General features: G+C 52.4%; 92 protein-coding genes and 1 riboswitch (2 of these 93 cut by a window edge). Of the genes, 66 read left to right on the top strand and 26 right to left on the bottom strand.

Translation table 11 applies throughout. The features are described 5' to 3' along the window. The 3 genes in view from AC50Y3_RS24975 to AC50Y3_RS24965 are tightly spaced (at most 22 nt apart) and all read right to left on the bottom strand, a layout consistent with a single transcriptional unit that may run on beyond the window. Positions 1-244, bottom strand: partial view of a hypothetical protein gene (locus AC50Y3_RS24975; RefSeq protein ID WP_494821437.1) — the 5' end (the start) only. 290 nt of this gene lie to the left of the window's left edge; 244 of the gene's 534 nt are visible here — the first part of the coding sequence; its start codon is at positions 242-244; the stop codon falls past the left edge of the window. Between the two features lie 22 nt (positions 245-266). After that, the gene (locus tag AC50Y3_RS24970) at positions 267-971 is read right to left on the bottom strand and encodes a response regulator transcription factor (protein WP_494821436.1); all 705 of its coding nucleotides are present in this window, start codon (positions 969-971) and stop codon (positions 267-269) included. After that, positions 968-2497 (bottom strand): sensor histidine kinase, encoded by a 1530-nt coding sequence (locus AC50Y3_RS24965; protein WP_494821435.1) that lies wholly within the window; start codon positions 2495-2497, stop codon positions 968-970. Before AC50Y3_RS24965 ends, AC50Y3_RS24970 begins: the two co-directional genes overlap by 4 nt. 184 nt (positions 2498-2681) lie before the next feature. On the opposite strand from AC50Y3_RS24965, the gene AC50Y3_RS24960 reads away from it, so the two are divergent. From AC50Y3_RS24960 to AC50Y3_RS24940, 5 genes are all read left to right on the top strand, one after another. After that, positions 2682-3665 carry an ornithine cyclodeaminase family protein gene (locus tag AC50Y3_RS24960; protein WP_494821434.1) on the top strand — a complete coding sequence of 328 codons (984 nt, stop codon included), beginning with the start codon at positions 2682-2684 and terminating at the stop codon, positions 3663-3665. 11 nt (positions 3666-3676) lie between these two features. After that, positions 3677-4840 (top strand): dipeptidase, encoded by a 1164-nt coding sequence (locus AC50Y3_RS24955; protein WP_494821433.1) that lies wholly within the window; start codon positions 3677-3679, stop codon positions 4838-4840. Between the two features lie 16 nt (positions 4841-4856). Further along, positions 4857-6980: a CocE/NonD family hydrolase gene (locus AC50Y3_RS24950; protein ID WP_494821432.1), complete on the top strand. Its 2124-nt coding sequence runs from the start codon at positions 4857-4859 to the stop codon at positions 6978-6980. 270 nt (positions 6981-7250) lie between these two features. Further along, positions 7251-10025: an EAL domain-containing protein gene (locus AC50Y3_RS24945; protein ID WP_494821431.1), complete on the top strand. Its 2775-nt coding sequence runs from the start codon at positions 7251-7253 to the stop codon at positions 10023-10025. Between the two features lie 22 nt (positions 10026-10047). After that, positions 10048-11691: a thiamine pyrophosphate-binding protein gene (locus AC50Y3_RS24940; protein ID WP_494821430.1), complete on the top strand. Its 1644-nt coding sequence runs from the start codon at positions 10048-10050 to the stop codon at positions 11689-11691. A gap of 12 nt (positions 11692-11703) precedes the next feature. Here AC50Y3_RS24940 and AC50Y3_RS24935 read toward each other — a convergent pair whose 3' ends face one another. Next, positions 11704-12267: a hypothetical protein gene (locus AC50Y3_RS24935; RefSeq protein WP_494821429.1), complete on the bottom strand. Its 564-nt coding sequence runs from the start codon at positions 12265-12267 to the stop codon at positions 11704-11706. Positions 12268-12491: 224 nt separating this feature from the next. Between AC50Y3_RS24935 and AC50Y3_RS24930 the strand changes: the two genes are divergently transcribed. Both AC50Y3_RS24930 and htpG read left to right on the top strand, forming a co-directional pair. After that, positions 12492-12923 carry an organic hydroperoxide resistance protein gene (locus AC50Y3_RS24930; RefSeq protein ID WP_494821428.1) on the top strand — a complete coding sequence of 144 codons (432 nt, stop codon included), beginning with the start codon at positions 12492-12494 and terminating at the stop codon, positions 12921-12923. 119 nt (positions 12924-13042) lie between these two features. Further along, positions 13043-14935, top strand: coding sequence for a molecular chaperone HtpG (htpG, locus tag AC50Y3_RS24925; protein WP_494821427.1), 1893 nt, complete (start codon positions 13043-13045; stop codon positions 14933-14935). 48 nt (positions 14936-14983) lie between these two features. Here htpG and AC50Y3_RS24920 read toward each other — a convergent pair whose 3' ends face one another. From AC50Y3_RS24920 to AC50Y3_RS24910, 3 genes are all read right to left on the bottom strand, one after another. Then, positions 14984-16462 carry a stalk domain-containing protein gene (locus AC50Y3_RS24920; protein WP_494821426.1) on the bottom strand — a complete coding sequence of 493 codons (1479 nt, stop codon included), beginning with the start codon at positions 16460-16462 and terminating at the stop codon, positions 14984-14986. Positions 16463-16614: 152 nt separating this feature from the next. Then, the gene (locus tag AC50Y3_RS24915) at positions 16615-16971 is read right to left on the bottom strand and encodes a spore coat protein (RefSeq protein ID WP_494821425.1); all 357 of its coding nucleotides are present in this window, start codon (positions 16969-16971) and stop codon (positions 16615-16617) included. A gap of 17 nt (positions 16972-16988) precedes the next feature. Next, the gene (locus AC50Y3_RS24910; RefSeq protein WP_494821498.1) at positions 16989-17225 is read right to left on the bottom strand and encodes a hypothetical protein; all 237 of its coding nucleotides are present in this window, start codon (positions 17223-17225) and stop codon (positions 16989-16991) included. A 283-nt stretch (positions 17226-17508) separates the two neighbouring features. Here AC50Y3_RS24910 and AC50Y3_RS24905 point away from each other — a divergent pair, with 283 nt between their 5' ends. The 6 genes from AC50Y3_RS24905 to AC50Y3_RS24880 all read left to right on the top strand — a co-directional run bounded on the left by AC50Y3_RS24905 (position 17509) and on the right by AC50Y3_RS24880 (position 25179). After that, a complete protein-coding gene (locus tag AC50Y3_RS24905) occupies positions 17509-18633 on the top strand; it encodes a phosphodiester glycosidase family protein (protein ID WP_494821424.1) in 1125 nt (374 codons plus the stop codon). Positions 18634-18777: 144 nt separating this feature from the next. Further along, positions 18778-19506 (top strand): polysaccharide deacetylase family protein, encoded by a 729-nt coding sequence (locus AC50Y3_RS24900; RefSeq protein WP_494821423.1) that lies wholly within the window; start codon positions 18778-18780, stop codon positions 19504-19506. Between the two features lie 102 nt (positions 19507-19608). Then, positions 19609-20121: an acyl-CoA thioesterase gene (locus AC50Y3_RS24895; RefSeq protein WP_494821422.1), complete on the top strand. Its 513-nt coding sequence runs from the start codon at positions 19609-19611 to the stop codon at positions 20119-20121. A gap of 1412 nt (positions 20122-21533) precedes the next feature. Beyond that, a complete protein-coding gene (locus AC50Y3_RS24890) occupies positions 21534-23279 on the top strand; it encodes a type 2 periplasmic-binding domain-containing protein (RefSeq protein ID WP_494821421.1) in 1746 nt (581 codons plus the stop codon). Between the two features lie 97 nt (positions 23280-23376). Beyond that, positions 23377-24276 carry an ABC transporter permease gene (locus tag AC50Y3_RS24885; protein WP_494821420.1) on the top strand — a complete coding sequence of 300 codons (900 nt, stop codon included), beginning with the start codon at positions 23377-23379 and terminating at the stop codon, positions 24274-24276. A gap of 21 nt (positions 24277-24297) precedes the next feature. Next, entirely contained in the window at positions 24298-25179 is an 882-nt protein-coding gene (locus AC50Y3_RS24880; protein ID WP_494821419.1) for a carbohydrate ABC transporter permease, read from the top strand. 68 nt (positions 25180-25247) lie between these two features. Here AC50Y3_RS24880 and AC50Y3_RS24875 read toward each other — a convergent pair whose 3' ends face one another. Together AC50Y3_RS24875 and AC50Y3_RS24870 are read right to left on the bottom strand one after the other, a co-directional pair. Further along, positions 25248-26036 carry a response regulator transcription factor gene (locus AC50Y3_RS24875; protein ID WP_494821418.1) on the bottom strand — a complete coding sequence of 263 codons (789 nt, stop codon included), beginning with the start codon at positions 26034-26036 and terminating at the stop codon, positions 25248-25250. Beyond that, positions 26017-27819: a sensor histidine kinase gene (locus tag AC50Y3_RS24870; protein ID WP_494821417.1), complete on the bottom strand. Its 1803-nt coding sequence runs from the start codon at positions 27817-27819 to the stop codon at positions 26017-26019. The genes AC50Y3_RS24875 and AC50Y3_RS24870 overlap by 20 nt, the downstream gene beginning before the upstream one ends. A gap of 144 nt (positions 27820-27963) precedes the next feature. Here AC50Y3_RS24870 and AC50Y3_RS24865 point away from each other — a divergent pair, with 144 nt between their 5' ends. From AC50Y3_RS24865 to AC50Y3_RS24830, 8 genes are all read left to right on the top strand, one after another. Then, positions 27964-29589, top strand: a complete 1626-nt coding sequence (locus AC50Y3_RS24865) for a type 2 periplasmic-binding domain-containing protein (RefSeq protein ID WP_494821416.1) — start codon at positions 27964-27966, stop codon at positions 29587-29589. Positions 29590-29751: 162 nt separating this feature from the next. Continuing rightward, on the top strand, positions 29752-30843 hold the full coding sequence (locus AC50Y3_RS24860; protein WP_494821415.1) for a Gfo/Idh/MocA family protein: 1092 nt from the start codon (positions 29752-29754) through the stop codon (positions 30841-30843). Between the two features lie 234 nt (positions 30844-31077). Beyond that, a complete protein-coding gene (locus AC50Y3_RS24855) occupies positions 31078-32721 on the top strand; it encodes an ABC transporter substrate-binding protein (RefSeq protein ID WP_494821414.1) in 1644 nt (547 codons plus the stop codon). Between the two features lie 69 nt (positions 32722-32790). Then, positions 32791-33741 carry an ABC transporter permease gene (locus AC50Y3_RS24850; protein WP_494821413.1) on the top strand — a complete coding sequence of 317 codons (951 nt, stop codon included), beginning with the start codon at positions 32791-32793 and terminating at the stop codon, positions 33739-33741. Positions 33742-33745: 4 nt separating this feature from the next. Then, on the top strand, positions 33746-34591 hold the full coding sequence (locus tag AC50Y3_RS24845; RefSeq protein ID WP_494821412.1) for an ABC transporter permease: 846 nt from the start codon (positions 33746-33748) through the stop codon (positions 34589-34591). Positions 34592-34626: 35 nt separating this feature from the next. Next, positions 34627-35616 (top strand): ABC transporter ATP-binding protein, encoded by a 990-nt coding sequence (locus AC50Y3_RS24840; protein WP_494821411.1) that lies wholly within the window; start codon positions 34627-34629, stop codon positions 35614-35616. Beyond that, positions 35609-36511, top strand: coding sequence for an ABC transporter ATP-binding protein (locus tag AC50Y3_RS24835; RefSeq protein ID WP_494821410.1), 903 nt, complete (start codon positions 35609-35611; stop codon positions 36509-36511). Before AC50Y3_RS24840 ends, AC50Y3_RS24835 begins: the two co-directional genes overlap by 8 nt. 32 nt (positions 36512-36543) lie before the next feature. Beyond that, positions 36544-37008 (top strand): hypothetical protein, encoded by a 465-nt coding sequence (locus AC50Y3_RS24830; RefSeq protein WP_494821497.1) that lies wholly within the window; start codon positions 36544-36546, stop codon positions 37006-37008. Positions 37009-37626: 618 nt separating this feature from the next. On the opposite strand, the gene AC50Y3_RS24825 is transcribed toward AC50Y3_RS24830, so the two are convergent. After that, a complete protein-coding gene (locus AC50Y3_RS24825; protein ID WP_494821409.1) occupies positions 37627-38487 on the bottom strand; it encodes a helix-turn-helix transcriptional regulator in 861 nt (286 codons plus the stop codon). 139 nt (positions 38488-38626) lie between these two features. On the opposite strand from AC50Y3_RS24825, the gene AC50Y3_RS24820 reads away from it, so the two are divergent. From AC50Y3_RS24820 to AC50Y3_RS24805, 4 genes are all read left to right on the top strand, one after another. Beyond that, the gene (locus tag AC50Y3_RS24820; RefSeq protein WP_494821408.1) at positions 38627-39532 is read left to right on the top strand and encodes an aldo/keto reductase; all 906 of its coding nucleotides are present in this window, start codon (positions 38627-38629) and stop codon (positions 39530-39532) included. 61 nt (positions 39533-39593) lie between these two features. Continuing rightward, on the top strand, positions 39594-40343 hold the full coding sequence (locus tag AC50Y3_RS24815; RefSeq protein WP_494821407.1) for an RraA family protein: 750 nt from the start codon (positions 39594-39596) through the stop codon (positions 40341-40343). Beyond that, entirely contained in the window at positions 40336-42318 is a 1983-nt protein-coding gene (locus AC50Y3_RS24810) for a DUF8034 domain-containing protein (protein ID WP_494821406.1), read from the top strand. The genes AC50Y3_RS24815 and AC50Y3_RS24810 overlap by 8 nt, the downstream gene beginning before the upstream one ends. Further along, positions 42311-43024 carry a hypothetical protein gene (locus tag AC50Y3_RS24805; protein WP_494821405.1) on the top strand — a complete coding sequence of 238 codons (714 nt, stop codon included), beginning with the start codon at positions 42311-42313 and terminating at the stop codon, positions 43022-43024. Before AC50Y3_RS24810 ends, AC50Y3_RS24805 begins: the two co-directional genes overlap by 8 nt. 80 nt (positions 43025-43104) lie before the next feature. Here the strand turns inward: AC50Y3_RS24805 and AC50Y3_RS24800 are convergent, their stop codons facing one another. After that, complete coding sequence (locus AC50Y3_RS24800) at positions 43105-44370, bottom strand: MDR family MFS transporter (protein ID WP_494821404.1); 1266 nt, start codon at positions 44368-44370, stop codon at positions 43105-43107. 117 nt (positions 44371-44487) lie between these two features. Here AC50Y3_RS24800 and AC50Y3_RS24795 point away from each other — a divergent pair, with 117 nt between their 5' ends. After that, positions 44488-45480 (top strand): helix-turn-helix transcriptional regulator, encoded by a 993-nt coding sequence (locus AC50Y3_RS24795; protein WP_494821403.1) that lies wholly within the window; start codon positions 44488-44490, stop codon positions 45478-45480. A 113-nt stretch (positions 45481-45593) separates the two neighbouring features. Here the strand turns inward: AC50Y3_RS24795 and modB are convergent, their stop codons facing one another. Both modB and modA read right to left on the bottom strand, forming a co-directional pair. Beyond that, positions 45594-46262, bottom strand: coding sequence for a molybdate ABC transporter permease subunit (gene modB / locus AC50Y3_RS24790; protein WP_494821402.1), 669 nt, complete (start codon positions 46260-46262; stop codon positions 45594-45596). Between the two features lie 16 nt (positions 46263-46278). Then, positions 46279-47058 carry a molybdate ABC transporter substrate-binding protein gene (gene modA / locus AC50Y3_RS24785; protein ID WP_494821401.1) on the bottom strand — a complete coding sequence of 260 codons (780 nt, stop codon included), beginning with the start codon at positions 47056-47058 and terminating at the stop codon, positions 46279-46281. Between the two features lie 164 nt (positions 47059-47222). On the opposite strand from modA, the gene AC50Y3_RS24780 reads away from it, so the two are divergent. After that, on the top strand, positions 47223-48029 hold the full coding sequence (locus AC50Y3_RS24780) for a polysaccharide deacetylase family protein (RefSeq protein ID WP_494821400.1): 807 nt from the start codon (positions 47223-47225) through the stop codon (positions 48027-48029). Between the two features lie 59 nt (positions 48030-48088). Here AC50Y3_RS24780 and AC50Y3_RS24775 read toward each other — a convergent pair whose 3' ends face one another. Next, positions 48089-48649 (bottom strand): GbsR/MarR family transcriptional regulator, encoded by a 561-nt coding sequence (locus AC50Y3_RS24775; protein ID WP_494821399.1) that lies wholly within the window; start codon positions 48647-48649, stop codon positions 48089-48091. 223 nt (positions 48650-48872) lie between these two features. On the opposite strand from AC50Y3_RS24775, the gene AC50Y3_RS24770 reads away from it, so the two are divergent. The 5 genes from AC50Y3_RS24770 (at position 48873) to AC50Y3_RS24750 (ending at position 52245) form a co-directional block, all read left to right on the top strand. Then, positions 48873-49655, top strand: coding sequence for an HAD family hydrolase (locus AC50Y3_RS24770; protein ID WP_494821398.1), 783 nt, complete (start codon positions 48873-48875; stop codon positions 49653-49655). Next, complete coding sequence (locus AC50Y3_RS24765) at positions 49655-49996, top strand: DMT family transporter (RefSeq protein ID WP_494821496.1); 342 nt, start codon at positions 49655-49657, stop codon at positions 49994-49996. The genes AC50Y3_RS24770 and AC50Y3_RS24765 overlap by 1 nt, the downstream gene beginning before the upstream one ends. 31 nt (positions 49997-50027) lie before the next feature. After that, a complete protein-coding gene (locus AC50Y3_RS24760; protein ID WP_494821397.1) occupies positions 50028-50894 on the top strand; it encodes a metallophosphoesterase family protein in 867 nt (288 codons plus the stop codon). A gap of 100 nt (positions 50895-50994) precedes the next feature. After that, positions 50995-51666, top strand: a complete 672-nt coding sequence (locus tag AC50Y3_RS24755) for a carboxylesterase family protein (RefSeq protein ID WP_494821396.1) — start codon at positions 50995-50997, stop codon at positions 51664-51666. A gap of 90 nt (positions 51667-51756) precedes the next feature. Further along, a complete protein-coding gene (locus tag AC50Y3_RS24750; RefSeq protein ID WP_494821395.1) occupies positions 51757-52245 on the top strand; it encodes a hypothetical protein in 489 nt (162 codons plus the stop codon). A gap of 432 nt (positions 52246-52677) precedes the next feature. On the opposite strand, the gene AC50Y3_RS24745 is transcribed toward AC50Y3_RS24750, so the two are convergent. Both AC50Y3_RS24745 and AC50Y3_RS24740 read right to left on the bottom strand, forming a co-directional pair. Next, positions 52678-55701 (bottom strand): DEAD/DEAH box helicase, encoded by a 3024-nt coding sequence (locus AC50Y3_RS24745; RefSeq protein ID WP_494821394.1) that lies wholly within the window; start codon positions 55699-55701, stop codon positions 52678-52680. Further along, positions 55698-57335, bottom strand: a complete 1638-nt coding sequence (locus AC50Y3_RS24740) for an SWIM zinc finger family protein (protein WP_494821393.1) — start codon at positions 57333-57335, stop codon at positions 55698-55700. The genes AC50Y3_RS24745 and AC50Y3_RS24740 overlap by 4 nt, the downstream gene beginning before the upstream one ends. 227 nt (positions 57336-57562) lie before the next feature. Further along, positions 57563-57662: riboswitch (purine riboswitch) on the top strand. 87 nt (positions 57663-57749) lie between these two features. On the opposite strand from AC50Y3_RS24740, the gene AC50Y3_RS24735 reads away from it, so the two are divergent. The 11 genes from AC50Y3_RS24735 to AC50Y3_RS24685 all read left to right on the top strand — a co-directional run bounded on the left by AC50Y3_RS24735 (position 57750) and on the right by AC50Y3_RS24685 (position 70313). Next, positions 57750-59048, top strand: coding sequence for an NCS2 family permease (locus AC50Y3_RS24735; RefSeq protein ID WP_494821392.1), 1299 nt, complete (start codon positions 57750-57752; stop codon positions 59046-59048). Between the two features lie 133 nt (positions 59049-59181). Then, positions 59182-59649, top strand: coding sequence for a chemotaxis protein CheD (locus AC50Y3_RS24730; protein ID WP_494821391.1), 468 nt, complete (start codon positions 59182-59184; stop codon positions 59647-59649). 92 nt (positions 59650-59741) lie between these two features. Continuing rightward, a complete protein-coding gene (locus AC50Y3_RS24725) occupies positions 59742-61145 on the top strand; it encodes a GGDEF domain-containing protein (RefSeq protein ID WP_494821390.1) in 1404 nt (467 codons plus the stop codon). Further along, complete coding sequence (rnhA, locus tag AC50Y3_RS24720; protein ID WP_494821389.1) at positions 61146-61805, top strand: ribonuclease H; 660 nt, start codon at positions 61146-61148, stop codon at positions 61803-61805. It begins immediately after the preceding gene. 50 nt (positions 61806-61855) lie between these two features. After that, positions 61856-62164, top strand: a complete 309-nt coding sequence (locus tag AC50Y3_RS24715; RefSeq protein ID WP_494821388.1) for a thioredoxin family protein — start codon at positions 61856-61858, stop codon at positions 62162-62164. 198 nt (positions 62165-62362) lie between these two features. Continuing rightward, the gene (locus AC50Y3_RS24710; protein ID WP_494821387.1) at positions 62363-64648 is read left to right on the top strand and encodes a putative bifunctional diguanylate cyclase/phosphodiesterase; all 2286 of its coding nucleotides are present in this window, start codon (positions 62363-62365) and stop codon (positions 64646-64648) included. 2 nt (positions 64649-64650) lie between these two features. Then, entirely contained in the window at positions 64651-66003 is a 1353-nt protein-coding gene (locus tag AC50Y3_RS24705) for an ABC transporter substrate-binding protein (protein ID WP_494821386.1), read from the top strand. Positions 66004-66139: 136 nt separating this feature from the next. Further along, on the top strand, positions 66140-67225 hold the full coding sequence (locus tag AC50Y3_RS24700) for a glycoside hydrolase family 172 protein (RefSeq protein WP_494821385.1): 1086 nt from the start codon (positions 66140-66142) through the stop codon (positions 67223-67225). 97 nt (positions 67226-67322) lie between these two features. Then, complete coding sequence (locus tag AC50Y3_RS24695; protein WP_494821384.1) at positions 67323-68612, top strand: M48 family metallopeptidase; 1290 nt, start codon at positions 67323-67325, stop codon at positions 68610-68612. Then, positions 68605-69342, top strand: coding sequence for an alpha/beta hydrolase family protein (locus AC50Y3_RS24690; RefSeq protein WP_494821383.1), 738 nt, complete (start codon positions 68605-68607; stop codon positions 69340-69342). Before AC50Y3_RS24695 ends, AC50Y3_RS24690 begins: the two co-directional genes overlap by 8 nt. A gap of 92 nt (positions 69343-69434) precedes the next feature. Then, a complete protein-coding gene (locus tag AC50Y3_RS24685) occupies positions 69435-70313 on the top strand; it encodes an ROK family protein (RefSeq protein WP_494821382.1) in 879 nt (292 codons plus the stop codon). Positions 70314-70392: 79 nt separating this feature from the next. Here the strand turns inward: AC50Y3_RS24685 and AC50Y3_RS24680 are convergent, their stop codons facing one another. Genes AC50Y3_RS24680 through AC50Y3_RS24670 form a run of 3 tightly spaced genes read right to left on the bottom strand, consistent with a single transcriptional unit; the run spans position 70393 to position 74185 of the window. Next, positions 70393-70707 carry a hypothetical protein gene (locus AC50Y3_RS24680; RefSeq protein WP_494821381.1) on the bottom strand — a complete coding sequence of 105 codons (315 nt, stop codon included), beginning with the start codon at positions 70705-70707 and terminating at the stop codon, positions 70393-70395. 11 nt (positions 70708-70718) lie between these two features. Further along, complete coding sequence (locus AC50Y3_RS24675; protein ID WP_494821380.1) at positions 70719-73106, bottom strand: alpha-L-rhamnosidase-related protein; 2388 nt, start codon at positions 73104-73106, stop codon at positions 70719-70721. 8 nt (positions 73107-73114) lie between these two features. Next, complete coding sequence (locus tag AC50Y3_RS24670) at positions 73115-74185, bottom strand: LacI family DNA-binding transcriptional regulator (protein WP_494821379.1); 1071 nt, start codon at positions 74183-74185, stop codon at positions 73115-73117. 459 nt (positions 74186-74644) lie between these two features. Here AC50Y3_RS24670 and AC50Y3_RS24665 point away from each other — a divergent pair, with 459 nt between their 5' ends. Beyond that, positions 74645-75208, top strand: a complete 564-nt coding sequence (locus tag AC50Y3_RS24665; RefSeq protein WP_494821378.1) for a hypothetical protein — start codon at positions 74645-74647, stop codon at positions 75206-75208. A gap of 121 nt (positions 75209-75329) precedes the next feature. Here the strand turns inward: AC50Y3_RS24665 and AC50Y3_RS24660 are convergent, their stop codons facing one another. Next, positions 75330-75581, bottom strand: a complete 252-nt coding sequence (locus tag AC50Y3_RS24660; protein WP_494821377.1) for a hypothetical protein — start codon at positions 75579-75581, stop codon at positions 75330-75332. Positions 75582-75771: 190 nt separating this feature from the next. On the opposite strand from AC50Y3_RS24660, the gene AC50Y3_RS24655 reads away from it, so the two are divergent. Continuing rightward, positions 75772-76956, top strand: coding sequence for a WD40/YVTN/BNR-like repeat-containing protein (locus AC50Y3_RS24655; protein WP_494821376.1), 1185 nt, complete (start codon positions 75772-75774; stop codon positions 76954-76956). A 42-nt stretch (positions 76957-76998) separates the two neighbouring features. Further along, the gene (locus AC50Y3_RS24650; RefSeq protein ID WP_494821375.1) at positions 76999-77388 is read left to right on the top strand and encodes a VOC family protein; all 390 of its coding nucleotides are present in this window, start codon (positions 76999-77001) and stop codon (positions 77386-77388) included. 81 nt (positions 77389-77469) lie between these two features. On the opposite strand, the gene AC50Y3_RS24645 is transcribed toward AC50Y3_RS24650, so the two are convergent. After that, positions 77470-80787 (bottom strand): DEAD/DEAH box helicase, encoded by a 3318-nt coding sequence (locus AC50Y3_RS24645; protein WP_494821374.1) that lies wholly within the window; start codon positions 80785-80787, stop codon positions 77470-77472. 159 nt (positions 80788-80946) lie between these two features. Next, positions 80947-81468 carry a PadR family transcriptional regulator gene (locus tag AC50Y3_RS24640; RefSeq protein ID WP_494821373.1) on the bottom strand — a complete coding sequence of 174 codons (522 nt, stop codon included), beginning with the start codon at positions 81466-81468 and terminating at the stop codon, positions 80947-80949. A 158-nt stretch (positions 81469-81626) separates the two neighbouring features. On the opposite strand from AC50Y3_RS24640, the gene AC50Y3_RS24635 reads away from it, so the two are divergent. From AC50Y3_RS24635 to AC50Y3_RS24625, 3 genes are all read left to right on the top strand, one after another. Next, complete coding sequence (locus AC50Y3_RS24635; RefSeq protein ID WP_494821372.1) at positions 81627-83090, top strand: DHA2 family efflux MFS transporter permease subunit; 1464 nt, start codon at positions 81627-81629, stop codon at positions 83088-83090. Between the two features lie 570 nt (positions 83091-83660). Next, positions 83661-84149, top strand: a complete 489-nt coding sequence (locus AC50Y3_RS24630; RefSeq protein WP_494821371.1) for a GNAT family N-acetyltransferase — start codon at positions 83661-83663, stop codon at positions 84147-84149. Positions 84150-84209: 60 nt separating this feature from the next. Beyond that, a complete protein-coding gene (locus AC50Y3_RS24625; protein WP_494821370.1) occupies positions 84210-84638 on the top strand; it encodes an SRPBCC family protein in 429 nt (142 codons plus the stop codon). 70 nt (positions 84639-84708) lie between these two features. On the opposite strand, the gene AC50Y3_RS24620 is transcribed toward AC50Y3_RS24625, so the two are convergent. Continuing rightward, positions 84709-85566, bottom strand: a complete 858-nt coding sequence (locus tag AC50Y3_RS24620) for a helix-turn-helix transcriptional regulator (RefSeq protein ID WP_494821369.1) — start codon at positions 85564-85566, stop codon at positions 84709-84711. 195 nt (positions 85567-85761) lie between these two features. Here AC50Y3_RS24620 and AC50Y3_RS24615 point away from each other — a divergent pair, with 195 nt between their 5' ends. Beyond that, positions 85762-87675 carry a beta-L-arabinofuranosidase domain-containing protein gene (locus AC50Y3_RS24615; protein WP_494821368.1) on the top strand — a complete coding sequence of 638 codons (1914 nt, stop codon included), beginning with the start codon at positions 85762-85764 and terminating at the stop codon, positions 87673-87675. Between the two features lie 61 nt (positions 87676-87736). On the opposite strand, the gene AC50Y3_RS24610 is transcribed toward AC50Y3_RS24615, so the two are convergent. Beyond that, positions 87737-88189, bottom strand: a complete 453-nt coding sequence (locus tag AC50Y3_RS24610) for a hypothetical protein (RefSeq protein ID WP_494821367.1) — start codon at positions 88187-88189, stop codon at positions 87737-87739. Positions 88190-88397: 208 nt separating this feature from the next. Here AC50Y3_RS24610 and AC50Y3_RS24605 point away from each other — a divergent pair, with 208 nt between their 5' ends. The 11 genes from AC50Y3_RS24605 to AC50Y3_RS24555 all read left to right on the top strand — a co-directional run bounded on the left by AC50Y3_RS24605 (position 88398) and on the right by AC50Y3_RS24555 (position 106657). Beyond that, positions 88398-89057 carry a glycosyltransferase gene (locus tag AC50Y3_RS24605; RefSeq protein ID WP_494821366.1) on the top strand — a complete coding sequence of 220 codons (660 nt, stop codon included), beginning with the start codon at positions 88398-88400 and terminating at the stop codon, positions 89055-89057. Between the two features lie 146 nt (positions 89058-89203). Then, positions 89204-90112 carry an AraC family transcriptional regulator gene (locus AC50Y3_RS24600; protein ID WP_494821365.1) on the top strand — a complete coding sequence of 303 codons (909 nt, stop codon included), beginning with the start codon at positions 89204-89206 and terminating at the stop codon, positions 90110-90112. Positions 90113-90376: 264 nt separating this feature from the next. Then, entirely contained in the window at positions 90377-92158 is a 1782-nt protein-coding gene (locus AC50Y3_RS24595) for a glycoside hydrolase family 35 protein (RefSeq protein ID WP_494821364.1), read from the top strand. 58 nt (positions 92159-92216) lie between these two features. Then, positions 92217-93512 (top strand): glycoside hydrolase family 125 protein, encoded by a 1296-nt coding sequence (locus AC50Y3_RS24590; protein ID WP_494821495.1) that lies wholly within the window; start codon positions 92217-92219, stop codon positions 93510-93512. Positions 93513-93547: 35 nt separating this feature from the next. Further along, a complete protein-coding gene (locus tag AC50Y3_RS24585; protein WP_494821363.1) occupies positions 93548-94930 on the top strand; it encodes an alpha-L-fucosidase in 1383 nt (460 codons plus the stop codon). A 113-nt stretch (positions 94931-95043) separates the two neighbouring features. After that, the gene (locus AC50Y3_RS24580; protein ID WP_494821362.1) at positions 95044-97254 is read left to right on the top strand and encodes a helix-turn-helix domain-containing protein; all 2211 of its coding nucleotides are present in this window, start codon (positions 95044-95046) and stop codon (positions 97252-97254) included. Positions 97255-97525: 271 nt separating this feature from the next. Beyond that, the gene (locus AC50Y3_RS24575; RefSeq protein ID WP_494821361.1) at positions 97526-98431 is read left to right on the top strand and encodes an ABC transporter permease; all 906 of its coding nucleotides are present in this window, start codon (positions 97526-97528) and stop codon (positions 98429-98431) included. A 14-nt stretch (positions 98432-98445) separates the two neighbouring features. Continuing rightward, entirely contained in the window at positions 98446-99345 is a 900-nt protein-coding gene (locus AC50Y3_RS24570) for a carbohydrate ABC transporter permease (RefSeq protein ID WP_494821360.1), read from the top strand. A 138-nt stretch (positions 99346-99483) separates the two neighbouring features. Then, entirely contained in the window at positions 99484-101139 is a 1656-nt protein-coding gene (locus tag AC50Y3_RS24565; protein ID WP_494821359.1) for a type 2 periplasmic-binding domain-containing protein, read from the top strand. 76 nt (positions 101140-101215) lie between these two features. Then, entirely contained in the window at positions 101216-103525 is a 2310-nt protein-coding gene (locus AC50Y3_RS24560; RefSeq protein ID WP_494821358.1) for a glycoside hydrolase family 3 N-terminal domain-containing protein, read from the top strand. A 3-nt stretch (positions 103526-103528) separates the two neighbouring features. Then, positions 103529-106657 (top strand): alpha-mannosidase, encoded by a 3129-nt coding sequence (locus AC50Y3_RS24555; protein WP_494821357.1) that lies wholly within the window; start codon positions 103529-103531, stop codon positions 106655-106657. A 357-nt stretch (positions 106658-107014) separates the two neighbouring features. On the opposite strand, the gene AC50Y3_RS24550 is transcribed toward AC50Y3_RS24555, so the two are convergent. Then, the gene (locus tag AC50Y3_RS24550) at positions 107015-107230 is read right to left on the bottom strand and encodes a hypothetical protein (protein ID WP_494821356.1); all 216 of its coding nucleotides are present in this window, start codon (positions 107228-107230) and stop codon (positions 107015-107017) included. Positions 107231-107246: 16 nt separating this feature from the next. Then, positions 107247-107855, bottom strand: coding sequence for a DUF3238 domain-containing protein (locus AC50Y3_RS24545; RefSeq protein WP_494821355.1), 609 nt, complete (start codon positions 107853-107855; stop codon positions 107247-107249). Between the two features lie 180 nt (positions 107856-108035). Here AC50Y3_RS24545 and pdaA point away from each other — a divergent pair, with 180 nt between their 5' ends. From pdaA to AC50Y3_RS24520, 5 genes are all read left to right on the top strand, one after another. Continuing rightward, positions 108036-108851 (top strand): delta-lactam-biosynthetic de-N-acetylase, encoded by an 816-nt coding sequence (gene pdaA, locus AC50Y3_RS24540; protein WP_494821354.1) that lies wholly within the window; start codon positions 108036-108038, stop codon positions 108849-108851. Positions 108852-108993: 142 nt separating this feature from the next. Next, a complete protein-coding gene (locus tag AC50Y3_RS24535; RefSeq protein ID WP_494821353.1) occupies positions 108994-111849 on the top strand; it encodes a response regulator in 2856 nt (951 codons plus the stop codon). A gap of 100 nt (positions 111850-111949) precedes the next feature. Beyond that, positions 111950-113008: a class I SAM-dependent methyltransferase gene (locus tag AC50Y3_RS24530; RefSeq protein ID WP_494821352.1), complete on the top strand. Its 1059-nt coding sequence runs from the start codon at positions 111950-111952 to the stop codon at positions 113006-113008. Between the two features lie 86 nt (positions 113009-113094). Further along, positions 113095-114468 carry an aldehyde dehydrogenase gene (locus AC50Y3_RS24525; protein ID WP_494821351.1) on the top strand — a complete coding sequence of 458 codons (1374 nt, stop codon included), beginning with the start codon at positions 113095-113097 and terminating at the stop codon, positions 114466-114468. Positions 114469-114494: 26 nt separating this feature from the next. Continuing rightward, positions 114495-115343: the 5' portion of an amino acid deaminase/aldolase gene (locus AC50Y3_RS24520; RefSeq protein WP_494821350.1), read on the top strand. Its footprint extends 345 nt past the window's final position; the window shows 849 of its 1194 coding nt (coding positions 1-849); the start codon lies at positions 114495-114497; its stop codon lies off the right edge, out of view.

Here is a 115343-nt window from a genome sequence, read left to right as displayed (position 1 = left end):
TCCATGAAGTCAGCACGGACAGCATAATGCCGGTAATGGTCACCCCAATGGTCGAGGCCCGAACGCTGCTCGAAGCGAGCAAATTCATGATGGAGTAGCAGGCGTGAAGCACCGTACTATCGGTTGTCACAGAAGCGGTTAGCCCCAGAATGATAAACACCGCCTGCACACCCAGCATGATCGCGGCAAAAATAATATGCAGCAGCAGAAGTATTCTGCGTCCCTGCAAGGATAGTTTCTTCAACGTAACGCAGCTCCTCTAAAGGTTATAGGTTGAATCTGTAGCCGACACCCCAAACGGTCTCGACATAGCGCGGCTTGGACGGATCGCGTTCGAGCTTCTCCCGCAGCTTGCTGATATGGACGGTCACCGTTGCGTGATCGCCAAGCGCGTCGAGACCCCATATTCGCTCGAACAGCTCCTCTTTACGGAAGACCCGATTCGGATTCATGACGAGGAAGAGCAGCAGATCGTACTCTTTGGCTGTGAAAAGCACTTCTTCATCGTTGACATACACGCGGCGGGATTGGCGGTCAATGCGGATGTTATGCAGCTGCAGCTCATCCCTTCGCCATTCGCCGCTGCCGACAAGCCGGTCATACCGTGCCAAATGCGCTTTGACCCGTGCAACAAGTTCACCTAGCCCGAATGGCTTGAGAATGTAATCGTCGGCCCCGAGCCCGAATCCGCGGATCTTGTCCACTTCCTCTTTCTTCGCGGAGACGATAAGGATCGGGATGTTGCTCGCTTCCCGGACGCGCCGGCACACGTCATAGCCATCCATGCGCGGCAGCATCAAGTCGAGCAGGATGAGGTCATAGCCATCTCCTTTGAGCGCCATTTCAAGACCAAGGTCGCCGCGATCCGCGATGTCTGCGGAGAAGCCGCTTGCTTCCAAATAATCCTTCTGCACCTCGGCAATGACAGGGTCATCCTCGATAATCAAGATTCGTTTCCGAGTTCGATTCATAGCGGCTCCTCGCTTTCTTCAGATGACAATTTTACTCGCTGCACGGTGGGGATGTGTAATGCGATCGCCGTACCTTCCCCCTCACGGCTTCGGGCTTCCACCGAGCCGCCATGCTCCTCCATAATCTGCTTCACAATTGCGAGCCCGAGGCCACTGCTGCCCGCATCCGGACGACGCGACGACTCTGCCCGGTAGAACTGGTCGAACACATGGGGCAGTGCTTCGGGCGGAATGCCTGTTCCATTGTCCGAGATGGTGATAGCCGCGGTAGCGGAATGGCTAGCTTCGCTAGTGAGCGCAATCGTGAGGATTCGCGGCGTTTTGTCCATATGTTTAATGCTGTTATTGACGACGTTAAACATGGCCCGATGCAGCTTCTCGCGGTCTGCTCGAACGAGCAGCGGTTGGCCTGCATCTGTTGCTGCGGTGTTGATGAACTGGATCTCGGCTCCGCTGAGTCGGGGATCAAGCTTCAGCTCATCGACGGTAAGGCTCAAATATTCCGCGATGTTCAGCGTCTCAAATTGGAACGGCAGCTTCCCGATATCCAGCGTGGAGTACAGCAGCAGCTCTTCGATCATCCGGTTCATGTCGGCCGTTTTGCCGCCGATCATGTCCACGTATTTGCTCCGTTTCTCCTCCGTATCGGCAACTCCACCGCGCAGGCAGTCGACGCAGCCTTGAATGGCGGTGATTGGCGTCTTCAGATCGTGGGAGATATTCGCGAGCAGCTCCTTGCGGCTCTGTTCCAGCTGCAGCTGGGCATCGATCGATCCTTTCAGCCGAATGCGCATTTCCTCAAAGGCGGATCCAAGCTGCCCGATCTCATCTTGGCGCTGCAGATGAATGGCATGGTCCAGCTGGCCTTCGCGGATTTGCCCCGCGGCATCTCGCAGCGCATGGAGCGGCTTAATAATGCTGCGGGAGACGAAGAACGTGAGAACGCCGTTCGTCAGCACGAGTGCGAGAAGCAGGGCCAGCAGCACGGTTGGGATGAACCTCTTAAAGAAGTTCGCGACCGGTTCCATATCGGACACGATGATGACCGAGCCGGGCTTGCCGCCAGGATTGGTATAGGCAATTTGGTCAAGGCTGTTTCCGTTTGGCGGTCCGGGGTGAGCGAAGCGGCGATGGCTATCATCGTTGCTTCCGTGCGACTCGGATATAATTTCATCGGCTGAGAGTCCCGGAGAGCTATAGACGGCAGTCTCGTCTGCAAGGATGATCATACCTGCGTCTACCTTGGCCAGCTCCGCCTCCGTTGACGCCAGGAAAGCAGGGTCGCTGAGCAGCTTCGGATCATGCTGGGCAACGAACCGAAGGCCGGAAGCGATCTCGCTGCGCCCGCTGAACAAGTCGCGGATTTCGGCAAACGGCACGTGACTTTGCCTGTTTTCTTGTCCGGTCTGGGAAGTCATATCTTGTTTGAAGACACTTGCCGCCAAGGTGACGGTAATGCCAAGCAGCAGAACCGGAATGACAATCATCGCAATATAGGAGAAAAGCAGTTTCGTTCGGATGGACATGGCATGGCAGCCTCCTTCCATTTCATTGTAGTATCTACCCGTAAATATTCCATAAACCAGTTCTAAAAAAAGTATAAACAATGCAGAGTACCGAACCGAGGAAGTTCATGGTGCCGGAGTCCGAGTAAAGGTAACACAGATTCTGATATACTGGAACGAGCAAATATAGAAACAGGTGAATCGCATGTTGGTCATTGCACAGAATGAAGTCAAAGAACTGCTGACGATGCAGGGGTGTATCGGCATGATGGAAGAAGTACTGGCAGACCTGACAACCGGACAAGCGGTGCAATCCTTACGGAGCGTTGTTCCCGTGCGCGGGGGCAATTTGATGGGGCTGATGCCTGCCTATTTGAAGCGGGAAGAGAAGGTTGGCGCCAAAATCATTACCGTCTTCCCGGACAATCACGCGAAGCATTTGCCTTCGCATCAAGGGTTTGTATCCCTGTTCGACGCGGTTACGGGAAAGCTCGAGGCCATCGTGGACGGAAGGCAGATTACGGCCATCCGCACAGCGGCGGTCAGCGCAGCAGCGACGAAGCTGCTCGCTCGCGAAGATGCGGCAACGCTTGCCGTCATCGGGACAGGGGAGCAGGCGCGCAGTCATATTGAGGCGATGCTGCTCGTGCGGCCGATCCGGCGCATCGCGATCTGGGGGCCGAATCCGGCGCATGCGGCGCAGCTTAAGCTGGAGACCGAGCAGCGCTACGGAGCTCGCATCATCGTAGAAGCGATGCCAACTGCAGAGCAGGCCGTGGCGGAGGCCGATATTATTTGCACCGTTACAGCGTCAACGACCCCGGTTGTGCAAGGCGAATGGATCAGAGCAGGTGCGCATGTCAATGCAGTCGGAGCATGCCGGGCAAAGGACAGAGAGCTGGACTCCGAGCTGGTGCGACGCGCGGAGCTCTATGTCGACCGTAGGGAGTCCGCTGTTCATGAAGCGGGCGATTACCTTATTCCGCTTGCCGAGGGCGTAATTACGGAGGCTCATATTCGGGGCGAGCTTGGTGAGCTGCTGACAGGCAGCATCCCTCAGGGGAGAAGCTCGGATCAAGCCATTACGCTGTTCAAAGCGCTTGGACTGGCGAGCGAGGATTTGGCGGCAGCCGGATTTATTTTGAAAGAAGCCATTCGTTTACATAAAGGCACGCAAATTGACTTTTAGGGGACAGCAGCATGAATCAGCAAACAGAAGGATTATACCCTTTCCCGTTATCGGCGGAGGACGAAGAGCGAGCCAGGCAGCTGCATGAGCAGATGATCATTATTGACCTGCTTTTCCAGGGACCGCTGTCACCAAAGGCGATACCCGCGCATATAGCCGAACAGCTTCGTGAGCAATGCGAGCCTTATCGCGATCAGCCGATGGAATACAGCATGATGCCGGCCAAGCTCATTAAAGGCAAGATTGCCCGCGGCGAGCTGGCTGAGTTCAAAGCGGAATGGTACCGCTCCGGCATTACAGCGGGTAATCGGGAGCTCGATCTGTCGAGTCCGGAGAGCGTCGTCACAAGCATGGGGGACGTGCAGCGCCAGTTCGATGCCGTGGAATGGCTGGAAAAGGCACGGACTGCCGGAGATATTCGGGAAGCGAAGCGATGTGGCCGGAAGGCCGGCATTGTGACGGCACAGGAGAACGACGGCCTGGGCAAAAACCTGGATTTGCTGGATACGCTCCATCACTTCGGCCTTCGCATTCTGCAGCTGACCTACAATAATCAGAACTATGTCGCTTCCGGCTGCATGGAGGAGACGGACGGAGGCGTGAGCAAATTTGGCACGCGTTTCATCGGCCGTATGAACGAGCTTGGCATTATCGTCGATACAAGCCACTGCGGCAAACAAACGACGCTTGAAGCGTGCAGATTATCGGCTCAGCCGGTGATCGCTTCGCATACCGGAGCCGAAGCGATCTACGGCCATGCGCGCTGCAAAAGCGATGAGGAAATAAAGGCAATTGCCGCAACGGGCGGCGTTATCGGCGTGTTCGCCATGCCTTGGTTCGTACACGGCGATCCGAAGGATACGACGATGGAGCATGTGCTGAATCATATCGACTACATCGTGCGGCTCGTTGGCGTCGATCATGTCGGCATCGGCACCGATTGGCCGATGAGCGATGTGGAATGGGCGCTTGTCCATTTCAAGGAGCATGTGGCGCCGATGCTTGGTTTTGCCAAGGGGGACGGGCCTTCCACCGAGACGGTGAAGGGGCTGGAGAAGTACAGTTATTTTATCAACTTCACGCGAGGTTTGGTTGCAAGAGGGTATCGGGACGAAGAAATCGCGAAGATTATGGGCGGCAATTGGCTGCGCGTGTTTGAGCAGGTATGGGGATAGGAGCGACGAGACGAGTATGAGCAAAATGCTGCAAGAGACAACGTTTAAACTATATTGCGCAGGTGTATATGAGGGTCGGATTCGCTTTACGGCGGACAAGGTGATGCACGCCAAGGTAGATGCCAGGCGGCGGACGCAAATGCAGGAAAATGTACTGTCGGAGCAGGCGCCTTACATGCTGCCTTTGCATCGTATCAAGCAGTTCCTGGACCAATACGAGGGAGCGGCATGGAGCGGGGAAGAGGTTAAGCTGGCGAATGGAGATGTTTATCGCAAGCATATTCGCTATACCGCTAGCTTGGTTGGCCAAGAAATAAGTTCGCAAGTATGGGCACGGCGGATGGAGACGGCTCTCGATGTGGTAACGGTGGATGGACGCGTCATCGGCTTCGTAGCACCGAACCGATATGGAATGGAAATTCTCGTCACCGAAGGTTATGAGGCGCTGACTCCGCTAGTTGTCTACGATACGCCTACGCTGTCGCAGGCGCTATATGGCATTGAGGAGCTGGGGACAGACTTAATCCCGATGCGAGACGGCGTCCGACTGGCTACGGATGTGTATTTGCCGGAGGGCATCGAGCCTGGGACGAAGCTGCCGACGATTCTGATTCGTACCTGCTATGACCGCCATATGAAGAAGGACCAGCTGAAACGCTGGGCGAACAAAGGTTATGCTGTCGTCAATCAGGATGTCCGAGGACGGGCGGATTCCGAAGGGGAGCTCGTGCCGTTCTATTATGAACGGGATGACAGCTCCGATACGATCGATTGGATTATTGCGCAGGATTGGTCGGACGGTAACGTGGGGATGTGGGGGGCTTCTTATCTCGGATACGTCGTCACGGCTGCTGCAACCAGCGGTCACCCGAACTTAAAGGCGGTCGTTAACGAGGTTAACGTAGGCTCGCCGTTCGTGGATACGGTGCGCAAGGGCGGCACTGTCTGCTCATGGCCGCTGCTGTGCTGGACGCTCGCGCAGTCGGTGGGTACACGGACCGACTTTAATATCTTCGCGGGTATCACGGTGAACCCGGAGAAGGCGGTAGATGCGAGGCCGATTCGCGACATTCCGCAGCAAATGATCGGACGAGCATCCGGTCCATGGGATTTGTGGAGCAAGCATCCGGAATACGATGATTTCTGGCGGAACTGCACGTTCTCGGAGCGGGGCGATCAGGTGAAAGCACCGATGTTCGTCATCTCCGGCTGGTACGATGGCGATAGCGCTGGCGTCTCGGAAACGTGGCGCATGCTGACCGAGCACGATGTGCCAAACCGTAAGCTGTGGCTTGGGCCGTGGGAGCATGGCCCGAACCGGGCGCGAGATCTGATGGGCGTAAGCTTCAGCAACGACGCCGTCGTTTATGATTATGATGTGAACGTGCTGCGCTGGTTCGATCGGTTCCTTAAGGGCATGAACAATGGCATCGACCAGGAGCCGAGAGCGGCTTATTATGTGGTTGGAACGAACGAGTGGCGGACATCGGAAGATTGGACGCCTGTTGAAGCGGAAGCGCGCAGCTTCTACTTAGGCAGCGGCGGCCGAGCGAATTCGAGTCTCGGCGATGGCGTACTGGGTGCCGCACCTTCGGCTCAGTCGGAGTCCGATTCGTACTTGTACAATCCGGAAGAGCCTGTGACGGACAGCGGGGAGCGGGAGCCTGAGAATATGCGCAAGCATGAGCTGCGCAGCGATATTCTGGTCTACACCGGCGAAGCGTTGACGGAGGCGCTGACCGTTGCCGGCGAGCTCTCCTGTGAGTTGTATGCCGCGAGCACCGGCGTTGATACGGACTGGGTCGTGACGCTTAGCGACGTAGACGAGAAGGGGAACTCCATCCGACTGTCCAACTATATCGTGAGAGCCAAGTATCGGAATGGCTTCGACGCACCGGAGCTGTTAACGCCGGGCAAGGTAGAGAAGTATTCGATCTTCCTGCAAAATATCGCGCACACGTTCCAAGCCGGCCATCGCATTCGATTCACAATCACGTCATCGAGCAAGCTCGTTGCGTTTCCGAACACGAATACCGGCCTAAATCCCTATGACGATCCGCAACCGGTGACCGTGAAGCAAACGATCTATCATTCGGCGGAATATCCGAGCCGCGTGCTGCTGCCTGTAATAGATTTGTAAAATATCCCAAAAAAGACCGAATTTCCCTCCCGGGAATTCGGTCTTTTTTCATGCTGCAATCGCCGGCCGCGACGAACTGCTTCCCCTTTCATGTGCATAATGACGGTTTAGGCCGTTTTTCCTACTTATTTTAAAATAAATATCGCATTTTGAAGGCGTTTTCACATTTTTATGTAGAAATTTGTAAGGCTTCCATAGTATTTTTATACTAATAGATTAATTATGCATACCATCGGATGTTCTAGAAACTAGGGGAATGGGGATCGATGTATGTTAAAAGAACAAATGAGATATTCTCGGCTTGCGAATTTAACGAAATTAATTAATACGAAGCTCGAGCTGCGTGAAGTGCTGGAGCATGTGACGACTGCGATATCCGAGGAAATTGTACGCTGTAATTCGGTGGGCATCTATCTGCCTCAGGAGGACGGTACGTTCCGGGGATATGTCGGCAAACCGAGCGTCATTAACGGCTGGACCATCGATATGCATGTCATCGATACCGAGATGGACCTGCTCGCCAAAGAAGTCATTGAAACGAAAAAAACCATTTATATCCCCGACACCTCCAAAGATACACGCCCTGACCCGCGAGCGGTGCAAGGTTTTCAAATTAAGTCCCTTCTGGTACTCCCCATTTCCTTCGAGCAAGAGCTGTTTGGGCTTGTATTTTTATTCGACTATGGCATTCCGATGAACCTGACGAACTCCGAAATTCAAACGGTTGAGGCTTACGTGAATATGGCGGCAGTTGCCATTCAGAACGCCAAAAACCTAACGCATAAAGAAAACCTCATTTCCGAGAAGCAGCTGCTCCTTGATGTGACCCGTGATTTGGCGATGTGCTCGACGATGCAGGAGAGCTTGGACAGCTGCTTCTTCTACTTGGGCAAAGTGCTCGATAATTACAATATCGGCGTTCATCTCTTAGACCCGATTACGGAGAGCCATATTCGTCCGGCGAAGCTGAGCAAGAACAGCGATTGGACAGAAGAAGACTGGATCGAAGCCCATAGCAAAATCCGCATTGACGAGAGTAATGACCCCGTGATCCAAGAGGTCATCCGGACGAAGAAGGCCGTGTTAATTCCAGACGTTTTCGCGGATGATCGGCCTAACCATGATGTATGCCGCAACTTCGGCATGAAGGGGATGCTGGTGCTGCCGATCGTCTCGATGGGCGAGGTGCTCGGCGTTATTCCGGTCGTTAATTTGGAGGAAGGCAGCTTTATCTTCTCGGAAGCGACCATACAGCTGGGGCAATCGATAGTAGATGCGACGGCTTCGACGTTGTCGAACCTGCTCTACATGGAGAAGCAAGAAATCATTATCAAAGAGAGAACCTCTGAAGTTACGGTGAAGAACAAAGAGCTTGAACGCGTCGTGACGGAGCTGCGGCAGCTCAGCCGAGAGAAGGAGCTGATCCTCAACTCGGCCGGCGAGGGCATCTTCGGCTTGGATCTTGAGCGCAAGATTACATTCTGTAATCCTGCGGGCATTGCCATGCTGGGCTATGATTCAAGCCAGGAGCTAATCGGACAGGACTCCTGCACCATTGTGACAGGCCAGGATCCGCCGACCGGAGTCGATGGCAATTGGAACCGGCATTATCAGGATGAGAAATTTTGCAGAAAAGATAACTCCGTCTTTCCGGTCGAATATGTGATCTCCTCTATTAGAGAGGGAGACGAAATTGTAGGGGAAGTTGTGACCTTCAAGGATATTACGCAGCGGAAGCAAATGGAGGAAGAAATCAAGTATCGCGCGTACTTTGACAGCTTAACGGATTTGCCCAATCGTCTTCTGCTGAAGGACAGGCTGAATCAAGGGCTGACGCAAGCGCAGATCAACAATGAGAAGCTGGCTGTTCTGTATCTGGATTTGGATCGCTTCAAGTTTATTAACGATTCGATGGGACACAGCTACGGCGACCTGCTGCTGCGCGATGTGGCCAAGCGGCTCAGCGACTGCGTGCCGAAGGGAGCGACGGTCTCGCGGCAGGGCGGCGATGAGTTCACCATTTTCTTACCGAATATCAAGAGCGAGAATGAAGTGCTGAAGGTTGTACAGTTGGTCGTCGATTCGTTCACGGACCCGTTCCAGCTATTGGACAATGAGATTTATATGAAGGCAAGCATCGGCATTAGCCTGTATCCGGATAATGGCGATACGAGCGAAACCTTGATCAAGAACGCAGATACGGCCATGTACAAATCAAAGGAAATTTCGGGCAACAGCTACCACTTCTTCAGCGAGGGCATGGACACAAGAACGTTTGAACGCGTGAAGCTGGAGAACGATTTGTATAAAGCGCTTGATCAGAATGAGCTCGAGATTTATTACCAGCCGCAAATCAACTATAAAACGAAACGAATCGTCGGCGTTGAGGCGCTCCTGAGATGGAACCATCCGAAGAGAGGCTTGATAGCGCCGGATCAGTTCATCCCGATCGCGGAAGAGACGGCGTTAATCGTACCGATCGGCGAATGGGTGCTTAGAGAAGCATGCAGGCAGTTAAAGGAATGGCAGGACCGTGGATACCCGCTGTATCGGATGTCGGTCAATTTATCGGTTCGTCAGTTTGAACAGAATAATTTGTTCCCGATGGTCAATAGCGTGCTCAGGGAAGTGGGCTTGTCTCCGGAACATCTGGAGCTCGAGCTTACGGAGAACTTGATTATCAAGAATCGCGAATTGACGCTGAAAACCATGAAAGAGCTGAAGGGGCTTGGCATTAAGATTGCCATCGATGACTTCGGAACGGGCTACTCGTCGCTTGGTTATTTGAAGAGCTTGCCGATCGATACGCTGAAAATCGACAAGTCGTTCATGCAGGACATCACCAATGACGATGATAATGCGGCCATTACGAATATTATCATCACGCTGGCACAGAACTTGAACTTAAGCGTTATCGCTGAAGGGGTTGAAACCGAGCAGCATGTTCAATTTCTGTTTGCCCGTGACTGTTACTTAATGCAAGGCTACTACTTCAGTCGCCCGATGAAGGCGGAGGATATTGCGGAACAATTTCTTCATATCTAATGCGATTTGGGAGGCTGGATGCATGAGAGCAGCGGGGGCGGTATTGGAATTTTTACGGGAAAATGGGGTCAAGCATCTATTTGGCATTCCGGCAGGCTCCGTTAACGCGTTTTTCGATGAATTATACGACATGCCGGAAATCGAGCCTGTTGTGGCGAAGCATGAAGGCGCAGCTTCGTACATGGCAGCGGCATACGCCAAATACACCGGCCAATTGAGCGTAGCCATCGGCTGCAGCGGACCCGGCGCAACGAATCTGGTGACAGGTGCCGCTAATGCGATGCGCGAGCATCTGCCCGTGTTGTTTATAACCGGGGCTGTTCCTGTAGGTACGATGGGACTGAATGCCTCGCAGGAGCTCGATGTTGCTCCGGTATTTCGTCCCGTTACCAAATACAGTGTTTTGGTCACGGAAGCCAAGGATCTGCTGCGAGAAGTAGCCAGAGCCTGCCAAATCGCCATTTCAGGTGTACCGGGCCCCGTTCATGTTGCGATTCCAATCGATGTTCAGCATGCTGATATCGGCAATCCGATCATTCCGCCCCTCCTCCCTAGAAAACCGATGATTCCTCAGCTTTCTACGATAGAGACAGCAGCGAAAGCGTTACGGAAGAGGCAGAGAGGCTGCATTTTTGTAGGACAAGGAGTACGAGGCTCGGTGGATTCATTGATTGAGCTGGCCGAGCTGCTGGCCTGGCCGATCGTCACGACTCCCCAGGCGAAAGGCTATATTCCGGAGAGCCATCCGCTCTATGTCGGCGTATTTGGATTCGCAGGCCATGAAGCGGCATCGGCTTTAATTGCCGAGGAGGACGGCGGAGCATTGTTAATCGTGGGCTCGAGCTTAGGCGAGACGGCTACGAACAACTATAATGCCAATTTGACTAAAGGCCGCTATACGGTACAGCTGGATTTTGACCAAACGGTGTTTAATCGCAAATACAGCATTGATTTGCCTGTTCTGGGCGACATTCATTTAAGCTTGCTGATGTTGATTGAGGAACTTCGAGCACTGGGTGCTTCCAATAATAGGGGGAAAGTTGACGTAATTAACAAGCCGGTGCTTCATCCTACAACCGAAGTCTATAACACAAGAAATGTATTGCTGAACATTCAGGAGTGCCTCCCGGCGGATATGCGGTACACGGTGGACATTGGGGAGTTCATGTCCTACGTGATTCATTATATGAAGGTGCCGGATTGGGATTGTTATAACATCAATGTCCATTTCGGGGCGATGGGAACGGGGATTGCATCGGCAATCGGCTCCAAATTAGCGGAACCGGATCGTCCGGTGGCCTGCATTACGGGCGACGGCTGCTTCTTCATGCATGGCATGGAAATCTTGACGGCCAAAGAGTTGGGATTGCCGATCTTGTTTATCGTCGTTAACAATGCACGGCTCGGTATGGTTTACCACGGTCATTCGCTGCAATTTAAGCGGACCCATCCTTCCTTCGAGCAAGAAGCTGTCAGCATTGCGGGAATGGCTGCTGCGATGGGAATACCGAGCTACCGGATTAACGGGATGGACGATATCCGTTCGGAGTTTATTGAGCCGTTAACGGCCTTGCAAGGGCCGGCAATTCTAGAGGTGGTCTTGAAAGACAACAGCACTCCCCCAATGGGGGATCGCGTTAAGTTTCTCTCGTCCTTTGGCAAGTAGCTGAGACGGGCGTTAGAGCTGAGCGCTGGCGGTTCGAATGGCTGTCATAACCGCCCTCATCGTTTGCCCTTTGAAGGCATCGGGAACAGGTTCGCCGCTGGGGTCTGTATAGGAACAGCTCCGCGATTCCGAATCGCAGGCGAATCCTAAGTTTAGCAAGTCTTGCAGCAGTTCCTGCGGCAGCTGCGCAGTGCCGGCGTGCTCTGCGTAATAGGCGGTGGGGTAAATGCTCACGCCGATGTCGTCAGTTCCTGTATGAACGACGAACAAATCCCGGTTGTGCTTCAGCATCCATTGTCCTTTGGAATAGAGGGAGATTCGCGCTTGCTCGAGCGCAGACAAGGCTTCCAAATTGATCGCAAACGATTCATTAATCATCCTGCGCACCTCTGGGCCGGTTACTGAACCGGCGGCTTGCTGGAGGAATGCATCCAAGACGTCTCGAGGCAGCGGCGACACGGGCAGCGTTTCGAGATTAAAGTTGAAAATGCGCTGGATGATTGCGATGAGTTCAGAGCTGTTGATCCCCTCGTTATAGGCTTCAATAAGCGTGTCCATTTGTGCGGCTTTCGTCATCTGTTAGCCTAACCTCCGTTACCGTTGGAATAGTTCAATATAACTATTTATTCGGCAGATGGCGGTCAGAAATAAAGGGTGCCGCGCGGGCGACCTATTGCAAGAAGAGCTGGGCCGATTATTCGGCCTGGCTTTTTTTGTTGTTGACGAAGTAGACCAAAGATGATAAATTGATTTTATAAAATTAAATTGTATACAATTAGATAACGAGGGAGAGATTAAACATGGAAACATTATATACGGCAATCGCAACAGTAGAGGGTGGACGGAATGGCAAGATCACATCCTCCGACGGCGTGCTTAATCTAGATCTGCGTATGCCAAAGTCATTGGGCGGTAACGGCGAAGAAGGTACGAATCCGGAGCAGCTGTTCGCAGCGGGCTACTCGGCTTGCTTTGACAGTGCATTGAACTTGGTGGCGCGTTCGCAGAAGGTTCAGCATTCCGGCACGGACGTAACGGCGCACGTGAGCATTGGCAAAGATGCGGAAGGCGGATTCGGCCTGGCTGTACAGCTTCATGTCAACATGGATGGCGTGGATCAGCACACGGCAGAAGAATTGGTGAAGGCGGCCAAGGGCGTGTGTCCGTATTCCAAAGCAACGCGCGGAAATATCGAAACGAAGCTTGTTGTAAATGGGCAGCATGTAGGCTAACGCTTCGATTGTACTTGTGCCATTCCCAAAAAAATGCTATAAAAAAGAGAGTGTTAGCACTCCGAAAGCAAGAGTGCTAACGAAATGACTGCGACATTTTTTTGGGAGGGTATCAACTAATGATCAAGCAAGAGTTTAAGGCAGAGTCCAAGCGACTGCTCGAAATGATGATTAATTCCATCTACACGCAGCGAGAAATCTTCTTGCGGGAGCTGATCTCCAATGCGAGTGATGCCATCGATAAGATTTATTACAAGGCACTAACGGACGATAACCTGGTATTTAACCAGGCTGATTATTATGTGAAAGTAACTGCCGATAAAGAAGCGCGCACGCTCACGATTACCGATACCGGTATCGGGATGACGCAAGAAGAGCTCGAGAATAACCTTGGCGTTATTGCGAAGAGCGGCTCGCTGGCGTTCAAGAAAGATAATGAAAGCAAGGACGGCCATAACATTATCGGCCAGTTCGGCGTTGGCTTCTATGCGGCGTTCATGGTGGCGGACCGCGTAACGGTAACAAGCCGTGCACTTGGCAGCGACGAATCGTTCAAGTGGGAATCCGAAGGCGCGGACGGCTACACGATCGTGCCAAGCGAGAAGGCAACAGTCGGCACGGAAATCGTGCTGCACATCAAGCCGAACACAGAAGACGACAACTACGACGAGTTCCTTGAGGAATACCGTCTGCGCTCCGTTATCAAGAAGTACTCGGACTTCATTCGTTATCCGATTAAGATGGATGTGAAGGGTCAGCGTCCGAAAGCGGGCAGCGAGGGCGAAGAAGAAGCTGAGCTGGAATCGTATGTGGAAGAGCAAACCGTTAACAGCATGGTACCGATCTGGCGCAAGAACAAGAGCGAACTCACTGCGGCGGACTACGAGCAGTTCTATAATGAGAAACGTTACGGCTTCGATAAGCCGCTGAAGCATATCCATATTAGTGCGGACGGCGCTGTCGTGTACCAAGCGATTCTGTACATTCCGGAGAGCACGCCATTCGATTACTACACGAAGGAATACGAGAAAGGGCTTGAGCTCTATTCCAACGGCGTTCTGATCATGAACAAATGTGCGGATCTGCTGCCGGACTACTTCAGCTTCGTCAAAGGGATGGTTGACTCCGAGGATCTGTCGCTGAACATCTCCCGTGAGATGCTGCAGCATGACCGTCAGCTGACGCTGATCGCGAAGAACATCAAGAACAAGATCAAGAGCCAGCTGCAAAGCCTGCAGAAGGACGAGCGCGACAAATACGAAACGTTCTACAAAGCATTCGGACGCCAGCTGAAATTCGGCGTTTACAGCGACTACGGCATGAACAAGGACACGCTGCAGGATCTGCTGCTGTTCTACTCCTCCAAGGAGAAGAAGCTGGTTTCGCTGGACGAATACGTATCGAGAATGCCTGAAGACCAGAAGTTTATCTACTACGCAGCAGGTGATTCCATCGAGCGTATTGAGAAGCTTCCGGCGATCGAGGTTGTATCGGACAAAGGGTATGAAATTCTCTACTTCACCGACGATATCGATGAGTTCGCGATCAAGACGATCATGAGCTACAAGGAGAAGCCGTTCAAGTCCGTATCGAGCGGCGATCTTGGTATCGAGTCGGATGCGGATAAGGATGGGCAGGATGCAGAAGAGAGCGGCAGCAAAGAGCTGTTCGAGCAAATGCAAACCATCCTAAGCGGCAAAGTAATCAAGGTTAAAGCGTCGAAGCGCCTGAAGAGCCACCCGGTGTGCCTCTCCAGCGAAGGCGAAGTCTCCATTGAGATGGAGAAAATCTTGAAGGCGATGCCGAACAACCAAGATGTACAGGCGGAGAAGGTGCTTGAGATTAACGTCAATCACCCGGTATTCCAATCGCTGAAGGAAGCGGCTGATAAGGATGCCGAGAAGCTGAACCTGTACACTCAGCTGCTGTACAACCAAGCGCTGCTGATCGAAGGCTTGCCGATTCAAGATCCGGTTGCTTTCACAAATGCGATTTGCAAAGTCATGGTATAGATAAGAAAAGAGACCTCGCGAGAGGTCTCTTTTTTCATGCGATCCTATCTAGTTGGCAGCTTGTGCCGCTTGCTCGATTCTCACCGCGTTGGCCGGTACATCCCATGCGACATGAGCGCCAAGCGTCTCCGATAGGAGGCGAAGCGGGACGAACACGCTGTCGTTCACGAAGACGGGTTTCTCAGACGCTGGAACTGCGCTGCCGTTAAGCGTTGTTTTCCCGGTGACGGAATTCAGCACGATCGTAGCAGTCTCGCTCTTCGCGATGACTGACCGGGTCGGCACATCCCACTGCACATCCACGCCCATTTGCTGAAAAACACCTCGAATCGGCACATAGGCTGAGTTATGAAGCAGCAGCGGCGGCGTGGGCAGTTCGGTCTCTTGGTTATTGAGGTAGACGGCGATGGGCTTTCTCACGAATTGGGGTGTCTTGACTTCTGTATCTAATACGCCAAGTCCGGTTTGCCCATATTCATTAGAGCCCCACGAAGCGACATTGCCTTCTTGTAAGCGGACGAGATAATTGCGGCCGGAAGAGGCAATTGAAACGGCGCTGTCAATGCCAGGTACTTGTGCGGCGTGCGGAATGCCGTGGTGGTCCACGGTCCAAGTCCATACCGTACCGTCGGCTTTAACAGCTGCGTTCATACTAATGGATACGATGTCTGTCAGCCCCGGTACTTGGAATGGTGTATATGTGGTGCGTTCCGGCTGATACCAGGCTTGATTGGTCCACATCCAAACTGTACCGTCGGCGCGCAGCGCTGTTCCGTAGAACTGGTCGATATCAACAGCCTTATACTCACCGTCCCCTTTGAGCATGGTTGGCTTGCGAATGACATCCGGCTTGCCGCCGCCGCCGTAAGCTTCCAGCCCCCAAACCCAAATCTCGCCGCCATTACCGAGCGCTGCGGACGTGTACATCCCAGCCGCTACAGAGACGATGGATGGCAGATTCTCGACTTGAACGGGCTTTAAGGCGTTCTTACGTGAGTCGTTGCCGAGCTGTCCCTTCTCATTGCCGCCAAAACCCCAAACGGTTCCGTCGTTTCGAAGCGCAAGGCTGTGGTTATCGCCGGCAGAAACCATAATGACATCGGATAACCCTTTCACTTCGATGGGCGAAGTTGTAATCGCCGTAGTCTGTTGTCCGTTCCCCAGCTGCCCATGCTCGTTGCCCCCGACTGCCCAAACCGAACCGTCCTCCTTCAGAAATAAGGTATGCTGGTATCCTCCTGAAACCTTTTTCACATGGTCCATATGTAATCGCACGGGTGTATAGGCAGGTGTTGTAGCCCCGTTTCCGATGGAGGCAGTGCCGCCTCCCCATGCCCAAACGCTGCCGCCTGCCTGAACCGCATAGGAGCTTTGCGCGCCTGAGTCAATCTGCGTGATTGCGGATAATAGTTTCTCATCGGTGTTTCCCGCAGCAGCATCCGCCATAGTAGGGATCAGTACCGATATACCGAGCAATGCCCCTATGATTGCTTGTCTGGGCGATAACCGGTTGCTCTTCATTGACATTGAAGCACACGCTCCTCCTGATAACCGTTAACCATTTGACGCAGCTAACGGGGCAGAAGTTTCAACGGGTTTAAGCCGCGAGCATGAAAAAGCGACCTTCCCCCGGTAAGATGACCGAGAAAAGATCGCTGTTACTCTTGCGCCAGCTTGGCTTATTGCAGTGTATTCGAGCCACCGTAAGGGAACTGACTGGAATAGCCGTTGAATTGCTGGTAGGCTTCGTCGAGCTTCGTCTGCTCTTCGGCTTCCAACTTGTAATGTCCCTTGCGGAACATCAGCTCGAAGATCTCGTGCTGGCATTGATGGGTTTCATTCAGCACCGTCATAATATCCTGATGGAGCGCGGCGTGACTGGCTTCATTGGCTGCGATGCTGAAGCTGTCACCCAAATATTTTTCCGTCGCCAGGATGTCGTTGATTCGGTCGCGGTCCGTCAACTCAGGGCCTTTCACCTGCGGCTCGTAGGACGGTTTCGGATTTTGGATCGCATTTTGATTATTCGGGCTCACGGTCGAGTGCCTCCTTTCTAATGTTGGGGTACGCTCTTCATTTCCTGCGTGTTGTTGTTCTGCAGATGCTTGAGCAGCAGATTATAGTGGCGTTCGTGCATCTTGCCAGCTTTATCGATGGCTTGGCTGATTTCGGGGTCAGAGCATTCTCGGGCAAAATGACTGCATTTCTTCATAGCCAGAATGAGCCATGACAATTGGTCCTTCAAATAAGACGCATCTTTGGTCGTAATGACTTTGGGCGGCACCGGCATAATACCGGCCTGCTGCTGGGTGGATTGCGTTTGCTGCAAGTGAAATGACCTCCTTTACGTATTCCCGTTTAGCTTGCGCAATTCCGCCGAAATAACTCAGCATCGCGGTGATTCACTTTTATTGCCATGGTAACATGTAACGATTTTAAGCTTCTCTTAAGATTCGGCTTCTATAGTATTGGGATGTGATGCGAAAAGAAGAGTCGCGGTTTTCATGCAGAAGTGGAGAGCTGCTGAGCCGTGTAACTTACTATACAGACCATACAAAAAGGGGTGCAGCACGATGGAGAACAACTTAGAAACGACACCGACTATGCCCAAGAGGCAAACTTCCCATAATGTGACGCGCAAAAAGAAACGTTGGCAGCGAACGGTTAAGCAGCTGTCGGTTTTACTGCTTGTGGCCGTGTTAGGCGGCAGCGGCTGGTTTTATCTGACGCCTTCGGGCTCGGATGTTCGGTATATGCTGGCGGATACGCTCATTACGAGCCAGCATCGTTATTTGGCGAAATATTTGATCGGACAAGCTGAACTCGATAATCGCATAGCGGCGTATAATGAGCAGTTCGATGCAATGGCACAGGTCAAAGACAATCATAATGTCAATCTCGCCTCACATCCGGAGGGGACTGTGAAGATCGAGCCGATTTCGCGCAAAGGCTTCAAGGGTTATTTGATGTATGTCCATGATCCGAAAATGATCCGTGTCGTCACGACCAGTATCGTCGGATCGGGTGAGCGAGTGGAGAGCATGGTGAAGCGGACCGGTGCAATTGCCGGCGTGAACGGCGGCGCGTTTGACGATCCGAACTGGAGCGGTAATGGCTTTAAACCGGCCGGACTCGTGATGTCCGGAGGGAAAGTGCTCTATAAAGGCAACGGCATGAACGCAAAAGTGAATGTCGTCGGTATCGACCGCGACGGCTTGATGGTGGCGGGTCGTTATTCCCCTAATCAGCTATTGGAGATGGGGGTATCGGATGCGGTAACGTTCCAGCCGAAATTTATCGTAAACGGTAAAGGCCTGATTAAGAGCGAGGCCGACGGCTGGGGAATCGCGCCTCGGACTTGCATGGCCCAGTTGAAGGATGGCACGATTGTATTCGTCGTTATCGATGGTCGTCAGCCGGGGTATTCGGTAGGCGCAACGTTGTATGATGTGCAGAAGATTTTGCTTGAGAAAGGTGCCGTAACGGCAGCGAATTTGGATGGCGGTTCATCTACAGTCATGGTGAAGGATGACGAAGTCGTCAACAAACCTTCAAGCAAGTACGGCGCGCGTTATTTGCCAACAGCGTTTCTCGTGTTTGATCATCCCGAGGATGTTAACGTGCCGAATATTTGGGCAGGCATCGACATGAACAACTTCGATTCTTCGAAGAAGCGCACGCAGCAGCAGGTCTCATAATTAACGATGTTATCAGCCTTCATGTCCGCATTTGAGCGGACATGGAGGCTTTTTAATATGGCGCTGGGGCTCTGTTTGAAGGATAAATCCCGGTTTGAGCGCACATAGTATAAGGTGTTGAATGGATGAACAGGAGGAACGAATGTGGTTGTAGTATGGCGCTGCTCGGCGGTTCTGCTGTGCTTTTGCATGTTATGCGGGTTTCAGCTGCCGAAGAAAGACCGGTACTTCTATGAAAGCCGAGGCGATATTATATGGGAGGTGCCGCTGGATAAGAAGAAGATTGCGCTGACCTTCGATGACGGTCCCTATCCGGAAATGACGAATGACATTCTTGATCTGCTCAAGCTCTACAATGCCAAAGCGACGTTCTTCGTGCTTGGCCACCGTGTAAAAGAGTTTCCGGAGCTGATCAAGCGGGAAGTCGCGGAAGGGCATGAAGTTGCCAATCATACATATAGCCATGCTTTTCTGACGAAGGGGACAGCGCTCTCGACGATCCAGAAAGAGATTATGCAAACCGAGGATTCGCTGGTCGCGCTGACCGGGAAGAAGCCGCATTTATTCCGTCCGCCGGGCGGGTTCTATAGCGATCAGACAATCCAAGTTGCTCGCAAGCTTGGCTATACGACGGTGCTCTGGTCCTGGCATCAGGATACATCGGATTGGCGCAGTCCGGGCGTGAACTATATTGTGCGCAAGGTGCTGAAGAATGCAAGGAACGGCGATATTGTTCTGCTGCATGACTATATCCCGGGCTCCATCCATACGGTGAAGGCGCTGCGCATTATCCTTCCGGAGCTTGCGCGGCGAGGGTTCAAGTTCGTGACGGTATCGGAGCTTATTGAAGAGAAAACAAATGCATATCCATGAGAGATACGTGCTGAGGCGTAGGGGGAGCATTGCTGCCCAAATGTGCCCACAGCACATGCATATCTGTAACACATACATGCCCATAAGGCGGGGTGAGCGGTTTTGGAAACAAAGACGGCGAGAGAAACGCGGTGTTTCAAAGTGTCGCGGGTATTCCCGACGGATGTTAACAATCACAATACGCTGTTTGGCGGGAAGCTGATGTCGTATATCGATGACATTGCCTCGATTTCCGTCTCGAAGCTGTGCCGGGCTACGGCGGTGACGGCTTCGACGGATTCGGTCGATTTCTTGCATCCGATTCGCCCGACGGATTCGGTCTCGCTGGAATCGTTCATCACTTGGACCGGCACGAGCTCGATGGAGGTCTTCGTGAAAGTCATCCGCGAAGACTTACGAAGCGGCGATCGCAAAATCGCTGCGACCGCCTTTCTCACTTTCGTAGCGCTCGACGAGAACAACCGTCCGACGGGCGTTCCGCAGATCGTGCCGGAGACGGAAGAAGAGAAGAAGCTGCACGAAACCGCCGAGCGCCGCGCCGAAATGCGAAAGCACCGCCGAGAAGAAAGCAAGAAATTCGCGGATTTCTTGCTGACGAAGTATCCGTGGGAGTAAGCGAGCCCTACTTCAAAGCTCCGCATTGCTCCGCTAGTGCTGCACTCTAGGCAGCGTTAGTGGAGTTTGTCATGGAATCCGGCAGGAATGCTGCACAATGTGCAACATTCCTGCCTTGAGCCAACTAACTCGAAGTTAAAAGCGCTCCTTACCGCTGCTGATGGTGGCTCGCAGTTGGTCCCGGGAAGTAGCTCTCAGAGCCACACATCCGCCGAAATGTGGTGGAATCGAGTTAAGAGTAGCTCCCAGAGCCACATATCCGCCGAAATGCGGTGGAATCGAGTTAAGAGTAGCTCCCAGAGCCACACATCCGCCGAAATGCGGCAGAATCGAACAAAGAGTAGCCCCCAGAGCAACACATCTGCCGAAATGCGGTGGAATCGAGTAAAGAGTAGCTCCCAGAGCCACACATCCGCCGATATTCGACGGATTGGTGGAAGCTGTAAGCAAAAAAAGATCCCTGGGTGATCTTCTTTTGCGATTATCGCAATATTTTCGCTAAAGTAGATCCCTAGGTGGTCTTCATATGAGATATTCGCCGATTTTTCGCAAAAGTAGATCCCTGTGTACCCTTCTTTCACATATTCCGGAGGGTTCCCGTTCAAGAAGAGCCCTTGTTACTCTTGGTACTCTTCTTTCTCACATTCCGGCGGATTCCCTTTCATGTAGAGTCCTGATTACCCTTCTTTCGCGCATTCCGCCGAAAATTCGCCAAAGTAGATTCCTCAGGATCCTTCTTACACAACACTAGCCCAAATACGGAAGATTCTAGCAAGTGTCATCACCCGTGCATTCCCATCTTTACCTTCAAACACCTCCAATTCCCCTCGACATTTAGTGAAACGTTTCGCAATTCCACCTCATAATTCCATTTTCGCAGTCGATTTTCCCTGTAAAAACAGCCCTCGAACAAGCAATCTTAATTTTGGTCACTATCATATAAGAAATGATCCGTATAAATGATGAAAGCGCTTCATGTATAGTGGGGATATAGAAATGAAGGAGGCAGACGGATGACGGAGACACATGCGATCTCGCAGGAAAGCTTGATCACATGCGAAGCGTTGAAGAAGCTTCCGGTCTTTTGAAACGTTTCTACTTAGTGGAGAAGCAAGTGATGCAAGAACACTCAGCGGCGCTTTGATAAAAGCGGCCAAGAAATGAAATAAAGAATAATCGGTGGCATTATTGCAAACGCTGTCACGCCTTATCGAAGGGAATATGCAGCAGCATAGCATGACATCGAGGATTGTCTGACCTCAGGTTGAAATAGAACCACTACGCAAATTGCCTAGGAGGTGAGGGCCGGCTCTACATTCTGGTTGGAATAAGGACAGCCGTCGGCACTTGAAGAAATTTTGGCATCAACGATTCAGCAGGATTACTACTAGTAAACAGGGGGTTTCATGAACATGAAAAAGAATTACAAAGTTAAGCTTGCCTCTCTTACACTGTGTCTATCGTTATCGCTCTCGCTCGCAGCTTGCGGCAACAACAACGATACCAGCGGTTCGTCGGACTCAAATGAAACCGCTGACATCTCCAAGCTGTTAGATCCGAACTCGGAACCGAAAGATCCGGGCAAGTACTCTCCGGCTATTGAAGTAACGACGGTTCATACAAACAACGGCATTCTTCAAAACATGCCTAAAGACATTACGATCGAAAACAACATTTACACAAAGACTTGGGAAGATAAGCTTGGCATCAAGCTGAAATATAACTGGACCTCGCCGGGCGAGCAAGCCGAAGAAAAAATGAACCTAATGATCGCAAGCGGCGACCTGCCTGACTTCTTCTACGTATCGCCGTCACAGTTCGAGAAGCTGGCGTCGACAGGCCAACTGGAAGATATTACGAAAGTCGTGCAAGATTATGCTTCCAAATATACAAAGCAGTATTTGACAGGCGACTACCTGGGACTGCTCGAAGCCGTAACGAAGAATGGCAAAATCTACGGTTTGCCTAATGGTATGACCTACCATGACCAAGGTAACATGCTCTGGATCCGTGAAGACAACTTGAAGAAAGCCGGCCTTGAGGCACCTAAGACGGTTGCTGATCTGGATAAAGTGCTTGAAGCGTTCAAGAAGAATGACTACGACGGCAAAGGCAACGAGAAATACCCGATTCCGCTTGCAGACGCGAGCATGGATTCGACAAACTGGGGTATCGGCGGCGCGTTCTTCAACATGTTCCATTCCTACCCGGACATTTGGGTGAAGAACAGCAAAGGCGAGCTCGAGCACGGTATGTTCGGTGAAGAGTCCCGTGAGAATACGCGTGCAGCGCTATTGAAACTGCAAGAGTACTACAAGAAAGGTTACATCCACCCAGACTTTGCATCGCTTGACAGCGCGAAATACAACGAACAAATCGTGAACGAGCAATCGTTTGTCGCTTTCGGCGGACTGTGGGATGCTTGGTGGCCGCTTAACCTGGAACTTGAGAAGAACCCGAATGCGAAATGGGAGCCAGTAGGCATTCCGTCCGTAGACGACAAGCCGGGCAAATCGTCCGTTACAGCGGCAACCGTACTTGGTGTCAATGTAGCGAAGAAGGGCGTTAAACACCCTGAAGCGCTTGTAACGATGGCGAACCTGTTCCATGATTTGAACAACAATCCGGAAACGATGCAATTCGGTAAATACAACACAGATCCAAAAACGAACGCAGGTATCTTCCAGCTGTACTCGATGCCAATCTACAACCCATCGTTCAACTACCAAGCTTTTGTTGACATTAGCGATGCGTTCAAAACAAACTCGACAGATAAACTGTCCGAAGCATACAAACTGTTCTATGATCAAGCCAAGTCTTATGCAGATAAGAACGACGCTACCGGATTCCCGTCCTACCTGTCTTACACAGATAAAGGCTCCCTGGCTGTTGTAAATCAGTACATCCAGGAAAAGAGATTCGAGATGAACGAGTACACAGCAATGCCTACGCAAGAAATGCTTGATAATGCGCCGATCATCAAAAAAGCATGGGACGTTATGTTCCTGAACGTAGTGAAGGGTGCAGACATTAGCCAATATGATGATTTCTTGAAGCAATACGATTCCATGTATGCTTCCGCTGTAAACCCTGTAGTGAACAAATGGTTTGAAGCGAAGAACAAAGAAAGCGTTCAAGAGTGGTTTGAGAAGAAATAAGGAACCGGAATAGGGCATGCAGAGTTCGGATGGCAAGCAGATCCGTACTCTGCATCTCTTCTTATCCTTAAATTTAGTCATCGTAAGGGGCGAGCTTATGAACGCTTTCAAAATTCCAAAGAAGCAGCTAGCACTGTATCTGATGCTGATACTCCCAGTCGTAGTCGTGTTTATTTATTCCTATCTCCCGATGTTCGGGGTTGTCATGGCATTCCAGAAGTATGAGCCAACACAAGGCTTCTTTGGCTCCAAGTGGGTCGGCTTGGATCATTTCAAGCGGTTGCTGCTCATACCTGACGTTAAGCAGGTTGTTGCCAACACGCTCTTTATTGCAACGATGAAAATCATCGTCGAAACGGTTGCGGCCATTGCGGTTGCCATTCTTCTCAATGAAATTGTATCTAAAGTGTTCAAACGTACCGTGCAAACCATTGTTTATTTTCCGTACTTCCTTTCTTGGGTTATCCTCGGCGGCATTTTTAGAGACATGCTCTCTCGTGATGGTTTAATCAACGTAATGCTTGGCAAATGGGGCTTTGACCCGATTATTTTCCTTGAGAAAGCTTCATGGTTCCCTTATATACTTGTAGCTACTGAGACTTGGCAAATAACCGGCTTCGGTACGATTGTATATCTCGCAGCGATTACGACAATCGATCCGACGCTTTACGAAGCGGCTGTTATGGACGGCGCAAGCCGCTTCCGACAAACGCTGAATATTACTCTTCCAGGTATGAAATCTACGATTGTTCTAATGGGCACATTGAGTCTTGGCTATATTCTCAATGCCGGCTTTGAACAGGTACTTATGCTTTACTCTTCGGCTGTCTACTCGACAGGCGATGTTATCGATACGTGGGTCTATCGGATGGGGATTCAGCAGGCGCAATATTCGTTAGGTGCTGCGATCGGCTTGTTCCGTTCCGTTGTCAGCCTAATACTCATTGTTGCATCGTACGCTCTGGCCCGCAAAATATCGGATCATCGCATTTTCTAAAGTCTGGAGGGGAATTCAATTATGGTTGATCGTTCGTTAGGCAGACGTATATTTTTGAACTTGAACGGCTTGTTGTTCATTCTGTTCTCACTTGCCTGTCTCATTCCTATGCTTCACGTACTTGCGATCTCATTCAGCAAGAGCAGCGCGGTAACGGCTGGGGAAGTTACGTTTTGGCCGGTACAGTTCTCGCTGAAATCGTATGAATATATTTTGAGCAACTCCGAATTTTGGACGGCTATGCTGGTTTCGGTTAAACGCGTGTTTCTTGGTGTATTTATCAGCATGTTCCTTACGATTCTGGCGGCCTATCCGCTTTCCAAGAGCCAAGCGAACTTTAAGCATCAGTCGTTCTTTGCCTGGTATTTTGTCGTGACGATGCTGTTCTCCGGCGGTCTTATTCCGACCTTTATGATCGTGAAGAACACTCATCTATACGGTACGATTTGGTCGCTCGTCATACCTGGCGCGATCTCCGTATTTAACGTGCTGCTCCTCTCCAACTTCTTCCGGAATATTCCGAAGGATATCGAAGAGTCGGCGTACATGGATGGCGCAGGGCATTTCCGCATTCTAGGCACGCTGTATCTCGCGTTGTCCATGCCGATTATTGCAACGCTGATCGTATTCTCGGCGGTTGGACACTGGAATTCATGGTTTGACGGATTGATCTATTTGAAAAGCCAGAAGGACTACCCGCTGCAGTCTTACTTGCAGACGATTCTCGTGGAATCGAACAGCAGGCTGCTTACGAAGGCGCAAGCGCAGCTCATGAACAAAGTATCGAACCGTACGATCCAGGCGTCGCAAGTGTTCATTGCTTCGCTTCCGATTCTGATCGTGTATCCGTTCATGCAGAAGTATTTCGTTTCCGGCATGATGGTCGGTGCGGTAAAAGAATAGATTTTCATACAGCTAAAAAGCCGACCCTTGCAGGGTCGGCTTTTTGTATTGTAAGCGATGGTCGGGCGTTAATGCGTATCCGTTGTCTTCGGATGCTGGGCATCGCCGAATTGGCGAGGCGTCATGTTCGTATGCTTCTTAAATACCTTGAAGAAATGCCGCTGACTCTCGAAGCCGGTCTGCATCGCCACCTCGCTTAGCGGCAGGGAAGGCCGGGAGATGAGCAATTCCTTCGCTTTGATGACCCTGAGCTGCTGAATATAGGCGAGTACATTCATGCCGGTTTCTTTCTTGAACAGGAAGCTGACGTAGTTTGGATGAAGCCCGACATGTTCTGCGACAGAGGTGAGGGAGAGATCCTTCACATAGTTCGCCTCGATAAAGTCGAGAATCTGCCTGCTCGCTTCCGGCTTCTCCGCATAGTCATGCTGCTCAGCGTCGGCGATGAGGATCTCCTGCTCTTCAGCCTCATGCTGCGCCTGCTCCGCGAGGGCGGCCTGGCCAAGCCGGGTGAGCAGCTCTTCGAGCTGTTCATCGTCGATGGGCTTGAGCAGATAGTCGATGACCTGCAGCCGCAGCGCATCCCTGGCATAGGAGAAATCATCATAGCCGGATAAAATAATGAAGCGGCTGCACAGCCCCTCGTTCTTAGCGGCTTGGATAAGCTCCAGCCCGTTCATCTCCGGCATGTTGATGTCGGTCATGACCAGATCGGCCCCATGCTGCCGCAGCGTCTCCAGTGCTTCCTCCGCGCTGGAGGTGCCTGTTATGTCTGTGAAGGGTGTATGGAATTGTTTGATTTTGCGCAGCAATCCACGTAGGATCGGCGCTTCATCTTCAACGATGAGGAGCTTCAACGGCATTTTCCTCCTTCGGCATCGATAATGTAATCGTAGTTCCTGCCCCAAGTTCACTTTCGATCTTAAGCCCATAGGCGGGTCCGAAATGGCTGATCATGCGCTCATGGACATTCATAACGCCGATTCCGCCCTGCTCCGGCTCCGGCTCTTGGATCATCACGATGCCATCGAGCTTCTGACGAAGCATTTCAAGCCGTTCCGGCGGAATACCGGCCCCGTCATCTTGAATTTGCACAAACGCTAAAGGGCCTTCGCTATACAGCCGTATGCGCAGCGTACCTGTACCGCGCTTCCTGGATATGCCGTGCACGATGGCGTTCTCCACCAGCGGTTGAATGATAAATCGCGGACAGCCGATGCGCAGCAGGCTTTCGTCTTCCACTTCAATTTCGTACTGAAGCCGCTCTTCCATCCGTACCTTATATATTTGCAGGTAGCTGCGAATATGCGAGAGCTCGTCCCGCAGGACGACATATTGGCTTTTGGACAAGCTGTAGCGAATCGATTGCCCGAGGGCATAGATCATTTTGGCTACGTCAGGGCTTTCGTTTTCCTCAGCCGCCATTCGGATCGCCTCAAGCCCGTTGTATATAAAATGCGGGTTGATCTGGGCTTGCAGCGCCAGATAGGCTGCTTCCTTCTGCCTCAGCTGGGAAATGTCTACCTTGCTCATCAGCTCGTCGTTGCGGTCAATCATTTTATTGTAGGAAGAGACGAGGAAGGCGATCTCGTCGCTGTCCTGCTCTTCTTTATATTTGGCAAGCAGGTTGCCCCGCATATGTTTGCCGAGCTTCACAATCCGTTGAACAACGGTGGACACCGTGAAGAAATAGGCAAAGGAGAGGATCAGCAGCAGGGCACTGATCATCAGCAAGTAGAAGAGTACGGAATTTTTCGTTTTCTGGAAGAGCTCGCTTGTCGGTGTCACGGTCAAAATCGTCGAGGACAGCCGCGGTACATAGAAGTTGTTCATCAGCAGCTGGCCAAGCTCCGAATCCATGTACTGCAAGGATTTTGACTTCTGAACGGACGAGTAGATTCGTGTCTTATCAGTATCGGAGAGCGGCAGCTTGGCCGATAATGCCACAATTTCAGTATGGGTGATGCCCTTCCTCGGATTGCTGTCTTCGGCCATGTAATAGTGCAGCGGCGTACCTTTGACATCAGAAGAGTGGAACATGCTGGACAAGAACGTGTATTTCAGCCTGATTTCCATAAGCCCAATCGCATGGGTGAAGTCCTCATTGTACAGCTTCTTATAATAGATCATCTGCAGCGCGGAAGGCGTAGACATTTCCTGCAGCCAATAGCCTTCCCCGACCTTCAACTTGGAGGCTCGCGACGGAATGCTGCCATCGCTGTCCACGATGCTTGTCCCCATGTTTCGCACATTCGGGTTTGACTTATAGATTCGGATTTGGTCGATGTAGAATGAGTTGCTTTTATAGAAGGAAAAAAGCGGGACAAGCTCTTTCAGATAGACGGATACCTGCTCGGACTCCGTCTTGTATTTGCCTGAAAGCAGGTTGTTTAGCACCTTGTTCGTTTGGAATACATCATTGATCATCTCGATCTGATTCATGTTCATCGTCAGAGAGGAGCCGAATTGCTGAATGAAGTATTCACGGTTATTGGCAAAATCCTTCAGCGCATTATTGTGAATTTGTTTATAGTACAGCATCCCGATACACACGGTGGGCAGCAGAATGATGACGATATAGCCGATAATCATTTTCTTAACGATACCGATTCGAAGTTTAAACAGCTTCAGCCCATTCACCTTCTTCTGATGTAAGCGTGATCTCCCAATTATAATTCACTTGTCGCGTAATATACTACATGGCATAGGCATTTAATATCATTCAATTTTCATGCTATGATGGATGGAGCACGGCAAGCAACCGGGAGAGGGGGCTATTGCGAATTGAACAAGCTAATGAAAGCCGTTTCTTTAGTTGTGGCAGCATCCTTAGTATTGGCAGGCTGCGGAGGCGGCAACGCAACCAAGTCGGGAAATGCTGGAAGCAATGAGGCGAATCCCGAGCATGTTGATTATTTTAAGCTTCCTGCGCCGGTTGAAATGAGTGTTATTAAGTCGGTTGGACCCAGCTCGAAGCTGAAGCCGGGCGAAACGATTGAAGATAATGAATATACGAATTATGTGTTTAACAAAACGAACATTAAGACCAAGGTGCTGTGGGACGCGACCTCTACGGATTTCGATCAGAAAATGCAGCTGGCCATCGCAAACAATGAGATTCCGGACGCGATGATTGTGGATGAGAAAACCTTCCGCGCCATGGCTGCGGCTGATCAGCTGGAGGATTTAACAGCGGTCTACAAGCGATATGCTTCGCCTCAAATGCAGGATTTCTACAAGTCCACGGAAGGCAAAGCGCTGGAGAAGGCGACCTATAAAGGCAAGCTGATGGCGCTGCCGAGCGTGGCGATTCAAGCGGATGCACCGTCCATACTGTGGCTTCGCCAAGACTGGCTGAATAAAGTGAATCTGAAGGCGCCTAGGACGATCGAGGAGCTGAAGAAGGTACTCCGAGCATTCATCGAGAAAGACCCGGACGGTGATGGACAAGCAGATACCATTGGATTAACGGGGAATGGCTTTCAGCTGGCAACGGAGGGCGGCGGCATTCACGATTTCAAAGGGATTTTTAATGCCTTTAATTCCTTTCCGATGATCTGGATCAAGGATGAGAATGGCGAAGTGGTATACGGGTCCACGACGTTTGGCACGAAGCAAGCGCTTGTTGCGATTCACGAAATGTATGCGGAAGGCTTAATCGATAAGGAGTTTGCGCTCCGCAAAAATCCGGACGAGCTCGTTGCAAATGGCAAAGCCGGTGCCTTCTTCGGCCCTTGGTGGGTGCCTTGGGCATTGATCGACGCGCTGAAGCATAATCCGAAGGCGGATTGGAAGCCATTCATGATTGAGGATGCAAACGGTCAATATAATATTGCGAGCGTTCCGGTGAGCAACTTCTTCCTCGTTGTTCGGAAGGGATATGAGCATCCGGAAGCGGCGGTTGTCTACTCCAACATGCGCGTGCAGGCGGAACGTACGCCGGATGAGCAGGCGAAGAAGCTGGACCCGGGGCATGGCCTGTGGCCGCTGCTGATGACAATCGACTATGCCGACGCGGCAACGCGCAAGCATGATCTGCTGCTGGATGCTTTGGCAGGCAAGGTGAAGAAGGAAGACATGGACGGCGAAATGCAGCTCGTATACGAGCAAGAGATGCGTGACCGGCGAAACCCGAGAAAGAATCCGGATGATTGGGCTGCACCTGCAGCATATTTGATGGGAGCGGGCATACTGAAACTACCGATGAACGTGACCGATCCGGTGTATTCGGCTATGACGAAGACAATGGAGACGCGCTGGGCGGATTTGCAGAAGATGGAGATCGAAACCTTCTATAAGATCGTGCTGGGCGATGAGCCGATAAACGCGTTTGACCAGTTCGTGAAGGATTGGAAGGAGCAAGGCGGCGACAAAATCACCGAGGAAGTCAAAGAAGAGCTGAAGAAGTAAGCTGCTCGAACCGCATCTTGTCGGGAAATGGATTGCGGCAACCAGGTGTTTTTTCGGATTAACGATTGATAGAGTAACCGTTTTCGGGTTATAATAACGTATTCCGTGCCCGCGCACGAAGCTTGGGACTGGTTATAATTATTCGTATAGGAGTGAACATTAATGGCAACGAGAATTTACCTGATTGGCGCAGGCTTCATCGCCCGCACACACGCAGAAGCGGCTTATAAATTTTACGGGGAAACACCAACTGACATCGAACTGAAGGTTGCTGATCCGAATCCGAAAGCACTGGCTAGCTTTGTTGAGCAATTCCCGCATGCGGTTGCGTTCGGCGATATGAAGGACATGCTGGCAGAAGAAGCACAAGAGCATGATGTCGTGGTCGTATGTACACCGCCATTCACGCATTTCGAGCTTTCCAGCTATGCGCTGAAATCCGGCCGTCACGTGCTTTGCGAGAAGCCGCTTGTTATGAACGCAGTCGAAGCGGATGAGCTTTCGCAGCTGGCGAAGGATCAAGGCAAACTGTTTGGCGATTGCAGCGACCGCTTTATCGGTCTTCCGAAGACGGAGCAAGTGAAAGCGATTGTTGCTTCCGGCGCCCTGGGCGAAATCTACAAAGTGAGCTTCATTCACCGCGATCAGCGCGGAAGAGCCGGCGTCGAGTACCAACCGGAGAGCCGTTGGTTCTTGAACAGCAAGCTTTGCGGCGGCGGTATTCTGACGGACTGGGGTCCGTACGACTTCACAGTACTTGCTGACATTCTTCAGCCATCTGCTGTAGATGTACTTGGCGGCTGGATCAGCAAGCCTATTACAGGCGCAGACCCGCAAGATGTGGTTTACGATGTGGAGCATAACTCCGGTGCTTTGATGCGTTACCATGCACAAGGCCAAGAACGTCCTGTACTCGTACAATATGAGCGTTCTTCCTGTACGCATGGTGAAGCTTACTCCTTGGTTGAGATCGAGGGTACACTAGGCGCAGTGAAATGGTCGCCGTATTTCGGCGGAGATGCAGTCGTTCACCGCTTCGACGAGCAAGGCTCTGTAGCAGAGAAAGAAGCGCAAGTTCCGAATGACAATGCGTACAGCTTTATGGATGCGCCGCTCTACTTCTTCGTAGAACGCGTGCTGGGTCATGACTCGGCAGCACTCTTGAATGAAGATGCGGTGTTTAACTTCAAATGTATCCAAGCGGTATATGAGAGCGCGGCATCGGGTAACATTCAATCCGTTAAACGCGGTTAGTTTGTGAAGGTATAGATGTCTTTCCGAAAAAGCGATCATTACCGGCATTTTGCCAGTAAATGGTCGCTTTGTTGCCTTATTTGCCCGAGCACAGCGGTTCATAAATGAAGTATAATGGGTAAAATTATAGTTTAACGATTGCTTGTCGAAATAAGTATTGTAATTCCGAGTATTCCGATGTATGATTACGAATATCAAATAAACTCTTCATAGAGATACTTGGAGGATGAGAGAATGCGCAGCAAGAGAAGTTTACCCGTCGTGATCGTTCTAGCCCTACTTACCCTGGTAATCAGTGCATGCTCCGGTGGCAATTCGAACAATTCGAACTCAGCTTCGAATAACGCTCCGGCCAATAATACACAAGCGTCTGACAATGCGGGTACCGACGCATCGCAGCCGAAGGATGGCGGCAGTCTCATTATTGCTGTAGCGGCTGATCCGACAATTCTTAACCCGAACTACGCAAGCGACCGTGTCAGCCTAACGATTGACCAAGCGCTGTATGCGCCATTGTTCCAAATCAACAACGGTAAGAAAACGTTCTATCTGGCAGACAGCTTGACGCCATCTGCTGATAACCTTACTTATACATTGAAGCTGAAGAGCGGCCTGACTTGGCACGACGGCGAGAAGCTGACTGCTGATGACGTTGTCTTCACATTCAATAAAATATTGGAAGAGAAACAAAACAGCTTCCTGCGCGGCAACCTGATCATTGGCGGCAAGCCAATTGAAGCGGTTAAAGTGGATGATACTACTGTTGACTTCAAGCTTCCGAGCGTAAGCCCGGCATTCGAAGCAACCTTGGTCCAAATCACGCCGATTCCGAAGCACATCTTCGAGAACGAAGCAGATATTGAGAAAAGCACGAAGAATGCAGCGCCAATCGGTTCCGGTGCATTCAAATTCAAAGAATACAAAACAGGCGAGTACCTGACGCTTGATCGTTTCGATAACTACTTTGGCGGCAAACCGCATCTGGATTCCATCACGTACCGTGTCGCGAAAGATGCTAATGCAGCGAACCTTGCTCTGCAAAGCGGTGAGATCAACGTGAAGTACTTGGATCCGCAAGACGTAGCGACAATTGATGCTACAGGCAATTTCGAGATTAAGCCTTATAGCGAAGGTCGTCTGTCTTACCTGAACTTCAATGCAAACAGCGATACTGGCATCCTGAAGAAGAAAGAAGTTCGTCAAGCACTGTCTTATGCGCTAAACCGTGAAGAACTCATTCAAGCGGCTTACTCCTCTGCTGATTATGCAGAACAGGCTCATTCGATCCTGACGCCGGATACCCTTTACCAAACGAATGACGTTGCTTCATTTGACAATGATACAGCGAAAGCGAAAGAGCTGTTGAAAGCGGCCGGCGTTAAAGAAGGACAGAAGCTGCGTTTCATCGTATCAAGCGGCAATAAAGTTCAAGAGTCGGTATCCCTATACGTGCAACAGAAGCTTAAAGAAGTCGGTCTTAATGTAGAACTGCAAAATATGGATGCATCGGCTTTCGGCGATAAGGCTTACGATCCGAAGGCAGCTGATTTCGAATTCTTCGTTGGTGGTTACATTATGGGTTCTGACCCTGATGCATACAGCATCTTGTACGCGACAGGTGCTGACTATAACACGACACATTACTCGAATGCGGAAGTAGACGGCTTGTGGAAACAAGGCGCTGCGGAAGGCGATACTGCAAAACGCGGCGAAGTGTACAAGAAGATTCAAGAAATCGTTGCGGATGATGCTCCTCTCTTCCCAATCGGTTACACCAAAACAATCGTTGCCATGGACAAGCGCTTTGGCGGCTTGGATGAAGCGGTTCTGAAACCAGTCGTCATCTTCGAAGATCCGTCCAAACTTTATTTGAAATAAGAACGTTCAAAAAATAAGCTGGATCGTTCCAGCTTATTTTTTGCTACTTGAAAGCAAGGAGAATCCAGCATGAGACAGCTCATTGCCAAACGATTATTGCAGACCATCCCGATGCTCCTCTTCGTCTCGGTTGTCTGCTTTGCTATGATTAAGATGGCTCCGGGTGATCCGGTGCGCTCTTTTATTACACCAAGCATGCATGCCGATGTTATTGAGCGAATTCGGCATAATATGGGGCTCGACCAGCCGGCGTATGTACAATATTGGCAATGGCTCAAGGCATGCCTCACGGGCAATTTAGGCTATTCGCTTGTGAATCATCAACCGGTGATGCAGCAAATCGTGGAACGCCTGCCTGCAACAGCGGGCCTGATGGGTGCCGCGATTGGTTTGGCGGTATTGCTTGCGATCCCGCTTGGTCTGCTGGCAGGGGCATACCGCAATAAATGGGTGGACAAGCTGATTAATTTCCTCTCTTATATCGGTATTTCTGTGCCGCTGTTCTGGCTTGCTATTTTATTTATCTATTTCTTCGCGGTTAAGCTGCACTGGCTGCCCAGCATGGGAATGCGGACAATCGGTACGAGCTCTGCTTGGGATGTATTCAAGCATGGGATTCTGCCTTGCCTCGTATTGGCGTTCGGATTCATGCCCGGTTACGTACGCTACATCCGTTCGAGTACGATTGGACAATTGAAAGAAGACTATGTGCAAATTCAATATGCATTCGGTTCAACTCGAATGAAGATTCTATATCGCCATGTCATGAAGCATGTTCTGCTGCCTGTCATTACGCTGCTTGGGCTGTCCATGGCAGATTTGGTGGCGGGCGCTATCGTGACGGAAACGATATTTTCTTGGCCGGGTATCGGATCACTGGGCATGACGGCCGCGAGGGGAATGGACTATCCCATTATTATGGGCATAACGCTATTCTCATCCGTGATGCTGATACTGGGGAATTTGGCCGCGGATCTACTGTACGGCATAGCCGATCCGAGAATCAAACAGACGAGGTGACTTCATGAATCGCACCAAATGGCGCAATGTTAGAAACGAGCTATTGTCGAATAAATTTGGTATCGCGGCCGTCGTCATATTGGCGGTGCTGACGATTAGCGCCATTCTGGCGTTTCTATCGTCTCAGGATCCGAATCAATTGAATGTACTGGAGCGGCTGAAGAAGCCGAGCTCGGCCCACTGGTTCGGGACGGATGACTTCGGTCGTGATTATTTTACGAGGGCGCTGTTCGGCGGCCGTGTATCGCTGATGGTTGGTTTCGCATCGATGTTGGTAGCAACGGGGATCGGTGTCACCATTGGGGTGATTAGCGGTTACTTCGGGGGCAAGCTGGATAATGTATTGATGCGCGGCGTAGAGGTCATCATGTCGATTCCTTCATTCCTTGTCTTACTATTACTCAGCATTTTCTTGAAGCCGAATGTAGGCAGCATTATTCTTATCATTGCTTTATTGATGTGGATGAACATAGCACGGATTATTAGAGCGGAGACCATGACGGTGAAAGAGCGCGAGTTCGTTCTGTATGCCAAAGCTTCAGGGCAAAGTGCCATCGGCATTATTATTCGTCATATTCTGCCGAACCTGATGCCCGTCATTATCGTAGGCGCAACGACTACGATCGGGAACGCCATCATGATGGAGTCGTCCCTTAGCTTTCTCGGCTTTGGGGTGCAGCCGCCCAGCGCGACATGGGGCAGCATGCTCAACAATGCGCAGGGTTATATCGCACAAGCGCCTTACTTGGCGGTTTTTCCAGGACTATTCATACTACTGACGGTTCTTAGCTTCAACGTGCTGGGCGATATTTTGCGCGTCGGATTTGAACCGAAGCTCACTCGGAGATAACCGGTGAACAGCAGGCACAAGGGAGTGAGTCACAGATGACAAAACGGTTACTGACCGCTACGGACCTTAAGGTTTCATTCTTCACCCGCGAAGGGGAGAATCAAGCTGTCCGCGGCGTCAGCTTTCATATTGATGCAGGGGAAACCGTCGGCATCGTCGGCGAATCCGGCAGCGGTAAGAGCGTAACAGCCAAAGCGCTGATGGGGCTTATTCCGCCGCCGGGCAAGGTGCTGCAAGGGGATATAACGTTTGATGGGAAATCCATCGCTAATCTAACGGATAAAGAATGGCGCAAGCTGCGCGGCAATCGGATCGCGATGGTATTCCAGGATCCGATGACGGCGCTCAATCCGGTGCAGCGGATTGGCGATCAGATGGCGGAAGTCATTCAGCGGCATCGCGGCTTGAAGCCGAAAGCGGCACTCGCCGAAGCCATCGAAATGCTGCGACAAGTCGGCATTACGGAGCCGGAGCGGCGCGTACGTCAGTATCCGCATGAGTTCAGCGGCGGTATGCGCCAGCGGGTTATGATCGCGATGGCGCTGTCCTGCCAGCCGGAGCTGCTGATTGCCGATGAGCCGACGACGGCGCTCGACGTGACGATTCAAGCGCAAATTCTCGATTTGCTCAAGGATCTGAAGGAGCGCACCCAAACGGCAGTCGCGCTCATTACGCATGATCTGGGCGTAGTGGCGCAGGTGTGCAGCCGCGTTGTTGTTATGTACGGCGGCATGGTGATGGAGGAAGGACCGGTAGAGCAAATCTTCTACAGTCCGCAGCATCCTTATACACAAGGACTGCTTCGTTCCTTGCCTAAGCCAGACAAGGGCTCCAAGGAACGGCTGGTCCCGATCGACGGCACGCCGCCGAATCTATTGGACCCGCCGCCGGGCTGCCCGTTCATGGCACGCTGTCCGCATGCCATGTCCAAGTGCGCCGAGCTGCCGCCGGTTACGGAGGTTTCGCCGGGGCACCGCTCGCTGTGCTGGTTAACGGTTGATAAGGAGGGCGGCAACCATGAGTGAACGACGCGATGAGTTGCTCGTAGAAGTGCGCGGACTTAAGAAGCATTTCACGAAGAATACGGATGTATGGGGCAGACCGACCGAGGTGCTGAAGGCCGTTGACGGCGTCAGCTTCGGCATCAAACGCGGAGAAACGTTCGGCCTTGTCGGCGAGTCCGGCAGCGGAAAGTCTACTGTCGGCCGCTGCTTGCTTCGGCTGTATGACTATACAGCGGGCGAGGTTCATTTTGACGGCCATGAGCTGTCATCGCTTGGCGAGCGGCAGTTGAAGCCATTCCGCCGCCGCATCCAATCGATTTTCCAGGATCCGTATTCGTCGCTTAACCCCGGCATGAACGTGCTTGAGCTGATTGGGGAGCCAATGGATATTCACGGGCTGCATCGCGGCTCTGAGCGTAAGGATGCCGTGGCTGCATTGCTGGAGAGGGTTGGACTTAAGCGAGAGCATTTGCTTCGCTATCCCCATGAGTTCAGCGGCGGTCAGCGCCAGCGGATCTCGATAGCAAGAGCATTGTCGGTGCGACCTGACTTTGTCGTATGCGATGAGCCGATCTCGGCACTCGACGTATCCGTTCAGGCGCAGGTCATTAACATGCTGGAAGATTTGCAGCAAGAGTTTGGATTGACGTATCTCTTCATCGCGCATGATTTGTCGATGGTGCGGCATATTTCGGATCGGATCGGCGTCATGTACGGCGGCCGTTTGGTCGAGGTGGCATCAAGCGAGGAGCTGTATGAGAATCCGCAGCATCCTTATACGAAGGCGCTGCTGTCTTCGATTCCGGTACCGGACCCGCGTGCAGTAAACGAGCGAGTGATCTGGACGAAGGAAGCCGGGGCAGTCGTGCCGGATTTGCGGGAAGTTAGCCCGGGACATTTTGTGGCTGTGGAGTAAGATCTGATTGATATAGCAGGGAGGAAATCATGATGGCAGCAGAAGGAACGGAACGGGTGAAATTATCCCAATGGGACGCGATGCTGATTGAATCGCTTCGTGTACTGGGCTGGTCGGACGATGAGCTGATTCAACGCACTCAGCAAGGCGACCTGCCGAAGGACGACACCAGCATCTACGAGTTTAACTACGAGGAGCTGGCGGCATTCGCTGTCAAAGAACCTGCAACGTTCGAAGCTGCGGTTCGCTCGGGTTACCAGATCAAGTACAACACCATTCGCGGCATCCGCAGCTGGATTGCCATTGCATTCGTCCAAGAGCCTGAGCTCGTGCTGGAGGAAGGTCGCGAAGCTGTTATCGCTACGCTGACGCCGGCTGAGAAGGCACGTCTGGCGGGCGTCTTGTCGCATGGTTGGACGATTCTCGGCGGTGACGGCGAGGAAGCAGCAGGAACAGGAGCGGCGGTGTATCAGATCGTGCCGCAGCCTCAGGCTTAGGATTTAGTATGAAAAGCTGTCCCCAAAGTGCAACTTGTGACTTTGGGGACAGCTTTTTTGTGTTGGCAACATCGCTCCTATGGGGCAGCCTTTCGCATTTCCGATCAGATGGTTTGACTCTAACGAATCCCAGGGGGCTTATTTGGGCCAAATGAGCAGGTTTGAAATTCTAACGAATCCCAGCCGTCTTATTTGGCATCAAAACGCCCGTTCTCACTCGAATTTCCCTTAATAAGGCTCCTACGATTCGTTAGATTTTATTTAGGGGGATTTTCGCCCAAATAAGACCTCTACGATTCGTTAGCCGCATACGGCCAGGGCCAATGTTGCGCAAAGAGTCACAAAGGGAAACATTCCTGAGGCAACCGACTCACCAGTGGGTTGCCTCAGGAATGTGTAGCTCAGGGGGCAATACATTCACAGGAATAGCTAACTTACTCCGTATGTGTGGCCTTGGGAGCAACACATTCACTGAAATCGCCAACTAACTGCGATTGAGTAGCTCAGGGGACCACACATCCACTGAAATCGTCGACTAACTGCGCATGAGTAGCTCAGGGGGCCACACATCCCCTGAAATCGCCAACTAACTGCGCAATAGCCCTGAGGCCGAACTCCTCATAAAGGTGCTTGCGGCACCGCCTCCGGTCTCATATACCTGTCGCGGAACACCGAAGGCGTGACGCCTTCGGCGAGTCGGAAGCGCTCGATGTAGTAGCTCGGCTTTGAGAAGCCTACCTCAAGGGCAATCTGCTTCACGGGTTTGGACGTTGTAATGAGCATTTGCTTCGATAGCTCAATACGCTGCATGTTCAAATACGTCAAGGGCGGCATGCCCATCTGCATATGGAAAGTCCGGCTGAAATAAGCCGGGCTTATTCCGCATTGATCGGCGAGCTTCTGCAGCGGCAGATCCTTGGCGCAGTTCATGCGCATGAATTCCGCGGTGCGTCTGATGGCATGTACCAAGCCGGTCTCGCTAGGCGCGTTTAGGTCGACGGAATGAAGCAGAATTTCGAGCAGGATCTCATACGATAGCGCGGCATACCGAGGGACATAGGACATGTCATTCTTGCTTGCTGCGTTCCAAAGCTCTCCCATGAGCGCGATCAGCCGCGTGTTGCCTTCAAACGAGAAGGCCCATACATCACCGATCCGCTTATCGCCGATCAAATCCCGAATCCCTTCCCCGCTCAAATAAATCCACCACACTTCCCACGGGTCATCGGCGTACGTTCCGAAATGCTGATACTGATCCTCCGCATAGACGAAGCCCATGCCGGGCTTGAGCTCAACGGAGCCAACGCTCGTTCGAAGCCAACCGCTGCCGCGTACGACAAAGTGAATATTGTAGAAATTCTCGGCATAACGCATGCCGTTAACATAGTGGTTCGGCTCATCGTAGATATGTCCGACACCGATCGGGTAGGCCGGGAAACGGTTGAAATCAGGATTGGCTAAAAAATGGGCATCGTACATCTTCTTCAGCTCCGCAAAAAGTTGGTATAAAAATCGCAAAAAGCAGGTATCCGATTCGTGATAATAATAGTATATATTGAGTTTATGGAAGACGGAATAACAAAATCATCATACTTCATAAGTGGAAGGACGCTGGAGCATGGAATATACGACATTCGGACGCACGGGATTGAAGGTATCCAAGCTTGGCCTTGGAGGAGCGCCGATCGGAGGCGACTTTAAGGATGTCAACGAGGCGGAAATTGAGCGTGTCATTCACGAGTCGCTGGATCTGGGCATTAATTTCATCGACACGGCCCCGTTATACGGAGGCGGCTTATCAGAAGAACGCTTCGGCCGGGCGCTAGCCGGCGGAAGACGCGAGAAGATTGTACTCGCCACGAAAGCGGCGCGCTTCGATAAGGATTATGATTACGCAGGCATCATGAACTCCGTCGAAGAAAGTCTAAAGCGCTTACAGACGGATCATATCGATCTGCTTCAGCTCCATGATGTGGAGAAGAAACCGTATGACGTCATCATCAACGAAGCGATTCCGGCGATGCTGAAGCTGCGGGAGGAAGGCAAGATTCGTTTTCTCGGCGTAACGACGCGCAACCTGGATTTGCTGAAGCGTTATATGGAGACGGATGCATTCGACTCCATCCAGTTCTACGCGCGGTACATGCTGCTCGACTATTCGGCTGCCAAAGAGATCATTCCACTCGCCAAAGCGAAGAATATCGCGGTTATTAACGGCAGCGTGCTGGGCATGGGCCTGCTGGCGGATGCGCCTGCAAAGTTTCTAAATGAAGAGCTGATCGGAGAAGCGGCTAGGCGGATGGAGAGTCTGGCTTTTCTGAGACGCACGGAGCCTAAAGGGCTGGTTGAACCGGGCATGCGTTTCAGCCTGCAAAATCCGGATATTCATGTCACGCTGACGGGCACTGCATCAAGTAGCTCGCTGCGCGCCAACATCTCTTATTGCGACGGCCAAGGCTTGGCGCCGGAGGATCACAGCCGAGTGATGGGTTTATTCGCCGACAGCCCGTCCTTATTTGTCTAATCCCGCCCCGCAATCATTAACGACCTATACTAATTAACCCCCTAAAGGAGCGTTTACGACCATGGCCTATATTGTGAAAAACACCCATACGATCAGCGATGAATTGCTGGAGGAATTGAAGCTTGTCAGTGTGAGCACAGCTTCCCATACTCTTGTAGAGATGGGGTACCGCAACGCTTATATGCAGGGCATTATGCCGCTGAGTTTCCCCGAAGGTCAAGAAAGCGCGGTAGGCCGCGCCGTAACTTTGCGTTTCATTCCACTGCGCGAAGACCTCGTGAAGCAGCAGTATGATACATTGCCGGAATCGCCGCACCGGGTTGCGCTGGAGTCGATTACGCAGAATGATGTGCTTGTTATCGATACCGGCAGCCATATGGAAACAGGCGTTATCGGCGATATTTTCACACGTCGTCTGCGCTACCTTGGCGGTCAAGCTATTATCGTCGATGGTTGTATTCGCGACTTGCAGCGGGTAAAAGCAGTTAATTTCCCCGTACTGGCAAGAGGCGTTCACGGCGGAGCGATCCCACGCTCGCTGATGTCCGTCGGTTTCAATGAACCGATTCGCTGCGGCGGGGTATCCGTTGTGCCGGGCGATATTATCCTGGTAGACCGTGACGGAGCTGTGGCTATTCCGCCGCAATGCGTGGAGGATATCGTGAAGATTGCCAGAGCGCATGATGAGCTGGAAGAGCGCTGGATCAAAATGAAACTCGACGAAGGCGCATCCCTGCACACTCATTACCCGCCAAACGCAGAAGCGAGGATCGAATTCGAGAACTGGAAGAAGGAGAACGGCTATGCTTAAACTGCAGGCTAATCTTGCTTTCTATGAGCCGCCGAAGTGGGCGCTTCTGGAACGCCAGCTCATTAATCTGATGAATGACGCAGTAGATCCGTTATTGGAACGCTACATCCGTCCTGACGGCACGATTCTGTGGCCAACCACGGATACCCATACGGGCATCGACGCGTTAGACGATATGTACGAGAGCTTTTTCAATTGGCCGTTATTCTATATATTGGGCGGTCATGAGAAGTTCAAGACGTTATCCAAGAAGGAATTCGACGCGATTACGGCGCAATTCGCGCGTTATGATTCCGGTACCGGCCACAAAATGGTCGAGAAGGAATATGAGCAGGGCTATGATTGGTTCCACCAAGGCGAAGGGTATACGATGTTTTATCATATGGGCTTGATGGACCCAAATGACCCGGTTATCAAGGAGCGGGCGAAGCGTTTTGCCGGACTATTCCTAAACGAAGACCCGGAAGCGATCAACTATGACCCGGAGAACCGCATCATTCCATATCCGCATTCCGGCAGCAAAGGTGCGACGGACCGCAATTTCAAGACACATTTTAGCGGCTGGTACTATATCGATTGGATGAAGCATTACGGACTTCATTTCCAAGACGTGCCGGGCGTAACGACGCTGGATGATCTGAAGCATGACGAAGGCGCAATGGCGATGGGCAAAGCGATCGTGGAACGTGCCTCGCGCGGCGATATTCCGCTCAATTTGCTCGCCACCAGTATGGTGACCAATGCGTATTTGCACACAGGAGATCCCAAGTACAAAATGTGGGTGAAGGAATACGTGGACGCTTGGATCGAAAGGGCGAAGCAGAACGGCGGTCTGATTCCGGATAATGTCGGGTTGAATGGGATTATCGGGGAGCATAACGGCGGCAAATGGTATGGCGGTTGGTATGGCTGGACTTGGCCGCATGGCTGGGTCAGCATTGGCCAAGGGGTTGGCGTAGCTGCACAAAATGCGCTACTGCTGGAACGTGATCCAGCATATATGGATTTTCTGCGCTCGCAGCTGACCTTCATGAACGATAAGGCGATTGTCGGGGAGGATGGCACCCGTTATCTGCCTAATAAATTCGGCGATCCGGGTTGGTACGCGTACACGACCTCGAACATTATTCTTGATGATGACGGGAAGACGGTGACATGGGAGGATCATGCCTTCGAGTTTACGACCATTGAGCCGTTCTATCCGACGCATCTCTGGTACATGTCGATGCAAGAAGCCGACCATGCGCTGCTTAAGTCGCTGCGCAATTACGCGAAACCGGACTACAATCAAATCCGTTATTTCCGGAACAAGGACCAGGCCGGGCATGATTATTGCTGGGTTTCCTATTTGGAAGGGGAATATCCAAGCTATCCGGAAGAGATCTTGAATTACAATTTGACTCAAATTTATCAGCGCCTTAGCTTCATGCGCTCGGATACGGAAGACCCTGCCGGCTATCGTGACGATTACTTGCAAATTCGCAACACGGTAACGCTGGAAGGCTTGCTGCAGCTCACACTCGGTGCGCCGTCTCCGCTGTATAACGGCGGTCTGCTGCAGGCGCGTCTCCGCTATTACGATGCAGATGCCAAGCGACCGGGATTGCCTGCCGATGTGGCGGCGCTGGTCGAGAAGCTGGAAGCCGACCATACGACGGTGAAGCTGGTCAATCTTCACCCGACGCAGTCCCGCAGCGTCATCTTGCAAGCAGGCGCATTCGGTGAGCATCAATTCACGAATGTGGCCTACACGGTATTTGGGGCCGCAGCGAACGATGGCAGCCAGCTTAGCGCGTCCACGACGATGGAGAAGCTGCCGAGCGGGTTATTCAATCCGCAATCGGCAACAGCTACGGCGGAGGTCAACGACAAGTGGCTGCAAGTGACGATTGAGCCGGGCAGTCACACGACGCTTGAGCTTGGCATGACGCGTTTCGTAAATGATCCTTCCTATCAGGAGCCTTGGAGTGAATAACATGACAAATGAAATCGAACGGATCATCTGGATTTCTGCCATTAAGCCGGGCATGGAAGAGGCGTTTCTGACCGAGATAGCGGCAGCGGATGCTTCATTAAAGGAGCGGCTGAAACAGCAGGGCGTAGAGACCTGCAGCGTATTTCGCGAAGGGCGGTACCTCTTTACGTACTTGGAGCAGCTGCAAGGCGGCCCTAGCGACAGCGCTAGCAAGCATGTCGAGCGGGCTCGCTTATGGTCGGCGGAAGAGAAGCTCTCCGCGCTGCTAGAAACATGGCCGAGTATCAGTGGAGATGCAGGCACGTATGAGCTGCGCATGAACGATATTTTTCACGATGATCTTCCGTTGTCCGACGTACCTTGGCGGGCTCCTGATTACCGGCCCACGCAGCGGGTTGGCAGTCTGTCGAGGCTGAAGCCGGATCAGTATGCCAGCTATGTATTCTTGCATTATCAGCTGCAGGAAGAGAAACCAAGGCTGTTCAACAAATATTATATTATCGGCAGTTTAGGCGAATATATCTTCTCGTACCAGGAGCTCCCCGCGATCGTGGAAGCACCTCGGAAGGGGCTGCTGTCCACGAAGGAGACACCGCCTGATTGGGGAGTGGCGATGGAGCCGCATTTTGAGCCGTGGACGGAAAAGCCGGAAGCGGAGAGGCTTTGGTGCGTGATGGAAGAGCTGTTCTTTATGGGCCGAGAGTAGGCAGCTGCGCAACAGAAAAAACCTTACCTAGCTTGGAGGTGCGAACCGCCGATGCAGGGTAAGGTTTTTCATATTGCCGCTTAAACCGACTGCTTATCAAACAGGTTAAACATGATATTGTAGATGATCGCAGAGAATGCGGCCAGAACGGCGAGCAACGTAAACGTCCAGGTGAAACCAATCCAGCTGGTAAGCGGTATGGTAAGCGGCGAGAGCGTCCGTCCAAGCGTGTAGCGCAAGCTGGCAGCGGCAAAATATTGCCCGCGCATCTCCTCCGGCGCAAGCCTTGCGATGAAGGCTTGCTGCGGTCCTGCGGACATCAGCTCCGCCAATGTGAAGATCGCAATTGCGAGCGTGAACCCCCAGAAGGTGGACATGAGGCCGAACATCTGAATGCCAACGGCATAGAGCAAAGCGCCTCCGATAAAGATGTAGCGGTCGCGGAAGCCGACAATCCACTTGGTTACAAGCACGGTGAAGAGGGCAACAAGCAGTCCGTTCTCCGATACGATCAGGCCAAACAGCTGTTGACCGGTGACTTCCAGGTGCCAGTCCTTGAACGACAAAATCGTAGCCTGCTGAATGGTTTCCTTCAAGAAGACCGGGAACAAGAGGTCGAGCTGCATGAACGTTTGCGAGAGCAGCACGCCGGCAATGGTGAAGAGCAAGAAGACACGGTCTGTCGCGATAACCTTGTAGTCCCGCAGCTGTACAGCAACGGAGCGGTACCAAGGATCACCGGCATTGGAGCGTTTGCGTTCGGCAAGTTTCTCCGGCAGCGTCTCCTGCAGACGGTAGTTCATGAAGAGAGCGAGCAGCATGCAGATAATGGCCGCTATAACCAGCACGGTGTAAGGATTGTCTTCATAGAGGATCGATCCGAGCAGGGGTCCGACAACGACGGCCACGTTAGCCGCAGTATAGAAGATGGCGAAGACGCTCGCTTGATCTTTCTCTTCGACCACATCGGCGACCATCGCTTGGCTGGCCGGCCAGTACAAGGCACCGAAGAAGCTCGCCATCGTGAAGCCGATAAAGCCTAGAATTGGCATCGACAGCCAAGGAGATGCGGCAATGGCGAACAGTCCATAGCCGACCGCTTGTCCATAAGCGGCAAAAACCATCATGCGCTTGCGTCCGAAACGGTCCGCGCAGTAACCGCCTAGTAAATTTGCAAATACGGATAAGAGCTGCGACAAAACGAGGAGAATGCCGGTCCAGCCTTTGCCGAACTCGCGGGTGAAATAGATGGAGAGGAAAGGAAAGAATGTCCAGAAAATAACGTTAAAAGCAGCTTCTCCGCCAAGGCGGATTTTTAAATTTGAATCCCAATCTCTGATTTTCATGTTGTGCAAATCCCTCTGGTTCTAAGTGTTTAACCATCATACACCTTCTATTCATGTTGAAACAACAAGAAATGGCTGTCATAATTGAATCAACAGTACGAATAAGCAGAGGTGTCTATGTCCAGCGATACGTCTTATACGACCGAAGAAATAGCCAAGCTGCTCAAAATATCCAAGCTCACCGTATATGATCTGATCAAGAAAGGCGAGCTCCCTTCTTACCGAGTCGGGAAGCAGATCCGCGTGGATGCTTCCGCTCTTGACGTGTACAAGCATCGGGCAAAAGGAGCTGCAGCACCTGTCCAAGCAGCTGTGCAGGGGCAGCACCAGTTACAATCGCAGCAGGGGAACATGACTTCACCTGCACCTCATCCGAACGTGCCGATACCGAGTGCTGCGTCAGAACGCTCCCTTGTCATTACGGGCCATGATATCAGCCTGGATATGCTGAGCAAGCACATTGAGAAGCAGCTGCCCGGCTTCCGGCCGCTCCGTTCATTCGTTGGCAGCATGGACAGCTTGATCTCCATGTACAAGGGCGAATCCGACATCGTGAGCACCCATTTGCTCGATGGCGACACCGGTACGTATAATTTGCCCTATATTCGGAAGCTGCTAGTCGGCAAGCCGGTTATTGTTGTCCATCTGCTTGCGCGCACGGCTGGCTTCTATGTAAAGCAAGGTAATCCGAAACAAGTGCAGGCCTGGACGGATTTGAGCCAGCCCGGACTTCGAATCGTGAACCGTGAGCAAGGCTCGGGTGCACGCGTGCTGCTTGATGAACAGCTGAGGCTGCATCAGATTTCAGCGCAGCAGCTTGACGGTTACCAAGACGAAGAGCATAGCCATCTGGCGATTGCCGGCAAAATCGCATCTGGCGAAGCTGATGTCGGCGTTGGTATTGAGCAGGCGGCAAGCATCGTCGGAGGCGTCGATTTCGTGCCGCTCATTCAGGAGCGTTATGATTTGGTCATGCTGAAACGACCGGACAATCTGCGGTGGATTGAATCGGTCGTTCAAATTCTGCAATCCGACTCGTTTCAGAATGAGCTGCGGAGCATTCGCGGCTATGATTTGCGGGAGAGCGGTCGGATTCTGCTCGATCTGTAATCAGTGTTCAAACAGCCCCTCGATACGCACCGGCATGTGCGTTTGCGAGGGGCTTCTTTCTATGCCAAAAATCCCCTTCAGCACGCAGCAAGCGAGCAAAGGGGATTTTCCTATTAGTGATCTTCTTTCGTTAATCGATTGACGATTAGGAGCATGATAAAGGAGAGCACCACCATGGAGCCGGCCCATGCCCATGCCATCCGCATACTGCCTCCGTCCATCGCAACATAGATGGCGGTAGGAATGGTCTGCGTTCTGCCCGGAATATTCCCGGCGATCATGAGCGTTGCTCCGAATTCGCCTAGTCCGCGCGCAAAGCCCAGAATATAGCCGGTCGTCACGGAGCGAAAAGCAAGAGGAAACGTAATGTAGCGAAAGACCTGCCACTCGGTCGCTCCGTACACCCTTGCCGAATTTTCCAGTGAGCGGTCTATTCCCTCAAAGCCAGCTTTCATTGTACGATAAGCTAGCGGAAACGCGACAACTACAGCAGCGATGACTGCAGCTTCCCAAGTGAAGATGATCGGACCGCCGAACAGTTTCTCATAGAGCTTGCCGAGCCAGCTTCGCCGGCCGAAGGCAACGAGCAGGATGAATCCGATGACCGTTGGAGGCAGCACAAGCGGAAGCATCAGAATCGCATCGATGATGCTCTTGCCGAAGAATCTCATTCGGGCCATCCGCCAAGCGATGAGGACGGATAGCGCCAGCATAATGACGCTGGCGATCAGCGATACTTGGATGGAAAGCGATATGGGTTCAAGAAAAGTTGGCCAATCCATTACTCATCATCCTGACTTATGGCAGCAAGAAGCCGTATTTCACGAATATAGCATCAGCCTTGCTTCCTTGTAAATACGCATAGAAATCAGCAGCTTCTTTCAGATGTTTCGTATCTTTCACGATACCGGCCGGGTAAAGAATCGGCTTATGAACACCTGGGATAATACGAAGAGCCACTTTAACTTTTTTGGAAGTGAGCGCATCGGTCTTGTAAACGAATCCGGCATCCACATTCCCAGTCTCAACGTAAGTCAGCACTTGACGAACATCTTTAGCGTAGACAAGTTTGGACTCGACGGAATCCCATACTTTACGGGTAGTTAAGGTGTCTTTCGCATATTGGCCGGCCGGAACGGATTCCGGTTGACCGATTGCAATGGTTTTAATATCTTTATCCGTCAATTGCTTAACCGTGTTGAAAGCTTTCTTGCTAGTGGTTGGCACGACCATGACAAGCTCATTCTTCAGCAGCAGCGAGCTGCGTTCAATTAGCTTCGCATCACTTAGCGCATCCACTTGCTTCTGGCCCGCGGAGAGGAACAGGTCAGCAGGTGCACCTTGCTCGATTTGCTTCTGCAGCGTACCGGATGAACCCAGGTTAAACACCAAATCAATCGTAGGATGGCTGGCTTCATAACCTTTCTCAATCTCAGCAAGGCTGTCTTTCAAGCTTGCAGCAGCGGAAACAAGCAGCTCTGTTTTCTTCGAAGCAGCAATTGCAGGTTGTGCCGTTGCAGCAAGTAAAGCTACCGGCAGGGCGATGCGCAGCATCAATTTCGACGTGCGTTTCAACATAAGTAATAACACTCCTATTTCATCGTCTATGCATGCATCTATGTGATGTATAGTAACATAGTAAACTACTGATTTGAATCTCTATTTTATAATTAGAACTATTTAGTATGGTTTAGACATAAATGGTGTGGGGGCTAATCTGAAATAGGAGGGGGAGAGATCTCGTGAAGAGACATAAAAGTCGTAAGCTGCTTATTATCGTGGCTGGTTTTATTTTTGCAATCATGTCGTTTACCATCGGCGTGAATCAGTTGCTTACCTTTAAGAAAGCGACTGTTGTTTTTGCCTCAAGCAGTGAGTCCGAGGTTCAAATTCCTGTGCTTTGCTATCATTCCATTACGGATAAGAAAACAGGGGCGTATGTGGTCAGTCCGGTTCATCTCGAGGAACAGATGCAATGGCTGCACGAACAAGGCTATCGGAGCATCAACCTGATTCAGTTTGACCAATTAATGAAGGGAAAAATGCCAAACGATGGACGAAATGTGCTGATTACGTTCGATGATGGCTATAAAGATAACGTTACGAATGCGTATCCGATCTTGAATAAGTATGGCTTTGTGGCTGTGGAGTTTCTGGTCACCAACTGGGTTGGCGGTCCGGATTATATGAATTGGAGCGAGGTAAATAAGCTTAACGGCAGAGGCTGGGATTTGATGTCGCATACGCGGACACATCCGTATTTGCCTCTCCATACTACGAAAGGTCAAGTCGATGAAATTGCCGGCTCTAAGGCGCTGCTTGAGAAGCATTTGTCCAAACCGGTTCGCGTCATAGCTTATCCGTATGGCTTGCGCAGCTTTGAGACCGTGAAGATCGTGAAGGACAGCGGGTATGATTACGCATTTACGTTCGATGACGGCATGACAACCTCGCTGCAAAATCCATATCTATTGAAGCGTCTGTTCATCTCGGGTGAGATGGATTTGACCTCGTTTAAGCAGAAGATGGAGCCGGAGACAGCCAATTGAGCTAATGAAAAAAAGAACCTTCAACGCCACTGCTGCAGTGGGTTTGGAGGTTCTTTTGCCTATTGTTCGGTTGTGAATCCTTGAAAGAATTGTCCGCTCTCCAGCTGATGGACGAACTGCTGCAGCCATTCATAATAGCGTACGGCATGCTTCAATTTATGGAGATCCTTGAGGCATAACATCCGCTCTTCCTCTGTGGTGTCAAGCTCGAGGATCATCTCCGATAAGGAGGGGAACACTTCGTCAATAGCACCGCGCATGACATCTATTTCCCGTTGCAGCTTCGCAGCGAAGAATTGCTGGAAGGCTTTGAAGAAATCGGCTTCGACTTCGTAGAGCTCTTTGCGGTCAGCCTTCTCTTCCAGCTTGACCATCATTTTGGAATCGATTAACGCGCGAACGGCGTAGCTCATGTTGCTCTTGCTCATGTTCATGCTGGCCTGCATCTCTTCTTGCGTCATTGGCCGATCCTCGAAGAGCATAATGCCGTAGAGCTGGCCGAAGGAATAATTAACGCCGTACAAGTCCATCGTTTTGGCAATGGCATCGATGACTTTCATGCGAAACTGCTCGCGCGGCGACACCGGTTCTTTCAGTTTCCCCGAAGTGACTTTCTTCACGTTCTCCGCCTCCGACTCCGAATGTACAAGGGTTCCGTGAAATTATACCAAACCGATAGGGGAAACGAAATAACCTCACTCCATTAGTTCAATAATTATTGAATTTATAACAATAAATAAGAAAATACGCAAATATTCAATGAAAATTAAATATTTTTTGAACAAATTGCGATTGATGAAGGCGCATGATATGAGTATAGTGGTAAAGAGGGGAGACGATGACTTGAATCAATTGACAGCAGCAGGCGTCAGTTATCCGATTGATGCTATTTTATTTGATAAAGACGGCACGTTGATCGATTTTATCTTCACTTGGGGCAAATGGAGCGAGCATATGCTGGCCGCGTTCGCTAACCATCTCGAGGCTAACCATTTGCCGCCGATGCAGCTCGATATCGCAACCTTGTGGGGGACGCGCCACGCCTCGAATGGGGAGATCATCGACTACGATCGTAATGGTCCCCTTGCGATGGGCACGATTGATGATCTGGTTGCCGTGCTCGCTTGGCAAGGTTATCTTGCCGGCTTGTCATGGGCGGAGGCAAAACTTGCTGTGCAGCAATGCCGGCAGTATGCGGATGAGCAGCTGAATGCGGCGCGAGCAGCTAAAGCGCTTCCCGGCGTGCTTTCATTCCTGGAGCAATGCCGCGAGAATGGGATTACCCTTGCTGTCGTCACTGCAGATGAGACAGACGCAGCTGTTAGGCAATTGGAGTGGCTGGGGCTCACGTCTTATTTTGCAGCATGTATCGGGACGGATCAGGTGGAGCGGGGCAAGCCGTTTCCGGATATGGTAGAGCTGGCCTGTTCAAGGCTGTCGCTCTCTCCTTCGCGGGTAGCTGTCATCGGGGATACGAACGGGGATATGAAAATGGCTAAATTTGCCGGAGCGGCTGTTGCCATCGGCATTGCGGCTGACGCTAGTGATGATGCAGGGTCGAAGCTGCCCGATGCGGATGCCATTATCGTTTCTATGTCTGAATTGGCTCTGCATAAGCAGCCATGATGAAGGGTGAGAGCACCGTGGGATGGATACTACTGGCGATTGCCATCGCCTTCGAGCTAACCGGTACGATTTCGATGAAATTGTCCGCGAGCTTCACGAAGCTGATTCCTTCGATCATCATGTTTGTTTGTTATGCGGCAAGCTTTACGTTAATTAATTACGCGCTTGGTTATTTGCAGGTTAGCGTTGTATATGCGGTCTGGTCAGGCGTCGGAATCGTGCTGATTACGATAGCCGGGTATTTTATTTTCGACGAGAAATTGCCTCCGATCTCCTTCTTATGGATTGGTTTGATTCTTGTTGGCGTTATCGGCTTGCAGGTGAGTAGTAAGGGGCATTGAAACCGACTTAATAGGGGGATATTCGCATTCTATGGAAACGAAACGAAACCAAGAGCAGCTGGAGCGGCCTTTGCTCTCCTTCCAAGTCATAACGGATACGCATATTACCAATGATCCGGCGCATGAGCATAATCGTAATCTGGAGCGGGCGCTTGCCGATATTGCGGCGAATGGCGAAGGAAGCTGCGGCATCATGCATGCCGGAGATTTGACGGATAACGGGCTTATTGAGGAGTATGAGGAATTTCACCGGATTTGGAATGCGAGCCGGGAGGCGCTCCCGAAGCTGTATGTGACGAGCGGCAATCATGATATTGGCGATGAATGGCGACATCACATGGATCTTTTCCTAGCGCAAACCGGCATGACCGGCATGTATCATGATCATTGGATCGACGGGTACCATTTTATCTTCCTCGGGACGGAAGAGGGGATTGGTCTGTACTGCACGTTGTCCGAGACGCAGCTTGCTTGGCTGGATGCGAAGCTGGGAGAAGAGGCTTCGCCCGATAAGCCGGTGTTCGTATTCCTGCATCAGCCATTGAAGGATACTGTGGCAGGCTCGCTTGAAGCGCAGAACTGGTACGGCGTCACGCAGGATGCGGAGCTCAAAGCGGTGCTGGCGAAACACCGCCAAGCGATCCTATTCACCGGTCATACGCACTGGGAGTTAGATGCCCCGCACACGTTCTTCGACGGAGGCGGGCAGCTGCCGGCGATGTTCAATGCCGCTTCAACTGCTTATCTGTGGACGGATGAGGATGAGCACAAGGATGGCAGCCAAGGCTTTTATGTCGAAGTGCATCCCGACCGTGTACTCGTGATCGGAAGGGATTTCGAACGAGGCGAATGGGTGGAAGGCGCGCAATTTCTAGTGAATTATCCGGTCTCATCCTAGTTGCGGCAGGACACCTGAAGAGGTGTCCTATTTTATTGTTGTTATTCCGCCGCAGTGGATGTATTATTTTACCAGGTTAATTGGCGGGAGGGCGCTGCGAATGGCATTGTATAAGCAAAGCTTGCAGACCGAAATCAGAAAATCCATCTCGATCGGCTATCAGCTCTTTCTGCCATCGGCGTATGACGAGCAAGAGGAGAAGGATTGGCCGCTAATCGTGTTTCTTCATGGCATTAATCGTCGCGGCGACGACCTCAGCGCGCTTGATGGATACGGGCTGCCGGCGATTGCGGAGAGCCGCGGCATTTTCAAATTTGTCGTTGCGGCGCCGCAGTGCGGGACACACTCGTTCTGGCCGATCGAGCGAGATGGCGTCATGGCGATGATCGATCATCTCGTTGCGAGCTGCCGGATCGACGAGCGGCGCATTTATTTAACCGGGTTCAGTATGGGCGGCAACGGCGCATGGGACTTGGCGGCGCGTTATCCGGAGCGGTTCGCGGCAGTGGCGCCGCTCTCCGGCTGGTACCAGCCCGAGGCTGCAGCCTTGCTGAAGAACGTCCCGATCTGGGCGTTCCACGGCGAAGACGACGATGTTGTGCCGGTGAGCGGTTCGCGCGATATGGTGCATGCACTCCAAGCGATCGGGGGCAATATCGCCTTCACCAGCTACCCGGGGCTGAAGCATCCCATCATGAGCGAAACGTACCGGAACACGGAGCTGTATCAGTGGTTTTTGCAGCATGAGCGTAGAGAGAACCCAGCCGATTGATGGCTGGGTTCTTTTGCGTGTAAGGGTATAGTCAGTTTGCAACCTTATGTGTAGGGCGGCCGTCTGTTGAGGTAAAGGGGGGAAGCTCACTTGACTAGAACCCATATCATTTTGATTGCGCTGATCGCGCTCGCGTGTGCATTCTATGGAGGATTCCTTGTCGGCTCGAATCAGAAGGAGGCATCGGAGGGTTCGGTCCAAGAAGCAATCGCTTCAAGATGGATCAAGGACGCGAAACCTCCATTACCGAAGATTACGATCGACGGGGAAGCGATCCCTGTGAAGCTGAGTGCCTACTCGTGGTGTGGCTCATCCATAGGTGATTCGGCAACCTGCTCAAGTGTGGATGCATCCATTCCGCAAATAGACCCCGTCACGGTGAAAGGCGGTTCTCTGATTGAGCAAGTTCCACCGCCCGGGATTAAAGAGTTTACTCTGACCAATACAAACAAGGATTTCAGCGGCGGCGATTCCTATTACGTGCCCACCGCGAAAGGTGTGTACCTCTATAACATCCACTGCGAGTGGTTCCTGGACCAAGGGCAGGCTGAGTATTATTTTGCGGTTGAGGTGAAATAGATTGAAAAAGGCGGCCCGGGAGGGTCGCCTTTGTTGTGCGGACTGTTAGGGTGGGAAGGATGCGCATGGTGCAGCTCTGGTCTACATATACCCGATTGAGGGGATTATCCGCAGCCATCACAGCGATTCCTCAGCAGACTTTCACTCTAACGAACGACAGAGGTCTTATTTGAGCCAAAAGACTGCATTGGAAATCTAACGAATCCTACAGGCCTTATTATGGGATTTACTGCCCTATACTGCTCCAAATCCCCCAAATAAGGCCCCCACGGTTCGTTAGAATAATTTAGGGGCTTATTTCGCGGGAATAAGGCCTCTACGGTTCGTTAGAATTTTAGCGCGGCCCATACATACACACAACCAACAAAAAAGCTTTCTCAAAACACCGCCTTCAGCCAGCAGCACTTTGAGAAAGCTCTATTTTCCAGCCTGCTATCCTACCATCCAATCGCGGCGCAGGGTGAACAAGTCCTTCAGGGCATCTGTCGACAGCTCGGTGATCCAGCCTTCGGAGCTCGTGATGACGTTGTCGCTCAGCTGCTGCTTGCTCTCCAGCATTTCGTCGATGCGTTCCTCCAGCGTGCCGAGCGAGATGAACTTATGCACCTGCACATCGCGCGTCTGGCCCATCCGGTACGCCCGGTCGGTGGCCTGGTTCTCCACGGCCGGGTTCCACCACCTGTCAAAATGGAACACATGGTTCGCCGCCGTCAAATTCAGTCCGACGCCCCCGGCTTTAATGGACAACACGAACACATTCGGCTGTTCCGCAGCCGGCAGTGTCTGCGACTGGAACTGCTCGATCATCCGGTCGCGGCCCGTCTTGGACGTTCCGCCGTGCAGATAGAGCACCGGCTCCTGCAATTCCTGTCCCAGCACCCGCTGCAGCATCTGCCCCATCCCGATATACTGCGTGAAAATCAAACAGCGCTCGCCTTCCTCGCGCAGCTCCCGCACCATCGCGAGCAATCGCTCCAGCTTAGCCGAACGGCCGATCAATGGCTCAGTCGCAAGCAAACCTTCCTCATCCGGCTCCGGAATCGGTTCCTTCGTGAGCAGCATCGGATGATCGCATAGCTGCTTGAGCTGCGTAAGCGCAGCGAGAATAGCGCCTTTGCGCTCAATTCCCTCCAGCGACTGCATCTTCTCCATCAGCTGATTAACCGTCTGATCATAGAGCGCGCCTTGCTCCGCGGTGAGATTAATGTAGGTTTTCATCTCGTTCTTATCCGGCAAATCCAGCTGAATCGCCGGGTCCTTCTTCTTGCGGCGAAGCATGAACGGCTTCACCAGCTTCTGCAAATCCTGCGTACGTTCCTCATCGCGCGCCTTCTCAATGGCTTGGCTGAACTGTTCATTAAAGGAACGCGAGCTGCCGAGATACCCCGGATTGATAAAATCATAGATCGACCATAGCTCGGACAGTCGATTCTCAATCGGTGTGCCGGTCAGCGCAATGCGGTGCCGGGCAGGGAAGCTGCGAACGGCTACGGATTGTTTGGTCCCGGCATTCTTGATGTTCTGCGCTTCGTCCAGACAGATAGCGGACCAGTGCAGACTGCTGATCGTATCCTGATCCAGCGCAGCCGTAGCAAACGATGTCAGCACAAGATCCGCTTCCTTTGCCTCCGCGAGGAAAGCCTCGCCGCTCTGCCGCTTGCTTCCGTAATGAAGCATGATGCGCAGCGATGGAGCGAAGCGCTTGAGCTCCTTCTGCCAGTTGCCAAGCACGGAAGTCGGACAGATAAGTAGAGAAGGCATCGTTCCAGCGCCACCGCTGCCACCATCGCTAAGCTCAGCCATTTCCTTCACATGCAGGAGGTAGGTGATGAACTGTACCGTTTTGCCAAGACCCATATCGTCGGCGAGGCAAGCTCCAAGTCCGAAGCGGCGCAAGAAGGCGAGCCATGCAAAACCATCCCGCTGGTAGCTGCGCAGCTCCGCCTGCAAGGTAGCAGGGACAGGGGCCGAAGGCCATTCCGTCTGCTGAGTCAGCTGCGCCATGAGCTTCGTCAGATGCTCATTCAGCTCCACCTCAAGCTGAACCCGGCCTGGATCTGCCTCTGCAGCACCGCCGTTATCCGTCGACCCGTCACCCGCACCGTCCGCACCATTCCCAAGCAAATGCAGCTGCATAATATCCTGAAAAGACAAGCCGCTGCTGCGATCCACGCTTGCCATCGCCTTGCGAATTTGCGCGAGAAGCACGGGATCAAGCGGCACCCAGCGTCCCCGGAAACGGACGAGCCGTTCGCCGCGGGCGACCAGCTCCGCGAATTCCTCTTCGGTCAGATCGGTGTCCCCGATCGCAATCCGCCAGTCAAAATCAACGAGCGAATCAAGGCCGAACAGCGAACCGCCGCCGCTCGTTCGATCGCGGCCTGCGCCGGGGCGAACCTTCGCCCGCAGTCGCGGCTTCTTGCGGCTGGCTGCTTCCCACCAAGCGGGAAGCAGCACTTGCCAGCCCGCAGCGATAAGCCGCTGGCTGCCCTCGGTCAAGAACTGCCATGCGGCATCATCGGTCAGCGGGCAGTTCAAGACATCGTCGTCGCCGCCGGAAAGCCGCTCTGCAGGCAAGCTTGCCTGCAGATGCGCTAGCCAAGCGGCCGAACGCTCGCGCACATGCGGTGACCACGAAGTCGGCCACGAGCCTAGCGCCGAGCCATCTCTCGTCAGCCGAAGCGGAACGAGCAGCGAAGGCTCGCGCTTATCTTGCAGCACGAGCGCAAGCTGCCAATCCTCCTCGCCCTCTTCCGGCTCAAGCAGTTGGAGCAGCGGCCGAAACGGCGACGTATCTGCCTTCCAGCCGGAAGCGACAAGCCAGGCTTGTGCATCCATGCCGGCCACGGCCGATGCACGATCCTTCGCGAAGAGCAGCGGGAAGTCGCGGCGCAAGTCGGCCGCTGTTTCTTCCGAGCCATAATACTGTGCGAAGACAGCCGCCGAGAACGCGGCGCGCAAACCCGCGAAGAAAGCCTCTTCCTCGCTTTCTCGTCCATCACTCACACCGGCTTCGGCCTGCAAGCCATGCTGCCGAAGCAGGCCAAGTGCCTCGGCATCCAGCTGCGCCTCGTCCCAAACCCACTGCAGCTTGCCGCGCCGGTAAGCCGCGAAGCTCGGCACATATTTCCGTTCCGCCAGACACGCCGCTAGAACAGGTGCCACCGCTGCCAGCGTGGCCGCATCATTTTCCCAGTTCCACTCCATATGCTCCAGCAGTCGGCGCTCGCCAAAGAAAGGAATGACATGCTCCGAGGGGAGCACGACAAACTCCATGTCCTGGACCTTCTCGATCTCCAGCTCCGTTCCGTAGAAGGAGGGCGCATGCCATGCGAATAACCGATGCTTCACATAGACGCCGGTCACGACGAAGCTCGGTACCGAGCCGTGAATAAGTGCATCGCCATGCGTAGTCAGGCTGACTTGAATCGAAATCGTTTCCGTGTACGTGCTCATGACAGCAGTCCCCCTTTCCGAAGCTCTTCTTGTAAGGCCCGAAGGCGGCTGTGGCGCGCACTAAAGGCGCTAATGAAGATGTCCCAGCGTTCGTCCTGCTTGGTTTTCTTATACAGCTTGTTCAGACGTTTCAACAGTTTCACGGCAGCCTTATAACTGTCTCTGTTCTTCAGCAGCACGTATCGCTCAACCGCTTGATGGTAGAAAGGAAGCAGCAGCTCAGGCGCTTCTTTCTCGATCGGCTTCAGGACGCCAACCTTGAATTCAAGCGGTTCTTTGCCCGAACTGATTTGATAGTCCATCCACTGCTGCCATCTGCCGTAAGAGAGCAGCGCCTCTTCGTAAAGACTGCGTGAATAGGGAAGCATGGCGCCAAGTGTTGCCCACATCCGCGGCTCTGCATCTTCAACGTGCGTGAGCGCAGTCTCCCAATAGCCGCCATAGGAATTGAAGTCGTCGCTGCGGTAACGGCTAAGCATCGGACCGACCTGCTCCAGCCAGCTCACAAGCCTCGGCCATGCCTCGACCTGTACGAGCGCTTCTAATAAAGGATCCACTTGGCCCGGCTGCAGGGAAGCCCGTTTGCCTTCGGCCTTCAGCAGCGCCCAAGCGTCCTCGTCTTGGTTCAGCTCGAAGTACATCAAGCATTGCGCCAGCATCCAAGGCACCCGCGACAGATGCTGCCCATGCACGTCCTCAGCTTGCTGAAGCTCGCTCAATTCGTCTTGCACCAGCTCGGTGCTGCCATCCAAATTCGGCCGGATCCACTTCATCCAGAACACCTGATACAGCTTGGCAAAACAGTTTAAGCTGCGATCTTCCCTCAGCATATGCGTCCGCAAATACGCCAGCGTTTCCTTCACGCGCGGCCAATATTCAGACTCTGATGTAATCGGAATCGGTTCGTCTAAACAGCGAAGCGCAGCTTCAAGCAGCTCATCCATCGCAAGCTGGGTATGGTAGCCCATGAAATGGCCGGAATGGCGCCAATCTTCTTGCGCCGGCTTGACCAGTTTCTCCAGCACAAACAAGTAAGCGTGCAGGTTGAACAGCTGCTCCAGCACGAGTGTAAGCACAGGCTTCATATTGTGAATGCCTGTGAGCATTTCCTTAGCTTCCTGCAAGAAGCGAGGGCTGTGGTTGAAAGGGCCGAGCGTCCTGCCAAACCGGGAATGCCATTCGGCGATGCTCAGCGCTGCGAGCTCATCCGCGCGGAGTGCTGCCGGGCGTTCTGTCGACGGGGCTTTTCCGCTGACTTTAGCGCCTTTAGCAGCGGCATTGGCACTCGCAGCCGCTGCTGAGCGCGCATTCACAATGGCAAGTACGGAACGCCCTTGCACGGCGGCGTAATAGAGCAAGACCGCGACAATATGCGTGCAGCGGCCGGTTTTTAAAGGACAAGAGCAAACAGAGCTCGGAATATCGTCCAGCTGCAGCGTGACATCGAACATGTCGGAGCCGTCTACCGCAGCCTCTACGATTGCGGCTTCAGGCATCGTGACCGAATGGACCCGATCCTGCTTATAATATTGAAAGCCTCGTTTGAGCGTGAGGTCATCGAATTGCTTGCCTACCTGCGCGACCAGCTCGGTCCACGCAGCATCATCGATGGAAAAAGGGAGTTTCATCGTCATAATTGGCTTCTCCTGCCCATGAATTCATAAACTGCATTCTATTATATCAGGTTTCGATTCACACAAAGGCGAACAGAGACAACATTCCCGCAAAAGAAATTTTCACAGTCAAAAATCCGAACGATAATCAAACATTCGCTCGAATAGTTCGCTTCTAACCGTCGAAAATCGTAATTTTTCATTGACAGCACTGCCTAATACCATTAACCTAGTAAAGGATTTACCCAATTAAACATTAATCAATCGTTCGTATATCCTCAACAATATGGTTTGAGGGTTTCTACAAGGAGCCGAAGAATCCTAACTACGAGCATAGGGATACGTGTATCTATGACACTCCCTATGCTTGCAGGTTAGGTTTTTTTTATTTGGGGGAAGCTAGGTCAACAAGGTTTACAGGAGGCGCTGCAAGAGATGGACAAACTATTTAAACTGCAAGAACGTGGCACTACCGTGTCAACGGAGATCATGGCAGGGATCACAACCTTCCTAACCATGGTTTATATCGTCATCGTAAACCCGGGTATTCTGAGCGAAGCGGGCATGGATTTCCATGGCGTATTCATCGCAACGGTGCTCGCGAGTATCGTCGCAACTTTAATCATGGGACTAGCCTCGAACTATCCGATCGTCATTGCGCCGGGAATGGGGTTAAACGCTTATTTTGCCTTCACTGTTGTAGGAGGAAGCGGGATCTCATGGCAGGTTGCGCTTGGGGCTGTTTTTGTCGCGGGCATTCTGTTCGTGCTGCTGTCGCTCACTTCGTTCCGCTACGCGCTGCTGGATGCGATTCCAACAAGTCTGAAGCATGCCATCACGGCAGGGATCGGCTTGTTCATTACATTCATCGGTTTGCAAAACGCGAAGATCATCGTCGACTCCCCGGCGACGCTGCTGACACTGGGCGATCTCTCTGCGCCGATGACGCTGCTTACTATAGTAGGTCTTGTAATTTCTCTTATTCTAATGGCTTACCGCGTACGGGGTTTCCTATTTATAGGCATGATCATTACAGCTATTATTGCGTTGATAACCGGACAAATGCACTTCCCGGATGCGGTCGTTTCGATGCCGAGCGGACTTTCAGCAACAGCCTTCCAGCTGGACATTGGCAGCGTGTTCTCGAAAGGGCTCTACTCGGTCATTTTCACCTTCCTTCTGATCACGCTGTTTGATACGACTGGTACGATGCTGGGTGTGGCGGAGCAGGCCAATCTGCTAAAAGACAATAAATTCCCGCGTTCCCAAGGGGCACTGCTGGCCGATGCCGCCGGCACGACCGTCGGTGCGCTGCTTGGCACAAGTCCGACTTCGGCTTATATCGAGTCCAGTGCAGGCGTTGCGATCGGCGGCAGAACCGGGCTAACGGCCGTTGTCGTTAGTATCCTTCTGGCAGTTACCTTATTCTTCTCACCGATTGTATCCGTACTTGCCGGCATTCCGGCAATCACTGCGCCTGCGCTTATAATCGTTGGTTTCTTGATGCTGAATGTGCTGCGCAAAATCGAGTGGAATGACATCGAGGAAGCTTTCCCCGCATTCCTAATCGTCGTCCTTATGCCGTTAACGTACAGCATTGCAACGGGCATCGGCGTCGGCTTCATTGTGTATCCCGTTCTAAAGCTGGTACGCGGCAAAATCAAAGACGTCCACCCGATCTTCTATTTGTTCGCGGTATTGTTCTTCATCCAGCTCGCATTTTTCAATCATTAAAAAAAGTTTGAAAAGTATGAGTGAAACTTTTTTTGGAATGGCCCCTTACTCTAGAAAAGATCTAACATTTAGTTGCTATACTGACGTAGCAGCAAACAAATGTAACCGCCACAGGGGATAGGAGTCAGTCAGCATGAATAGAGTCGTTGGATTGGGAGAATGGGTTTGTTCAGGCAACCAAGTAGAGACAATCACAACCTTCTCCCTGTCCACCTGTGTGGCGGTTACAGCTTACTGCCCGGTTAAGAAAGTAGCGGGCTTAATTCATATTGTGCTTCCGCATCCGCTTTCCGCGAAGGACGAGCTCAAACGGCCGGGCCATTTTGCCACAACCGGCGTACCCTTACTTATTCGCAAGATGGTGGAGCAGTTTGGTTGCCGCAAGCACAACCTGATTATCCAGCTGTTTGGAGGCGCACAGCCGAAGAAACGGGATTACTTCCGAATCGGAAGCCGCAACTTGGAGCAAGTGCAGCTCATGCTGCAGCATTTGAATATAGAACCCATTAAGGCTGAAGTTGGCGGCCAGGTAAGTCGCACGCTAAGGATGAGTGTGAAGACAGGCGAGATTAAACTCTCGACTTTACCGCTCAGTTCGTAAGAAGAGTACACAATCAGCGACAAGACACCTAGAGGAAATTCACCATTGTTGTCGAATGATGACTGATAAACCTATCAAGCAGGTGCGCAGACATGACGACTTGGGCAAGTACAACTACAATTATAGGTACAATTACGGCGGCTCTCTTGTGGGGCCGCTTCTATTACGTCCGGATGCACAGAGCGGGGGCGGAGTTCAAGGCGCTTCAACTGGAGTATGCAGCGCTGCTAAGAGAGCAGCATGGCATTACGTTTAAAATTAAGAAGGTAGACGGAAGATTTCGCTACACGATGGCAGACGGTCAACTGTTCTACAGGCTTGGGTTGACGCAGGCGGACATTGGCAAGGCCATGGAAGACATCTTTCCGGAGAATATGTATGCTTACATTAGAAGCGTGTACGATCGAGCATGGGCAGGGGAACAGTTTCAATATGAATCCGAACTAAAGGGTTACACTTACCTGAACAGCGTCATGCCGATTAGGGAAAACGGCGTAACGATGGAAGTGATCGTCGTTGGCAGCGACATTACCGAGCGGAAGAAAGCGGAGAAAGACATGCAAGAGAGCGAAGATCGTTATCGCTGCTTAGTGGAATTGTCGCCGGATGCGATTATGGTCATCGCGGACGGTAAGCTTGTATTGGCCAATCAGAAGGCGGTTCAATTTCTGGGAGACGGCAGTCTGGAGCAGTTAATGGAGCGTCCGCTTCGAAGTATGGTGCATCCGGATTATTTGACGAGAGCTAGGAAGCATGTCGAGCAAGTGCTTGAGAGCAGGGATGTCCTGCGGCCTTTCGAGAGCGTCTATTTGCGCGTCGATGGACAGTCGATCGATGTGGAAGTGACCGCATCTTGGATGCAATATAATGGAGAGTCTGCTATTATGGTTATTTTTCGAGACATTACGCAGCGTAAGCTTGCCGAACAGCAAATGCAGGAAACGAATCAGTTGCTTTCTCAATTAGCCAATGTCGACGGACTGACGGGCATTGCCAATCGCCGACATTTTGACGACCTGTTCGACAAAGAATGGGAGCTGGCTGTTCATGGGGCGCTTCCGCTGTCGGTTATCCTTTGCGACATCGACTATTTTAAAGCGTATAATGATAGCTACGGGCACCAAGATGGGGATACCTGCTTGCGGCAAGTGGCTGGCGTACTAAGCAGCTTACCCCTGCCGAACGGCGGTTTCGTGTCTCGGTACGGCGGTGAGGAGTTTATTGCACTGCTTCCGGAAACGAACCTCGAAGATGCGGCGGAGTTTGGCAGAATGCTGGGTCACGAGATCATGAAGCTGGCTATTCCTCACGGTGCTTCGCGCGTCAGCAGCTCGGTTACAATTAGTGTAGGTGTGGCAGCCTTAACGCCGACGGCCTTGATCGACAGAGATATGCTCGTTCGCCATGCGGACACGGCGCTCTACGAGGCCAAGCAGCAGGGGCGGAATCAAGTGAAGGTCTATGGCAGTGAATCTTTGGTTAAAGAAGGTGTGTAGGTGGCGAAGCAGAAGTTTTATGTCGTTTGGGTAGGAAGAAAACCCGGCGTATACAGCAATTGGAACGAGTGTCAGGCGCAAACGAGCGGATTTGATGATGCTAAATTCAAGTCGTACGAAACAAAGGCTGCAGCCGACGAAGCCTATCATGGCGGATGGAAGAAGCACTGGGGACAGGGCAGCGGCAGCGCCGGAAGCAGTTCCGGGCAGAGCTTCAAACGCAAGAGCGCCGCAGCGGAAGCGGGCAGCGAAGAGATTGATTATAACAGCATCTCGGTTGACGTAGGAACAAACGGAAATCCCGGACCTGTGGAGTATAAAGGTGTGGATACGCAAACAGGCGAAGTGATCTTTGCCGTTGGCCCGATATCCAAAGGCACGAATAACCTCGGAGAGTTTCTTGCCATTGTACATGGACTAGCCTATTTAAAGAAGCTTGGCAGCAATAAGACGGTGTACAGCGATTCGATGAATGCACTCAAATGGGTGAGACAGAAAGAAGTATCCTCTACCCTTGTCAGGGATGCGTCTACGGCGGAGATTTGGGGCATGGTAGACCGCGCCGTCAAGTGGCTGCAAACCAATACGTATTCCAATAAAGTGGTCAAGTGGCAGACGAAGCAGTGGGGCGAAATCAAAGCGGATTACGGGCGCAAATAAGCGTCCGTTGCAGTCCGCAGCATACTGGTAGATGAACGGAGTAAGCACAAATGGCTTTTCAAGAGATTACCGAACAAGAATGGCTGGGACAACCTAAAGCGGAGCATGAACGGGAAGCGATCTACTTCTTCACGCCGCTCTGCGGAACATGCAAGCTGGGGCTGCGTATGCTCGAAATCGTAGAAGCGGCCGGCAGCACGACGCCGATTCGTACGATGAATATCAATTTCTCGCCAACCCTGCGAGACGGATGGCGGATCTCCAGTGTGCCTTGCCTTGTGCTTCTGGAGGGCGGGGAGCCTGTCCGTTTCGAATATGCGATGAGGTCGGTCGATGATCTGTATCGCCTACTAAAGTAACGTTCCTTTCACGCTGAAAGGAACGTTTTTTGTTTTTTTTGAAGAATAAATAGAAATCTAACAGTTACTAAATAACTTTACTAACGACTGTGTGGTACATTAGTATCAGATTAGTCCAAAAGCACGATTTTTGGTGCAATTTGTCGAAAATACCGCTTCAATACATAGATAAAGAAGCTGAATTAGGAGGCGGAGTTTGTGAAGGCGAATTTCAAGCCCTTTGTATTTATATTATTATGCTCTACCATGCTTGTCGCCGGAATCAGCTTCTTCTCCTATTCCCAATCCAAGTCGATTCTGAAAGAGAAGATGACGCTCTCCACGCAGCAGATGGTGATGCAGTCTGTCGATAAGCTGAATCTCACGTTACGGAATTACGAGGATCTGACTTATAACTTTATTACGGACAGCGTGATCTTAAGCAATTTGGCCGATTACAGCAGCTCGAGCAGCGGCCAGTTGGATCGCTATACCGCTGCGAATGCCATCAAAACAACCATTGCGGTCCGTTTCTTCAGTAAAGGCGAAATTACGGCCGTCCACCTCTTACCTCAGGATTCTCAACTAAAAGCAATCACGACAACCCCCCCTGATGTACCAAGTATCGACTACACACATACGGATTGGTATAAACAAGCTTTGACCGGAGGCAGAATCGTATGGCATGAAACGAAGAGTAAGGGCTACATGTCCGGCTTGTCGTCGTTTGCCATCAGCCGCAGTATGACGCTGGGCTCGGGACAACGCTATCTGCTCTTGGTTGAAATTAGTACTCGTGTGCTGAATGATACCTTGTCGGAGAGACAGCTGGGCGACAGCGGTGAAATTGTGCTGCTGGGAGGAAGTAATCGCCTGCTAAGCACAGCCCGCGGTGCCAGTGAAGGAGACGTATATGCCATTCCTGAGCTGAATTGGACCAATATCGACAAGGATGCTTCTTTGTCTTCCATCGATACCGCTACGATCAAGGTGGACGGTACGCGGCAGCTGATTGTGGCAGGCAAGCTGTCCACCGCCGGCTGGAAGGTGGAGGCGGTGATTCCGGTCTCGGAGCTGGTGAAGGATACGCGTAAAATTCGCAATACGACGCTCGCAAGTGTGCTCACCATCGCGATCGTGACGTATCTGCTTAACTATTTGTACCAACGCAGGCGAAGCGAAGCCAAAATTCGCTATATGGCCTATCACGACCATTTGACGGACTTGGCCAACCGCAAGCTGTTTAATGAACTCTTGGAGAAGGAGATCGGCATCGCTAAGCAGTATGGACAACGTTTTGCCGTATTGTTTATCGATCTGGATCGACTCAAGATCATTAACGATACGTTCGGACATGGTGCGGGTGACAAGCTGCTCATTGATATTTCGGAGAAGCTGAAGCGGCAGCTCGATAAATCATTCACCATTGCGCGGTTTGGCGGTGATGAGTTTCTTGTATTGATGCCTCAAATCGGCGAGTACGACGAGGTTGAAACGGTTATTTATGAAATTGCAGCTCTAATTCAGCAGCCAATCTATTATCAGGACAAAGAATTGTTTGTTTCCGCCAGTATCGGCGTCAGTATCTATCCGCAGCACGGTGAGGACGGACAGTCGCTGATCAAGAATGCCGATATGGCCATGTACAGCGTCAAGGAAAGCGGTCGGAGCAGCCACCGATTCTACGATGCGGCGATGGAGAAGAAATCGTATGGCAATCTGTCGCTGGAGCGGGATTTGCGCAAGGCATTGGAGCGGGAGCAGCTGCTGCTGATGTATCAGCCGCAATATGAGCTTGCAACCGGACGAATCGCCGGCGTCGAGGCGCTTGTCAGGTGGAGGCATCATGAGCATGGGCTCATCTCGCCGGCTGAATTTATCCCGATTGCCGAGGATTCCCGCCTCATCATTCCGATCGGGGAATGGATTCTATATACGGCCTGCAAGCAGAATAAGGCTTGGCAGGATGACGGATTACCAGCGGTGCAGGTTTCCGTTAACTTATCCATCCATCAATTCCAGAACAACAGCATTATAGAAACGGTGTCGAATGTCTTGCAGCAAACAGGCCTTGAACCGCAGTATCTGGAGCTTGAAATTACGGAATCCATTGCGATGCAGGATGTCGAGAAGGTCATTCTTACGTTGCAAGGCCTATCGGAGCTGGGCGTCAAAATATCGATCGATGATTTTGGAACCGGGTATTCCTCGCTCAGTTACTTGAAGAACTTCCCCATCCATCGTCTCAAGGTGGACAAGTCTTTCTTGGACGACATGATTGAGAACCCGAAGGAACGGGCGATTGTCGGAGCCATTATCGTCATGTCGCACAGCTTGAATTTGAGCGTGACTGCCGAAGGCGTCGAGACGATGGAGCAAGTGAAGCTGCTAAGTGAATTGAATTGCGACGATGTTCAGGGATATATATTCAGCCGCCCTCTCTTGCCGGAGGATTGCGCGCATCGCCTAGTCGAAAATGCCAGTTATGCAGGCAGGAGGCCATAGCTATGGGAGTTCATCCTACTAGAAAGCTGCGTCCGTTTGTTTACGCATTGATGATGTTGACTGTAGCCACAGGCTGCAGCGCCAAGAACCATTCGAATTCGGAAGATGCCAGTCTCATGAGCGAACAGGTGCAGGCGAATGCTCCGATAGAGAAGGTTACCCTTAAGATGATGGAGAGTTTGACGAACCCTCAGCGAACGGGCATTTTGAAAGAGCAGATTGCGGAATTCGAGGCAGAGAATCCGATGATTCATGTGGAGTTGATCTCACCTCCGTTTGACCAAGCGGACGAGACGATTCGGACGATGCTGGCTGCTAAACAAGATCTCGATGTTATCGAGGTACGGGATGTTAATATTGCCGATTATGTGAGTAAACAGTACATAGATCCACTGGATACGTATGCAGCGAAGTGGAAGGATTTCTCGACCGTTGCGGAGATTCCGCTGAATGTTGGCAGTGTGAAGGGACAGCTTTATTTCCTGGCCAATGGTTTGTACGAACGGCAGCTTTATTATCGCAAAGATTGGTTCGACAGCCAGGGGCTGACTCCGCCGACAACGTGGCAGGAGCTGTACGAGACGGCCGTGAAGCTGACCGATCCCGCGAAGAATCGCTACGGCTTCTCCTTCCGCGGTGCGAAGGGAGCCAATTCGATCTTTGATACGATGATCCGGACGTACAATGGCGATCAGATGAACCTTGATGACGGCGCCTTCCGCAAGGACGGCACGAGTGCATATTCGTCGCCTGAAGCGGAGCAGGCACTGTCGTTGTTCGCGTTGCTTTATAAGAATGCCTCGCCGGAGGAGTCCCTGTATTCGGGTTTCGAAGAGCAGGTCAATGCGTTCACCTCGGGTCAGACGGCGATGCTGCTCCAGGATTCGGATGTTATTCAGACGCTTCAGGCCAAAATGCCGCATGGTACCTGGGCTACAGCTTCGATGCCCACAGGTCCGAACGGGAAAGCGTTAATTACAGTCGGTGCGGCAGGCTGGGGAATTCCCGCACAATCGCTGCACAAGGAAGAGGCATGGAAGCTGATCGCATACCTATCGAGCCCGGAGAAGAACATCTCCTTTGGCAAACGGTATGGACTGGTGCCGATACATACGACTGCTGCGTCAGATCCCTTTTTTATAACCGGTCCCTATAAGCCGTTGATTGAGATGACCAATAACCCGGATAAGTATTTGTATTATCGACTGCCGATTCAGTATCCGAGCTACTTGGAATGGGAGAAGCGTTCGACCAAAGCGGAACAGCAGATGCTCCTCGGGGAAGCATCGGTGAAGGATACATTGGCGGAATGGAATGCCTTTTGGAAAGAACAGCAGGAGCTCATGCAGCATTAACGAGAAGCAGGTCCGGCCATGTGGCGGACTTGCTTTTTTTGTAAAAAAACGTTGACAGTTTGTCCCAGTCGGGAGTAGCATAGGTGCCATGTTACATAAGTAAACCGTTTTCATTCTATCGTGGGGAGTGTACAGCGTGTATAACTTTAATGGCTTGGATATGGGAATTGGAAACCTAGCAAGATTGTCGAATGCCAAAACAAGATCGATCAGCCCGGAGAACTTTACGGGTGAGCCAGGTAAGGGCGGCATGGCCGCTGAAGGTACAGGTGCAAACTGCGCGCGTGACTTGGGTGTAGGCTGGAAGGTATCGCCGTCGGTCCAAATTGCAGCAGGAGAAACGCTTACTATGGGTGAAATTGCCGGACCCGGCGCGATTCAACATATTTGGCTTACCTGTCATCCCGGTTCATGGCGCAACTTGATCTTCCGCATTTATTGGGACAATGAAGAAACGCCTTCCGTGGAAGTGCCCGTCGGCGATTTCTTCTGTAATGGCTGGCAAGAGCGCTGCAATGTGAATTCGTTCCCGGTTGCGGTCAATCCGGCCGGCGGTATGAACAGCTACTGGCAAATGCCTTTCCGCGGTTCGGCACGCCTAACGATGGAGAATACGTCAACAAGCGAGAATGCTGTACTGTACTATCAAATCGACTACACCCTTACGGAAGTGCCGGAGGATATGGCGTATTTCCATGCTCAGTGGAGAAGAAGCAATCCGGTCGCTTACAAGGATGTCCATACCCTTATTGATGGCGTTAAAGGTAAAGGCCATTACGTCGGCACTTACCTCGCTTGGCAGGTTAACAATACCGGCTGGTGGGGCGAAGGCGAAATCAAGTTCTTCATGGACGGGGACAGCGAGTTCCCGACGATCTGCGGAACAGGCACAGAGGATTATTTCGGCGGCGCATGGAACTGGGAGCATCCGCAGGGGCAATACGGGGTTTACTCCACGCCGTTCCTCGGTATGCACCAAGTGATTAAGCCGGATGGCCTGTATCGCAGCCAACAGCGTTTCGGAATGTATCGCTGGCATGTGCAGGATCCGATCCGCTTCGAATCCGAGCTGCGCGTCACGATTCAAGATCTGGGCTGGCGTTCCGGCGGCCGCTACCTGCCTCAGCAAAGCGATATCGCTTCGACTACCTTCTGGTATCAAGCAGAACCGCATGCGCCATTCCCAGCCTTGCCGGGTAATGATGAGCGTGAAGTTATCTAATTCGTGTATATGGATGGAAGCCGGCTCAAGATGAGTCGGCTTCTTTTCTGTGCTATGATAATCTCAACCTAATCATTGGAAAAGCAGGTGCCAACCTATGTCTTCTCGTAAGTTCGCCGGTTTATGGAAATGGATCGCAGTAACAGCCGTTTATGCGGTCTTAATGGCTATGTATGTCTGGTTTACGTCACCGAATAACGTACCGGCTGCCTATGTCGGAACCGCCGGCGATCCGGCGACATTCTTCAGCGCGGAACAATTGAAAGACAGCGCAGTGTTAAACGCGATGCGCAATTGGATTTTCTTCATTAGCGGACCATGGGAATGGCTGATTTACCTGTTTCTGCTCTTCGGCGGTCTGGGTCGATATTGGCGGGATGCCTTGGAACGCCGGGGGCTTCCGCTTATTGTTCGTTTTCCGTTGTTCGTGCTGCTAGTAGATGCGGCCTCGTTCCTGCTGTACTTACCGCTTCGTGTGTTTGGCTATAGCTTGTCGAAGTCTTATGGCATTACGACGCAGCCGGTGCCGGGCTGGATTCGGGATAAGCTGGTTGCCTTCGGTGTGGGGTATGTGACGCTGCTGGCTGTTTCTGCGGTTGCGTTCTGGATTCTCTCTCGCAAGGGCAGATGGTGGTTGAAGCTGTGGCTGATTTCCGTACCGTTCACGCTGTTTATGATGTACGTGCAGCCGGTCGTCATTGATCCGCTGTACAATCATTTTACGGAGCTGTCTGATCCGCAGCTGGAGAAACGTATTCTGGAGCTCGCCGCCAAAGCGGATATCCCGGCTGATCGCGTGTACGAGGCGGATATGTCTACCAAGACGAATGCGATTAACGCCTATGTGACAGGGATCGGCAATTCACTGCGAATCGTGCTTTGGGACACGACGCTCAAACAGCTGACAGAGCAGGAAATTCTGCTCATTATGGCGCATGAGATGGGGCACTATGTGATGCACCACTTAGAGTGGAGCGCATTGGGTGCTGTTGGTTCCTCGCTTGTGGTTATAGTTGTCGGGGGCTGGATCTATACATGGAGTATCCGCCGCTATGGGGAGCGCTTCGGCATTCGCAGCCGCTCCGATATGACGGCATTGCCGCTTCTACTGCTTATTATCGCGGTGCTGTCCTTCGCATCGCTGCCGGTCAGCAATTTCGTTTCGCGCGGCGCGGAATCCGCAGCCGATGCGTATGCGATGGATTTGCTCGGTAGTGCGGAGGGCTCCATCTCGATGCAGCAGAAGACGGCGGTTATTACGCTGAGCGATTTGAACCCGCCGCTGCTCGTACGTTGGTTCCGGGATACGCATCCAAGCGACCTGGAGCGCATTGCGGCGGCCATGAAATTCGAACGTGAGCATAAAGGGGAAGGAACGCATGAGTAATGCTCCTGTAAAAGGAGAAGTATCGCTCTATTTGCTCAGCGGTCTGGCGACTGCACCGCAATTCATGGAGAGCTTTCGCGCTGCGCTGCATGCTATACTGACCCGAGAAGGCTACGAGGTTGTTGCGTCACAGCTGCTCTTCCCTTATGGAGACTGGAGCCGGAACGTTATCCCGCAGCTCTGGGAAATCGGGCGCGATATGCGGCTTAGCCCTCAGGGGGCTTCGCGCTCGATCGGCGGGAGGCGAGCCGTCGCGGACATTCAGGCCGGCCGACTTCGCCGCGGGCAGCATGGAGGCCGGACGATTCTGATCGGCCACAGCGGCGGTGGCGTAGCAGCCGTGCAAGCGGCGAAGCTTCTGCATGAGCAAGAGGGCGGGGCACCTAGCCCGGTTGTGATGATTGGCTCGCCGAGATGCCGCATAGCGCAAGAGCTGCGGCAGTCGGTGCTGTTTGTTCATGCCACGGTGGAGTCGGACTCGGCTAGCGATCGAGCGGTTGACACGATAAGCCGGCTGGGTACATTCGGCGGCTGGTCTCGGGGGCGGCGCGGTATTCTGCCTGTATGGCAGCCGGATAAGCATGGGCCAGCCGGAGCTTGCGGCGTACCGATTATTGGCAAACATGCGGATTACTTTCGAGAGCATGCCCCGTATACGAATCGGATGGGCTTGTCGAACCAGTGGCTGACGCTGCAGGCGGTATGGGGCTGGCTTAGCGGGATTATCTAGAACTAAGTCTTGCTGTTCGCTGGTAATTTTGCTATTTTGCATAATATACAAACTAATCATGGTGACACAAAGACTGGGAGGAACTGGGCAAAATGCTTATTGGAGCGGTTGAAGCCGGCGGCACGAAGTTTGTTTGTGGGATCGGTAATGAGAAAGGCGAAATTCTGGATCGGGTGAGCTTCCCGACCGAGCAGCCGGAGAAGACGCTGGCGAACGTAATCGCGTATTTCCGCGAGAAAGAAGTAGAAGCCATTGGCATCGGCTCGTTCGGTCCGATTAACATTGATCCAGCTAGCCCGTTATACGGGTATGTGACGACTACACCAAAGCCGGGCTGGGGCAATTACCCGTTTCTGCCGGAGCTTCGCAACGTGTTCGATGTTCCATTTGGCTGGGATACCGATGTAAACGCAGCGGCGCTGGGGGAAGCAACTTGGGGTGCGGCTGCGGGACTGGACAGCTGCCTCTATTACACGATCGGAACCGGTGTCGGCGTCGGCGTATATGCGGAAGGCAAGCTTGTTCATGGTTTGGTTCATCCGGAAGGCGGACATGTGCTCACGCGTCGTCATCCTGAGGATACGTATGAAGGCTTCTGCCCGTATCACGGCGATTGCCTGGAAGGCATGGCCGCAGGCCCGGCACTTGAAGGCAGATGGAAAGTGAAAGGCAGCGAGCTTGGGGCTGATCATCCGGCATGGGCAATGGAGGCTTTCTACATCGGACAAGCCGTGTCGAGCGCGGTTCTGCTGATGTCGCCGAAGCGTATTATTCTAGGCGGCGGCGTGATGCATCAAGAGCATCTCTTCCCGATGATCCGCGAAGAGGTTCGCAAGAACCTGAACGGTTATGTCAGCGCGGAAGCGTTGCTTGGCGGCATCGACGAGTACATCGTGCCACCGGGTCTTGGCGACAACGCCGGCTTGAGCGGTGCATTGGCACTCGGTTTGCGTGCGCTAGGCGCGAAATAATGAACAAAAGCTGCTCCAGAAGTTGCCTAGGCGACTTTTGGAGCAGCTTTTTTGTGCGAGGCCTTCTCGTGCTACTCGGCTACTCGCTCAGCGAGCGCACATAGCGGAGCGCTGTGCCTGATAACTCTTCCCACTGATCCGCGTGGTCGGGCGGGACCTGGATCCAGCCCTTCATCGCTTTGCCGGGGGACGGTTCGAATGTCCCTGCGCCTTCTAGAGCTGCGGCGCCATTGTCCGAAGGCAGCTTGAAGACCATGTTGCCACGGTGGAACATGGCAAAGGCTTTCTTGTTGATTTTCAAACATTTTGCACCGAACATGCTGCCCTTCACGACTTCATCGCTCACGACCAGCTGATCGCCGATTTCATTGTACATTTGCTCATACTGCGACATATGCGTTCCTCCTACTCCTCGCGAACAAGCGGCTTCCCGCTGAAATTACGCACTTCAATCGTAAACTGCGACGGTGCCGTTATGCGGTAACGAAGCTCCCCGCCTTCGATGCGCCATTCCAGTTCAACAAGCCCCTCCGGTGTCGGCAGCTTCCCGCTGCACCATTGCAGCTCCGTGTCCGTGAAAGCGATCGACAGCTTATGCTGCGACAGATCGAGCGACTCGATGCCAAGCGCATCGCGGTATAGACTGCGCACAACATGGGAGGCAAAACCGTGGTTGCAGCTCGCAGTCGTCCGATTATGCTCCCAGAGCGTTCCGGTTTGCTCGGCCATGCGGCCGAAGAAAGCTTTGATTTCCTCCAGCAGCTGCGCGGACGCACCTAATTGCGACAACAGTTCCATGCGTAAATAGTAGCCGATAAACGCATTTGCAGAATGGATCTCGCTGATATCGGCGATTGTTGGCTCGTCCGCGCCGCGGCTCGGGCTGAAATCATGAACAAGGCTCGCGTACCACTCGCTCTGATCTTCAGCATCCGCAATCCCGAAGAATGCAGCGTAGTATTGGCACACTTCGGTGCGGTTGTCGGTCATTTCGATTTCGCCGTCCGCATTCTCAATCGCCTGATCCACGAAGAACTCCCCGTCGAACGAGAATTCTCGGATGATCTGCTTGAGTGCAGCGCCTTGCGCTAGATAGCCTTCGTTATTGTAGAGCCGTCCTGCTGCTTCCAGCGCCCCTGCGTAAAGCATGTTGGAAGGGAAATTAATGCCGCTAACAAAGCTGTTCGCCTTCGACCATTCGATAAACACCCAGCTCTCCAAATTCTCAAGCAGTCCAAATTCATTATGGAAGCCTTCAAAATAACGCAGCAGCGCATCCACTCGCGGCTGCAAGGAACGGATTAGCGTCTCATCCCCGCCGCGGAAACGGAATTCTTCCAGCTGGATAATGAACCACAGCGACCAGTTGGGGATGAACTCGCCGTTGCAATGATCCGCGGGATAACACATAGGCAGCATGCCCTCCGGCAGATGTGCGAAATGCTCCGGCAGCGCGAAGTTTTCGAGAAAATTATGTTCAATGATGGAGTGACCGGTCAAATCAGCTTCCACACGGGCCGTGAAGAAGCTGTCGCACAACCAGCCTGCCCGTTCGCGTGATGGGCAGTCCATGAAAATATCTACGGCATTCTGGCGGAACGACTCCCGCGCAGCTTCAAAGATCTTGCCTAGCGCCTCATCAGAGCTGCTGAACTCGGCACGATCCGTATCCGGATTTGCGTATTCTCGCAAGGAGCAGCCAGATAGGAGGCAGTCACCCTCCAGAACGATGATTTTCATATACTTCAGCGTATAGGGCTCTATCGATTCAAAGGTATAAGCACCAGGCTCGCAAGTCAGATGGATGACGTTAGAGCATTCCAGCCGAAGATGATCGACATCGCCATTTGAGAGAATCTCATCGAATGTAATCGCAATGCGCGAAGCGCGCGTACAAGAGAACTGCATGCCGATAAATCCGGATAAATTGCGGTCAAAAGCCAGTATCGACGTGTCATGTGTTCCAAACTCAATCGGCAACGGGCTGCCTTCATACGCAACTGCTGCCGTCTCACTCCGCCGGCTCGTCACGAGCTCTCCCAGCTCATCCGTAGGCAGCAGAGTAAGCTCGCTGATCTCGAAGCCTTTGAACAAGGGGCCAATTCCGGTTAATGCGCGGTCCCGCCAAGGGGCAGTTGCATCAGCACCTGTATCTGAGCGTCTTGCGACAGTACCGGAGGCAACGATTGCAGCCGGAGCTTTCACCGCGAAGTCCGGATAACTTACCCGCCGCGGCAGGAGCTGTTTCTCTTCAACCGCATCCCAAGCTGCAGGAGAAGCGGGAAACGAATCCACATTCGTACGCCATTCATGGACATGTGCATCCAATTGATAGGCTTCCATAAAAGCGCGCTGGAAGCTGTATCGCTGCACCTTCTGCACACGCTCCGGCAGCACGAACACGTCGAAGCCTCGCGCCGGATCTCCTGTTGCCGCCGTGACAACGCCATTAATCTCAACCTCTGCTTGGACAAAAGAAGGCTGATCAAGCGTATAGAAGCTGTTCACATTGTAGCCGGCCACTTCAACGGCGACGATGTTCAAGCCTTCCTGTACAACATTCGGGGAGAGCTCCCACTCATCCACGCGGTAATAGCCATGCGGTCCTGCCGCTGGACCATGTCCGCAGAAATGACCATTCACATAGACACGATAACGGGAGGAAGCCGTGACTCTAACAATTCGGCGTTCAGTTCCACGAGCAGTCCCTTGAAACTGAGCTCTGAAGCCGCCGGTACAATTCATTTCCTGCTCTAGCCCTTCCGGCCAAATGGGCCGTGCATATTGAAACATATGAAATCCTACCTCCCGGAATGGTTTATCTTCTGATTCGCGCCGCCACAGCTGGACCTAATAATGAGCTCCGAGGGGATGACGATATTCTGAGCACTGCGTTCTTTCTTGCGGGTGAGCATTTTATAGAGGAGTTTCGCGCCTTCCTTGCCGATCTCGTAGAGATCTGTTGTTACCGATGAAATGCCGTATTTCTCAGCAAGCTCCGAGTTTTCGAAGCTGATGAGCGCCAGATCATGCGGGATGGAGATGCCGTGCTCCTTTGCATACTCGCATACACCCACAGCTTGAACATCCCGCCCGGATACGATGGCAGTCGGCGGCTCCTTTAAGCTAAGAAAAGCAGCCGTAGCGCCGTAACCGCTTCGTTCATGATCGTCGCCGATATACAGATACTCCTCGCGGTACCGAATTCCCGCCTCTTCAAGTGCATCTCGGTAGCCTTCGAGCCGGTCCTCGCACACGAGAAATTCGAGCGGCCCAGGGCTGATGAAGGCGATTCGTGTATGCCCGAGCGCAAGCAGATGCTGTACATTGCGGTAGGCGATATCGTAATTATCGACGTCGACGGAGTTGACCTGGTTCTTCAGTCCGTTGCTGCCAATGATGACGATGGGAAAATGATGCTCGAGCAGCTCTTCAATGACAGAGGAATCGTGACTCGGCAAGCAGATCAGCACGCCGTCCATGGCTCGCTCGCGCATCAGCTTGATGAGCTTAGGCGTCTTGGCTTTATGGCCAAGGTTATCCCAGGAGATAAGCAGATTGTAATCCTTGTGATCCAGAATCTCGCCGATGCCTTGCAGCAGGTGGGGAAACACGCTGTTGCCTGAAAAGGAGAAGAAATGAGAAGCAGGATGAGGCGTAAATAAACAGATATTGTTCGTTTTGCGAGTAACAAGGCCGCGGGCAGCAGAGTTCGGCTGATAGTTCAGCCGTTTAATGACCTCGAAGATGCGCTCCTTCGTTTCGGGCGCGACAGGAGCGGTGCCGTTAAAGGCGAAAGAAACCGTGGAAATCGATACGCCGGCTTCGCGCGCAATATCTTTGATCGTGACGCTGCGGTCTGATTTTTTCATCGCTCGACCCTCTAAAAACGTTTTATAGGGGTAACGTAGCACACCGATTTAAGAGCGTCAATAAATGGAATTTGTTAACCTAGTTTACTCTAACGAATCTCAGAGGTCTTATCTCAACCAAATGAGCGAGTTTGAAAATCTAACGAATCCTACAAGCCTTATTTTGTGTCAAGATGCCCATTTTCGCTCCATTTTCCCGAAATAAGGCCCACACGATTCGTTAGAACTGAAAAGAGGCTATTTTCGGGCAAATAAGGCCTCTACGATTTGTTAGAGTGATCGGTCGGTTAGCTGCGCTGGATCCAATCCGAAGTCGGCTATTGGCTTTTGGCGTACTTCGGCGCGAGACGCTCAATTAAAACGTTTTACGCCTCGCAAGTGCGACATGATTTCATAATTGCCAGGGTATACTCTGTATTGCATACTGGTAAAGAGTACCTGGGGAGGGAGAGGATCCATTTGAACCGCATCGCTCAAACCGTTCCATATGGCTACGAGCCGCCTAAGGAGCAGCTGAAAGGGACTATGATTGTGTACGATTCTTTCCAGCGGATGTCAAACGAGAGACTTGCCTTTGCTGTGGATACGGCGGTGAAGCTTAGTTTTGCCAAGCTGGTGCTGTACCCGCTGCATGAAGAGACAATCAGACGGATGACGAAGGAAACCGTGCTGCCTTATTATAAAAGGCTGGATCGGCTGCATGACTGGAAGCGTGAGTTTGAAGCTGAGCATGAAGTCGGCGGTGCTGGTGGAAGCGGTCGGCTAACCATTATCATAGAGGGACTTGAGGGCAAGCGGAAGAAATATACGCCGATCGAGGCGGCGCTTCGCCATCTGGCAGAGTCTTACCCCTCTCCTTATTTCTTGTATGTCACGCCGGAGACGGCTAATCTGTTTGCCTCCTACTCTTCTTTCGAGGAGTGGATCGTCAAATTAAGACTGCTGCTGGCTTCTAAGCCATCCCAAGCACTGCATCCCAAGCTGGAGCAATACCGCCACCGCTGGGATATCGCAGGCGAATAAAATACAAACAAGCCCCGGCATTTGAATAAAGTGACCGCGGGCTTGTTTTGGCTTAGTCAGGGTTTGGTTGTGGGTGAGGCAGGAAGTAAGAGGAATGTGAAAATAAGGATGAGCACGAGGATTAGGCAGCTTTCGAAGGGGAAAGGGGCTTGTCCGTATGACTGCGATCTGCGATTGTGCGAAGCTCTTGAAGCAGGATGTTCAATTCGTTGCGCAGATCACTCAGTTCTTTGCTGCAGCGGGCTTGAAGCCTGATTAACTCTCGGTCTGACAGTTGATTCTGCTTCACTTGGTAGATCAGTTTGTTGGTCATGGTGTCGCTTTCGCTCAATCTTGTGGTATAGATGATGCTGGAATTCGAAGACGTGGACATGGGGCAGCTCCTTTGCGGCTTATTTGAACCCAGTATAGCAAGGAATGATTAGAGGAAGATGTGAGAATTGTAAAAGCTGTGTTAGATTTTGGTCCAATGTCCTGCAACTGGTTGCTTCGTTCACTCGTCAGAGGAAGAAGAGATAGAGAATAGGGCTTGTTGGGTAATTAACGAATATGAGGTGATGAGGATGATAAGAGGAACAAGATTTGCGATGCTTGTGCTCGCGATGGCGGTGCTGCTTGGGACATCCATACTTGTGCCGGGGTACAACGCTACTTCTGCAAAGGCGGCGGCTGCGCCTGAACCGGAGGCTTCTGCAGTCTGCAGAACCGATAATCACGGACTAAACTTAACGGCGATGGCCGACACGGACGCTCCGCATTTGCAGGCGATCCAGTTCTTAGGCGCGAACATCGGACGCGCGGCGGGGAACGGCTTCATGATCGGCACATCGGACGGCGGCTGCCACTGGCAAGCGATCTATAATACAGGTAAGCTTAGCTTCAGCCAGATCGAGTTTTTAACGAATTCGGTCGGCTATGTGCTGGCGAAGACGAGTGCAACGAAGCAGAATACGCTGCTGAAAACGACAAATGGCGGCAGCAGCTATACTTGGGTGCCGACAGGACAGTATGGTTTCGATCGGATTGATTTTCTGAATGAGAAAGTGGGCTATGGATTTACGCGCGCCTTCACCTTCAAGACGACCAATGGCGGCCAGACATGGACGAAGCTGACGACACCGCCGAATTCCCGTTTTGTGCATTTCATAACCGAGGATAAAGGCTGGGTCATTACGGTGCTGGCAGCCGGCGGTTATGAGGTGAAACGTACGACAGACGGCGGTGTCCACTGGACCGATTCTCTCAAGGTGAAAGCCAACGTCAACTATGGCGGAGCCATCTATGGAACGGACAGCTCGGATGTTTGGGTATTGCTCTACGGTGATTCCGGCATGTCGCAGACGTCCTACTCGCTGTACCATACTACGGATGCAGGCGCGCACTGGAAGCAAGTGATTTCGCGTCCGACTGCGGGAGGCGGACCGGCGCCTGGGCCGGTTGCCCCTGCGGGTACGCTTGTCGGACCCGCGGGAAGACCGACAGATATGGCGGTAATCGGGCGCCAAGCAGCATTCCTCATTGCCGGAAGCGGGGCGCTGGATAATCTACAGTTCGGCCGATCGCTTGATGATGGCAAGACATGGAGCAATTTGCCGATAACCGTGCCGGGGTATGAAGCGAAGCTTTCGTTCGTATCACCGACGACCGGCTATCTGGCGGTAACGAGCCTGTCGAAGTCCGGCGTCTATCGGACGGTTGATGGCGGGAAGACGTGGACGAAACGATTTTCACTGCCAGAGCCTCGGTAAATGATGGTATAATAGGGCTAAAAAAGGCGGTGAACGAGCGCGATGATTCACCACGAGGGCATTCATCATGTCAGCTTGATCGTCACGGATATCGAGCGAGCGAAGGCATTTTATCGGGATGTGATCGGCTTGCGGGAGATTCAGCGGCCGGCGTTTGATTTTGAAGGAGCTTGGTATGCTATTGGCAGCGGTGGCCAGCAGCTGCATCTGCTCGTGCATGAGGGCGAGACGAAGCGCGCCGGGGGCATTGATACGCGGGACGGACATTTCGCGATTCGCGTGGCCGACTTTGACGAAACGATCGATTGGCTGAACCGGTGCGATATTCCGCATCGCCACAACCGCAATAGCATCACGGGTTTCTCTCAGATCTTCTTGCTTGATCCCGATCATAATGTGATTGAGCTCAATGCCGCACGACAGGACTCCTGATTGCAAATAAAGGCCGACTCCGAACGCGTAACATGCCGTAACGTTACGCGGGGAGTCGGCCTTTTTCCGTTTATAGCGTCTCTATCCTTCCACCATAAGCAACTCCTGAATTTCCTCGGCGGTGAGGGCGGAGAGCGCTTCCTGACCAGGCTGGATCACCTCGTCAATGAGGTTCTTCTTGCGCTGCTGCAGCTCGTACATTTTGTCCTCGACTGTGCCTTCGGAGACGAGTCGGATGACTTGGACGACCTTCTTCTGCCCGATGCGATGCGCACGGTCAGCGGCCTGCTGCTCTACGGCAGGGTTCCACCAGAGGTCATAGAGAATGACGGTGTCCGCACCTGTGAGATTAAGTCCGGTGCCGCCGGCCTTAAGCGAGATGAGGAACAAGTCCCGCTCGCCGTCGTTGAACCTTGTGCTCAGCTCGGCACGCTCCGAAGATGGCGTGCTGCCATCCAAGTAGAAATGGGGGATTTCGCGCCGCTGCATTTCCAGCTTGATGATCTTGAGCATTTCCACGAACTGCGAGAATACGAGCAGCCGCTTGCCTGCTTCGCGACATTCGTCGATCAGCTCCAGCAGCTGCTCCAGCTTGGCTGAACTGCCCTCGTAGTCCTCGATGAAGAGAGCAGGATGGCAGCATAACTGGCGCAGTCTGGTGAGACCGGCCAAGATGCGGATCCGATTCTTATGCAGCGTATCCTTGTTCAGATGCTTCAGCGTTTCCTCGCGAAGCTTGGCGAGATAAGCCGCATACAGCTTCTTCTGCTCCGGCAGCAGCTTCGACACCTGCGTGGACTCGATCTTCTCCGGCAGCTCCTTCAGGACGTCGGTCTTCACGCGGCGCAGCAAGAACGGACGCGAGCGCTTGGCGACTACTTCGCGCGGTAGATCGCCGAAGGCGCGTCTTGCCGGGAAGAGCTCGGGACATACGGCATCGAAAATCGACCATAAATCCTCCAGTCGATTCTCCACCGGCGTCCCCGTTAGCGCAAAGCGATGCCGTGCTTGCAGTAATTTTACACTTTGGGCCGTCTGCGTCGTGTAATTCTTGAATGCTTGTGCTTCATCCAGAATCAAGGTGTGAAAGGACATGCCTGCGTAAGCTTCGATGTCGCGTCGCAGCAACGGATAGGATGTAATCAAGACGTCAAGCGTAGAACTCTTACGCAGAATAGCATCTCGTTCTTGTTTCGTGCCATCAACAATGGCCACCCGAAGATCCGGCGCGAATTTACGCAGTTCGTTACGCCAGTTGTAGGTGATGGAAGCGGGAGCGACGATCAGTGCAGGCAGGCGTTCTTCCCGAATATCGGGCAGGAACGATTGCAGGAAAGCGATAGCCTGCACGGTCTTGCCCAGCCCCATATCATCTGCGAGAATTCCGCCGAAGCCATACTGCGCAAGCGTCCGCATCCACTGATAGCCATAGGTCTGATAGTCCCGCAGCACGCCCGACATTCCTTCCGGAAGCTCGAAATCTAAATTATCGGGATTCCGCAGGTTCTCCAGCAATTGCCGGAGGGGCTTATCGATCTTGACCGAGCTGCCTTGTCTTGGCGTATCCATCAGATGCAAACCGCGGAAGAGCGGGATGGAAATGCCGGAATCGCGCAGATCCTTCAGCGTAAAACGAGCCTCATTGATCATGCGGATGATTTCCTGCATGGCCTCCGTCTCAAGCGGCATTAGAGCGCCGGTTGCCAAGCGGTGATATTTCCGCTTCTCCTCAATGGATTTCAGCAGCCTGCGAATTTCAGCTTCGGGTATTCCTTCGATATCGAATTTGAAATCGAGCCAGTTCGTCCGCTCGTTGAACTGCACCTTCACAATCGGCGGCACGCTTCCCGTGTGAATGCGCGTGCGGACAGCCGAAGTGGCATGCACCGTAAGCAGCTTCTCCAGCTGCGGCACGACATGATAGAGGAAGTGATACTCGCTGTCCTCGTCGCCCAAGAAATAGCCGGCTTCCGTCTTAGCGAAGGATGCCTCCTCCATAAGCGTGAGGATTTGGCGTTCCTGCTCGCCATCGCGTACGAGAATGGGGCCGTTCGTGCGGACCTCGCTCTCCGATTCCAGCGGATTGATGATCAAGTCACCGTAGTGAAATTCCAGCGCTGCCAGCAGTCTGTCCCGGATACGGTCGAGGAACAGCTTGGCTTTGAGCGGCCGGTGCGTGATGCGGCGCGATACGTCTTCCGCGATATGGACAGTGCCCAGCTTCAGGAGTTCCGGCACGACGCGCTCCATGAAGGGCTCGATTTGTTCCGGCAAAATCGGGATATAAGGCAAGGAGGACCGCTCCTGCAGCTGCTGCAGCTCTGCCAGTCGTCGGCATGCGGCATGCGGCAGCTGGATCAGCCTGCCGTCGGCGAGAACAAGCCCATAGGCTTCAATGACGACCAACTGGTCCAAGCCTTGTGCATGGATGTGATAGCTGCCTCGATCGCGATTTGGAGCACCGCTTTCATTAAGCTGCTCGAGATCGAATGTAAGTGGTGGAAGCCGCTCCTCAGATATAGCGATGGATGGATAAACGGTATTGCCTTGCTCAAGCATCGTCGAAGGCGCGCCGATCAATGTCGCGAGAAGAGATTTCCAAGCGCCCGGCGGGATTGGCAGCATGCGCTGGCCGCTGAGCGGAGCTGCATGTATGGCATAGACGCTCGACGTTTCTTGGTATAAACGCTCCTGCTGCAGCACCGCAATCAGCTGACGGAGCACCTCGAAGTCTTCCGGCAGGAAGCTGTGCAGCTGCGGATCATAGACGAACGATTTGGATAACGCAAACGGTTCTCCGAGTTCAATGTGACGGAGAAACTCGCGAACTTGCTGTACAATAATAGGCCGCTTCGTTCCGACCTTCAGCTCGATGCCAAACAGCAGCTTGCCGCCGCCGTAAGTAAACGGCTTGCAGACGAAGGTTACGGCGAGCGGTTCGCGGGAATCGAACCGTGTTTGGGCGCTGCGAATCGACTTTCTCGCGCTATGCGGCGCGAACATCGAGAGCAGCTCGCGGGCCAGCTCGCCATCGGACTCGGCCTTTCCGGCAAGGGCGGCGGAACCAGTGGCGGAGCTGCTGCCGTCTTGCCCGCCCGGAGCACGGCCGCTCTGCTGCGCATCGTATAAGAGCAATAAGACGGCTGCGACATGGGAACAATATTTGTCGTAGGAAGATAAGGACGGACAGGTGCATCTGGCGGCAACATCGCCGTCGTCATCGAAACGGATGCCCACCTCGAACGTTTCCTGCAGCTTGACTGTCGCCTCGCATCGCGCGGCGTCCGGATCGTAATAGGTAACCGCTACTTTCCGGCTGCGGAAAGCGGATTCCCCTTTCTTATAAGAAAGCTGCCCGCACATGGATAAGATGGCGGACTGCGTCAGATGGTAACTCATGTGCGGAATTCCTTTCCTTTGTGCCCTATAGGGAAACGTCTGCTAATGAAGCTCTATCAGCATCATAACCGTTTTGATCACGGCCGCACCAGTTTATTGCAATAAAAAGAGCTGAATCCCGGATGCTTGCTGTCGGCCGGATCTCAGCTCTTCTTTGTTTTACGATTCGTCTTGCAGTTGTTCCAGCGCCCATTCCGCCCAGTTCAGATCAGACTGGATGGAGAACCGTCCTCGCTGCATCAGCAGCCGCATGCCCCGTGAAGGAGGGGGTTCTTTAGCGGCATAGATTTCGATTTTGCGATCCAGCCAGTGCAGCCTGTCACGGCAGTAGTTGACGCGCAGCTCAAGCTGACGCTTACTATCAGCCAGATTGCCTTGATCCATGGCGAATATTTTGAGCGTCAGCTCATCACGCGTCACCGGTTCGTTCGCAGGCACAGACAGCCAAGCGCGAAGCGCGTCCCGGCCTGTATCGGTTATCGAGTACACTTTCTTATCCGGCTTGTCCGTTTGGGTGACGAGCACGTGCCGAACGTAGCCGTCGCTCTCCATTTGCGAGAGGAGCGGATAAATTTGGCTGTGCTTGGCCGGCCAGCAGGACTGGATTTTCAGCATCAGATCATAACCTGAATCAGGTGAAAAAGAGAGAAAACTAAGAAGTCCATACGCAAGGGTGTTCATAGCTGGGTCCCTTTCCATAAGTCAGTTTTGACATATTACTGGTAGTGGTATATGATTGTCATTGGTTTTGATTATATGTAAATACCGACATATGTGCAACTAGCGCCGGGAGAGGTGCCAGTTCGGGATGATGCTCTGGTATTGAGGGGGAAAACAAGTTGACTGAACAGGAGCAGCAGGACAAAGTAAAGTTTTGGCCGATCATGACGGCGATCTTTGTCGGCTCTTTTTTGTGTGTTTTGGCATCGAGTACGATTAATATTGCGCTGCCGATTTTGCAGGACCATTTTCATACCACACTAGGCTCCATTCAATGGACGCTGACCGGCTTTATGCTGGCGATGGGGACATTAGCCCCGATCGTCGGTTATTTGGGAGAAAAATTCAGCTATAAGCGGCTTTATTTATTCGCGCTTATCGGCTTCGTTGTTGCATCTGTTCTGTGCGCCGCATCATGGGATGAATACTCGCTTATCGCTTTCCGCGTGATGCAAGGCGCATTCAGCGGTTTGATTTTGCCTGCTTCGATGGCGATCATCTATCAAGTGGTGCCGCGCGAGAAGCAAGCTATGGCGATTGCGCTATGGTCGCTTGCCGCAATGATGGCTCCGGCAATTGGGCCTACTTTCAGCGGCTGGCTGCTTGAAAACTTCGCATGGCAATGGCTGTTCTTGATCAACATTCCAATTGGTTTGATCTCGATCGTGCTGGTGTTTGCGTTTATTCCTTACTATCGTCTGAGCGTGCCGAAGCGCTTCGATGGCATCGGATTTATTACTGTCATCGTTAGCAGCTCGTCCTTGCTGCTTGCGCTTGGTCAAGGCCACAACTGGGGCTGGGATTCGGCGCGCATCATTACGCTTCTCGTCGTCGGTTCCATCATGCTGGTCTTGTTCATTTGGCGGGAGCTCACGACCGATACTCCGCTGCTTGATCTGCAAGTATTCAAGTACGGACGTTACACGCTTAACTTGATTATTACGATCGTGCTGACGATCAGCTTGTACTCCGGTACGTTCCTGACGCCGATCTTCTTGCAGCGCATCCAGCATGTATCTGCTATGGATACTGGGTTGATCTTGCTTCCGGCTTCCTTGGCGATGGCTCTTATTATGCCCGTTGTCGGCAAATTGTATGGTAAAATCGGACCTCGCTGGTTGATGGCGATGGGGATTCCGCTGCTTGCGCTCGGTACGCTGACGCTTAGCTGGCTGAGCATCGACGTATCTCACTCCTACATCCTCTGGTGGATGACGGTTCGTAACCTTGGAATCGCGATGGTTATGATGCCTGCCAGCAACGCGGCGATGGAGCAAATTCCACGTCATCTGGTTGGCCATGCATCTTCGATCTCCAACTGGACGCGTAACGTATTCGGGTCCTTCGCGATTGCGATCTTCACCACCTTGCTTGCGTCGCGTTCCGTTGCTCACGGTACAGATCTAGCGATGGCCGGCGATAAGAACGAGCTGCATATCGCGAACATGGCGTTCACGATGAGCGTCAACGACGTGTATCTGTTGGCGACATTAATTGCTGCTGTTGCGTTCCCGCTTGCCCTGTTCGTTGGCAAGGCGAAGCAGCAGAAGGTTGCTGCAGTGGAAGAACTGCAATCGGCGTAATGTATTGAATAGGAGCCTCTCCGTTGTCTGAATAGACGACGGGGAGGCTTTTTTGCGTGTGTGAATTGTAAATTGTGGGGACGTTTGGTGCGGCAGTTGTGCTGGCGTTCGAGGCTGGAGATTCTGCAGATGCTCGCTGTTGCTGAGGCGGTAAGTGGTAGGCTTTCGATGCGGCAGATGTGGTAGTGTTCAGTGCTGGAGATTGTGTAGACATTCGCTGCTGCAGATCCGGTAGGCGCTCGCCGCCTAACGAACCACAGAGGTCTTATTTGGCCCGAAATCGGGGTTTCTAAATTCTAACGAACCCAGGAGGTCTTATTTGGCGAAAATGAGCCCGAATAGACCCGGAATCCACTTAATAAGGCCCTGTGGGTTCGTTAGAATTATTTGGCCGCCATTTGAGCGCGAATAAGACCTCCACGGTTCGTTAGAACAAAATGCGTGTAGTTGCAGGTGGCGCGGATGTCACTTTTCACAGGCTAAAATATGGTATGGTGGATGGAGTGAATCCAATCAACTACGACTGGCAAGAATTTCAAGTCGAACCCACCACAGAAAGGGACGAATACGATGCGTTTTGCCCAGATGGATGAACGTTATCTGCCGCGGGTGCTGGAGATTTACAACCATTATGTGGAGCATACGACGGTCTCTTTTCACACGGCAGCTCTGACGCTGGATGAAATCCGGCCTAATGTGATACCTACTAATCCGTTGTACAGCACGTATGTGTGCGAAGAGGACGGCGTGATTATCGGCTACGGGCTGCTCACACAGCACAAGAATAAGCAGGCCTATAATACGACGGCAGAGGTCACGATCTATTTGGCCCCGGAGCATCTCGGTAAGCGGATTGGCGCGGAGATGGTTGCTTTTCTGGAGACGAAAGCGCGGGCGAAGGCGTTTCATGTGCTAGTTGCGACGGTCTGCACGGAGAATGAGCGGAGCATTCGCCTGTTTGAGCGTCTTGGGTACGAGCGGGCAGCGTTGTTCAAGGAAGTGGGCCATAAGTTTGGCAGATGGCTCGACATTGCCAGCTATCAGAAGTTTCTGAATTAAGCAGCAGCACACCAACACCAGCGCCTCCATAAAATCCAAACGAAGGAAGGATACAAGCCTATGAATAACCTAACCAAATTTCGAATCGCCAGACAAGCACATGAGCTGTTCGAAGCTTTCGTAGACCCAGCGAAAATCGGCAACTTCTGGTTCTCATCCAGCTCGGAGCGATGGGAGAAAGGCAAGACGGTAACGCTGATCTACAAAGAATACGATGCCGAAGTGGGCATTACTCTGCTCGAGGTCGAGGCGGATAAGAGAATCGTTTTTCAATGGGGTGGCGAGGGCAATATAGTCACGATCACCTTGGAAGAGCAGCCTGACGAGAGCACGATTATTGCCATTAACGAAGAGGGATTTCAAGAGAATGATCCTGAGCTGCTCAGCAAAATCGTGGACAACAAAGAAGGCTGGGTGTATGTGCTTTCGTGCTTGAAAGGGTACTTGGAGTTCGGCGTGACGCAGCTCCGTGCAGGCATTGTCAGATAAATGCGCTATGCAAAGGCAGTTCGGTGGGGACAGAAGCAAGCTGCCCCCCGAACTGCCTTTTTCGATGCGGTCACCGATACCGCAGCCGAAACTCCTTCGGACGAGCCCCCGTGTGCTTACTGAAGCAGCGGACGAAATAGGGAAAGGTTTGAAAGCCGGTTTCTTCGGCGATTTTGCCGATGGGCTCACCGCTATGAATGAGCAGCTGCTTCGCCTGTTCGATCCGGTAGCGGGCGAGGTAGTCTTGCGGCGTACAGCCGAAAGCCTTCTTCATGCAGAGCGCGATGTAGTTGGCGTGAAAATGCAGCTGATCCGATAGCTCCTTGTAGCTGAGCTGTTCCCTGTAGTTGCGCCGCAAGAAAGCGGCCGCCTCATCCGCCAGCGCAAGCTGCGGGTCCTTGGCAGCGGCGGCACTGCTGCCCTCCGCTTGCAGATGGAGCAGCAGCTCCAGCAGCAGCGTTTGTTGGCGAAAGCGGGCTGCAGCGTGGAAGTCGGCATGGAGCTGCAAGAGCTGCTGCAGCCGTTCAAAGATACCTTCCCTTGCATGGAGTTCGCCGAATTTCGGGACGTGAAACACGAAAGTCTCGATATGGGTATGCGGATCGGAGGCCGGCAGGAATACATGCGGTTCGCGTTCGGATGCCACACTCCAGCTGCCCAGCGTCTGAAAATGGAGCCAGTAGAAATGCGTCTCCTCACGGCAGGGGATCACGCTCTTATGTGCACGGTCAGGACGCAGAATCGCAAACTGATTAGCGCCAACGGTGAGTGCAGCGCCATCCTCCTCCAGATAGAGAGTGCCTCGTGTGACCGCGAGCAAGTCGAAGACCCCGATGCTTGCGCGGTCCGGGTGCTTGCCGCCTGCTGCATACGTATCCTCACCCGAAGTGATGTAATGCGGCATGGGTGGAGAAGTAAATCGGAACATTGGGAAGTGGCCCCTTCCGGAGAAGTTTGCTTATATCATAAGTGTTTACAAGGATTTGTGCTATAGGAACGAAATCGACTCCATGTTGTGATTGGATAAAAAGGGGTTGTCATCGGCTATCGGCCGCAGATGTGTAACCGTGCTATATTCGCTTCATAGCTATCCTACTAAGAAGATCCGAAGGAGACGACTCGTATGGAGACGACGACGACTAAACTGATCGCCACCGCATTTCAAGCTTTGCCGTTAGGAGCAATTAAGCCTGCAGGCTGGCTCCGCAATCAATTGCGTATTCAGGCCGATGGATTAACCGGGCATTTGGAAGAGCATTGGAACGATGTTGGGCCGGATAACGGCTGGATCGGCGGTCAAGGCGAGAGCTGGGAGCGCGGGCCTTATTATCTGGACGGACTGCTGCCGCTCGCGTATTTGCTCGAGGATGAGAAGCTGATTGCCAAAGCGCAGCGCTGGGTGGAATGGTCGCTCGCAAGCCAAGGGGAGGATGGCAACTTCGGCCCGCGAGGCACGATTCAATCGGTCAATACCGATATCGATAAGAAGCATGACTGGTGGCATTACATGATCATGCTGAAGGTGATGACGCAGTATGCGGAAGTGACGGGGGACGAGCGTATTGCACCGTTCTTGACCCGATACTTCCGTTATGTCCACAGTCATATCGCGGCTAACCCGCTTGAGGGATGGGCGAAGGCCCGTGGAGCTGAGATGGTGCTGTGCGTGCAGTGGCTGTATAAAGTGACTGGAGAGGCATTCCTGCTGGATCTCGCAGCTATTGTGGCCGAGCAGACGCTCGATTGGACGGATGTTTTCCATGACTTCCCGTACTGGCGCAAAGTAGAGGAGTGGGATTGGAGTACACATGTCGTCAATGTGGCGATGGGCATCAAAACACCGGCCATTCGTTATGAGCTAAGCGGCTTGGAAGTTGAGCTTGCGGCGGTTCATCGCGGCATCGATAGCCTGATGACCTATCATGGTCAAGCGCATGGCATGTTCTCCGGTGACGAGTGGCTGTCCGGTACGAGCCCAAGTCAAGGCGTCGAGCTGTGCGCCGTGGTCGAATATATGTATTCGATGGAGCACTTGACCCGCGTATTTGGCGAAGGACGGTTCGGCGATATTTTGGAAAAGGTGGCGTTCAACGCGCTCCCTGCCGCAATCTCCAAAGACTGGACGTCGCATCAATACGATCAGCAGGTGAATCAAATCGTATGCAACGTAGCCCCGCGGGCTTGGAGCAACGGTCCTGATGCGAACTTGTTTGGCCTGGAGCCGCATTTCGGCTGCTGCACGTCGAATATGCATCAAGGCTGGCCGAAGTTTACGTCCCACCTGTGGATGGCTGACGGGAACGGCGGTTTGGCGGCTGTGTCGTATGCGCCTAGCGTTATAAGCACGAAGGTTGGAAGTGGATCGACGACGGCGGCGACGATTACGGTGAGCGGCGAGTATCCGTTCCGCGACATGGTTAACATAGCCGTGGCACTGGATCGTCCCAGTGAAGCCTTCGCCATTTCGCTGCGGATTCCGGCCTGGTGCGACTCGCCAAGCTTGTCGGTTAACGGGGCTAACGTTTCGCTTCATGTCGTTAATGGCTATGCGAAGGTGGAGCGCGAATGGAAGAACGGGGAAGTGCTGGCCCTGCAATTGCCGATGGTTGTGACGACGACTTCCCGCAATTTGTACGCCATCAGCGTTGAACGCGGACCGCTCGTTTATGCGCTCCCGATTCAAGAGAACTGGCAGCTGCTGACGAAGCGGGCGAAGTTTCACGATTGGGAGGTTTACCCGGGCTCGCCTTGGAAATACGGCCTGATGGCAGACAACGACTACGCGGTCAGCGAGCATGAAGTGCCGTATCAGCCGTTCGATGCGGAACAAGCGCCTGTTCGCCTGCAAGCAACCGGACAGCTGGTGCGCGAGTGGAAAATGGAAGGCAACAACGCGGGAACGCCGCCGATCTATCCGAAGACCGAAGGCCAGGAGCTCGCACAATTGACGCTTGTCCCTTATGGCAGCGCGCGACTGCGGATCGGTGAATTTCCTCTGATAGGGGAACGCGAGAATGCGTGGAAGAAGCGGGTTTAATCTTGTAAAAAGCGGCTGAACAGGGGGCACCACTAACCCGGTTCAGCCGCTTTTGTTGTCATCATCTAATGCGGACAAGCGCATGCTGCAGCACGTTGTTACCGGTCTGCGGCGTGAGCGGCTCTTGGCTGAGGCCGGACACGTTGAGGATGACGTTGCGATTCGCTGTACTGCGGCTGATGCGCACCTCGTACTTAAATTGGACGCTCGATACGTCCGCGTATACGAAATTCGACGTGCCCGGAGCAAGGGATACGAAGCATTTGGTCGTATTGCACGGCGTTAGCGTGAGTGCGACCGGCAGGCCGCTTGACCAGTCGAATACTTGGACGGTCATTCGCAAGGCGTTCGCGTAGCCGAGGTTGACGAGGTCAACGAGCGCGAAGTTGGTACCGGGATTCCGGCGCAGGATCCCCGTCGAGAAGACGGCTCTACTATAACTGCTGCTGCTGCGGGTACTGCCCTTACTGCTAATACGGCTGCTTTTGACGACTATACTGCTTTTTCTCATCATCGACAATCTCTAATCCCCTACTCTCTCATTCATATCGCTGCTAGTCGGTATACTCCTGTTAATAGATGCCGAGAGCGGCGAATTGGTACGGGTATCTGCCTCGAACGATAAGAAAGTATGCGTTTCACCTCGCGTGCATGAAATCAATGGAAACGTCCACAATATAAGGGGCTAACCAAACCGGCTTCACAGGAGGAGAAGAATAACAATGCGGATGAGACAACAATTGCTAAGCCTGACGCTCGTTTGCGTGCTGCTTGGGCTGTGGGTGACCCCAATAAGTGCCTCAGCTGCAAGGCAGGACCATCACGCCCATCAATTACGGTATACCCAATCGATGGTGAATTTGAACAAAGCGCTTCGAGGGCTGTGGGCGGACCATGTTTACTGGACAAGAACCTACATCGTGAGTGCGACCGAGGGGCTTGCGGACCGCGACAAGGTATTGGAGCGATTGCTTCGTAATCAACAAGATCTCGGAAACGCGATAAAGCCGTACTATGGCGAGAAAGCGGGCAATAAGCTGGCCGAGCTGCTGAGGGAGCATATTCTGCTTGCCGGTCAATTGGTTGAAGCGGCGAAGGCCGGCAATCAAGCGGATTTCGAGAAGATCAATAAAGCATGGTATCGCAATGCCGATGTGATTGCTAAATTTCTAAGCGATGCTAACCCTAATTGGACGTACAAAGAGTTAAAGAGCATGATGGAACGTCACTTACAGCTCGTAACGGCGTCAGCGACTGCCAGGCTGAAGAAGGATTGGAATGCGGATGTGCTTGCCTTCGATGAGGGAATTGCTCACATGATGATGTTCGCAGATATCCTCTCACAAGGGATCATTGCCCAGTTTCCAGATAAGTTCAAATAACGAACTTGATCGCAGCCAAGAGGCCGCCGTTTCGTACGGCGGTCTTTTTCATGCTTCCGAGCAGGGTTCAGCAAGAATCGTCAAGAATATAGGATGGAGTCACGTTACAATGAGTGTAGCAAAGGAAGAGGAGGTCATGCATTCGAATGAAGGAGGATTACCTGCTGCAAATTCAAAAGACGATCGATTACGTAGAAGCACATGTGGAGGAGGAGTTATCGTTATCGCGACTGGCGCAGGTCGCGAGGCTGTCCGACTTCCATTTCCACCGGGTCTTTCTGTCCATGGCGGGAGAAACCGTAATGGAATACGTGCGTAAGCGTCGTCTGGCGTTATCGGTTTGGCAGGTGGCCTATTCGGATACAAGGCTGCTCGACATTGCGCTTAACTACGGCTTTCAGAATCATGAAACCTTTACCCGCGCCTTCAAGCGCATGTTCGAAGTGACGCCGGCGGACTACCGCAAACAAGGGATCAAGCCTCCGGCCTATTCGAAGCTCAATGTGCTGCAGCGCAAATACAATCCTTATTTGGGAGGCATTCGCATGGATTATCGGATTGAAACCAAACCCGCGTACAAGGTCATCGGCTACGAGCTTACAACATCTACGAACGATGGCGAGAATCATCGTCAGATTCCGGCCTACTGGCAGGAGTATTTAAAGAATGGCTGGTCCGGCCGCATTCCGAACCGCGTTCATAAGGAGAGTCCGATCGAGCTCGGCATCTGCCACAGCTTCGACATGGCGACCGGAAGCTTCAAGTACCTGATTGGCATGGAAGCAGAGCACTTCGACAATGTGCCGGAGGATCTCGTTTGCCGCGAGTTCGGTGCTTCTGATTATGCGGTGTTTACGACTCCGAAGGTGCCGACCGAGCAGTTCTCTAACTCGATCCAGAGCACATGGGGCGCGATCTTCAGCGAGTGGTTCCCGCATTCCGGTTATGAGCATTCCGGGGCTGCGGAGTTCGAGCTGTATGACTATCGCTGCCACCCGGACAAAGAGCAGGTGGAGATGGACATTTATGTCCCGGTGAAACGCAAAGAAGCGTAAGTTTCCAATCTATAGATCTGCTAAGAAAAGGCGCAGCCGACATTCGGCTGCGCCTTTTCTTATGGCTGCCGGCAAGCGAATTTTGCGCGATAAGGGATGCAAGTTTCGCCTACTTCTCCTTTTTCAACTCAGAAGGGCCTTGAGAAAATAGTGTAGTGCCTTGCCCGGGGTGGAAAAAGGTGTACTGCCCGAAAAAATCCCGTTGAGCACGGGAAGTCCCGCGTTTATCCTAAGTCTACAAGATAGAGGTAAGGAGCGAGCAGGTTGAGCTATTTTTCAATAGAAGGAAATGCGTTTGTGGTGGACGGCAAGCCCGTCCGTCTTCTGTCCGGCGCTATGCATTATTTCCGCATTGTACCCCAGTACTGGGAAGACCGATTAATGAAGTTGAAAGCTTGCGGACTAAACACGGTGGAGACGTACATCCCGTGGAATGTGCATGAGCCGTATGAAGGGCAGTTCTGTTTCGATGGAATAGCCGATGTGTGCGCTTATATCGAGCTTGCGGGCAGCCTCGGCTTGCATGTCATTGTTCGTCCGAGTCCCTATATATGTGCAGAATGGGAATTTGGCGGACTGCCTGCTTGGCTGCTGTCCGATTCCGATATGCAGCTGAGATGCAGCTATCCGGCTTATCTGAACAAGGTGGATGCCTATTATGATGCGCTCATCCCTCGGTTGAAGCCGCTGCTTTGCACGAACGGCGGACCGATTATCGCGGTGCAGATCGAGAATGAATATGGCAGCTATGGCAATGACGCCAAGTATCTGGACTATTTGCGGCAGGCGCTTCTTAAACGCGGTATCGATGTGCCGCTGTTCACCTCCGATGGGCCGACGGATGCGCTGCTGCAGGGCGGATCGGTTCCGGGTGTGCTGTCGACGGTCAATTTCGGCTCCAATCCGACTTCTTCTTTCGACAAGCTGAAGGACTATCAGCCGGATTCGCCGCTCATGTGCATGGAGTATTGGAATGGGTGGTTCGACCATTGGGGCAAACCCCATCATACGCGCGATGCTGCGGATGCGGCGGCGGTGTTGGATGAAATGCTGGCTGCCGGCGCTTCCGTCAACTTCTACATGTTCCATGGCGGTACGAATTTCGGTTTCTATAATGGCGCGAACTGCCAGGAGCCTAATCTCTACGAGCCGACGATCACGAGCTATGACTACGATTCCCCTCTGGATGAGACAGGAGTACCGACGGCTAAGTATTATGCGGTGCGTGAAGTCATTGCCCGATATGAAGAACTCGGCCCACTGGAGCTTCCGCCCGCCATCGCTCGCCGGGCCTATGGGCAAGTCGAACTCACGGAGCAAGCAGATATGTGGGAGCAATTGGACGTGCTGTCGGCGCCGGTTCAATCCGTTACACCGGTTCCGATGGAGAAGGTTGGACAGAATTATGGTTTTATTTTGTATTCGACGCACATCTCGGGACCGCGGCCTTCAGAGCAGCTTCATCTGCAAGAAGTACGTGACCGGGCATTAGTCTTTGTCGATGGCGCGTTTAAAGGCGTGATCGAGCGGGCGCAAACGCCGCAATCGCTTGCGATCGAAGTGCCTGCCGGAGGCGCGAGGCTCGATATTCTCGTTGAAAATATGGGCAGGATCAACTACGGTCCTTACCTGAAGGACCGCAAAGGAATCACGGAAGGGGTTCGACTGGGGTTCCAATTTCTCTTCGATTGGACCATTCGGCCGCTTCCGCTGGAAGACCTGACGAAGCTTTCTTTTGACGCCAACGGCAGCTCGAAGGCGGATGGACCGAGGTTCTATAAAGGAACGCTCCATGTTTCGAACGCCAATGCAGATACGTTCTTGGATATGCAGGGCTGGACGAAAGGCGTCGTCTTCCTGAATGGCTGCAACGTAGGGCGCTACTGGAGCAAGGGTCCGCAGCAAACGCTGTATGTGCCTGCGCCTCTGCTTCGCGAAGGCAGCAATGAAATCATCGTATTCGAGCTGCATGGGGCTTCGCAGACATCGGCCGTTATGTTCATGGATACGCCGAGATTAAATCACCAGCTACAGCAAGCTGAGTAATAACAAGGAATTAAAAATACGCACAAGAAGGTGAATCGGCGTGACTACTCCAATCAAAATGCCGCAATCGATCCAGGATATCCTAGCCCTGGCGGACACAGAGCTAGCTAATCATCCAAAGCTGCTTCATATGTTCAAGCAATGTTTTCCGAACACCTTGGAAACGACCACACGCCTGCTGGATGACGGGACATCCTTCGTGTTTACCGGCGACATCCCGGCGATGTGGCTGCGGGATTCCAGTGCGCAGGTCAGACCCTATATTCAGCTGGCATCGGGAGATCCGGAGCTGGGCCGCATCATTGAAGGGCTGTTGAAGCGCCAATTCCAGTGCATCCTGCTCGATCCGTACGCAAATGCCTTTAACGAAGAGGCCAATGACAATCGGTACGAGAACGACATCACGGAATTGCCTGCACCGAGCCCATGGGTTTGGGAGCGCAAATATGAGATCGATTCGCTCTGTTATCCGCTTCAGATCAGCTATTTGTACTGGAAACAGACGGGCAGCACAGCTGCTTTCGACGATACGTTCAGGCAGGCGGCGGCACGCATTCTGCAGCTATGGCGCGTGGAGCAGAAGCATGTGGAAGAGTCGCCGTACCGCTTCACTCGCGTATCCGGGCCGCCGAGCGATACGATCCACAACAACGGAATGGGTGCGCCGGTCAGTTACACCGGCATGACCTGGTCCGGCTTCCGGCCAAGCGATGATGCTTGCGCCTATGGATATCTGGTTCCGGCTAACATGTTCGCAAGCGTGGTGCTCGGCTACTTGGCCGAGATTGCAAGCGAAGTGCTGGACGACGCGTCTATGCAGAGCGAAGCGCTAGCGCTGCAGGAAGAGATCGACGTTGGCATTCACGATTTCGGTATCTACAAGCACCCGGTTTACGGCGATATATTCGCTTATGAAACCGATGGGCAGGGCAATTACACGTTGATGGACGACGCGAATGTGCCAAGCCTGCTGTCCATTCCTTATCTGGGCTATGCACCTAAGGAAGATCCGATTTACCTGAATACGCGCCGATTCATTCTGAGCAAGGACAATCCTTACTATTACGAAGGCAGCTGCGCGAAGGGAATCGGAAGCCCGCATACGCCGCCGCGTTATATCTGGCATATCAGCTTGGTTATGCAAGCACTCACCTCGACCGACGATCAGGAAATCGCGGAGCTGGTGAAGCTGCTGATTGCTACCGATGGAGACACAGGCTTCATGCACGAGGGCTTCAGCGTGGATGATCCGACTCAGTTTACAAGATCGTGGTTTGCTTGGGCAAACACCTTGTTCGGTGAGCTGATTCTGAAGCTGATCCAAGAGAAGAAGCTTGAAGCTATGCTCGCCTAAGCGAAGCATCGTTAACTATTAAGGAGGCTAACTACATGAGTGAGACCGTACATGAAGTGGAGAATGGCGTTCATAATTATAGCAGTGAATCGGAGTGGGTCAAACCAACGGATCCGGTAACGTTGGAGCGTCTGGAATGGTTCCGGGATCAGAAGCTCGCTCTGATGATGCACTGGGGTCCGTATTCCCAGATTGGCATGGTAGAGTCGTGGACGCTTAGCGACGAAGACGGCGATTGGGCACGAAATGACGTCGATTGGACGAATGACTATGAAGAAATGAAACGCGAGTACTTCGCGTTGAATAAGACCTTTAATCCGATTCGCTTCGAACCGGAGAAATGGGCGGAAGTAGCTGCGGAAGGCGGCTTCAAATATTTGATCTTCACAACGAAGCATCACGATGGCTTCTGCATGTGGGATACGCATACGACGGACTATCGCATTACCGGCAAGGAAACGCCTTTCCATGCGCACCGCTACGCGGATATTTGCAAGCATGTATTCGATGCCTTCCGTGATAAAGGACTTGCGATCGCGACTTATTTCTCCAAAGCGGACTGGCATACGCCGTATTACTGGGCACCGGGAATGGAGAGAGGCCGTCATATGTGGCGCGGACCTTCTTACAATCCGGCGGAACACCCTTCCATGTGGGAGAAATTCGTACAGTTCACGCATGAGCAAATTATGGAGCTGATGACGCGCTACGGCCGCATCGACATTCTATGGCTGGATGCGGGCTGGGTGCGGGATGGCGGCAAGGTGAATCAAGATATTCGTCTGGGCGAAGTGGTGGAGCGTGCACGTCAGACTTCGCAGCCATGGCTGCTGTCGGCTGACCGTACAGTAGGCGGCGCGTATGAGAACTACGTCACACCGGAGCAAACGATCCCGGATCGTCCGCTGCATGTGCCGTGGGAGAGCTGCATCACAATCGGTACTTCGTTCTCGTTTGGCTTTGAGGACAAGTACAAGTCCGCACGCCAATTGGTTCATATCTTGATGGAGGTTGTAGCCAAAGGCGGCAACCTGGCACTGAATGTTGGACCTCAGCCGGATGGCAGATTGCCAAAAGGCGCGGTGAAGAGCATGAAGGACCTCGGCGCTTGGATGAAAGTGTTTGGCGAAGCAGTCTACGGCACGCGGATTAGCGCGCCATATTACACAGGCGATTGTGCGTTTACGCGCAAAGGCGACACGGTTTACTGCACCTACCTATATGCAAGCGAGGAAGCTCCGGTTTCCGGACAAATCCGTATTCCGTACACAGAAGCGATTACAGGTATTGAGCTCGTGAATACCGGAGAATCCGTCTTCTACACGCGGGATCAAGAAGGCATTACCGTTCATCTTCCCGAAAGCCAGCTGAGTGGGCCGGCTCCGATCGCACATGTTTTCCGCATGGCTACCAAGTAAATCGGGTGGTATTCGACCCCGTTAATTTGGCAATGAGCCATAAACTGGTGTAGAATAAAGAGTATTTTTTTAAAGCCTATGACACGGGAAACATAAGATAAAGGGGGATGGACATGAACAGCAATTGGTTCCGTAAATTACTTTTATCATATCTTCCCGTGTTTTTTGTTGTTGTCACGATATTATTTGTTGTATTCTTCCAAACCCTTAACGAGCAGAATCGCAAAGAAGCGATTAAGGCCAATGAGTTTCTTGCTCAGCAGGTTGTAAGGTTCACGGACAATTCGCTGAAGACGCTCGATTATCGTATTTTGCGAGACACGCTTTCGACGGCGGAGCTGAGGAAATTCTTTAATGCGAAGAGCGAAGACGTGTACATCAATATGCAAGCCAACACGCTCATGGATGATTGGAAGCTTAACTATTCGATCATCGATTCCGCCTATCTCATCCGGTTAAAGGATGATTTCGTTGTAGGTGACGGATCGGGCATTACTGCTGACTTTGTGGACAAGCCATTTATAGAGCCATACATAGAGCAGAAGCTGCCACCGGGCAAATGGACGGGAAAACGAAGCTACAAGCCCTATACAGCGGAGAAAGCAAAGGATGTCATTACGCTAGTGCAGGACTATCCGCATTTTACGACGGAGAAAAAAGGGTATATCGTCGTGAATGTCAGCTTGTCTAAACTGAAAGCCTCGGTTACGCCGATGTACAATCCGAATCTGACCTTTGTACGCATCAGCGACAAACTTGGCAGCACCCTGATGGAAGACAGCACGGCGAGCCAAGGAGACAGAAGCGTGCTTTCCCATTATGTTTCTCCTTATACAGGCTGGGAAGTCGAGAGCGGACCGGCTGATTCCGTTTTGTCGCGGCTTGCCCTCAATTTCTATAGCATTTGGGTCATCATTGCCATCGTTGCCGTTCTATTGGGCGTTATCTGGGTCGTTCACGTAACAAGACGCAATTATAAACCGATCAGTCAATTGGTTTCTTTGATACGTACAAGCGCATTAATCAAACCGGAGGAAGGCAAGACCGGTGACAATGAATTCGGGTTTATCCGCGGTGCGCTTGAGCATCTGATGGAGGAAACGACGAAAACGAGGGAACAGAATAAAGAAACGGTTATTTTGAAGAAGAAACATCGCTTTAACGAAGCCATCGAAGGGCGCGTGCCTATTCGAGAAACGGAATGGCAGGCGGATTTGCTTACGTATCATGTCAATCCGACAGGCTCGAAGGCGTTTGTGTTCGTGCTTGAAATTGACCGTTATCCGCAGTTTATCGAGACCTATCATCACCAGGATCAATCCATTCTCAAGTTTGTCATCTCCAGCGTGACACAGGAAATGTCTGCGCTTAGCGGGGCAAGCGTTTGGGCGGAGTGGATTGTAGACAGTAAGCTGGCCGCTATCGTGTGGGTGCCGGATGAAGCGGACGCGAATGCGCTCAGCGTGCAAATCGGCGAGCAAATCGTGGAATGGGTGCGGGGCAATTTGAGCTTCACGGTTACCATCGGTGCAGGGGCTATCGCTAGCAGTCTCGAAGGGATTCGGAGCTCGTATGAGCTCGCGGGCAATCTGCTGCAATATAAGGCGGTGCTAGGTACGGGAAGATTGCTTCAGCCTTCGGAGCTGGATGCGTCCAAGTTCCGTGTTCACGATTATTTTGGCACCATACACTCTCTATCTCAGGCGATCAGGCTAGCTGAGAGCGGATGGAAGAGGCATCTGGACGAGCTGTTTGATCAAATCCAAGATTCGATCTCATCGCGGAAGGAAATCGAGAGCTTCTTGCAGTTCCTTCACCAGCAGCTTAGTCGGGTTTTTGTAGAGCTGTCCAAGGATTATCGCAATGTGTGGAAAGATGCGGGCGCGGAGCTGGTTGAACTAGGGAGGAACTGGGAGACGGCAGTTGAATTGAAGCAGGGCTGCACGCAGATCTTCGAAGCCGCGACCGATCGCTTGCAAGCGCTCAAGGATTCCCAGCGAACGCGTGCTGTCATCGGCGACATTCGGGCTTATATCGAAGAGCATTATGCCAATCCCGAGCTCTCGCTTGACCATCTCAGCGACAAATTCAACCTTCATGCGAAGAATATCAGCAAGCTGTTCAAAGAAGAGTCCGGCGGGAATTTCGTAGACTTCTTAATCGGACTGCGAATGGATAAAGCCAAACAGCTGCTGCTCAGTACCGACATATCGTTACAGGAGATTAGCGTGCAGGTCGGCTACTTCAATTACAACTCGTTCAATCGTGCATTCAAGAACGTTGCGGGACTTTCACCGAGCGATTATCGCAAGCAGCAGAAATGATGGGCATTCTATAACCTTGGGTCATGCCGGCAGCACCGGCGGACGCCAAGGTTTTTTTGCGAGCAGCTACGCGATATTCGGCGGTTTGCGGGGGCGAAAAAGGGCAAGTGTAGAAAAATGAGGAGTACTCTTATTTCCCGGTGCTGAAATACCACCAAACGCACACGCTGCGAAAATAGTGGTATCGCGGAATCTTACGAATTGCCGGTGCTGTCCTCGGCGGGCTAGAATCGAGCTACCGAATACGACACTGAATAAAGGGGTAATGCGGATGGCGCAGACATGGAGCAAAATGAGGCGGAGTTGGGAGCTATACCTGCTTGTCCTTTTACCGGTACTTTATCTTATCATCTTCAAATATATACCGATGTTTGGAGTCATTATCGCGTTTAAAGACTTTAATGTCATTAAAGGGATCTTAGGCAGCCCGTGGGTCGGATTTAAACACTTCGATAATTTGTTCAGCTCGCCGAACTTCCCGATCCTCATTAAGAATACGCTTATCATCAGTTTCTACTCCCTCTTGGCAGGATTCCCGATTCCGATTCTGCTGGCGCTCGCACTTAACGAAATTCGGACAGGCTTCTTTAAACGGTCCGTTCAAATGATCACTTACGCGCCTCACTTTATTTCGACGGTTATCATGGTATCGATTATTATTCTGATGCTTTCCCCGCATGTTGGGGTAATTGACAGAGTCTTGTCCTTCTTAGGTTGGGAGTCCATTAACTTCATGGGTGAGCCCAAACTATTTAAATCTATTTATGTTTGGTCCGGCGTATGGCAGGAAATGGGTTATGCGTCCATTATCTATATCGCAGCACTGGCCAGCGTCGATCCTTCGCTCTATGAAGCGGCACGTATGGATGGCGCCTCACGATTCAAGAAAATCATTCATATCGATTTACCGTCCCTGCTCCCGATAACAATTACGCTGCTCATTCTGAGTCTGGGTAATGTCATGGCAGTCGGCTTTGAGAAAATCTTCTTGATGCAAAACTCGCTGAACTTAAGTACTTCCGAGGTTATCTCGACTTATGTGTATAAGGTCGGTTTGCTCGGAGCGAATTTCAGCTTCTCCTCTGCGGTTGGACTCTTCAACTCCGTCATTAACTTGATTCTGCTTGTTGGCGTGAACGCCGTTGCACGCAGAGTTTCACAAAACAGCTTGTGGTAGAAAGGCGGCCGTCTATGTTTATCAAACAAAAAATCAGAGAACCTTTCGGCGACCGTGTCTTGCTGATAAGTCTGTATCTCTTGCTTGCAGCGATTACGCTGACTGTGCTTTATCCGCTGCTTTATATTTTCAGCTCTTCCCTCAGCTCGCCGGATGCCGTCGTTTCAGGCAAAGTGTGGCTGTTCCCGGTCGACTTCTCCTTTAGAGCCTATAAGTCGATTTTCCAGAGCTCGCAGCTCATGACAGGTTATTATAACAGCTTTATTTATACGGTTTTCGGAACGTTGATTAACGTTACCTTTACCGTGCTCATGGCTTTCCCGCTGTCGCAGCGGACGATGCCCGGCCGCAAATACATCATGATCCTCATGATGGTGACGTTATTTTTTAGCGGCGGACTCATACCAACGTACTTGCTGGTAAAAAATTTACACATGCTGGATACGCGCTGGGCGCTATGGCTGCCGGGAGCGTTCTCCATTTTCCAAGTTATCATCGCCAGAACCTTCTTCCAATCTTCGATCCCGCAGGAGCTGCAGGAGGCTTCGCAAATGGATGGTTGCCGAGATATCCGATATCTGTGGAGCATCGTGTTGCCATTGTCCAAACCGGTCTTGGCCGTAATGACGCTGATGTACGCGGTAGGCCACTGGAATGCTTACTTTGATGCCCTGATCTACTTGAGATCGGAACATCTTTTCCCGCTGCAATATGTCCTTCGCAACATGCTGATTCTGAACGCAGCTGACCCGTCGATGCTGGCGAATACCGCTCAAAGTCTTCGCGATAAAGGCTTCGAGCAGGTGCTGAAATATGCGCTGATCGTCGTAGCCTGCGTACCTGTTCTCATCATGTATCCTTTCGTACAGAAGCATTTCGTCAAAGGGGTTATGGTTGGTTCCTTAAAGGGCTAACTTCAGCAATAGCGTGAACTAATTGTGGAGGTGGGGCGCGACAGCATCGATCTGACTTAAGCGTATTGGCAATCAGGGGGAACTGCTCGGAAACTCGGGCAGCTGCAACGAAACAATTCATTCTAGGAGGAGTTCGTTTTGAAAAAGTCCATCTGGGTATCACTCATGATCGTATTGATCAGCAGTATCGTTCTTTCCGCATGTGGCAGCAACAACAAAGAGAATGCCGGTGCAGGCAATGAAACAAAAGGTGACAATACAGCTACTGAATCGTCTGAGCCGATCAATATCGGATTTTTTGCGCCGCAGGGCAAAGCACCGCTTGAGGATAATGAGTACACGAAGCTCGTGGAAGAGAAATTCAACGTTAAAATCAAGTGGGATGTCGCTCCTACCGATGCACTTGTAGACCGTAGACAGCTGCTGCTTGCAAGCGGCGACTATCCGGAAGTGTTCCTGGAAGCGAAATTCACGACCGGCGACTTGATGACGTATGGCAAGCAAGGCGTGCTTATTCCGCTTAACGATCTCATTGACAAATATGCGCCGAATTTGAAGGCGATGATGGAGAAGAAGCCTTACTTGAAAGAAGCGATGACAGCACCGGACGGCAATATTTACGGGATTCCGCGTTTGAATGAATGCTACCACTGCGTACATGCACAGAAGTACTGGATGAACAAAGAATGGCTCGACAAGGTAGGGCTTGCTGTTCCTACAACAACGGACGAGCTGTATACCGTTCTGAAAGCTTTCAAAACAAAAGATCCGAACGGCAACGGCAAGGCCGATGAAATTCCATTGACAGGCGCTCCGAACAAATCGGTTTGGAACGGTAACATTGACTCCTATCTAATGAATTCATTTATTTATAACGATAACGATAAGTATTTAACGGTAACAGACGGTAAAGTGGATTTTGCAGCGAACAAGCCGGAGTGGAAAGAAGGCTTGGCTTACATGCACAAGCTGTACAGCGAAGGTCTGATCGACAAAGCATCCTTCACGCAGAATGATCAAGCCGTAGGTCAGCTCGGCCAACGCGAAGGCGATGAGATTGTTGGTTCCATTACGACGGCTCTTGTCAGCTACTTGGTTAAAGCGTATGAAGATACGGATGAGCGTCAGAAGCACTGGGTAATCGTACCGCCGGTAAAAGGTCCAAGCGGCGTTCAACTTGCAGGTACATCGCAAGGCATCAGCGAGTTCCCAATGGCGATTACGAACAAAGCGTCCGAAGCACAGCAAATCGCTGCGATCAAAATCATCGACTATGCGTATAGCGAAGAAGGCTCGTTGTTCAGCGAATATGGCGCTAAAGAAGGCATTGGCTGGAAGAAAGCAGAAGCTGGCGAACTTAATATTACGGGCCAACCTGCAAAGTACAGCTTCGAAGGACTTCAAAAAATAGACGAGAATGTAGTACGTAACGACAGCTGGTCGCTTCTTGGACCTAAAGACTTGTCCAAAGAATTCCGTGATCTGTTCGCGACAGCTCAAGACCCGCTGACTGCTGCAGGCTATGAGAAACGCCTTGCAGATGCAACGGCAGCCTACGATGCGTATTCACCGAAGGAAACGTATCCATCCGGTGCTTATGTGAAAGCAGAAGATACGGATACAATCGCTCAATTGGCGACTTCCATCAAGGATTACGTCAATTCGAACATGGCGCAATTCATCATCGGCGACAAGGATATTGAGAAAGATTGGGATGGCTACGTGAAAGGGTTCGACGGCTTGAACCTGCCGCAATACATCCAAATTTATCAATCCGCGATTGAAAAGAAATAAATTCAAAGATCAAGGAAGTATTCCTTCGGGCGTACTTCCTTGTGCTTGTCTTGGGGGAGAAAGGGAGGAAGGTATTATGCGTTACAAAGACGCTTCGCTTACAGTCTCTGAACGGGCAAGTGATTTGCTTGCATACATGACAGTCGAAGAGAAGATCGGTCAGATGACCCAGCCATTCGGGTGGAAAATGTATCAGAAGAGGGCTGATGGCACGATCGAGCTGGATGCTGGCTTTCGGGAGCAAATCAAGAAAGGCGGCATTGGCTCACTCTATGGCACGCTTCGTGCTGATCCATGGACGGAAGTAACGCTGGAGAACGGGCTTTCGCCGGAGGAAGGTGCTCGCGCTGTTAACGAGATTCAGCGTTATGCGATGGAACAGTCCAGACTCGGCATTCCGATTCTGTTCGGGGAAGAGTGCTCACACGGCCATATGGCAATTGGCGCGACCGTGTTTCCGGTGCCGCTTCTGATCGGAAGCGCATGGAATGTGGATTTGTACCGCGAGATGTGCCGCGCTGTAGCACTTGAAACGCGCAGCCAAGGCGGGGCGGCTACGTATTCGCCGGTGCTCGACGTCGTACGCGATCCGCGCTGGGGCAGAACCGAGGAGTGCTTCGGCGAAGACCCGTTCATGATCGGGGAGCTGGCGGTTGCCGCTGTACAGGGATTGCAAGGGGAACGGCTTGATGGGGAAGGCAGCTTGATCGCCACGCTGAAGCATTTTGTCGGCTACGGCGCATCCGAAGGAGGACGCAACGCAGGTCCTGCCCATATGGGCAAACGGGAGCTGCATGAAGTCGATCTGCTGCCGTTTCGCAAAGGTGTCGAAGCCGGCGCGAAGTCGATTATGCCGGCTTATAACGAGATCGACGGTGTACCTTGTACGTCGAATGCCGAACTGCTGGAGCACGTACTCCGCGAGGATTGGGGGTTTGACGGGTTCGTCATCACCGATTGCGGAGCGATCAACATGCTTGCGTGGGGACATGATGTTGCCAAGAATGGCGAAGAGGCTTCGGCAATCTCGCTTAAGGCAGGCATCGATATGGAAATGTCGGGAGCGATGTTCGGCGTTCATCTCCATAACGCGCTTCTTAACGGATTAATAGAGGAAGCGGATCTGGATGCGGCCGTTCTGCGGATTCTGAAGGCGAAGTTCGAGCTTGGATTGTTCGATCGGACTTACGTTGACCCGGCTGCAGCCGCACGGATTATTGGCTGCGCAGAGCATGCTGAGCTGGCGCGCGAGGTCGCTCGACAAGGCATCATCCTGCTGAAAAACGAAGGCGCGGCACTGCCGCTGTCTAAGGCGACAGGTGGCAAAATCGCCGTAATCGGTCCGAATGCCGATCACATCTACAACCAGCTTGGCGATTATACGTCACCGCAGCCGCGCGAGCAGATCGTTACGCTGCTTGATGGCATTAAAGCAGCGCTGGGCGAGGAAGCACAGGACCGTGTACGCTACGCGCCGGGCTGTAGAATTCAAGGCGATTCCAAGGAAGGCTTCGCATCTGCCCTGGCATGTGCAGAGCAAGCCGATGTCGTCATACTGGCGCTCGGCGGCTCCAGTGCGCGGGACTTTGGCGAAGGCACCATCGATCTGCGCACGGGTGCATCCGTTGTGTCGGAGCTTGCTTGGAGCGATATGGAATGCGGCGAAGGCATCGACCGTACCGGACTTCACTTGATGGGTGTGCAGCTTACGCTGGCGCAGGAAATTCATAAACTAGGCAAGAAACTCGTTGTCGTCTATATCAACGGCCGTCCGATTGTAGAGCCGTGGATCGACGAGCATGCCGATGCCATTCTGGAAGCCTGGTACCCCGGGCAAGAAGGCGGCGCGGCGCTAGCGGACATTCTGTTCGGCGACGTGAATCCGTCCGGCAGACTGACGATATCGGTGCCGAAGCATGTCGGCCAGCTGCCGGTATACTATAACGGCAAACGCAGCCGGGGCAAGCGGTATTTGGAGATGGATGCAAAGCCTCGTTACCCGTTTGGCTTCGGACTGAGCTACACGACTTTCGAATATAGCGAGCTTGCTGTATTCCCGGAGGTCATATCGCCGGATGGGAAAGCAGTCGTTACCGTGAAGGTGGCCAATACCGGCGAAGTTGCCGGCACTGAGGTTGTTCAGCTTTATATCTCCGATAAAGTAAGCTCGATTACTCGGCCGGGGAAGGAATTGAAAGGCTTCGAGCGCGTGGCGCTTGAGCCGGGAGAAAGCAAAACCGTCAGCTTCATCGTAGGCAAGGAGCATCTGCAGATGCTGGATGCGAACTTGAAGCCGTTTGTGGAAGCCGGCGAATTCCTGATGATGATCGGTAGAAACGCAGAAGACGTAATCAGCACATCTTTGCATGTGCATAGTGAGGTGTAAGGGATGTATCGCATTCATCGTTTTATTCGTAACTTGTCGGAGCGCCAATGGGCAGAAGCTTCGACCTTGCTGGATTGGGAGATGAGAAAGGTCCGCTATGGCTTGCCGGGCGAATATGAGACGCTTCCGGGCGGGGAGCCGACGATCCTGAAGGACACGCGCCTGGATGGGAAACATGGCATTACTTATTTTCTGAAGAAACAAATCTCGATTCCTTCGCATTGGAAGGAAGGGACGGCCGGCTTGACGATGAGTGGCGGCGGCGAAGGGCTGCTGCGCGTGAACGGCGCTTCTTACCAGGGGCTGGACCGCAATCATGACTTCGTTCCACTGTATCTGAAAGGCGCAGGCCGCGAGCCGCTGCTTGAGATCGAGCTGTTCGATCCCATCCCGGAGCCGGTTGATCCACTGAACAACCAAGCGCCGGTCGTTTCGCCGGTCACGAATTATGAAGTGAAGCTGGTTCGCGTCAATAAGGCTGCGCAGAGCTTGCTCTACAGCGTTCAAGCTGTCTACGAGACGATGCGCATGCTGCCGGAGCAGGACTACAGCCGCCAGCAAATGATGGACGCGCTTTATGCGACCATGAGAGAAGCAGAACAGTTACCGGAGGATAGCTGGCATAGCCCGGAGCTGGTTGCTGCCATTGAGCAGGGACTCCGTGATCAGATTGGTGAACGGCTCCCGGTAAATCGGGCGCAAGGTATGATGCATATGGTCGGTCAATCGCATATCGATATTGCTTGGCTGTGGCCGGTTCGGGAGACGGTTCGCAAAGCAAGCCGTACCTTCTCGACGATGACATCGCTGATGGAGGAATACCCGGAGTTCATCTACTCTCAAAGCCAGCCGCTCCTGTATGCGTTTGTGAAAGAGCATGATCCAGCCCTCTATGTGAAAATCAAACAAGCCGTAGCGGACGATCGGTGGGAGCTTGTCGGAGGCATGTGGGTCGAGCCGGATCTCAACATTCCAAGCGGGGAGTCGCTTGTTCGTCAAATGTTGTACGGACAGCTCTTCTATCGCGATGAGTTCAACAAGAGCTCGGCGATCGAATGGCTGCCGGATACGTTCGGCTACTGCGCATCCCTGCCCCAGCTGCTGAAGCTGGCAGGGGTCGATTATTTCATGACCACCAAGCTGAACTGGAACGATACGAATAAATTCCCGCATGAGCTGTTCCGCTGGGTTGGTATCGACGGGACTGCTATTGTCTCTTACTTGAACCATGGCATTAATGAGCATACAAGACCGAAGGATGTCGAAGAGCACTGGAGAGAGTATCGCCAGAAGGATAAGCTGAATGAACTGATGCTGCTGTACGGACATGGCGACGGAGGCGGCGGGGTAACGCGCGAAATGATAGAATTCGCAAAGCGCGGCTCGCTGATGCCGGGTCTACCGACAAGCAGCTTCAGCACGGCGGCTGCCTTCTTCGAATCCGTAGAGGAAGTCTCGCACACCTTGCCGGAGTGGCACGGAGACTTGTATCTGGAGCTGCATCGCGGCACGTTGACGACGCATGGCCGCAATAAGAGAAGCAATCGTAAAGCGGAGGTGCTGTACCGCGAAGCGGAGATTTGGAGCTCGCTGGCTCGTGCATATACGGGCGCAGGCGGTCATCCGGAAGCGCTTGCCGAAGGCTGGAAGCTGATGATGCTCAATCAGTTCCATGACATTATTCCGGGTACGGCGATTACGGAAACGTATGAAACGTCAGCTGCGGAATACGAGCGAATTTTTGCGCTCGGCAACCAAGGGCTCTCGCAAGCGATGCTTACCGTCGCCGGGGAGATTGGCGCGGTCGGCGAAGGAACGCCTTACGCCGTGTTCAACAGTCTTGGCTGGGAGCGCAATGAAACCCTGGTGCTGGAGGTTGGCGCACATCAAGTGGGCGTCCGCGCGTTTGATGATGAGGGCCTTCAACTGCCATGCGATCGGGTAGAGCTTGAATGCGGCAAGTTCCGGTTGTCGATTGCCGTCTCCGCTATCCCCGCTTTCGGTTATAAAACGATCTGGCTGCGGGAGTCTGCAGATGCTGGAGCGAAGCCGCGTCAGGTGAGCCAAGCTGGCGAGGCGGGTTCTCTGGACGAGTGGGAAACCGTTCATTACAAGCTGGCATTTAATGAACGCGGGGAGATCGTCCGTTGGCTCGACAAAGCGGCGAACCGCGAGCTGTTACCTAAGGGTGCAAAGGCGAATGAGCTGCAGTTCTTCCACGACAGACCGCTGTACTGGGATGCGTGGGATATCGATCCTAAATTCGAGCAGTTCAGAGCCGGCGAAGCAGAACTGATTTCGAAGAAGCTGGTGATTTCCGGCGAATCGCTGGATATCATTCGTTTCGAATGGCGCTTGGGTGAATCCCTTATTTCGCAGGATCTGATGCTGTACCATCACCAGAAGCGGGTGGATTTCAAGACGCGCGTACAGTGGAACGAGAGTCATAAATTGCTGAAGGTCGCATTCCCTGTGGATGTCTTAAGCACGAAGGCAACCTATGAAATTCCGTTTGGCGCCATGGAGCGTCCGACACATCGCAATACAAGCTGGGAGCAGGCGCAGTTCGAAGTCTGCGGACATCGTTGGGCGGATTTATCGGAAGGCGGCTACGGCGTCAGCCTCCTGAACGATTGCAAATACGGCTACGACGTGAAAGACGGCGTGCTGCGCCTGTCCTTGCTTCGCGCTCCGAAATGGCCGGATAACACCGCCGACCAAGGCGAGCACGAGTTTACGTATTCGTTGTTCCCGCATGAACAGGATTGGCGTCAGGCCGAGGTTGTGCGCAGGGCGGCGGAACTGAATCACCCTGCGATTGCCCTGCGTCTGCCGGAAGGCAACATGTCGGCGAACGCCTTGCCAGCATCGTTCTCAATGCTGCAATTAGACAGCCGCACGGTCTTGCTTGATACCGTCAAGCCGGCAGAACGCGGTGAAGGAACGATTCTCCGTTTCTACGAATCAACGGGAAGCCGTGATCAAGTGAAGATCCAGCTGCCGGCAGGTACGAAGCGGACGAGCATCGTCAATCTGCTTGAGGATGAAATGGAACCATGCAGCATCGGTGATGACGGCGTACTTACGTTGTCGTTTAAGCCTTACGAGATTCAAACGGTTCGCTTCATATAGAATAAAGAAAAGCTGCCTCAAAAGTGTTACTAATCACTTTTGGGGCAGCTTTTTTGTGCGAAGGGATATGTTCTTTGCTCTCCATTGCGCAGATCTCCGCAGGTTTTTCACGCTAACGAACCGTAGAGCTCTTATTGGAGACAAATCGGTTGGTTAAAATTCTAACGAACCACACAGGCGCTATTTCGCGTTGAGATGCCATTTATCGCTCTATTTCCCTTAATAACGTGCACACGATTCGTTAGATTTGAATAGCGTCTGTTTTCCTGCAAATAAGACCCTCATGGTTCGTTAGAATAAAATAACAGCCAGGCAGGGGCTATTAGCTATCCTGACCTCTGCGACAACAGAACAATGCTACCGTTTGCGAATTTCAAAAAACTCGCAGGCGTTACGGTCGTGGTAAGCGACATCGCTGACGCTGGATTGGCTGACGACGGTCGTGTCATCGAAGCGGATAATGATGCCGCCGGAATCGACGATGTGGTCGTCCTTGTAGACGCGAAGCTTATATTGGCGCTCCATCGCCTCGGTGAAATCGTCATCCGTCTGGAGACGGCGGTACAAGGCCATGAAAGGCCCTCCTTCCTTAGGCTCCTATACTAGCAGAGAGCACGCGTTCAAAGTGATATTCCATATCTCCGGCCATGGCGGCAGGCGTATCGCCCGTAACGCGGAAATCGTGGCTGTACAGCAGCTCGAAATCGCCGAAATCAACTTGCTTATAGAACTCGAAGCAAGGGAACCCGTCATGACTGCCCTTCACTTCGACTTCACCGCTTTCTTCATGAACGGTTACTTGGAGCTCATAATCTACTGCCGGAGCAGCCGGGCGCAGCGGATTGGCGGCAGTTGCTCTCATGATGAAGGAAACCGATGATGCGTCCCAAGTTTCATCCGAGACGGTCACGCCTTCGGCAGAGGCTTTGCCTTGCTTAAACTCCGAGATGCCGCCTGGCTTCGTCACTCGCAGCGTGGTAGAGCCTGTATTCGCATACGTGAACAGCTTGCGTTTCACGAAGTCGACGGCGACTTCTTGCTCCACGCGAGATCGCCCCGTGTTCACCGCATGAGGCGTGAATTCCCGTGCATCGCCTGCATATTCGTGGATCAGGCCGGTTTCGGGGTCGGTCATGGCAGGGAGCCACTGCATGCCGCCGATAAATACACTTCCTCTTATTTTCACAATCGCAGCCATTGTCGATTTCTCCTCGCTTTCGCCATTTGCTCCGCTTATTTTAGCATAGAAGTGACCCTAACCTTGCAGCTTGTCCGAAAAATTCACATAACTTCCAGCATTCCGGGATACAGTAACTTCTGTATGGTTCCAATATGCAGCAGGCAACATGCGAGAAGAAAGTGGTGAGCATCGAACATCATGTACAAACCAAACCGTCTTCGCCCACAAGCTTGGCTTTCTCTGTTGGCTTCGCTTGTCCTCATGCTATCCGTTGCAGGTACGGCGATGGCATCGGAAACGATTGGTGCGCCGGGAGGCCCCTATCATTTTGGGTTTAAGAAAAGCGTCGGCGGCATGCTGCCCTCGATTAGAGAAGAAGGCTTCCAGCCGATTCTGGAGCAGCATGGGGCGATCTTCCTTGGCGATACGAAACAAAGAGAGCTGTATCTGACCTTCGATAACGGCTATGAGAATGGCTTCACAAGCCGCATTCTGGATGTGTTGAAGGAGAAGGGCGTTCCGGCTATCTTCTTCGTAACCGGGCACTATGTGAAGGATAAGCCGGAGCTGGTGAAGCGCATGGTCGCGGAAGGTCATCTGGTCGGCAATCATTCCTGGAGCCACCCGGATATGAGCGTCATTCCGAGCAGCCAGATCCAAACGGAGCTCGCCAAAGTGAAGACGGCCGTGGCAGAGCTGACCGGACAGCAGGAGATGCAGTATCTTCGTCCGCCGCGGGGGATTTTCAATAGTCGAGTACTCGCCGTTAGCAAGGAGCAGGGGTACACGAGTGTATTCTGGTCGATCGCTTATCGCGACTGGGAGCCGACGGCGCAGCGAGGCTGGCGTTACGCCTACGATAACGTCATGAAGCAGCTTCATCCGGGAGCCGTCATTCTGCTGCACAGTGTGTCCAAAGACAACACGGAAGCCCTCCCACAAATCATCGACGCGGCAAGGCAGCAAGGCTACACCTTTAAGCCGCTCAATGAGCTGGAGACCAAGAGTTATTAGCCGTGAAAATAAAGCAAATGCGATGAGAGGTGCCGAGCCGGCGCCTCTCTTTTATTTTGTCGACAAACAGAGGATGTTATCGAATTATGTCGAATATTGGATGTGAATATAGTTGGAATCGACAGCAGGACGGTGAGCATAAATGATAAAAGATTTGGTTGTTAACGCAGCTTTCATGACCATGATCACCTTTTTCTCCAGCAGGCTGTTTGCAACGAATAGAACATATAGCAAGTGGAAAGAAATCCTCAAATTAGGCCTTGTACAAGGAATTCTTGGCTGTATTCTGGTGTACTACGGCGTCCGTTTGACCGATAGCATTGTTATCGATTTACGGTATGTGCCGGTCTTGATGGCGACTTACTTCGGAGGATTTTGGGCTGCGGCTATAGCGGGAGCTTTAGTTATTCTGTACCGGATGACGGTGTCGCCGTTAGGAATTGGCACCATCACTGCGTTCGTGACGATGCTCGTATATGTAGGCGGAGTTGGATTCATTATGCTGCGCGTCAAAAGCCTCTTTCGCCAGTGGATATATGCCACCCTGTTCAGCGAAATGGCTTTCCTAATTATCGGGACGCAGATGATTCACATTCCGGTGAAGATTCTGATGATTCTCAGCTTCGCCAACACATTAGGCTGTTACGCCATGATTTATTTCCGGTCTTATCTGATCCGCGCGAGCGAGCTGGAGCAGAAGAATCTTCGGGCAAGCGAGGAGCTGCATCGCCTGCTGCATCTCCAATCCGGGATGACGGCGAAGATTATCCGGGACAGCCGCGGCGATTACCGCTATTCCTTAATTGAAGGGCAGCTGCTGCACAAACAAGGCTGGAAGGATGTAGAGATAACGGGTAAACGGCTGAACGACTTGGAAGGACTGTCGCAGGAGCATTTTGAAATGGTGGCGGCCATTTACGATCGTGCATTCCGAGGTGAGGAAGTCAGGTACGAGTCCGGCTTCAATGGGTTTCGGACATTTAATATTGTGCAGCCGATCTATCAGGACGGACAAGTCGCGGAGATCATCCTCTCCAGCACCGATATTACCAATTGGAGGCAAGCGGAAGACGAGCTGCGCGAGAGCGAGGAGCGATACCGGACCATCGTAGAGAATTCCAACGATATCTTCATTGCGTTCAACGGGGACGGTACGATACTATCGGTTAACGCGAAACTGGCTCAGCTGCTGGATCTGGGTATGGATGGGATTGAGGGCAAGCGGCTCACGGATTTGGTGCGCATCGGCAAAGAGGAAGAGTGGGAACGGAATTTCCTTGAAGGGGTAGAAACGAAGGAGATGCGGCGGTTTGAGGTGGAGCTGTATTTCGACGATCGATCCCCGCGAAGCTTCTCCGTCACGATTCTGCCTATGACCGTGAAAGGGAAGACGAGGATTGAGGTCACCTTCCATGATCTAACCGATTGGAAGCTCAAACGCGAGGCCGATGGGGCTAACAAAGCGAAGAGCCAATTCCTGGCTCAGATGAGCCATGAGATTCGGACGCCGATCAATGCCATTCTGGGCCTTAATTATTTGCTGCAGAAAACAGAGCTCTCGGACAGACAGAAGGACTATGTGAACAAATCGATCCTATCGACAAGAAGCTTGCTTAATATTATCGACGACATTTTGGATTTCTCCAAGATCGAAGCGAACAAGATTGTGCTGGAGCAGATTGCTTTTGACTTATATGAGGTAATTCATGATCTCTCTAATATTGTGGCTGTAAAAGCGTACGAGAAGGAGCTAAAGCTGCATTTCGCGATTGATCACCGCGTACCGCAAATGCTGAGCGGCGATCCGCTGCGCTTGAAGCAGATCCTCCTTAACCTCGTTAATAATGCCGTTAAATTTACGCATCAAGGAGAAATTGCGATCGCCATCGATTTCGTGGGACGCAGTGAGCATGGCGTTACGCTGCATTTTGCAGTAAGAGATACAGGCATCGGCATCAGCGCTGAGCAGCGGCAGAAGCTGTTCCATAACTTTACGCAGGCAGACATGTCGACAACGCGGCAGTACGGCGGGACGGGACTTGGACTTGTGATCAGTCAGAAATTCGTCGAGCTGATGAACGGGAAGCTTGAGGTTGAAAGCACGCCGGGCGTAGGCAGCTGTTTCTCCTTCATGGCCGAGTTCAGGAGTACGGATGCTCCGGTTATGCGGCAGGGGCTGGAGCTCGATATGAAGTTTCTGCGCGTGCTGCTCATATGCGATAATCCGGAGATGCAGCAGGTGCTGCGTAACCAGCTGGAGCAATTTAAGTTTATTGTCAGCTTGGCTGCATCGGAGCAGGAAGCGATCTATAACATCTCCATGCATAACCGTTATGACTTGATTATGGTGGATTGGAAGCTGCAGGCCGGGGATGCGGTGCAGCTTGCGGAACGGATCAAACGAGATTTGCCGGACAAATCGCAGGCTATTGTGCTTACGAGCGCCTATCACGAGATGGAGCTGCAAAGAGGCGTACCGTCACCGGCAATCGAGAAGGTGTTCTTCTATCCGATCAGCCAGTCGCATCTGTTCGATGAAGTGATTTCGCTGATTAAGCCGCAAGCCGGTGTGAAGCTGCTCGAGACGGAAAATGTTGAGTTTGCCGAGAAGTATGCGCTGCTACGTGGTGCTTCCGTGCTGCTTGTGGAGGATAATGCGATCAATCAGCTTGTAGCGATGGAGCTGCTTAAGGGAATGGGAATGCTCATCGATGTCGTCGATAACGGCGAGGAAGCGGTGAACAGCGTGCGCGGCAAGCGATACGATGTTATTCTGATGGATTTGCAGATGCCGATTATGGACGGCTATGAGTCGACAAGGCTCATCCGCCAGATCGAGCATGCGAAGCAGACACCGATTATAGCGATGACGGCCGATGCGATGAAAGGCGTGCAGGAAGAGGTACTTGAAGCGGGGATGGACTATTATTTGACCAAGCCGTTTGATCCGGCTTTGATTTACACGGTGCTGCTGCAATCTTTGCAGAAAATAGCCTAGTCTGGCGGGAGAATTGGGAATAATTCACCACTAAAGATGAGCGGCTGATGATATACTTTGTTGTATAGTTGGTCATTTTACTGAGCGAGGTGAGTAAGGAATGTGTATAGCAAAGCAAGTAGACACTTCCCGCTTAGAGCAGCCCTACTCGGAGCAGCAGCTTGGCCTAACGGAGCTTACGCCTTCCTACCGGGTTGACCTAAGACCGCACAAAGATAAGGCGTACGAGCGCTTTATCCGGGTGAATACGGTGAAGGATTGGTCGCAGCTGACCTGGGAGCGGGTAGGCAAGCCGTACGAGGTGCGGACGATGTCGGAAACCCGTAAGCAGTGGGAGCAGGAGCATGAGAAAGCGATGGATGCGAAGACATCGTGGACGTATTTTAACAAAGCCTTTCATGAGTGGTTCGATAAGGACATTCCCAAGGAAATCGGCAGCGAGCAGTCTGCGTTTCTCAAGAGTCTCGCCACGTTCAAGCCTTCGGAAATCAGTGCGGCCTTGGGCGATGTAGCCCGCATTCATTTTTGGAATTATGTGCACCGCATTCAAGATGGCGTCTGGGACCCGCGCGGTAAACGATCTTTGTTTGAAGGACTGAATGTCACACGTCCGCGCATTCTGTTTCTCGGAGCGGCGGAGGGATATGAAGCGATGCAGCTGGCGGCGCTCTATCCGGGAGCCGAGGTTGTGCTGGTCGACTATGACGCGTATTGCAAAACCGTTCGACACGGCGAGTTTCCCGATTCGTATCCGTTTCTGGGCTCAAGCTCATCTACCGGCGGAGCAAAGGTCTATTATAAGACTGATTTCAATATCGAATACGTGGTCGATGATATTCGCAATCTATCGTTTGGCAAGACGTTTGATATTGTGCTTTCGGTCGGCTTGCTGGAGCATTTCCCGGATTCCTACAAACCGGAGGTTGTCGATTGGCACCGCAGATTCCTAAAGGACGGCGGCTATGCGATCTTCACAACACCGCGCAACCAGTGGAAAAGCAGGCTGTTCTACGTCATTATGGCCGATATTATGAATCACACGTATCGCGAGCTGATGACGGTGGAGCAGATGGGTTTATATATTTACGAGAATGGCTTCGACATTATCCGCCATGGCTACATCAAGGCGCACAATGCGGTCATTGCACAGGCACGCTAAGGCGTCTGCTTCTTTGTTACGAAATCGTGTAAGCACTTACAATCGGGAGCCGGCCTCGTCCGGCTGACCGGGAGAGCAGGGATATCATGGCTTCCTTTGAACAACTGTTGAAACGGCAGCAGGCTTGGTTTCAGACGGGCGCAAGCCGAAGTTATGCGTTTCGCATGGCGCAGCTGCAGAAATTGAAACAAGCCGTCGTGCAGCGTGAGGCTGCGATTATCGCAGCGCTCCACACGGATCTAAATAAGAGCGAGCATGAAGCGTACACGCTGGAGATTGGCCCCTTCTACACCGAGATCAACTTCGCGATGAAACATCTGAAGAAATGGATGAAGCCGAAGAGGGTCAAGACGCCGTCTACGCATCTGGGCAGCAAAGGTTATGTAATGCCGGAGCCGCTTGGTGCATCGCTCATCATCGCCCCCTGGAATTATCCCTTCAATCTCACGTTGGTTCCTCTTATAGGCGCAATCGCCGCAGGCAACACCGCTGTATTGAAGCCATCGGAGCTGTCGCAGTCGATGACATCGTTAATTGCGTCTATAATCGCCGATAGTTTCCAGCCTGATTATATTGCTGTCGTTGAAGGCGGAGTAGAAGCGAGCCGCGAATTGCTGGCGCTGCCTTTCGATCATATTTTCTTCACCGGCGGCGTAGAAGTCGGCAAGTCGGTGATGGCCGCAGCCGCGAAGCATCTGACTCCTGTTACCTTGGAGCTCGGAGGCAAGTCGCCGTGCATTGTGCATCATGACGCATCTATTGCTCTTGCGGCAAGGCGGATTGCATTCGGGAAGTTCCTTAATAGCGGGCAGACCTGCCTCGCACCTGACTATTTGCTTGTGCATCACAGCGTGAAGGATGAGCTGCTTGCCGCAATTCATCAATCCGTGACTGCATTCTATGGCGAGGCTCCTTTGGAGCATCCGGACTATGGCGCGATCGTCACTCGCCGCCACTATGATCGGCTTCGCGCGTTTATTGCGGATGGCACGGCTGCCATCGGCGGAGGGACGGATGACGTGAAGCTGCGCATCGCGCCGACGGTGCTCGAGGATGTTGCCTGGGATTCCCCGATCATGCAGGAAGAAATCTTCGGACCGATCCTGCCTGTGTTCACGTATGATAACCCGCGCGAGGTGGTAGCGATCGTGAATGCGCGGCCCAAACCGCTGGCGCTGTATGTTTTCAGCAAGGATCAAGCGGTGCAGCAGCTGTTTACTAGCAATATCTCCTTCGGCGGGGGCTGCATCAACGATACGCTGCTGCATATCGGAACACCGTATTTGCCATTTGGCGGGGTAGGCCACAGCGGAACAGGCAGCTATCACGGCGAGCAAAGCTTCCGGACGTTCTCTCATATGAAGAGTGTGCTGAAGCAGACAACATGGTTTGATTTCCCTTTCCGTTACCCGTCTGCCAAGAATGGGCTCAAGTTTATTCGCATGCTAATGAAGCCTTAGGCGAAAGAGGATGTGCAGCCGCGACTATGAAGGATACCTATTCGTATTACAAAACGGTTCTTGAAGGCGTTCCAATGCCGTATGCATTCGTAGATTTGGATATGCTGGATCGCAACATCGCGGCTATTGCGCAGGCTGCGGGAAGCAAGAAGGTGCGGATCGCGAGCAAATCGATCCGCTGCCCGGAGGTGATGCGGCGGATTCTGGCCGGCAGTCCGGTCTATCAAGGGATCATGTGCTACACCGCCGATGAAGCAGCGATGCTCGTGCGCGAGGGCTTCGATGATCTGCTGCTAGGTTACCCGCAGTGGCAGCCGGATCGAATTGCTGAGCTGGTGAAGGCAATCGGGGAGGGACGCTCGATTACGTTTATGGTCGACAGTGCCGAGCATGTGCAGCAGATGGAGCGGATTGCCGCAGAACAAGGAGTCGTCGTCCCGTTATGTCTGGATATCGATATGTCGGCGGATTATCCGGGATTGCACTTTGGCGTCTGGCGGTCCCCGTTATCGAGCTGGGAACAAGTGCGTCCTGTTGCGGAGCTCGTTCTCTCCTCTGCGTGGCTTAAGCTGGACGGCATTATGGGCTATGAGGCGCAAATTGCCGGTCTTGGCGATAATTTGCCCGGCAAACGGCTGAAGAACAGCGTGATCCGCTGGCTGAAGAAACGCTCGATCGCCGAAGTAGCAAAGCGGCGACGCGAAGTCGTGGAGGGCCTCGAAGCGAGGGGGGCGAAGCTCCGGTTCGTGAATGCCGGCGGCACCGGCAGCATGGACAGCTCGCGGCTGGAAGCATGCGTGACCGAGATCACGGCAGGCTCAGGGTTCTATGCGCCGGGCTTGTTTGACGGGTATGCGGGGTTTCGCTACGAGCCT

It is taken from the genome of Paenibacillus sp. J22R98 (assembly GCF_059383835.1).
Note: the sequence above shows the minus strand (reverse complement) of the source record. Positions and strands in the feature narration are given on the sequence as shown.

Excerpts from the sequence above, each read along its gene's own strand:
- AC50Y3_RS24660 (WP_494821377.1), bottom strand. The coding sequence starts at position 75,581 with ATGTCCACGTCTTCGAATTCCAGCATCATCTATACCACAAGATTGAGC.
- AC50Y3_RS24905 (WP_494821424.1), top strand. The coding sequence starts at position 17,509 with ATGGAGAACAACTTAGAAACGACACCGACTATGCCCAAGAGGCAAACT.
- AC50Y3_RS24755 (WP_494821396.1), top strand. The coding sequence starts at position 50,995 with ATGGCATTGTATAAGCAAAGCTTGCAGACCGAAATCAGAAAATCCATC.
- AC50Y3_RS24730 (WP_494821391.1), top strand. The coding sequence starts at position 59,182 with ATGAATAGAGTCGTTGGATTGGGAGAATGGGTTTGTTCAGGCAACCAA.
- AC50Y3_RS24765 (WP_494821496.1), top strand. The coding sequence starts at position 49,655 with ATGAAGGGTGAGAGCACCGTGGGATGGATACTACTGGCGATTGCCATC.
- AC50Y3_RS24675 (WP_494821380.1), bottom strand. The coding sequence starts at position 73,106 with ATGTTTCAATATGCACGGCCCATTTGGCCGGAAGGGCTAGAGCAGGAA.
- AC50Y3_RS24800 (WP_494821404.1), bottom strand. The coding sequence starts at position 44,370 with ATGAAAATCAGAGATTGGGATTCAAATTTAAAAATCCGCCTTGGCGGA.
- AC50Y3_RS24825 (WP_494821409.1), bottom strand. The coding sequence starts at position 38,487 with ATGTACGATGCCCATTTTTTAGCCAATCCTGATTTCAACCGTTTCCCG.
- AC50Y3_RS24570 (WP_494821360.1), top strand. The coding sequence starts at position 98,446 with ATGTTTATCAAACAAAAAATCAGAGAACCTTTCGGCGACCGTGTCTTG.
- AC50Y3_RS24890 (WP_494821421.1), top strand. The coding sequence starts at position 21,534 with ATGAAAAAGAATTACAAAGTTAAGCTTGCCTCTCTTACACTGTGTCTA.
- AC50Y3_RS24840 (WP_494821411.1), top strand. The coding sequence starts at position 34,627 with ATGACAAAACGGTTACTGACCGCTACGGACCTTAAGGTTTCATTCTTC.
- AC50Y3_RS24735 (WP_494821392.1), top strand. The coding sequence starts at position 57,750 with ATGGACAAACTATTTAAACTGCAAGAACGTGGCACTACCGTGTCAACG.
- AC50Y3_RS24630 (WP_494821371.1), top strand. The coding sequence starts at position 83,661 with ATGCGTTTTGCCCAGATGGATGAACGTTATCTGCCGCGGGTGCTGGAG.
- AC50Y3_RS24530 (WP_494821352.1), top strand. The coding sequence starts at position 111,950 with ATGTGTATAGCAAAGCAAGTAGACACTTCCCGCTTAGAGCAGCCCTAC.
- pdaA (WP_494821354.1), top strand. The coding sequence starts at position 108,036 with ATGTACAAACCAAACCGTCTTCGCCCACAAGCTTGGCTTTCTCTGTTG.
- AC50Y3_RS24810 (WP_494821406.1), top strand. The coding sequence starts at position 40,336 with ATGCTTAAACTGCAGGCTAATCTTGCTTTCTATGAGCCGCCGAAGTGG.
- AC50Y3_RS24655 (WP_494821376.1), top strand. The coding sequence starts at position 75,772 with ATGATAAGAGGAACAAGATTTGCGATGCTTGTGCTCGCGATGGCGGTG.
- AC50Y3_RS24580 (WP_494821362.1), top strand. The coding sequence starts at position 95,044 with ATGAACAGCAATTGGTTCCGTAAATTACTTTTATCATATCTTCCCGTG.
- AC50Y3_RS24945 (WP_494821431.1), top strand. The coding sequence starts at position 7,251 with ATGTTAAAAGAACAAATGAGATATTCTCGGCTTGCGAATTTAACGAAA.
- AC50Y3_RS24940 (WP_494821430.1), top strand. The coding sequence starts at position 10,048 with ATGAGAGCAGCGGGGGCGGTATTGGAATTTTTACGGGAAAATGGGGTC.
- AC50Y3_RS24830 (WP_494821497.1), top strand. The coding sequence starts at position 36,544 with ATGGCAGCAGAAGGAACGGAACGGGTGAAATTATCCCAATGGGACGCG.
- AC50Y3_RS24605 (WP_494821366.1), top strand. The coding sequence starts at position 88,398 with ATGCGGATGAGACAACAATTGCTAAGCCTGACGCTCGTTTGCGTGCTG.
- AC50Y3_RS24525 (WP_494821351.1), top strand. The coding sequence starts at position 113,095 with ATGGCTTCCTTTGAACAACTGTTGAAACGGCAGCAGGCTTGGTTTCAG.
- AC50Y3_RS24625 (WP_494821370.1), top strand. The coding sequence starts at position 84,210 with ATGAATAACCTAACCAAATTTCGAATCGCCAGACAAGCACATGAGCTG.
- AC50Y3_RS24885 (WP_494821420.1), top strand. The coding sequence starts at position 23,377 with ATGAACGCTTTCAAAATTCCAAAGAAGCAGCTAGCACTGTATCTGATG.
- AC50Y3_RS24955 (WP_494821433.1), top strand. The coding sequence starts at position 3,677 with ATGAATCAGCAAACAGAAGGATTATACCCTTTCCCGTTATCGGCGGAG.
- AC50Y3_RS24880 (WP_494821419.1), top strand. The coding sequence starts at position 24,298 with ATGGTTGATCGTTCGTTAGGCAGACGTATATTTTTGAACTTGAACGGC.
- AC50Y3_RS24965 (WP_494821435.1), bottom strand. The coding sequence starts at position 2,497 with ATGTCCATCCGAACGAAACTGCTTTTCTCCTATATTGCGATGATTGTC.
- AC50Y3_RS24960 (WP_494821434.1), top strand. The coding sequence starts at position 2,682 with ATGTTGGTCATTGCACAGAATGAAGTCAAAGAACTGCTGACGATGCAG.
- modB (WP_494821402.1), bottom strand. The coding sequence starts at position 46,262 with ATGGATTGGCCAACTTTTCTTGAACCCATATCGCTTTCCATCCAAGTA.
- AC50Y3_RS24645 (WP_494821374.1), bottom strand. The coding sequence starts at position 80,787 with ATGAGTTACCATCTGACGCAGTCCGCCATCTTATCCATGTGCGGGCAG.
- AC50Y3_RS24650 (WP_494821375.1), top strand. The coding sequence starts at position 76,999 with ATGATTCACCACGAGGGCATTCATCATGTCAGCTTGATCGTCACGGAT.
- AC50Y3_RS24745 (WP_494821394.1), bottom strand. The coding sequence starts at position 55,701 with ATGAGCACGTACACGGAAACGATTTCGATTCAAGTCAGCCTGACTACG.
- AC50Y3_RS24685 (WP_494821382.1), top strand. The coding sequence starts at position 69,435 with ATGCTTATTGGAGCGGTTGAAGCCGGCGGCACGAAGTTTGTTTGTGGG.
- AC50Y3_RS24600 (WP_494821365.1), top strand. The coding sequence starts at position 89,204 with ATGAAGGAGGATTACCTGCTGCAAATTCAAAAGACGATCGATTACGTA.
- AC50Y3_RS24760 (WP_494821397.1), top strand. The coding sequence starts at position 50,028 with ATGGAAACGAAACGAAACCAAGAGCAGCTGGAGCGGCCTTTGCTCTCC.
- AC50Y3_RS24715 (WP_494821388.1), top strand. The coding sequence starts at position 61,856 with ATGGCTTTTCAAGAGATTACCGAACAAGAATGGCTGGGACAACCTAAA.
- AC50Y3_RS24740 (WP_494821393.1), bottom strand. The coding sequence starts at position 57,335 with ATGACGATGAAACTCCCTTTTTCCATCGATGATGCTGCGTGGACCGAG.
- AC50Y3_RS24615 (WP_494821368.1), top strand. The coding sequence starts at position 85,762 with ATGGAGACGACGACGACTAAACTGATCGCCACCGCATTTCAAGCTTTG.
- AC50Y3_RS24560 (WP_494821358.1), top strand. The coding sequence starts at position 101,216 with ATGCGTTACAAAGACGCTTCGCTTACAGTCTCTGAACGGGCAAGTGAT.
- AC50Y3_RS24670 (WP_494821379.1), bottom strand. The coding sequence starts at position 74,185 with ATGAAAAAATCAGACCGCAGCGTCACGATCAAAGATATTGCGCGCGAA.
- AC50Y3_RS24535 (WP_494821353.1), top strand. The coding sequence starts at position 108,994 with ATGATAAAAGATTTGGTTGTTAACGCAGCTTTCATGACCATGATCACC.
- AC50Y3_RS24640 (WP_494821373.1), bottom strand. The coding sequence starts at position 81,468 with ATGAACACCCTTGCGTATGGACTTCTTAGTTTTCTCTCTTTTTCACCT.
- AC50Y3_RS24920 (WP_494821426.1), bottom strand. The coding sequence starts at position 16,462 with ATGTCAATGAAGAGCAACCGGTTATCGCCCAGACAAGCAATCATAGGG.
- AC50Y3_RS24690 (WP_494821383.1), top strand. The coding sequence starts at position 68,605 with ATGAGTAATGCTCCTGTAAAAGGAGAAGTATCGCTCTATTTGCTCAGC.
- modA (WP_494821401.1), bottom strand. The coding sequence starts at position 47,058 with ATGTTGAAACGCACGTCGAAATTGATGCTGCGCATCGCCCTGCCGGTA.
- AC50Y3_RS24725 (WP_494821390.1), top strand. The coding sequence starts at position 59,742 with ATGACGACTTGGGCAAGTACAACTACAATTATAGGTACAATTACGGCG.
- AC50Y3_RS24550 (WP_494821356.1), bottom strand. The coding sequence starts at position 107,230 with ATGGCCTTGTACCGCCGTCTCCAGACGGATGACGATTTCACCGAGGCG.
- AC50Y3_RS24620 (WP_494821369.1), bottom strand. The coding sequence starts at position 85,566 with ATGTTCCGATTTACTTCTCCACCCATGCCGCATTACATCACTTCGGGT.
- AC50Y3_RS24935 (WP_494821429.1), bottom strand. The coding sequence starts at position 12,267 with ATGACGAAAGCCGCACAAATGGACACGCTTATTGAAGCCTATAACGAG.
- AC50Y3_RS24845 (WP_494821412.1), top strand. The coding sequence starts at position 33,746 with ATGAATCGCACCAAATGGCGCAATGTTAGAAACGAGCTATTGTCGAAT.
- htpG (WP_494821427.1), top strand. The coding sequence starts at position 13,043 with ATGATCAAGCAAGAGTTTAAGGCAGAGTCCAAGCGACTGCTCGAAATG.
- AC50Y3_RS24695 (WP_494821384.1), top strand. The coding sequence starts at position 67,323 with ATGTCTTCTCGTAAGTTCGCCGGTTTATGGAAATGGATCGCAGTAACA.
- AC50Y3_RS24575 (WP_494821361.1), top strand. The coding sequence starts at position 97,526 with ATGGCGCAGACATGGAGCAAAATGAGGCGGAGTTGGGAGCTATACCTG.
- AC50Y3_RS24545 (WP_494821355.1), bottom strand. The coding sequence starts at position 107,855 with ATGGCTGCGATTGTGAAAATAAGAGGAAGTGTATTTATCGGCGGCATG.
- AC50Y3_RS24555 (WP_494821357.1), top strand. The coding sequence starts at position 103,529 with ATGTATCGCATTCATCGTTTTATTCGTAACTTGTCGGAGCGCCAATGG.
- AC50Y3_RS24610 (WP_494821367.1), bottom strand. The coding sequence starts at position 88,189 with ATGATGAGAAAAAGCAGTATAGTCGTCAAAAGCAGCCGTATTAGCAGT.
- AC50Y3_RS24705 (WP_494821386.1), top strand. The coding sequence starts at position 64,651 with ATGGGAGTTCATCCTACTAGAAAGCTGCGTCCGTTTGTTTACGCATTG.
- AC50Y3_RS24970 (WP_494821436.1), bottom strand. The coding sequence starts at position 971 with ATGAATCGAACTCGGAAACGAATCTTGATTATCGAGGATGACCCTGTC.
- AC50Y3_RS24590 (WP_494821495.1), top strand. The coding sequence starts at position 92,217 with ATGCCGCAATCGATCCAGGATATCCTAGCCCTGGCGGACACAGAGCTA.
- AC50Y3_RS24820 (WP_494821408.1), top strand. The coding sequence starts at position 38,627 with ATGGAATATACGACATTCGGACGCACGGGATTGAAGGTATCCAAGCTT.
- AC50Y3_RS24930 (WP_494821428.1), top strand. The coding sequence starts at position 12,492 with ATGGAAACATTATATACGGCAATCGCAACAGTAGAGGGTGGACGGAAT.
- AC50Y3_RS24680 (WP_494821381.1), bottom strand. The coding sequence starts at position 70,707 with ATGTCGCAGTATGAGCAAATGTACAATGAAATCGGCGATCAGCTGGTC.
- AC50Y3_RS24795 (WP_494821403.1), top strand. The coding sequence starts at position 44,488 with ATGTCCAGCGATACGTCTTATACGACCGAAGAAATAGCCAAGCTGCTC.
- AC50Y3_RS24585 (WP_494821363.1), top strand. The coding sequence starts at position 93,548 with ATGAGTGAGACCGTACATGAAGTGGAGAATGGCGTTCATAATTATAGC.
- AC50Y3_RS24950 (WP_494821432.1), top strand. The coding sequence starts at position 4,857 with ATGAGCAAAATGCTGCAAGAGACAACGTTTAAACTATATTGCGCAGGT.
- AC50Y3_RS24850 (WP_494821413.1), top strand. The coding sequence starts at position 32,791 with ATGAGACAGCTCATTGCCAAACGATTATTGCAGACCATCCCGATGCTC.
- AC50Y3_RS24910 (WP_494821498.1), bottom strand. The coding sequence starts at position 17,225 with ATGCCGGTGCCGCCCAAAGTCATTACGACCAAAGATGCGTCTTATTTG.
- AC50Y3_RS24815 (WP_494821407.1), top strand. The coding sequence starts at position 39,594 with ATGGCCTATATTGTGAAAAACACCCATACGATCAGCGATGAATTGCTG.
- AC50Y3_RS24855 (WP_494821414.1), top strand. The coding sequence starts at position 31,078 with ATGCGCAGCAAGAGAAGTTTACCCGTCGTGATCGTTCTAGCCCTACTT.
- AC50Y3_RS24835 (WP_494821410.1), top strand. The coding sequence starts at position 35,609 with ATGAGTGAACGACGCGATGAGTTGCTCGTAGAAGTGCGCGGACTTAAG.
- AC50Y3_RS24860 (WP_494821415.1), top strand. The coding sequence starts at position 29,752 with ATGGCAACGAGAATTTACCTGATTGGCGCAGGCTTCATCGCCCGCACA.